Raw genomic sequence first — 115343 nt, 5'->3', positions numbered from 1 at the left:
CCATGAATGGCGGGATCGTTGTTCAAGCTTTCGATCAGGTCGAGAAGCTCCTGCTCCGACGCCGTTTCCGGCAGATCGTGCTGCACCGAGTGGAAACCGCATTCCTTGGCCTTCTTGCTCTTGGAAGCGACATAGACCTGACTTGCCGGGTCTTCACCGACAATCACCACCGCAATGCCGGGCACGATGCCGGTTGCGGCCACGAGCTTTTCGGTTTCGGTCTTCACCGTGGAAACCACATCCTCGGCGAGCTTCTTGCCATCAATCAATTGAGCCATAGCGAGCGCTCCGTTCTTTTGTGATATCGGGCTTAAGTGTCTGGGAGATACACGACATCTTTTTCGTACACATGCCCATAAGCGTCATGATGCCCGATGACAATTGGCGAATGCGCGACAATGCAGGATTTTATGAAGTTTCAGAACGGAAAGTCCTGCGAGAACCGGTCAGGACTTTGCAACACGGGATGAGCGCACATCATCGATGGCACGACCGAGGGCGGCATTTTCCGTGGTGCTGTTGGTGCCTTCATTCTCGGCTTCCCAGCGCGCATTGGCTTCGCGGATAACGGCAGCAAGCCGGGTTTCGCCATAGGGTTCCAGAACCTCGTCCGGCTCGACTTCGCTTCTGACCGACGATCGGGGCTTGCGACCGGCCAGCATCATCGCAAGAAGGCCAAGCAAAAACCCGCCCAGCAATCCAAGGGCGATAATCCCTTGTGGAGAGAGAGTGCGCGGGCTCGGTTCCGCCATCGCTGGCGTAACGATCCGCACTGTCGCAGCAGACCCCGCCGAGGCAGGTTCGCCCCGTGCCGCACGCATCTGCAAATCTTCAAACAGCGCCTGCTTTGCCGCCGCATCGCGTTCCAGCATCTGCAGGCGTGCTTTGTCTTCGTCCGTGGCAGGCGTCGAGCCGAAACCGGCAATGGCAGCTGCTGCCTTTTGCTCGCGTTCGACTGCATTCTTAAGATCGGCCTGTAACACACTACGCTGGCTGGAAATCTCCTTGTCGATTTCCGCTTCGATCTGGTTCGCGTCAGCCCCCTGCCCTGCAGCGCGATAACGTTCCACCAGAACACCCAACGCTCCAGATCGCATGGTTTCAGGCACGCCCTTACCGGCGAGGCTCTCCGCAGTCGCGCCGTTCAGGCTGTTGGCCTCCGCTGCGATGCGCGCTGTCTCGGCCTTGCTGTCGGCGAATTCACGTTGAAGTGCGGCCTTGTTGTCGTCGTCGCCAAAATCCCGACTGACGCGAAAAGCAGTTGCCGCCTGCTGCGCCGCTTCGGCATCCGCCTCCAGACTTTGCAGGCGCGCCGGAAGATCACCATCAGACCCATTCAGTTCCGCGCCACCCTGCAGATGATCGCGAAATGCCTGCACAACGGCATTGGCCAAAAGTGCTGCCATTTCTGGCCTGTCAGCCATAGCCTCGACATTGACCGTGCCGCTGTCGAGTGCCTGTGTAAAATCAAGACGCTGGCGCAGCAATTGCGCACCCGACATCTTTTTGTGTCCGTCCAGGGCCGGAGATTGCTGGTCTTCGGGCAACAATAGGGTCAAGCGAAAGTGCAATTCCTCCAGAAATGAAGGGGCGCCGAGATCGGCTGCACGTTCAATGCGCGCCATCTGTGCGGCGCGCTCAAGCACAGCATTCGAGGCAATTTCACTCCGCCGCTCCGGCGGGAAAACCTGCAAGGATGCTGTCGCGCTATATTGGGGCGGCTCCAGAACAGCATATGCGGTTCCGATAATTCCGCCCAGCATTGTGAAACCCGCCAGAAGCCCCCAGCGACGCCTGCGGCGTGGCAATTGTAGCGGCTTTTCAAGTTTCGGGACGATGGTTGATGTGGGGGCAGCTGGCGCGGGTTGCGTCTTGATCGGTGCACCGTCGAGATTGGCTTGCAGCGCCTCCCGCACGGCATTCATCCGGCCCTGCATATCCGCCTTCGGATCAACTCGCTCGCTCGCTTCAGCGTCTAACAAATCCTGTTTGCGGCGGAGCAACTCCTCGCGGCGCCTTTGATGTTCGCGCTCTTCGTCATTGTCTTCGGTCGCGCGAGCGGATGGCACAGGCACAAGGAATTCCGGCGCATAGGCCAGAAGTGGGCGCGCAGCAGCACGTCTCCTTTCTCCGTCCCTTTCCACCATCGCTCCGTCCCGTTTTTCACCCGTGGCTATTAATCCAGATTAGTATTCATCATGGCAAATAAATCGTTAAAATTGCAATTATATGTATTGATTCATACAGATAAATCAGGAGGCCGTTGTGAGCACCGAAACGGAATACCCGATCGATCCAGAGCGGCTGAGTGGCATAATCCAGTTTATCCAGAATGCAGAGCGGCTGAAAAGCACTTTGCGATCCGGTCATACCTCACAGGGCCGACCGGAAAGCACAGCCGAACATAGCTGGCGGCTATGCCTTCTGGTTACGCTGTTCCACCGTGAGCTGGGCGATTGCGACCGGCTGAAACTCATCAAGATGTGCATCGTCCACGATCTGGGCGAGGCGATTTCCGGCGATGTGCCCGCAATCCACCAATCTGCCGATGACGGGCGAGCCGAGCGCGAAAAAGCGGACCTCATGACGCTGTGTGCCCCGCTGCCGGACGATCTGCGCGCAGAAATCATGGAGCTGTGGGCGGATTACAGCGAAGGCAAATCGACGGAAGCTATTTTTGCCAAGGGCTTCGACAAGCTCGAAACCATGATGCAGCATAATATCGGGCTCAATCCGCCGGATTTTGATTATGCATTCAATCTCGACTACGGCGTCAAGCAGACGGCGCGCCACCCGCTGCTACGCCAGTTCCGCGAAATCGTGGACGCGGAAACCCGGCGCAATGCCGAAAAGCGTTAGAGCATTTCCTGTTTTGATTGCACCATCGGAAATACTCTATCTCTTTGTTTCTACGCATGTCTTTATCCTATCGTTGCGGGATAAAGACATGCTCTAACTCAACGTCGCGAAGTGGCGCAGTGTGAAGGTGATCTGGTAAATCAGCGCGGCGGCGGCGAAAATCGCATGATAGCGCCGGTTATCCCAGAACACCGCAATCAGACTGAACAGGATAAAGCCTGCAACCTGAATCGGATATTCAGTGCCATAGAGTCGGTAGTGATCGGCTCCCTTCAACAACGTATCGATGAAATCGGCCACATAGACCAGCGCCAGAATGCCGAAAAACCACTTGCGCCGGGAAATGAAGTAATCGCGGTAGCCGGTATATTCTTCCATACTGTCGGGGAAGAGCAGCGTGCAGAGCAGGAAATACAATCCGGCATAAAAGATTACGAACAGATACTTCTCGAAAGTCCAGAGCGGAATGGTTCGCAAGTTGAACTCGAACCACCAGAAATGGATCACCGAAAGCAGGATGAAACCCACCCAAGCCAGATGGACCGGGTAAATTTTCTGCTTGCCGGGATGCTGGATAAAGCGTGCCAATCCAGTCAAAAGGCGTGAAACACACAGGCCGAGGATCATGCCTATGATGATGCGGACATGGCCAAAGGCTTCGGCTGGCGGCACACCCGTTGTCAAAGCCGGATCCATTCTTCCCCTCCGAAGCTTCACTCAACTTTGGTTCATATTGGTCGATATATTTTGGGCGATCAATGATTTAACCTCAGAAATTCGTGGATACGCCGCATATACTTGCGGAGTGTAATAAGGCGGGGCTATACCATCGCGGGCCATGTCCAAAGGAAATCCAAAGGTGGAACAATCAATATGCATGACACGGTAATTCTGGTCGGTTGCGGCAATATGGGCTTCGCCATGCTGAAAGGCTGGCTCGATAGCGGTATCCTCAAGGCAAAAGACGTTTATGTCGTGGAGCCGACCGAAGCGCTTCGCGATCGCGCCGCTGGTGCTGGCGTCCATGCCTTTGCCGATGCTGAAGCCCTGCCCGGCGATCTGAAGCCGCGCATGGTTCTCGTGGCGGTCAAGCCGCAGGTCATGGCACAGGTTCTGCCAGCCTATAAGCGCTTCGCACCCGCTGCCACTTTCGTCAGTGTTGCAGCCGGTATTCCGGTCGCCCTTTTTGAAAGCAAGCTTGGTCACGATGCAGCCGTGCTTCGCTGTATGCCGAACACGCCTGCCGCCATCGGCAAGGGGATGCTCGTCACCTACAAGAACACCAATGTGAGCGACGAGAACGAAGTCTTCGTAGGCCGCCTGCTTGAGACATCCGGCAAGGTCGCAAGTGTGGACGATGAAGCGCTGATGGACGTTGTAACCGCCGTTTCGGGTTCCGGGCCTGCCTATGTGTTCCACTTCATCGAGGCGCTGACCGATGCCGGTGTGACCGCCGGTCTGCCGCAGGAAACGGCAGCTTTGCTGGCCATGCAGACGGTGATGGGTGCAGGCGCGCTGGCCGATGCCAGCACGGACACGCCTTCAAAGCTGCGCGAACAGGTGACAAGCCCGAACGGCACCACCGCTGCCGCGCTCGAAGTTCTGATGGGCGGCGACCGCCTCAAGACGCTGGTGGCTGAAGCGGTGGAAGCGGCTCGCAAGCGTTCCGTCGAGCTTGGCAAAGCCTAAACTATCAATCTCGGCACAGCCTCGATGAGCGCTTTGGTAACAGGCGCTTGCGGTGCCGTTATCAGCTCCCGCGTCGGGCGGCATTCGACAATCCGCCCACGCTCCATCACCGCGATACGATCCGCCATTTGCGCTGCCACTGCGAGATCATGCGTGATGAAAAGATAGGCCGTCTGTGCGGCTTTCTGTATATCCCGCAGCAGGTTGAGAATAGCGCCGCGCACGGTGACATCGAGCGCCGAAACCGCCTCGTCCAGTACGATCAGCGACGGAGCGGTTGCAAGCGCCCGCGCAATCGCGACGCGCTGGCGCTGCCCACCGGAAATCTCATGGACGCCGCGCCGTGCCAGCGCCGGATCAAGCCCAACCGTTTGCAAAAGGCTGGCAATATCGCGCTTGAGCCCATGAATGCGTAGCGGTTCGCGTAAGAGATCATAGACGCTCGCACGTGGATTGAAGGCCGAGAGCGGGTCCTGAAACACCATCTGCATGCGCGCACGCTGCTTGCGGAGAACGGCTCGTTTGAGCGCCAGCCAGTCCTCGCCCTCAAAACGGATTGTACCGCCTGCAAGCGAGTGAAGCCGCAAAAGTGCCCGCGCCAGCGTGGACTTGCCGCTGCCAGACGGACCGACCAGCGCCAACGTCTCGCCCGGCTGGATCGTGAGGCTGACACCGTCGAGCGCAAGGGCGTCGCCATAGCGCAAAATGAGATTGTCGGCCTTCAAAAGCGGATCAGCCATGGGCCGCCTCCAGCACCGGCACGGCGGTGATCAGCGCTTTCGTGTAATCTGTTTGTGGGTCTGAAATGATCGTTCGAGCGGGTCCAAACTCCACTAGTTCACCTCGCCGGAAAACCGCGATGCGGTCAGCCAGTCCCGATGCCAGTGCGATGTCATGGGTGATGAAGATCAGCGTCATTCCGTCTGCGCGCACCAGTTCCTGCAGAAGAGAGACAATCTCCTTCTGCACAATGGTGTCGAGTGCGCTTGTCGGCTCATCCGCAATCAGCAGGCGCGGACCGGCAGCAATGGCGAGCGCAATTGCGATGCGCTGTTTCTGCCCGCCCGAAAACTGGTGCGGATAGCGCGAAAAACTTGCTTCGGGTTGCGGAATGTGAACGCGCTGTAAAAGGCTGACTGCCTTGGTTTTCGCTGCTGCTTTGTCGATTTTCGCATGGGCGCGAATGGTCTCGACAAGTTGCGCGCCGACCGTCATCAGCGGATCGAAGCTCGATGCCGGGTCCTGAAACACGAAGCCTATATCGCTTCCCGGTCGCGGCTTTCCATCTGCCCATTCCATATTGCCCGAAATGCGAGCATTGCCCGGCAGGAGCGAGGCCAGCGCCAGTGCCAGCGTGCTTTTGCCCGAGCCGCTTTCGCCAATGATCGCCAGCGTTTCACCGCGCCGGACATCGAGATCGATATTCTCCAGCGCCATTTCACGGCCATAGCGCACGCAAAGCTGCTCCAGCCGGACGATCACCGTCATGACTGCACCTCGCGCCGGGACAAGGCGTTCGTCAGTCCCTCGCCCGCCAGATATACGCCCACAACAGTCAATGCCAGCGCCAGTCCCGGCAGGATCGAAAGCCAGGGTGCGGAACGCAGGACCGTACGCCCCTCGGCGATCATACCGCCCCAGGTGACGCGGTTCGGATCGCCCAGCCCCAGAAAGGACAGAGCCGCTTCAATCAATATGGCGGAAGCGACGATCACCGGCACCAGCGCCAGAACCGGCGGCAGGGCGTTGGGCAGTATCTGGCGGAAAGCGATTTCCATCGGATGCATGCCGATGACGCGAGCCGACGCCACGTAATCGCTTTCGCGGATTGTGAGCACCTGCCCGCGTGTGAGACGCGCAGCCTGCGTCCAGCTTGAAAGCGCAATCGCGGCAATCAGCACCGGCAGTGTCGGCCCGGCAATGCTAACCAGCGCCAGCGCCAGCAGAAAGCCCGGTACGGTCTGGAAGGCTTCGGTAATTCGCATCAGGACTTCATCGACGATACCGCCCGCAAAACCGGCCAGCGTCCCGATGATGCTGCCAAGGATAATTGAGGCCAAGGCAGCAGCCAGCCCAACGCCAAGCGATGTGCGCGCACCATAGAAAAGCTCGGCCAGAACATTGCGTCCCAGCCGGTCAGTTCCGAAAATAAAATCTGTATTGTCAAAGGGTTGCAGCAGCGGCGTTGAGACAATGCTTAAAGGATCGGCGGGAAAGAGTAGCGGAGCGGCAAGTGCTGCCAGCACGAGCAGCACCAGCAGGATTGCACCTGCTATACCCTCACCCGTACTGAAATAACGTTTCACCCCGCTCATACCCCGCCGCCCCCGGTCGCAATACGCGGATCAAGCCAGAGATAGATCAGGTCGATAAGGAAATTGACCACGATCACCATGACGGCGCTGACCAGAATGACGCCGAGCAGAAGCGGCGTATCGCGGCTTGCGACGGCCTCCTGTGCAAGCCGCCCCAGCCCCGGCACGGCGAAAACGCTTTCGATCACCACGCTGCCGCCGAGCATGGATGCGGCCTGCAAGCCCAGCACGGTAACGAGCGGCAGCAATGCATTCCGCGCCACGTGGCGCAGGACAATGTGCGCATGCGAAATGCCCCTCGCCCGCAAGGCGCGCACGAAATCCATGCGCCACATGTCGGCCATGGCGGCGCGCATGACCCGCAGGTAAAGCGCCAGATAAATCACCGCCAGCGACACGACCGGCAGCACCAGATGACGCGCAATGTCGCCTGCCCGCGCCAACCCGTGCTTGCCGGAGGCAATCGTTTCAATGCCGCTCGACGGCAACCAGCGCAGCCTGATTGAAAACAGGATGACCAGCACGAGCGCCAGCCAGAAACCGGGGATCGCATAAAGAACCAGCGATGCCACGGAGAGAAACCGGTCGCGAAAGCTTCCGGGCTTCGCCCCTGCCACAATGCCAAGAAGCGACCCCACGGCAAAAGACAAGGCAGTCGCCGCGCCCATCAAAAGAAGCGTGTTGGGCAAGCGCTCCAGTATAACGTCGAGAATGGGTCGATTGAAACTGACGGACCAGCCGAGATTACCATGTGCAAGGGCTGCCAGATAGGCCCCGAGCCGATACCATATGGATTGATCCAGCCCCCAACGCGCGCGCATTTCGGCAATCGTTGCCGCATCACCGCCGAATGTTACGGCATAAGCGTCGACGGCATCGCCCGGCGCGCTTTCCAACATAAAAAAGCAGCCGACAATGACAATCAGCAGCACCATAATGCTGCCGACCAATCGTTTGCGGAAAAGGGACAGAATCTGTTTCACGATGGCAGGATACAATCAATCGGAAAGGTTCGTCACTGTTCCAGCCACGTATCCGCCCAGTTGGAAACTGCCCAGCGCGGGTTGCTGGAAACATTCTTCACGCGGTCGCGAGCAACGGTGATGAAACCCCATTCCGCAACATTGATGAGCGGCAAATCTGCGTCCACCATCTGCTGGAACTGATGATAGAGCGCCGTGCGCTTTTTCTCATCGATTTCGCGTGCGGCTTTGGCGATCAGCGCATCCAGTTCAGCATTGGCATAGCCGCCCTGATTGGAAAACGGCACGCCTGCCGGGATACCGCCCTCAACCAGAATTGTCGTGGATATGGCCGGATCACCACGATAAACCGTCGGCGCAATGGCCAGATCAAAATCGTGGTCAGTGTAAACTGCCTTCTGGTGCGCGGCGGAATCGTTGTTGACGATGCGCGCATCGATGCCGACTGCAGCGAGCGCCTGCCGCAGATAATCACCGAACTGTTTCGTTTCGTTGAAATAGGGCGCCGGAAGAAGCTTGAGCGTGAAGCGCGTTCCGTCCTTGCCCCGCTCGTAACCAGCCTCGTCCAGAAGCGCATTCGCTTTCGCGACGTCGAACGGATAGGACGGCACGTCATCGGTATAGAACTGGCTGTCATAACGCGGCACAGGACCGGTCGAGGTCTTGGCGTAACCGAGGAAAATTGTCTTCACCACGAAATCGCGATCAATGGCATGGGCGACTGCCTGCCGAACCTTCAGGTTCGCCAGTTCCTTGCGGCGATGGTTGATCTCCACCACGAGCTGGTAGGTCAGCGCTTCATAGCCCTTGGAGATGACCGTGAGGCCCGGAACCTTCGAAATTCGGTCCAGATCGGCGAGCGGCACGGCGGAGAAAGCAGCCAGATCGACTTCTTCGGCCTCCAGCGCGCCAGCCGCTGCGGCGCGATCCGGCAGCACGCGATAGACAATCTCGTCCAGATAAGGCTCACCCTTGCCCCAATAATCGTCGTTGCGCGTCAGCCGGTAATATTCGCCGGTCTTATGTTCGGCATATTTGAACGGGCCGGTGCCTACGAGCTTTTCATTGGCCGGGTTGGCCATGATGTCACTACCCGCGAAGACATGCTTCGGCAGCACTGCCGTCAGCGCCGGCAGGGCATTGCGGATAAGCTGGAAGGGCGTCGGCTCGGAGAAATGGAAAACGGCAGTGAGGTCGTCTGGCGTTTCAACCTTTTCCAGCGCCTTGAACACAACACGGCCCAGGTTTTGCAGCGGTTTCCAGACTTCCATGGCCGAAAATGCCACATCCGCCGATGTGAACGGCTTGCCGTCATGCCATTTAACGCCTTCGCGCAGACGGAACCTCACCGTCAGCCCGTCGGCGGAGCCTTCCCAGCCTGTCGCAAGCCGTGGCGCGAGACCATTTTCGCCCTCGAAGGACGTTTCCGCCAGAGGTTCGATCACCTTGCTTGCGATAAAGAAAACGCCATTGGAGGCCACGATGGCCGGGTTCAGATTACGTGGCTCTGAATCTGCGGCCACAACCAGCCGCCCACCTTTCTGCGCTTCACCAGCCGCATTCGACCGTTGCGGCCAGACGGCGACAGCGGCCAAAGCGGTCGATCCCGCCAGAAAAGCCCTACGTGACAGAACCAGTTGAGCCATATCCATTGCCCCGCAATCACATTTTCATTTGACGACTTTTTATACCAGTCACCCGTAAATGACAGGATCAAAACCTGTTACCGGAACAATAAATATCGAAAAACACTTCGCTTTCCGGCATCTTTAACCGTCAAGTAAAAATGATATTTCAATTATTTGCTAGCTTATTAATGAAGTATTTCAACCTATGCGTTTGAATTATTTTTTCGATTAAACCCAATTTAAAGAAAATCCCCTCTTGCCAAACAGGGCTTCTTCCGTAGATCATGGTTAATTATGTGTTGTCGTATTTCGTGAGCTTCATTTCGACACGGCACGCATAGACCACTGAAGAGCAATTCATGGCTCTTATTTGAATGCATTTGTGCGCCCCATTTCATTCATCTGGCCGCAAATGCCCCCTGAAAGCTGAACCCATTGGAAGAGAGGAAACAGAAATGTCTAGTTTGCTGCCCCCGCTTCATGACGGTCACGCACCGATCTATCTCCATCATGCATTCCAGGATGCGGTCGATGCTTATGAAGATTGGGCTCTGGAAACGACCGAACCGTCCGTTCAGGTCAACGGCAAGGTCACACGGATCAGTGTCATCTTCCGCCGCCTGTGGAACTGCACCGACATGGTGCCGCGCCACACGCTGGAAGCGCTGAGGGATATCGTCCCGACCGGCATCATCCATGCTGAACACTGGAAGGAAACGCCCACATTTGCAGAAGCTGCCCGCATCATGCGTGCTGCTCTGGAAGGGCGCAAGGCACGACGGCTCCCGGTCGTGTGCTGATTTCCTGAAACCCATAAAGGAAACGGGCGGATTTTCCGCCCGTTTTGCATTCAACTGCTGATCCTTCGACAAGCTCAGGAAGAAGTTCGACGGTTCTGGATGAGGGAAGCCGAGCCTATGCAGCCACCAGCGCTTGAGAGCCTGAATCAAAAAGCTGCATGATCACCGGAACGCAGACAAATTGCCATTTGCAGCCACACAGGATGGCTTTTGGAACAGGCTCTAAACAACAGGATCAAGTTTGCGGAAGCGCACGCGGGCGCTGCGTTCGATGGCGGCAACGGTCAGTTCATCCAGTGTCCAGCGGTCACGCAGCATCTGGAGAAATTCCAGTTCTTCCTGCTCCACATGGAGATCGGCAGCAGCGACTTCGACAGCCAGCGCATAGGCCGTATCGTAGAGACGTTCCGGCAGTGCTTCATGGGCAAGGTCGAGAATTTTTTCCAGGCCGTCTTCATCGGCAAGAAGCGCATAGCAATCATTGGCAATCTGCGGCAGGCGCCCGGTATCGAAACCGCGGAAAACCGGCAGGCGCGTCACCACATTGCCGATGGATTCCAGCTCGGCATCGGTCATGGTGGTGTCGGCGGCAGACGTCGTAATCATAATATAGACGAGTGCATCCTGCTGGGTGATCTTTTTCATCGGGTACTCCTGCACAACAATAGCCGGAATCAACTTCAACGGCCCAAATTGTTTTGAAAGTTAGGAAGCCGCATCCCGTTGCGCAAGGAAATTCGGTCGCAACCGTTGACGGACAGTGGTTGCCGCGCCATAGAGCAGTATGCGCCTCCCTTGCGCGCAAGTTTTCAATGAATAAACTTTCTTCACAGGATTAAACCATGACCTCGCACCGCCTTCCCGACATCACGCTGACCCCGGAACTGACCGCGGCGGCTGCGGAAGCGAAAGCATGGCCTTTTGAAGAAGCGAAGAAAATCCTCAAGCGTTATGCAAAGACCGGCCTGCCGGAAACGGTGATTTTCGAGACCGGTTATGGCCCTTCCGGCCTGCCGCATATCGGCACGTTCGGCGAAGTGGCGCGTACCTCTATGGTGCGCCACGCCTTTCGCATCCTGACCGAAGACAAGGTCAAGACACGCCTGATCTGCTTCTCCGACGATCTCGACGGCATGCGCAAAATCCCGGACAATGTGCCGGACAAGGCAGCCCTTGAACCCTATCTGCAGATGCCGCTTTCCGCCGTTCCGAACCCGTTCGGTGGCGACTACAAGAGCTTTGCGGACCATAACAACGCCATGCTGTGCCGCTTCCTCGACACTTTCGGCTTCGATTATGAATTCGCCAGCGCGACGGAATATTACCAGTCCGGCAAGTTCGACGCCGTGCTTCTCAAGGCTGTCGAGCGCTATGACGACATCATGAAGGTGATGCTGCCGACGCTCGGCGAAGAGCGTCAGGCGACCTACAGCCCATTCCTGCCGATCTCGCCGAAGTCTGGTCGCGTGCTTTACGTGCCGATGAAGAGCGTGGATGCCAAGGCTGGCACCATCACGTTCGACGATGAGGACGGCGTTGAAACCACGCTGTCCGTCACAGGCGGCAAGGTGAAGCTGCAATGGAAGCCGGATTTCGGCATGCGCTGGGCAGCGCTCGGCGTCGATTTCGAAATGTTCGGCAAGGACCACCAGACCAATGCGGGCGTTTATGACCGCATCTGCGAAATCCTCGGCGGTCGCGCGCCGGAACATTTCGTCTACGAACTGTTCCTCGACGAGCTGGGCCAGAAGATTTCCAAGTCCAAGGGCAACGGCATTTCCATCGATGAATGGCTGGCCTATGCGCCGACTGAAAGCCTTGCGCTTTACAATTTTCAGAAGCCGAAGACCGCCAAGCGGCTTTACTTCGATGTCATCCCGAAGGCGGTGGACGAATATTTCACCTATCTCTCGGCCTATGAGCGTCAGGAATGGAAGGACCGGCTGAACAATCCGGTCTGGCACATTCATTACGGCAACCCGCCGAAGGTGAACCTGCCAGTCACTTTCGCGCTGATGCTCAATCTGGTCAGCGCATCGAATGCCGAAAATCCGGCTGTGCTGTGGGGTTTCATCTCGCGCCACGTGCCGGGCGTTACGCCGGAAAACAATCCGGAACTCGATGCGCTCGTCGGCTATGCGATCCGCTACTTCAACGATTTCGTGAAGCCGACCAAGCAGTTCCGCGCGCCGGATGATGTGGAACGGGCAGCCCTTGAAGCATTGGATGCGAAGCTCGCAACGCTGCCTGCCGGCACTGATGGCAACGACATCCAGAACGCCATTCTTGACGTCGCCCGTGCCATTGAGCGTTATCAGGACCACACCAAGAAAAGCCCGGAAGGCGGTCCCGGCGTTTCGGTTTCCTTCTTCCAGATGCTCTATGAAGTGCTGATCGGTCAGGAACGCGGACCGCGTTTCGGCTCCTTCGTCGCGCTTTACGGCATCGACGAAACCCGCGCGCTGATCAAAAAGGCGCTGGCTGGCGAACTGGCCTAAGTGCCCAGACACGACAGGAAACAGCCCCGGTCTTCCGGGGCTTTTTTCATTGGATGACCGACGTTGCCCTGGGCCACATACCCATGCGCTGAACAAGTTCTTGCTGACAGCGCCTGATCTGTGGGCTCTGCGCGGTTTCAATACCCTCCGCCGCCTAGCTGCTATCTATCACTCGACCCCAATATGCCTGGGATGATGAGCCATGTTGGCACTCCCGGTCACCTATTCACTTCTGCGCTCCGGCGCCGGAGTATTTCAAAGTAAGTTTAAATATACTCTTGATTGTCATTTTCGACTTTTCTTGTATTAACATATGTTAATCTGGAATAATCTCTATTAAATAATGACACCGGAATATAAACCAAAGATTATTTGGTAATCCCACCATCATCTGTGATAGGATGTATGGATAGTATCCAATCTTCACACACAGTGCGAGCATCCCTTTACTCCATCGAATGCTAGATTCGATGGACATTCGGAACTGTCGAGAAGACCTCCGGCGATTGAAGAAACGGAGCCTGCAGTGTCAACCGAGTTTGAAAAGATACGGCGCACAGTGCGCAGACGTCGGACCATGATCATCGTGGCCAAACATACGCTCGTGCGGACATCCATTGTAAAATTCCTGGAATACGAACTTGCCGATTGTAATGTCGTTGGCATGGCCTCTTTAACAGAACTGGTCAAAGCCAGCAGACGTGACATAGCTCTCATTGCGTTGGATCTGGGAGGCAGGGCGATGGATAGCTCCGCACTGCGGGAAGAGCTCCTCACCGTAGAGAGCCACTTTCAAGCGGCGTCGATTGCCCTTTTCTCTGACAAGGACGATGTTCTGCTGGAATCTCAAGCGATTAAAATGGGCGTGCGAGGGTTCTTTACGTCGTCCCTTCCGGTAGAGATCGCTCTGGCTGGCATTCGGCTGGTGCTCGCGGGAGGCATATTCTGTCCGCATCCGCAGGGCGCTCAGAGTACGATTCAAACAACGATCTCCCTCAAGGACAGATCAACGACTGAATTGACCGACGATGGAACCGATAGTGTGAACTACAGCTGGTGCCAGCCAGCCATTACCGGTTTCACACCACGGGAAGTTGACGTTCTGACTGAGTTGCAGCGCGGTCATTCAAACAAGGTCATTGCTGAGAAGCTCAATCTTTCCGGAAATACCGTGAAGATGCACTTGCAGCATATTATGCGTAAACTACATGTTCAGAACAGAACCGAAGTCGTTCTGTTGCTTGGTGCCAAAGCGACTGCCAATGGGAGCGCCATTCAATAGGCGCAGATAATTCAGTTTTCGCGGAAAGCCCGGTGAAAACTGTCCAGCAATGGCCTGACAGCATAAAGTGCGACACTGCTTTCCCCGGTTTCTATCAGGGCCTGCACAGGCATTCCAGGGATCATTTCCACGTCTCCGGCCTGCATCAGTTCATCGTCGGTCACGCGGATCGTCGCAGCATAATAGGGCTGCCCGGTCTGTTTATCGATAAGCCGGTCGGCCGAAACATATGTCACTTGTCCTTCCAGAAGAGGCACGCGCCGCTGATCATAGGGCAAAAGATGCACCTGAGCGTTCAAGCCGGGACGCACAAGGTTGATATCCTCGGGCCGAACATGCGCTGACACGATCATGTTGCCATCCTGCGGCACCAGATCCAGCAACGGCTCTCCTGCCCCGATAACGCCGCCCGTCGTGTGGATGCGCAAATCCATGACAATCCCGTTTTCGGGCGCCTTGATATCCGTCCGGATCAGTTGATCGTTGATTGCGCGGTATCGTTCGCTTAACAGGAAAAGCTGGTTTTCGGTCTCGCGCAGTTCCTTTGCGATCTCGTTTTGGCGATCACTCTCCAGCTTCACGAGATTGGCCTGCGCTTCATTAATCACCTGATAAGCGCGGGACATCTGAGCTATGGTCTCTCCCAGCTGTCCGTCCAGATCAGCTTTCTCGCGTGCGAGATTCAATACGCTCGTTTTGCGCTCGAGCCCCTTTTTCACAAGCGGATTTATCATGTCCAGTTGCTGGCGCGTGATCTCGATGCGGGACGACAAGGCCATTTTTTGCGCCGCCAATCCGGTTATCTCTTCCTTCACCTGCCCCATTTTCTCGTGCGTTATGGCAATTTCAGATCGATAGACGTCGCGACGGGCTTCAAATATTCTTCGTTGTCCGACGACAATGGCGTTGACTGCCGGATTGTGCGGCGCGAGTTGTTCCAGCTCCGGTGGAAACAAAAGTTGCATCTCGTTCGCCTGTTCAGCGACCAGCCGAGCCCGGCTCGCCTGCGCGTCCCACAGCTGGCCCTGAATGCCAACCAGCTCCGTCCTGGGTTTTGTATCGTCCAGCTTGATCAGAATCTGACCGTTGGAGACCAAATCGCCATTGTGGACATAGATCTGCTGAACAATACCGCCTTCCAGATGCTGAATGGTCTTGCGGCTGGATTCCGCTTCGACAACACCCACAGCGACCGCCGCACTTTTAAGCGGTGCGAAAACTGCCCATATTCCGAAGCCTGCAACGAATATCAATACGAGCAGGTTTCCTGTCCAGGCCACGCCGCGCAGCCTTGGCCGTGATGTAAGCGGCGTTGGCAAAGTGTTTTTCCCAGGCAGCAACAGCGGTAAAGACGGGAGCTTCAGCTGTATTGCACGCAAACGAGCCAGCAGCAGCGAATACTTCAATGCATTTGCTACCTTCGCCGGGAGTTCGATGGGAACGAGGGTCATGACGAGGCATCCCTTACGGTCCAGTTTTCGCGGGGACGCGAAGGAAAGCATCGAAGATTTTCTCGCTATCTCCAAAAGCGCTCACCATACCGTCGCGCATCACAGCGATTTTGTCGGTCACCGGCAGAATGCCCATTCGATGCGTGATGATCACAATTGTAATTTGCCTGCACTTCATGCGCTCTATGGCGTCGAACAACAGCCGCTCACCCTCATAGTCGAGACTGGAATTCGGATCATCAAGGACCACAAGAGGAGGGTTGCCATAGGCTGCGCGCGCCAGTCCCAATTGCTGGCGTTGCGCCCGCAGAAGCAAGGCGCCACCTTCGCCGATATCGGTTTCGTATCCCTGCGGCAGTCGCATGATCGTCTCATGCAGTCCGACGAGTTTGGCAGCCTCGATAACCTTACGCGGATCCGAACCGTCGAGCCGACCGATGACATCTTTGATCGCGCCGCCGAAAAGTTCGATATCCTGCGGAAGATAGCCAATATGGCGGGCATTGTCGCAATGGCGAAGCAGCGAAATATCGATGCCGCCCAGAAGAGCACATCCGCAGGTTGGCCGTGAAACCCCAGCCAGAATTCGTCCGAGAGTCGATTTGCCCGATCCAGAAGGGCCGATCAAAGCAACACAATCACCCGGAGCGACCTGAAACGATACGCCTCGCAGGATGAACCGATCCGATGAGGGGAACCGATAGCCGACATTGTCGAGAACGAGCTGGCCTTTGGGCTCCGGTAGCAGAATGGTTCGCTTGTTGTCTCCGGGTGCAACCAGAGTGAGCATCTTGTTCAGGCGGTTGAATGCGCCGCGCACGAAAGCCAGTGCCCGCCACGCGCCTATGGCGCCTTCTACAGGTGCCAGTCCACGCCCCAGCAACAGACTGGCGACAAAAATAATTCCGGGGTTGCTGTTGTTCTGGAGGACGAGCCATGTCGCGGCTCCCATCATCAAAATTTGCGTCAACGCACGCACCGATTTCGAAAATGCCTGAAGCACCTCTGTTCGACGCGCCACACCATCCTGAGCCGCTCTGACAGCCTCGGCATCCCGGTAAATGAGGTGAGCTGCGCCATGTTGCATCCCCATCGCGCGGATTACACCGATATATTTGAGAGCCATTGTGAAGCGGGAATAGCTTCGTGCCTGCGCAATATTTGCCTGTTCATTCAATTCGCGCGTCGTGAACTCATTCAACAAGGCCAAAAGCAGCAGGCACAATGCACTGCTCAAGCCGATAAACCCGAGGAGCGGATGAACCAGAAAAAGCAGCACGAGAAAAACTGGGGCCCAAGGAATATCGAACAATAGCGCACATGATGGGGAATCCAGAAACTGGCGCAAAACGGAAAGGTCACGATAATTTTCAGCGGCTGTTCCGGCATCAGTGCGCGCCGCATATTCGAAGGATGCATTCATGACGACAGGACGCAATTGACGATCGAGCCAGCTACCGATCCGGGAAAGCGCGGCGCGGCGTACGATATCGAGCAGAGACCCGACAATAACGGCTATCGCGATGATGATCGTCAGCATCAGCAAAGTATCAACACTGCGGCTCGACAGAACACGATCATAAATCTGAAGAAGATAGAGGGAGGGAGCAAGCAGAAAAATATTGTAGCCGCAACTATAGGCGAAGACCAAACCGAAGGCACCGGCACACCGACGCAAGGCAGCGACCAATGGGGTCACCGTATAGCGCGCTTGCGTAAATGCCGCTGTCATGTGTCGCCTCCGTCGAGATCTCCATTGTTATCGTAGGTTCACAATACCCATTGGCCTGTGAGGCAATGTCAGCGTATCGGCAATTCCGGGTAAAATGGGGAGCAACGATTTCAACCGTCGCTCCCAAGTCGGATTTCTCGACCACCCAGCAAAAGCCAATTGCCGATCACAGCGGCAAGTGGCTCAGATCGATATCGTGAAAATTGTCGTTAAAGCTGTCGATAAAGTTCGCTATATCGTTGGTCGTCGTAGTGGTTGTTGTGGTCGTCGTTTCCGGATTGGAGTGCACGAGCGCAGAGGAAATATCACCGCCGCGAGCCATGTTCCCATCGCCGCCGTTGCCACCGACCCCTGCAAGGATCGTTGCGTGCTGGTCGGCCAGAAGTTCGGTATATTGAACGGCACTGGTGTCCGCCTGACCGGCTGCTACATTGCCGCCGCTCGAAGAACCCAGACTGCCGTTGGAATTCGCGTCGCCGCCAGCACCGCCAGCACCATTGTTGGTGATGTTGGCGAGAAAGCCATTCGCTGCATCAGCTCCGCCGCCATCTCCGGCATGGCCTGCGTCCCAGCTGGCGTTTAACCACGGGGAATCGCCACTATGCACATCAACGGCTGCGCCTGTTACGTTTTGCGTATTGGCCACGACTGCACTTGGATTGTAATTGATATTCCCAAAATTATAGCCATCAGCACCGTTACCGGCATTAGCGTCGCCTGCATAAACGTCACTGAGATGGATTGTGTCGGAAACTCTCGGAATAGGCATTGTTTAATTCCTCCCTGTTGAGCCCCAGCCCTGTTTCGGATTGAACATCAGTCTTGGTGGTCGGCATTCCCAGATAAGAGATTGGCAAAATCGCGTTACCGACCGCGTTCCAAAGAGTGCGCGTGTTGATGTTGCGGGACTAGCTAGAAATTCGGGTATCTACTTTAGGGTGGGCCAGACCGGAATGTATCAAGCGTGAAGAAGGCCAAGAATGTCGTTTGCAAGAAGCGCATCATGGCTTGTGTCGGTCAGATTATCGTAGCCGCCTGAACCACCGATACCGGCAATCTGCAGAGCATGCTGATCGACAAGCAGATGGTCTATCTGCTGGGCATCAGCGGTTCCGCCAGCGGGAACTGCAATATTGATCGGGTGGAAATACCCGATATTCACGTCCACCATACTGCCCAGGGAAACACCGTCACCACCGCTTCCTGCAGCTGTATTGCCGGTGAAAATTGTGTCCGAGGCCATGTTGAAGCCGCCGCCATTACCGCCGATCCCGGCAATCTGCGTGCCGCCCTGATCGAAAATCACGTTGTTTGTCTGGTGCGCCTCTGCATTGCCGCCAGCGGCAGCGACAGCGATATTGATGGGGGAGAAGATCGCCACGTTCACATCGATCATGGTGCCGGCAAAAATACCCGCGCCACCATGACCCGCATAATTATCACCGGTGAAATAATAGGAATTTCCAGCGTCTGTATGTATCGGAGAGGCTGAAACGGACCCGGCGGCATTATGGTCTCCACCCGAGCCTCCAATACCCGCCATCTGGTCCGCGCCTTGCAGGAAGGCAGCGTTGTTGGTCTGGTTGGCAGACGCTACGGAATTGGATCCGCCTGCAACCGCTGCATTGACGGGAGCAAAAACCGCGACATCGGAGCTGACAAGTCCGCCAAAGAAAACCCCGTCGCCACCGCTTCCTGCATGATTGGAGGTCGCGCCTTCTGTACCTCCGATCACGGCGTTGCCGTTTCCGCCGTCTCCCCCCATTCCAGCCATTTCAACGACATGCTGATTAATCAATGCATTGTTGAACTGGTCCGCGCCCGCCCCGGCTCCCGGACCGGCAATTGCCGTATTGGACGGAACGAACACAGCGGATGCGTCGCTGCTTATCACACCGACGCTCAGTCCCATTCCACCGCTTCCGGCGGAATTGCCAGTTGTGCCTGAAGCGACACCGAAAGGGAGCCATGTCGGCACGAGCGCCAGGTGTCCGGCTGCGGTAGTTAAAGACGTACCTTGAACACCACCTGCAGTGAGGGTCTCGTTGGATATGGGACGTAGTTCATTCATCACCATTTCTCCTCGCCGGGCCCAATTCCCAATGGTGTTGAGAAATATTCGGCTCCATGGCTATTGTGCCGTCAAATGACGCAAAAGAAGAGCCGGTAATTTGTCTACATCTGTTTGGGTGTAATGCACCCTTCGGGTTCCGTGCGGGTAACTTGAGCTTATATGGATCCGCTGCTGGAAACGTGCTCTGCACGGACCATGGCTATACCGACAGCCACCATTTCACATGGCTCGCGACGGTCTGCCCACATTTCGCAAGTGAAACAATTATCTTCATTTGACTTTCTTTTTGTTTTCGATTTTCATTGTTTGGCTTTCACACTCGCAATGGCCGAACGTGTGAACAGGGGGAGGAACATGTCAGTTACGAGTGCGCATGCCCTCTTCTCGGACAGTGGCGATCACGGTGTTCGGCACCATCGCCAAAGCGACAAGCTGCGTGCTTGTCGAAGTCATCCAAACCGAGTTTGTTCAAGCGTTAAAGATCACGGTCGCGCTGCCGCATCTGCTGGCTCGCGCTCATTGAGCGCCGGGTTCGGTGTTGTGTTAAGCTGGATGAAATCCGTTGGGAAACATCCTGTTAACAGCGCCCGGATTGTCGTTGGAACTTGCATGTTTCCTGAGAAAGTGTGGAAGCGGTTCGCAGAACACGGATTGCTCATAAGGGATAAGGCACAGTCCCTGGAAGTTCATATTGAGAGGAATTGCCAATAAGCGCAATAATTCCGACGGTTGGAGGAGGCCTCGGGACATATGCTGGAATTGCGAAATATCTCGAAGACGGTTGGTGGAGCCACCCATATCCATCCGACAAGTCTGGTACTGCCTCGCGGGAGCCTGAATGTCCTGCTCGGACCGACCTTGTCCGGGAAGACCTCGCTCATGCGCCTCATGGCGGGCCTGGACAAGCCAAGTGAAGGCTCGATCCTGTTCGACGGACAGGATGTTACAGGCATGCCCGTGCAGAAGCGCAATGTGGCGATGGTCTACCAGCAGTTTATCAATTACCCGGCTCTGACGGTCTATGAAAACATTGCTTCGCCGATGCGCATCGCTGGCAAGGCACAGTCGGAGATCGACAGCGAGGTTCGCAAGGCGGCGGACCTTCTCAAGCTGACGCCTTATCTGGACCGCACACCGCTTAATCTCTCCGGCGGGCAGCAACAGCGCACTGCAATTGCCCGGGCCATTGTGAAAAAGGCCAATCTCGTCCTCCTCGATGAACCGCTGGCCAATCTCGACTACAAGCTGCGTGAGGAACTCCGTGAAGAGCTGCCGCGCATCTTTGCCGAATCCGGTGCGATCTTTGTTTACGCAACAACCGAACCTTCGGAAGCCCTGCTGCTCGGCGGCAATACGGCGGCACTTTCAGAAGGCCGCATCACGCAGTTCGGGCGCACAATCGATGTCTATCGCCGCCCGCTCGACCTCGTCACGGCACGAACATTTGCCGACCCGCCCCTGAACACAGCACGCATGGTCAAGTCGGGGGATCGTTTCCTGCGCGCCGACCGCCCGGCCATTGCCGTACCAAGCCAATTGGCTGATATAAGCGACGGTCCACTGACGATCGCGTTTCAGCCGCATCATCTGCTGGTCCGTCCGGCGGAAAACGCTACGGTTCCCATTCGGGCCCGCACGCTGGTATCCGAGATCGCCGGATCGGAAAGCTTCATCCATCTCGATTACGAAGGCGACCGCTGGGTCATGCTGGCGCACGGTATCCAGATCGTCGAGCCTGATCGCGAAATCGAGGTCTACCTCGACACGCGACACCTGATGGCATTCGATGAAACTGGCCGCGCGGTTGGCCGCACGGTTGGTTTGGCGGCATAGGAGGGCGACGATGGCACGTATCACTCTCGATCATATCCGCCACGCTTATAATGCGAAGGCGCAAGCCGCAGGCGAATACGCTCTCAACATGGTCAATTACGAGTGGGAGGACGGCAGCGCCTACGCGCTGCTCGGCCCGTCCGGTTGCGGCAAGACGACCCTGCTCAACATCATTTCCGGCCTTCTGCAACCAACTGAGGGGCGCATCCTTTTCGACGGGCAGGACGTAACCGGCCTTGCCACCGAAGACCGCAACATTGCGCAGGTCTTTCAGTTTCCCGTCGTCTACGACACGATGACCGTGTTCGACAATCTGGCCTTTCCGTTGCGCAACCGACGGATGCCGGAAGCGGAAGTGGAACGTCGCGTCAAGGACATTCTGGAAATGACCGACCTCGGCGGCATTGCCGGGCGACGCGCACGCGGACTGACGGCAGATCAGAAACAGAAGATTTCGCTCGGTCGGGGACTGGTACGCGCGAATGTGAACGCAATCCTGTTCGACGAACCCCTGACGGTTATCGATCCGCACATGAAATGGGTGCTGCGCTCACAGCTGAAACGCTTGCACCGCCAATCGGGTTTCACGATGGTCTATGTCACGCATGACCAGACGGAGGCGCTGACATTCGCCGACAAGGTCGTGGTGATGCATAACGGAGAAATCGTGCAGATCGGCACGCCTGCCGAACTGTTCGAGCGCCCGAGGCATACATTCGTCGGCTATTTCATCGGCTCGCCGGGTATGAACCTCATGCCCGCACGGATCGACGGCCAGACTGCCACAGTCGGCGCGCAGGCCATTCCACTGCCCGGCATACCGCAGATTGGTGATGCAAAAAGCATCGAACTGGGCATCCGTCCGGAATTTGTCAGGCTCGGTCGCGAAGGCCTGCCAATCCGCATCGACAAGATCGAGGATATCGGGCGCTACCGCATCGTGCGGGCAGGCTTCGAGGGGCAGAAACTCGCCGTCGTGATCGGCGAGGACGACGAGATACCAGCCGAACCGCGCGTGACCTTCGATCCGAAGGCAATCGGCATATTCGCGGATTCCTGGCGCGTGGGAATGGAGGGCTGACCATGGAAAAAAGCTGGAACAACAAAGCCTGGTTCCTGGTCCTGCCGGTGCTGGTGCTGGTCGCCTTTTCCGCCGTCATTCCGCTGATGACAGTGGTGAATTATTCGGTGCAGGATACGTTCGGCAACAACCAGTTCTTCTGGGCCGGGACGGACTGGTTCGAGCAAATTCTTCACTCCGGTCGTTTCTGGGATGCGCTCTGGCGCAATCTCATTTTCTCGTTCATCGTGCTGGCGATCCAGATACCGCTCGGCATCCTGATTGCGCTCAACATGCCGAAAAAGGGCTTCTGGGTCCCCGTCTGTCTGGTCACCATGGCATTGCCCCTGCTGATCCCGTGGAACGTGGTCGGCACGATCTGGCAGGTTTTCGGACGCAGCGACATCGGCCTGCTCGGCTATTACGCCAATTGGCTGGGGCTGGACTACAACTACGTCAACGATCCGTTCGACGCCTGGGTGACGATTATCATCATGGACGTATGGCACTGGACCAGCCTCGTGGTGCTGTTGTGCTATGCAAGTCTCGTATCCATTCCGGATGCCTATTATCAGGCAGCCAGAATCGACGGAGCTTCGCGGTTTTCAGTGTTCCGTTACATCCAGCTGCCGAAGATGAAGCGCGTTTTGCTGATCGCCGTCCTGCTCCGTTTCATGGACAGTTTCATGATCTATACCGAGCCCTTCGTGGTGACTGGCGGCGGACCGGGCAATTCGACAACATTTCTGTCGATCGATCTGGTCAAGATGGCGCTGGGTCAGTTCGATCTTGGACCGGCGGCGGCGATGTCGTTGATCTACTTCCTCATCATCCTGCTGCTGTCATGGGTGTTCTACACCGTCATGACCAGCCACGATCAGGAGGTGTGAGATGAACGCCATACAGGGAACTTCCGTGGGCAGTGCACCTGCAATTGCACCGATCTCAAACGCCGTCCGACAAAAATCGAGCAGACGTGATAGGCCGCGGTTCGGCTGGCTGATACCGACAATCTATATCGTTCTGCTTCTGATACCGATCTACTGGCTCATCAATATGAGCTTCAAGACCAATCAGGAAATCCTGACGTCGCTAACGCTCTTTCCGCATGAGCCAACATTGCAGAACTATCGCGCCATCTTCACCGACTCCGCCTGGTATTCGGGTTACATCAACTCGATCATCTATGTGGTCATGAACATGGTAATTTCGGTTTCGGTGGCGCTGCCTGCAGCCTATGCCTTCTCGCGCTACCGGTTTCTGGGCGACAAACACCTGTTCTTCTGGCTCCTGACCAACCGCATGGCGCCTCCGGCGGTGTTCGCCCTGCCGTTCTTCCAGCTCTATTCGGCATTCGGGCTCATCGATACGCATATCGCAGTCGCACTGGCGCATTGTCTGTTCAACGTGCCGCTGGCGGTGTGGATTCTGGAAGGCTTCATGTCGGGCGTACCAAAGGAAATCGACGAGACAGCCTATATCGACGGCTATTCGTTTCCAAAGTTCTTCGTGAAGATCTTCATGCCCCTGATCGCATCCGGCATCGGCGTGGCAGCCTTCTTCTGCTTCATGTTCTCATGGGTGGAATTGCTCATCGCCCGCACGCTCACGACGACAGACGCGAAACCCATTGCAGCCACGATGACACGCACCGTTTCTGCTGCCGGTATGGACTGGGGGCTGCTCGCTGCGGCAGGTGTTCTGACCCTGATACCCGGTGCGTTGGTGATCTGGTTTGTCCGCAATTACATCGCCAAGGGCTTTGCCCTGGGGAGGGTATGACGATGTTTCATATGCCCGACTTCTCATGGATGGCCTGGACCTGGCAGACGGCGGCGTTTTTCTGCGCCATAGCATTTCTGCTGCTGGGCATGGGCGTGTGGGAATATATCTCGCCCGGCGGCTCGCCGCGCAACGGTATCCTGCGCTTCGAGACAACACGCGGCGACCGCCTGTTTATCTCGCTGCTCGGCAGCGCATTCATCAATCTGGCATGGCTCGGGCTGGTTGGTCCGAACCTCTGGTGGGCTCTTGCCATTTCAGTGGTCTACGCCATCGGCGTATTCCGCTTTGTGTGAGAAATCCGGAGCGGAAACCTTCCGCTCCGCGCAAAATGGGCTCGGGGGACAAACCGCGCCCGGAAGTCGATATGCAATGCACTCGCAAGCTTTGGGAGGATCAACATGCGACGGCATCTAATGACGACTACAGCACTTATCGTGCTGGCAATGACAGGGGCAGCTTCAGCGGGAATGGATGAGGCGAAGCAATTTCTCGACAAGGAAATTGGCGACCTTTCATCCCTGTCGCGCGCCGATCAGGAAAAGGAAATGCAGTGGTTCATCGATGCGGCCAAGCCTTTCCAGGGCATGGATATCAAGGTCGTTTCGGAATCGCTGACCACCCATGATTATGAATCGAAGGTGCTGGCGCCCGCATTTACCGCCATCACCGGCATCAAGGTCACGCATGACCTTATTCAGGAAGGCGACGTCGTCGAAAAAATTCAGACCCAGATGCAGACCGGCCAGAATCTTTATGACGGCTGGGTCAACGACTCCGATCTGATCGGCACGCACTGGCGCTATCAGCAGGTCCGCAACCTCACCGACTTCATGGCCAATGAAGGTAAGGATGTCACCAATCCGGGCCTCGATCTGGACGATTTCATCGGCAGCAAGTTCACGACGGCTCCGGACAAGAAGCTCTACCAGCTTCCCGACCAGCAGTTCGCAAACCTCTACTGGTTCCGCTACGACTGGTTCAACGACGAGAAGAACAAGGCCGACTTCAAGGCCAAGTACGGCTACGATCTTGGCGTACCAGTCAACTGGTCTGCCTATGAAGACATCGCCGAGTTCTTCACCGGTCGCGATGTCGACGGCAAAAAGGTCTACGGCCATATGGACTATGGCAAGAAGGACCCGTCTCTCGGCTGGCGCTTTACCGATGCGTGGCTTTCCATGGCTGGCAACGGTGACAAGGGACTGCCAAACGGTCTGCCGGTCGATGAATGGGGTATCAAGGTTGATGATCAGTCGCGTCCGGTCGGCTCATGCGTAGCCCGCGGCGGCGACACCAATGGACCAGCTTCGGTCTACGCCATCCAGAAATATCTCGACTGGATCAAGGCCTATGCTCCGGCAGAAGCTCAAGGCATGACCTTCTCCGAATCCGGCCCGGTTCCGTCGCAGGGCAACATCGCCCAGCAGATTTTCTGGTACACGGCTTTCACCGCCGATATGGCCAAGCCCGGCCTGCCGGTCGTGAACGAGGATGGCACGCCGAAATGGCGTGTTGCCCCCTCCCCGCATGGCGTCTACTGGAAGGACGGCATGAAGCTTGGCTATCAGGACGTGGGTTCCTGGACCCTCATGAAGTCCACCCCGGATGACCGGGCCAAGGCTGCCTGGCTCTATGCGCAGTTCGTGACGTCCAAGACGGTCGATGTGAAAAAGAGCCATGTGGGTCTGACCTTCATCCGCGACTCGTCCATCCATCATCAGAGCTTCACGGATCGGGCACCGAAGCTCGGCGGTCTGGTCGAGTTCTATCGGTCGCCGGCCCGCGTCCAGTGGTCGCCAACCGGCACCAACGTGCCTGACTATCCAAAGCTGGCTCAGCTCTGGTGGCAGGCGATCGGCGATGCATCGTCGGGTGCAAAAACGGCACAGGAAGCGATGGATTCACTTTGCGCCGAACAGGAAAAAGTTCTCTCGCGTCTGGAACGTGCGGGGGTACAGGGCGACATCGGACCGAAGCTCGCCGAGGAACATGACATCGAGTACTGGAACAAGGATGCCGTTTCCAAGGGTAACCTCGCTCCTCAGCTGAAGATCGAGAACGAAAAAGAAAAGCCGGTTACGGTCAATTACGATGAACTGGTCAAGAGCTGGCAGAAGTAAGCCTTGCGCATAAACACTGTCGGGAAATCCGTGGGATGACACGACAGGCTGAACATTGAACCGCATTGCGTACATTCATTGCGCAATGCGGTTTTCATATCAACTTGAGGACAAGAAGAAGGGCGGCAGGTAATGCCGCCCTTTTGTATTTTGGTCACAATCAGCCACGCTGTGAATCGAGCTGTTCGTGGTTCTTTTCGACGTCCTGCGCCTTCAAGTAGCTTTCGATGAGAAGCTGGTAGGGAGGGAAAATCTTGGTGTAGACATTGGCCCATTCCTGCGCATCGTCACGATGCCATGTCTTCTGGAGTTCCGAAGCCACCGCAGCCGTATCCATCGGCACGACACCGGCCTGAACAACACGAGCGAGCGTAATTTCCTGCGCCATCTTGGAATAGGTTCCGGATGCGTCCACCACGGCGAAAACCTTATAACCGTCCTGAACGGCACTGATTGCCGGGAAGGCCATGCAAACGCTGGTGATGGTGCCTGCGATGATCAGGGTCTTGCGGCCCGTGGCCTTCACGGCAGCAACGAAATCCGGATTGTCCCATGCGTTGATCTCGCCACGGCGCGCTACATATTTGGCATGAGGGGCGTTCTCATGAATCTCGGGGATCAGCGGACCATTGGGGCCCTGCGGCACGGATGCCGTGGTGATGACCGGCATCTTGGTCAGCGTGGCCATCTTGGCAAGCGCGGTCGCATGATTGCGCAAAACAGGCATCGGCATGTCTGCGACGGTCTGAAACAGGCCGCTCTGATGATCGATCAGAAGCATGACGGCGTCGTTGGGGTCGATAACCGGACGCTGGCCGTTAAAGTTAGCTGGGCTGCTCATTTTAAGTCTCCTTCTTCAGGCTTGGACGTATTCAGGGCCGAAAGCATTTCCGGTCCGGGGATACCCGTGGTTCTTACTGACGCTACGGGAATGGATCAGGCAGGAATGGCGCCGAATTTCCCTGTTCGGAAATCCGCGAAAGCATCCTGCAATTCTTCATTTGTGTTCATGACGAAAGGGCCACGCATGGCGACAGGCTCTTCAAGCGGTTCGCCGCTCAGCAGAAGGACGGTTGCGTCGCTGTCAGCCGTAACCTCGAAACTGCCACCTTTTCGGTCGAGCAGAACGAATTGCGCATCCCGTGCCGATCTGTTGCCGTTGACGGTGATCGTTCCGCGCAAGATTGCCAGGCCGGTCGTATGTTGATCGGGAAGATCAAACACAACGCTTCCGCCCTGTTTCAGGCGCAGGTCCCATAGATCAATCGGCGTGAAGGTGCGTGCTGGTCCGGCATGTCCGGCATAGTTCCCGGCTATGACACGGACAATTCCAGCTTCATCCGGCAGGGCCACGGTCGGAATATCCCGATCGAGCACCGTCTGGTAAGCGGCGGGCGCGGACTTGTCCTTGGCAGGCAGGTTGACCCAGAGCTGCACCATTTCCAGCGTGCCTCCCTGTTCGGTAAACGCCTTCGAATGGCGCTCCTCGTGCAAAATCCCGGCGGCAGCAGTCATCCATTGTACATCACCGGGACCGATCATGCCTCCGCTTCCAGTGGAATCGCGATGTTCAACTTCGCCCTGATAGACAATGGTCACGGTTTCAAAACCGCGATGGGGATGGCTGCCAACCCCGCGCGGGGTTGCCGTGGGTGCAAACTGTTCCGGCCCGGCATAATCAAGATGCAAGAAGGGGCTGATGTGTTCGCCCATTGTCGCATGGGAAACCATGGAGCGAACCGGAAATCCATCACCCACCCAATGGGGTGATGAGCTGCTGTAAATGCCGATAACCTGTCTCATCTCGATCTTCCCGATTTATTTCGTTGCCTTGCAGACACTGAATTGACTGTCTGAGAGCAAAATAAATCTGGAACAAATTGACCGGTAGATCGAAGTTCAGGCTATACTGTCCTGAAAACAGGACAATGAAAGGCCCGGCCATGGCTGATCTCAACGATATGCGGTTTTATGTGGAAGTCGTGGAGCAAGGCGGCTTTTCCGCTGCCTCCCGAAAACTGGATATGCCGCGCTCCAGGCTGAGCCGCCGGATCGCCCTGCTGGAAGATGATCTCGGTGTCAGGCTTATCCAGCGCACCACCCGACAATTTGCCGTGACGGATATCGGCCAGGAATTTTATCGCCATTGTCTGGCGATGATGGTTGAGGCCGATGCTGCGCTGGACGTGATCGACAGAATGCGCACGGAACCGCAAGGCACGGTGCGGGTGAGTTGCCCGGCATCGGTCATTTATTTCCAGGTCGGTGAAATGATCGCCCGTTTCATGGCGCGATACCCAAAGGTGAAAATACATCTGGAAAGCACAAACCGGCGCGTGGATGTTATCCGCGAAGGCTTCGATCTCGCTATCCGCGTCCGCTTTCCACCGCTCGAGGATAGCGATCTCGTCATCCGCAAGCTGGCGGAAAGCGAGCAACGACTGGTGGCAAGCCCTGTATTCGTCAAGGAGGGATGCAACGCCGTCCCCGCCGACCTCGTCGACATGCCCGGCCTTGCCTGGGGATCATCCCACAACAGTTTTGAATGGAACCTGCTTGGTCCGAACGGCACCACGGCTGAAATTCCCTATCAACCGCTGCTGATCACGGAAGATATGGTTGCGCTGCGGCTGGCCGCTCTTCAAGGCATCGGCGTTTGCCAGTTTCCCACAATGGTTGTCCGGGATGATATAAAGACTGGGCGGTTGGTTGATCTTCTGCCCGACTGGGCACCCCGCAGCGGCATCATCCATGCTGCTTTTCCCTCGCGGCGTGGCCTGCTGCCTTCAGTGCGCGCACTTCTCGATTTTTTGGTCGAAGAGTATGCCGCTCTATCCGCAAGCGAACACAGGTCATGACGACCCAGAGACCTTCTCCAACGTATGGTCTACCGCTGGCTAAAGAATAGTTTCGTCGATAGCCTTGCGTTGAACAGCGCATTCCCGCGCCAGAAAGTCGATCAGGGTACGCACCGAAGGCAGCAAGCCACGCCTGGATGGAAATACTGCATGGACGATGCCCGCAGCCGGGCGCCATTCGGGCAAGACAGGCACCAATGTGCCTGCGGCAAGGTCACGCCAGATCATCATGGTTGGCAGCTGCACGATCCCGGCACCGTCGAGCGCGGCATCGCGCAAGGCAGCCATGTCATCAGTCAGGAAGCGGGGACGGTGCGGAATGACTGCCCGCTCGCCATTGTGCTTTTCAAGCCGCCATTCATAATTATGGGAGGCTGATGTCCATGCAAGGCTTGGTAGCCCCACCAGATCAGCCGGTGTGGTCACAGGTTCATTGAGGAAACCGGGTCGCGCGACCAGATACTGCGAACTGTCGTCCAGTTTGCGCATCAGAAGGTCGGTTTGCTCCAGCGGCGGAAACCGTACGCGGATGGAAACATCGAAACGTTCGCCGATCACGTCAACACGGCGATTGGTGCTTTCCAGATGCAGGTCCACCTTCGGATAGGCTGTGAGAAACTTGGCAAATAACGCCCCGAACTGGAATGAAATCAGCGCTGTCGGGCAGCTTAACCGAACCACGCCTTGCGGCTCGTCGCGATGTTGCGCGATGAAAGCAGTGGCAGCTTCCGCTTCAACCAGAACTGCCAGACAGCGGCGATAATATTCACGCCCGATATCGGTGACGGAAAAATGGCGCGACGAGCGCTGGATCAGGCGGACGCCCAACCGTTCCTCCAGAATCGCGATACGGCGGCTCAGTTTCGATTTTTGCAGGCCGATGGCGCGGCCTGCCTGTGCGAAGCCGCCATGATCAACCACCTGCACAAAGTAATAAAGGTCGTTCAGGTCTTCCATCGTTCCATTAATAGAACGCAGCGTCGATTTTGACAATCTTTTGCGCTTTTCGTTGCTGAGATAGCTTTCATTCATTCCACCAACGCCAAACGTTACACGAATATACGGGTGGCGATCTATCCTCTGACTTCCTGAAAGGAAACGTCGATGACCAAGCCATATGTACGCCTCAACAAGGATGATGTTGCTGTTCTTCTCGTCGATCACCAGACTGGCCTGCTGTCGCTGGTACGAGATTTCGACCCGGACAAGTTTAAGAACAATGTGCTGGCGCTCGCCGATCTCGCCAAGTATTTCAAGCTGCCGACTGTTCTGACCACCAGTTTTGAAAACGGCCCGAACGGCCCATTGGTGCCGGAGCTGAAAGAAACATTCCCCGATGCGCCCTATATCGCTCGCCCCGGCCAGATCAACGCCTGGGACAATGAGGAATTCGTCAAGGCGGTGAAGGCTACCGGCAAGAAGCAGCTGCTCATCGCTGGTGTCGTGACCGAAGTCTGCGTGGCTTTCCCGGCATTGTCCGCTATCGAAGCCGGTTTCGACGTCTTTGTCGTCACTGATGCGTCGGGCACCTTCAATGAAGTGACCCGCCATTCGGCATGGGACCGCATGAGTGCAGCCGGTGTGCAGCTGATGACCTGGTTCGGCGTTGCCTGTGAACTGCATCGCGACTGGCGCAACGATATTGAAGGTCTGGGTACGCTGTTTGCAAACCACATTCCAGATTATCGCAACCTGATCACCAGCTACAACACAATGACGTCCGGCAAATAAGCCGTCGCGACAATTCCGGTAAGCGAGCTTTGCTTGTCGGTTGGAGCATTGCAAGAGAACGCCGGGTTATAGCCCGGCGTTTTTTGTCATTTCTGATGAGTCAGGCCTGGGAGACTGTTATCGCTTCGCGCAGAACGGAGCGCAGCCAGGCGACAGCCGGATGCGCCCCGAAAGTATTGTGCGACAGCATGTTGATCTGAGTGGCTGGCAACGGATAGGGTGCCTCATGCAGAACAAGACCGTAAGTATCTTTGTAGGTTTCCGCGACACTGCGCGGTAACAGGGCGATCATATTGGTCGCCGCGACAAGCGGCGGTACGGCAAGAATGAGGGAAACCGTTGCGCCAATACGGCGTGACAGACCGACCTCCCGTAGCAGCCCCTCAAGAAATGGCGGATTGCTGGTTACAAACGCGCGCTCGAGACCTTCCTGTTCTTGCATGCCGGCAGCTTCCATTGCCGCGCGGCCTGACAACAAGACATCAATGTGTGGATAATGCCCGAGTGTTTCAATTGTCAGCGGGCCGGAAGAAGCCGGATGGTCTTTGCGCATGATCCAGACATTATCGACAGATACCAGCGTCTCCCGCCTGAATCGGCTGGGAATGCGTCCGAAAGCACCGACAACGAGATGCAGGGTTCCGCGATCCAGTTCTTCGACCAGATTGAGATCATTGAACAATCGAAGCCAAAGCCGGATACCCGGCGCTTCCTTTTCGAGTCGCTCCATGACGGCAGGAAAGAGCGTGCCGATATAGAAATCGGAAGTGGCGACCACAAAGCTCATATCCGCCGTGGCGGGATCGAACTGAACTGGTGAAAGTGCCGCTGATATGTCGGCAAGAGCCGAACGCAGCGGCTGCGACAGCTCTTCGGCGCGTGGCGTCGGATGCATGCCCTGCGGGCCGCGCACGAACAGTTCGTCTGACAGAATATATCGCAATTTTCCGAGTGCGTGACTGACTGCCGACTGGGTGAGATTGAGCCTCTCCCCGGCCTTGGTCACGTTCCGCTCTTCCATCAACGCGTTGAAGACACGGATCAGATTGAGGTCGATATTATGAATGCTGCTCATAATTCAAATTATAACAAATCATTTCAATCATGAAAGGAGGCATACCATATTCGCTCCATCAAACGGCTTTGATTTTCACAAGCCAAAACAAAGTCCCAAGGAGACAGAAAATGAAAAAGATCGTTTTTGCTATTACCGCAATTTTTCTCAGCACCGGTGCCGCTCTGGCTGAAAACCCGTTCGTCGGCCAGCCGGAAGCCATGGCCGCACAGGACAAGGCATTTGTTCTGCCCGGACGGGATGTGAACTCTTCGTTCCTCAAGCTCGACTTCACCAGCACGGCGGCGATCGTTCCTGCAAAAGAGGTCACAGAGAACGGCTCGGCACATCGCTTCGGCGATGCTTCACCTTCCAGCTTTCAGAACTAACGATACTCATCCCATGTCGAAACTGAAGGCGAAGCCGCGGCTTCGCCTTTTGGTTCTCACAGTCGGATATCAATTCAGACAATCAACTCAGGAACTGCGTGTTATGAACAAGCCAGTTGTTCTCTTTCAGCAGCCAGCTCCGGTCAAGGACAAGCCGGAGCCCCTCAAAGCAGCAGGAAAGCCCCGCCGCCGGGCCTATCTCAGTCTTGCCCGCGCATCTGTGATTGTCGCTGGGATCGGTCTTGCCATCGTCATTCCGCTTGGCTGGGGAAGCTGGGTGGCAGGCATGACCAACCAGACGACCGACAATGCCTATCTGCGTGCCGACACAACACCGGTCAGTGCTGAGGTTGGCGGGCGTATCGTGCATTTACTGGTGGAGGATTACCAGCACGTCAAAACTGGACAACTGCTGATGCAGATCGACCCGACCCAGTATCAGGCACAGGTGGATCAGGCCGGAGCTAGCGTAGCCGCCGCACAGGCCGCAATCCGTAATGCGCAGAGCAACATCACCTTGCAGCAGCGTGTGATCGAACAAGCAGAAGCCGGACTGGCGGCGCTCAACGCCGACCGCGAGCGCGTCGTCAGTGAAGGTCACCGACAGACATCTCTGACGAAAGACGGCTGGTCGACAGCGCAAAAGCTGGAAGCCGCGATTGCCGACGTCAAACGCATCGAAGCGCAGATTGCTGAAAAACAGGCCGAAATAGCAGCCGAGCGTCAGAAGCTGGACGTTCTTGCCACCCAATCCGACCAAGCCCAGGCTGAACTGTCCAATCAGCAGGCTGCATTGCGGCTCGCGCAGATCGACCTGGATCGTACCCATATCACAGCACCGATGGATGGTGTTGTGGGTGTCAGCGGCGCGCGCGAAGGACAATATGTACGGGCCGGGTCGCAACTCGTTTCAGTCGTGCCTGTCTCGAAGCTCTATATCGTCGCCAATTTCAAGGAAACGCAGCTGGCCAAGTTCAGGCCGGGTCAGGTTGTCAGCGTGACGGTCGATACATTCCCGGGCAAGGAACTGCGCGGTTATGTGGAGCGGTTGTCACCGGCAACCGGATCGGAATTCAGCCTGCTGCCACCGGACAACGCGACCGGCAATTTCACCAAAGTGGCCCAGCGCGTTGGCGTGCGCATCGCGCTTGAACAGAATGGTGAACTCGACGAACTGCTTCGCCCGGGCATGTCGGTCGTGGCAACCGTGCATACAGACCAGAGCATTGAGACGACAGCCAGTCTCATCAAATAGCTAATTGGGCCGCTTGCCGCGAAACTTCGTTTGAGACGGCAGGCGGCAGGAGCCGAAAAGCCATGTCCACCGCTACGACCGTTCGGGGTTCTGCCCAATCGCGCCCCACAAGCCTACCCAACATGCGGGCTTTGATCGGCGTCGCCGCCGTCCTGCTTGGCACGACGACATCCCTGTTGAACTCGCGCCTCACCGATATCGGGCTTGCCGATATTCGTGGCGCACTTGGTGTTGGCATGGATGAGGCGAGCTGGCTGACGACGGCTTATGTCGTTGCCGAAGTGGCCGCCATACCATCCGCCGTCTGGCTGCGCTCGATCCTCTCGCCCGCTCGCGGGGTCATGATCGGAGCACTCATCTTCACGATTGCATCGATGCTGGCGCCGTTCAGCCCCAATCTCCAGACGCTTATCAGCATTCAGGCGATACGCGGCCTGAGTGCAGGTATCCTGATGCCGATGGCTTATGCCGTGATCATGCGGCATTTGCCACAGCATCTGCGGCTTTACGGCTTGTCGCTCTATGCGCTGGCTTCGTCACTTACACCAAACCTTGCTGTCAGCATCGAGGGATGGGTGATCACTCACTTGTCTTGGCAATATCTGTTCTGGATCAACATTATACCCGGCAGTCTTACACTGCTGGCGGGAGCCTACGGGCTTGCCAACGATCCTATCAAATTCCTGCGCTTCCGCAGACATGACGGTTTCGGTCTGCTGGCACTGTCTTTCGGGCTGGCTGCATTGGTTACGGCACTCGATCAGGGCAACCGCCTCGACTGGCTCGGATCGGGATTGATCGTGGGTCTGCTGGCGTCGGCCTTGTTCTTTCTGAGCATTTATCTCATCCATGCATTGTGGCATCCAGATCCGGTGGTCAGTCCGCGTCTGCTTGCCAGACGGAATATTGGCTTCAGTCTGTTCCTGATGTTCGCCATGCGCATCGGGTTGATGACCTCTGCTTATCTGCTGCCGCAATACCTGATCCGTATTCAGGGCTATCGCGCGCTGGAAAGCGGCACGATGTTCTGGGTCTCTGTTCTGCCGCAGATCGTTCTGACGCCATTCGTCGCCTGGCTGACCTACAGGATGGATCCGCGCAGTCTGGCAGCATTCGGGCTGATGCTGTTCGGCGCAGGTGTTCTTATGCTGTCCGGTCTCACGCATCTGTGGACCTCGGATCAGATATTGCCTTCGTTGTTCGTGCAGTCCATCGCCGCACCATTCACCGCCATACCTCTGATGGTTCTGATAACGGAAGACATCAGCGTCAGGGAAATACCGTGGATTGCGTCCCTTGTTCATATCGTTCGCACGGTTGGCACAGCCATCGGTCTTGCTGCGGTCAGCACATTTACACGCGTGCAGGAGCAGTTGCACTCCAATCTGCTTGGCCTGCATCTGGAACGGGGCGCTGCGGATGTGCAGGGCCACATCGACCGAACCGCAGCCATGCTGGAAGCTCACAACAGCGATCCGACGAGAGTGACTGCCCAAGCCACGGCCATGCTCGCCAGAACCGTTCAACGGGAGGCTTTCGTGCTGGCCTACAGCGACATGTTCGTCATGATCGGTCTTGCCATTGCTCTTGCAGCGCTCGCAACACTCTTCATGCGCCAGCCAAAGCTGCCAGGAAAATTCCTGTGATACCGGCTGTATCTGCTGCAGTTCCCGCTTCAACGCAAGCAACCGTCCTATTTATAGGACATTGAGTACCGAAATCCGAACTACACAGCGTTGCGCCCGACAGCTACTTACAAAGGCATCGAAGCGATCACTGTATTCACGCTTCACGGCTAAATCTCGACAAGGAAATGGACATGAGAAAGTTCGTACTGCCCCTCTTAGCCTCGTTGCTGTCAGTCTCGGCTGCCCAGGCTGCGGATTACAAACTGGACCCAACACATACAAAAGCTGTTTTCTATATTGATCACTTCAATACATCGACAAACAGCGGCGGTTTCTATGAAATCAACGGCGATATCTCGTTCGATCCTGAAACCATGGATGGGAAGATGGATATTTCAATTCCCGTCAAGACGCTGAATACAGGCATGGCCGCATTTGATAAGCACGTGACAGGTGCTGACATGCTGGACGCGGAAAAGTTCCCGACCATTGAGTTCAAGTCGACCAAGTGGAATTTTGACGAAGACAAGCTGGTATCAGTGGATGGCGATCTGACCATGAAGGGAAAGACACTGCCAATCCAGCTCACGGCCACCAAGTTCGGTTGTTACCAGAGCCCGATCTTCAAGGCAGAAGTCTGTGGTGGCGATTTTGAAGCAACTATCGATCGCACCCAGTGGGGCGTGGACTTCCTTGTAAAAGAAGGCATGGCCAAGATGGTCAAGCTTGAAATTCAGGCTGAGGCTATCAAGCAGTAAATCAACTGCCCTGACCACGCATATAGTTCTTCGTCCCCATATGGCAGCCAGCGAGCCAAACGGCTCGCGTGGCCATGGGGACAATTTAGTGTCGATCAACCCGCCGCTTTAAACGTCGCGTCGGCGTTTCAGCTGAGGAACAATTTGACGAGCAGCGGCACAACGAGTGACGTTGCAATAGCGTTCAGCGCCATGGCAATCCCGGCGAAGAGCCCAGCCGTCTCATCGACATCGAAAGCACGTGCAGTTCCGATACCGTGCGACGTCAGCCCAACAGCAAATCCACGTGCGGCGTAGTCCCTTATCCGCATGGCATTCATGAAAGGGGTGACGACAAGTGCGCCGATGATACCGGTAAGTACGACCAATACCGCGGTTAGCGACGGTGTGCCGCCAAGTGTGGAAGAGATCGCCATGGCAACCCCGGCAGTTGCGGATTTTGGCAGAAAAGAAATCAGCACTTCATTGGAGAGATTGGCCCATTTGCCCATCACCACAATGGAAAGAACCGCAAAGAAGGAGCCGACGACCAGCGCTGCTCCCATTGGGATCAGCGCTTGCCGCACCTGATGCCATTGGCGGAATAGAGGCACGGCGATGGCTACTGTGGCTGGACCGAGCAGGAAGTGGATAAACTGGGCTCCTTCAAAGAATCGTCCATAGGGAACATCAAAAATCACAAGCAGACTGGAAAGCAGCACGATGGAAATCAGTACAGGATTGGCCAATGGATGGCGCTTCAGTCGAACGGAAATATGCGTCGCCACGATCCATGCGCATAATGTGAGAGTGAGCCACAGCAAAGGTGATGCTGAAAGGTAAACCCATAGTTCCAGTGGATGTTTCATGACGCTACCTCCGCCCCATGAAGCGTTGCACAAGAATGAAGGTCCAGACCGTCACCGCCAATGTGAGAATTGCCGAGATCACCACAATAGCCAGAATTGCCGTGGCTTGCCCCTGAATCTGGCTCCACATAGCCACCACTCCGACCCCCGCCGGGACAAAAAGCAGGCCGAGATTACCGAGAAAACCATCGGCCGCCGTTTCTGCTTCGGCAAAGATACCCCAGTCGAATATCTTGCACAGTTGCATGGCAACGAACAGAAGCACGAGCCCCACAACGGGGCCCGGTATAGGAAGCCCGCTCGTGAAGATAAAGCTTTCGCCAAGCAGCTGAAACAACAATAGCAGCGCTATACCCTTGATCATGAAGGCTTCATCTCCGGTTCAAATCTCAAGAGCCAAGGTAACCGACCGGCCATCCTACCGTCTATACGGTCGGCAGTGATAGTGTTTCTGATTTGCAAGAACATATGCTCGCCGAGCCGGCCCCGGAGCTTTGCTCCCGGCACAGGCACGTCCAAGGTCGGCGGCGTGCAGCACCACAGTCCAACCGGAAATTCAATATACGGGGTGCCGCCCGAGGCGTTTCTACCGAAGGATCATTGCGCGCGGCGCACGGTTTCCGATGGGAGATAGCCGAAGCGCTGTCGGTAATCCGCTGAAAACAAGCCCATATGATTGAAAGCCCAGGCCATGGCGATACGCGTGATATCCCCCGGCCCGGCGTGGCCGCGGACAAGCTCTGCATGCACCTTGTCCAGCCGCATGTTCTTGAACACGCCGAGCGGCGTGTTGCCCCGGACACTGCGAAATGTGCGGTGCAAGGTACGTGCACTGGTGCCCGTTGCATCGACAAGCTCCTGCAAGGTCAGCTGCTTGTCGAGATTGTCGAGCATGAATTTTTCAGCACGCTGGACATAGCTTGGAACCGCACTCGTCAGCGGCCTTGCGCGCGGCTGCGTGTCGAGCGCCGCCGCAAGCGATGCCATCAGGCTGTCTTCGAGCCGCTCCGACAGACCGCCATGGAAGAATGCTTCCTTATCCTTCTCGATCTCGTTTATGACGAAATGCGCCAGCTGATAGAAGGCATGACCCACTAGAGTATCGAAGGATACGACGCGCTTGTTATGGGTAAACTGTTCGATGAATTCCTTGCCCCCCAGAATATCGATCTGGGTATCGTTCAGGCTGAAGATCAGCATGCGCGTGGAAGGGTGAAATTCGAGATCAATCGCCGAATGCGCGTCGACCAGCTGGGCATTCATGCCGGACTGATACAACAACTCGTCACCGCGCCGGTCGCGCGAGACGAAGATGCCCTGCAACGGAACCTGCAACAAAGTCATGTCGTTATGCGCTTCAACTTCGATGCGGGCATGGCCGCCAATGCGGATCGCAGTCAGGCCGAAGGGACGCATGCGCCCATGTGAAACTTCCGTCCGGTAGGTCCGGCTGGATTTCTTCGAGATGCGGCAAGGCCTGAGGAGACCCGACATGGTGTCCTGGAACGAATCGATGGACGGCGAAAGCCTGTGCATATAGCTCGTAGTCGGCATCACGATATTCCCCGTATCTCATTTAGAGAGCATTTTATTTTAAGATTAAAGTATCACGCTGGAGCGAGAGCGCAAGCGCCACGAAAATTTTGCACGAAAGCGCGTTTCTGGCGGTTTCCTGTTAGGAATGGCGTTTTGGTGATAGACAGCATTGTTCCCGCTTTTATCGTTGGTCCCAGGCGCCAAAGAGCAGCCACGAAAAAGGGAACCGCGAATGAAAGCGATTATCGTCGGAGGGGGCATCGGTGGCCTCACGATGGCATTGATGCTGCACGCACGAGGCATTGACTGCCAGATTTTCGAAGCAGCACCGGAAGTCCGTGAACTGGGCGTTGGTATCAATGTCCTTCCGCACGCCATCCGCGAACTGGCTGAAATCGGCCTTCTGCCCGCGCTGGACGCCACCGGCATCCGCACCCGAGAGCTGATTTACGCTACACGGCAGGGCCAGGAAATATGGCGCGAGCCCCGCGGCGTCGATGCAGGCTATGATGTGCCCCAGTTCTCAATCCATCGCGGCTATTTGCAGAAACTGCTTTATAATGCCGTCATCGAACGGCTTGGACCGGATGCCGTCATCGCGAACCAGCGCTGCGTGGGCTACACCCAGAACGAGGGTTCTGCCACGGTTCATTTTGCCGAAGGTTCAAAAATTACCTCGGCAACTGCCGACATCATTATCGGCGCGGACGGTATTCATTCCGTCATTCGACATCAGATGTTCCCGAACGAAGCCGGTCTCAAATGGAACGGCGTCATGATGTGGCGCGGCGCTGTTGAAAGCGATCCGTTCCTTGACGGTCGCACCATGATCGTGGCTGGCGGCTTTACGTATAAGCTGGTGCTTTACCCGATAGCCAAGGGCACCACGCCCGGCAAGATTCTCAACAACTGGGTCGTCACCTATCGTCCCGGCGCCGACGGATCGCCTGCGCCGAAGCGCGAGGACTGGAGCCGTCGCGGCACGCATGAAGAGCTGATGCCCCATGTCGAAAAATTCGGCATCAATGTCGTGGACCTTGCCGCTTTGGTGCGCGCAACCGATACATTCTTCGAATATCCGATGTGCGACCGCGACCCCGCCCGCTGGTGGACGGATGGCCGCGTGGCGCTGATCGGCGATGCCGCCCATCCGATGTATCCGGTGGGGTCGAACGGCGCGAGCCAGGCGATCATCGACGCACGCACGCTTGCCGACCACCTTGCCGCTGCGGAGCACGGTCGCGCGGCGCTGGCGGCCTATCAGGCAATCCGGCTGCCCGCGACGGCGGAAATCGTCCGGCTCAACCGGCTGGGCGGCCCGGAAGGCGTCATCGATGAGGTTGAACGCCGCGCTCCATCCGGTGTTGCCGATCTGGACGGCGTCATCAGCTTTGCCGAGCGCGAGGCAATCGTTCGCGGCTATGCCGCAAAGGCTGGCTTTTCAACACAGCAAGTCAATCGGGGAGTGTCTCGGGCCTCTGCCTGAAACCTGCGTCTGAATATTTTTTAACGCGCATCTTTTCCGAAAACCGTTTCACACTTTTCGGGGTGCGCTCTAATGAAAGGGAATTAGAGTGACTGTTCTTCAAGCTGGCGTGACCAAATCCGGTTCCTCCGTGGACGGTGTTGTCTGGCATATTCTCGGTCAGACCTATGTGCCCAAGCATGTCTGCGAAAGCTCCATGTCCTGGCACGCAACCTTCCCTCCCGGCACTTTCGTTCCGCCACATATCCACACCACGCAGGAAGAATTCATCTACGTGCTGGAAGGACGCTTCGACCTGCTTCTCGACGGCAAGGAAGCCGTTGCCGAAGCTGGCGATCTCGTCTGCCTGCCACGCAACGTGTCGCACGGTATTTTCAACAAGACCGAGCAGCCAGTGAAGTGCGTTTTCTGGGTTTCGCCGACTGCAAAACTTTGGGATCTGTTCGTTCGCATCGACAATGTCGGTGATCCTGCTGAAATAGTTCGCATTGCACCGGCACACGAGGTTGAATTTTTGCCCGCTCCAGCAGAATAATGCATCCGCCCGGCAGAAGTATGGGAGTACATCTGCCGGGTATCAGAGCATTTCCAGCAAAAGTGTGAAGCGGTTTTGCACCGGATAATGCGAAAGAAAAATAAGACAAAGCAGAACGCTGCAATCGAGGTGGAACAATGAAAATTTCGACGAAAGCGGCCTTCGCGCTGCTCGCCGCAACCATGTTGAACGGAACCGCGCAGGCCGAAGAAGGCAAGATCAAGATCGGTTTGATCTATACGCTGAGCGGGCCAGCGGCCTTGCTGGGCGAACAATCCCGCGACGGTTTTCTGCTTGCCATGGACAAGCTGGGCAACAAGCTCGGCGGCCTCGATGCTGAAATCATCATTCAGGACGATGAGCAGAAGCCGGATATCGGCGTCAACAAGGTCCAGCAGATGATCCAGCGCGACAAAGTGGATTTTGTCGTAGGCCCCATCTTCTCCAATGTCCTGAACGCTATCGTCAAACCAGCGACCGATTCCGGCACGTTTCTGATCTCGACCAATGCAGGCACGTCCAATCTGGCCGGCAAGGATTGCAACCCCAATCTGTTCGTCACCTCCTATCAGAACGACCAGATGCATGAAGTTTCCGGCAAATATGCCGAAAAGCAGAACTACCAGCGCGTCGTGCTGATCGCCCCGAATTATCAGGCTGGCAAGGACGCTCTGGCCGGTTTCAAGCATTCCTACAAGAACGAAGTCGCGCAGGAAATCTATGTGCCGCTTGGCCAGCTCGACTATTCGGCAGAACTCGCCCAGATCGCAGCCGAACAGCCTGACGCGGTCTATGCTTTCCTGCCCGGCGGCATGGGCGTAAATTTCGTCAAACAGTATCGTCAGGCCGGTCTTGAAGGCACCCCGTTCCTTTCGGCATTCACCGTGGATGAGACCACCCTGCCCGCGCAGCAGGATGCGGCAGTTGGCTTCTTCGCCGGTTCGAACTGGGCGCCGGATCTTGATTCCGCACCAGCCAAGGAATTTGCCGCCGCCTATGAAGCCAAATTCAAGCGCATTCCGGCGACTTTTGCGGTGCAGGCTTATGACGCCGCCATGCTGATCGATGCGGCCGTCAAGCAGGTCAACGGCAATATTGCCGACAAGGATGCCTTGCGGGCCGCCATGAAAGACGCGAAATTCACCTCGCCGCGCGGTGAATTCAGCTTTGGCGACAACCACTTTCCGATCCAGAATTTCTACCTGACCAAAGTCGTCAAGCGTGACGACGGCCAGTTCGCCACGTCCTACGTTGAAACGGTCTTCAACGATTACAAGGATAATTACGCAGCTGAATGCAAGATGTAACCCGGTGGAAGGCGGGTGCTCCGATGAGCCCAGTCCTCTCAATTTCCAAGTCTGAAACAGTTCACGCCAGTTTGTCTGGCGTGAAACGGACTTCAGTACAACGAGTTCCGGACGTCCCCCATGCTCAATCTTTTTCTGCTGCAGTCCCTTAACGGGATTCAGTTTGGCATTTTGCTCTTTCTCGTCGCAGCCGGTTTGACACTGATCTTCGGCGTCATGGACCTCATCAACCTGGCGCATGGCGTTCTTTATATGGTCGGCGCCTATCTGACTGCGACTTTCACTGCCATGACAGGCAGCTTCTTTTACGGCATCCTGATCGCCCTGCCCGTCACCCTTGTCATCGGCATTGTGTTGGAAGTGCTGGTCTTTCGACGATTATACGAACGCAGCCATCTCGATCAGGTTCTGGCTACATTCGGGTTGATCCTGATAGTGAACGAACTCGTGAAGATCATCTGGGGCGCGGCTCCGCTCAGCGTGCCGATGCCGGATTCCCTATCCGGTTCCATCCAGCTCTTTGGCAACCTGCGCTATCCCGTCTATCGCCTGCTGATCATCGCCGCTGGCCTCGCCACGGCGGCAGGTCTTTATGTCCTCGTCAATCACACGCGCATCGGCATGTTGCTGCGTGCCGGAGCGACCAATGGCGACATGGTTTCGGCTCTCGGCATCAATATACGCCGCCTGTTCATGGTGGTCTTCGGACTTGGCGCGATGCTTGCAGGCTTTGCCGGTGGCATGATCTCCCCCATTCTCTCCGTTGATCCAGGCATGGGCGATTCCATCCTGATCCTCACATTCGTCGTCATCGTGATCGGCGGCGTCGGTTCCGTGCGCGGTGCTTTCGTTGCGGCCATCACCGTTGGCCTCGTCGATACGCTTGGCCGCACCTTCGGGCCGATGCTGCTCCGCAACCTGCTCGATCCGGCCGCTGCCTCCCAGATGGGCCGCACGCTGGTGCCGATGCTCACCTATATTCTTATGGCAGCCGTGCTCTATTTCCGTCCGACAGGTCTCTTCCCGGCGCAGGGAGGAACCCGATGAGCGAGATTACCCATAACAGCACCCGCGATACCGCCATGCCGGAAACGGCAAAGAGCCGAACCTCGCCTTTGCTGGATGCGGGCCCGTGGCTGGTCTTCGCCGCCTTTGCAATCGTTCCGCTTCTCGCATCCGTATTGAACGACAGCTTTCTTCTCGTGATCGTGACACGCATCATGATCTTCGCGCTAGCCGCGCTTTCGCTCAATTTCATCATGGGTTACGGCGCGCTCGTGTCCTTTGGTCATGCCGCCTATATCGGGATCGGCGCTTATGCAGTCGGCATCCTGTCCAGCTATGGCATCGACGATCTGATCCTCCAGCTGGTTGCGGCCATCGTTGTTGCGGCGTTCTTCGCCCTCGTCACCGGCTATATCTCGCTGAGAACCAGCGGCGTCTATTTCATCATGATCACGCTGGCCTTCGGGCAGATGGCCTTCTTCTTCATGGTTTCCCTGTCAGCCTTTGGCGGCGACGATGGAATGACGCTGTCCACCCGCTCGACGCTGTTCGGCAATATGCTGCTTTCCAGCAATCTGGTGTTGTTCTACTTCGTGCTGGCGGTTCTGATGGGCGCATTTTTCATCTTCCGCATGCTGGTGCATTCACGGTTCGGTCGTGTGCTGCGCGGAACGCGGGACAATCCGGTACGCATGCGCGCCATCGGTTTCTCGCCCTTCTCGTTTCAGCTCACCGCCTATGTCATCGCCGGTGTGGCAGCGGCCATTGCCGGTGTTCTGCTCGCCAACCAGATCCAGTTCGTTTCGCCTGCCTTCATGAGCTGGCAGCGTTCTGGCGAACTGATCGTCATGGTCGTGCTGGGTGGAATGGGCACGCTGATCGGCCCGGTCCTCGGCGCAACCGCCTTCATCGTGCTGGAAGAGGTGCTGGCGCATTTCTCAGAGCACTGGAAACTCGGCCTTGGTCTTTTCCTTGTTCTCGTCGTGCTTTTCAGTCGCGACGGTATCGGCGGGCTGCTCCGCAAGCTGCGTGGAGGTTCCGATGTCGGATGAACTGCTTCAGGTGCGAGACCTGCACAAAAGCTTTGGCGCGCTCAAGGTCACAGACGGTGTGAACCTCACCGTCAAACGCGGTGAAATTCATGCGCTGATCGGCCCAAATGGCGCCGGAAAGACGACATTGATCCACCAGCTTTCGGGCAATCTCAAAAGCGACCGCGGTTCGGTCATCTTCGATGGCCGTGACATTTCCGGTCTGCCTATGCCCAATCGTGTCCATCTCGGCCTTGCACGTTCGTTTCAGATCACCTCTGTTCTTGAAGGTTTCAGCGTGCTTGAAAATGTTGCGCTTGCCGTTCAGGCACGATCCGGTTCGAGCTTCCGCTTTTTTCAGGCGGCAAACAAGGAGGTCCAGATCAACGAACAAGCCATGACAGCGCTTGCCCGCGTGCGGCTCGACGACCGCGCCCATCGCCGGGCCGGAGCGCTGTCGCACGGCGAAAAGCGCCAGCTTGAGATTGCCATCGCGCTCGCCACCGAAGCGCAGATGCTGTTGCTTGATGAGCCACTGGCTGGCACCAGCCATGAAGAATCCGTAGTGCTGGTCGAGCTGATGCGCGCATTACGTCAGACGCATACGCTGGTTCTGATCGAGCATGACATGGATGCCGTTTTCTCGCTGGCGGATCAGGTGAGCGTCCTCGTCTACGGATGCGTCATCGCGTCCGGAACACCCGCTGCCGTACGCTCTGATCCGGACGTGCGCGCCGCCTATCTCGGCGAAGAGGAGGCCGCGTGATGCTGAAGGTCGAAGGACTCCAGAACGCCTATGGCCAGTCTCGCATTCTCTTCGGCATCGACTTTGAAGTCAGTGCAGGAGAAGTCGTCACGATCCTCGGCAGAAACGGCATGGGGAAAACGACGACCATCAAGTCGATCTTCGGCTTGCTGCCGCCCAAGGGCGGCAAGGTGTTCGTCAATGGCCATGACGTTACCGGCAAACCGCCCTACGCAATTGCCCGCGAGGGGCTTGGTCTCGTCCCGGAAGGACGGCAGATATTCCCGACGCTCAGTGTCGAAGAGAACCTGCTGGCCACCCGGCGTTCGGAAGCGCGTTCATCCAAATGGACGCTGGAAAGCATCTATCGGATGTTCCCACGCCTGAAGGAGCGGCGGCGCAACATGGGCAACCAGCTTTCCGGCGGTGAGCAGCAGATGCTGGCGGTTGGTCGCGCCCTGATGACCAATCCGAAAATGGTCGTGCTGGATGAGGCGACGGAAGGCCTGTCGCCGCTCATGCGCGAAGAGATCTGGTCCTGCCTGCGCAACATCAAGGATGAAGGCGAGGCAATCCTTGTCATCGACAAGAATGTCGATGCGCTGGCGCGCTTCGCAGACCGTCATGTGGTCATCGAAAAGGGCCGTGTGGTGTGGAGCGGCGACAACGCCGCCCTTTTGACCACCCCGGACATCAAAGAACGTTACTTGCACGTTTGACCCAGCAGTCGAACGCAAACTGGCATTGACAGGAGACGAGCATGCACCCCAGCGCTCATGTGGACACATTCGTTCTGGATAATCTCCCGGCTGCGGAATTTCTACCGGATATCATCAACCTCGACGCACTCGGCTACCCGGAACAGCTCAACGCCACCTACGAACTGGTGGATGCACATCTTGCAAACGGCAAAGGCGACCGCATTGCACTGCAGGCGCCGGGCGTACGCTGGACCTATAGCGATCTCGCCGCAATGATCAACAAGATCGCCAATGTGCTGACCGACAAGCTCGGCATGAAAACAGGCAATCGCGTGATGATCCGCTCGGGCAATAACCCGACCAAGATTGCGCTCTATATGGCGATCATCAAGGCGGGCGGCGTTGTGGTCGCGACCATGCCACTCCTGCGCGCCCGTGAACTGGTCCAGATCATCGACAAGGCCGAAATCAGCATTGCATTTTGCGATCACGCGCTGATCGGCGAGATGCAGAATGCCGTGGCACAGACCGATTTCATCAAAACTCTGGTGACCTGGGAGGGCAATGCTGGCGGGGAACTTGGCGCATTGCTGGCCGGTGCATCCAGCGATTTCGATGCGGTCGCAACACGGGCCGACGATCCATGCCTGCTGGGCTTTACATCCGGCACCACCGGCTTGCCGAAAGCGACGATCCATTTCCACCGCGACCTGCTGATTGTCTGCGACTGCTATGCACATCATATATTGAACGCGACCGAAGATGACATTTTCATCGGCTCGCCGCCGCTGGCGTTCACGTTCGGTCTTGGCGGGCTGGTCCTGTTTCCCTTCAGGATCGGCGCTTCCACGGTGCTGCCAGCAAAGACAGCACCGCACGATCTGGCCGTGGCTATCGGAGAATATAAACCGACTGTCTGTTTCACCGCGCCGACGGCTTACCGAGCCATGCTTTCCAAGATCGATCAGTACGATCTTTCTTCCCTGCGCAAATGTGTTTCAGCTGGTGAAGCCCTGCCGCTCCCTACTTTCGAAGCGTGGAAGCGCGCGACCGGGCTTTCGCTGGCCGACGGCATCGGCGCGACGGAAATGCTGCATATCTTCATCTCCGCGCCGGAAGACGACATCAGACCCGGAGCGACTGGTAAACCCATCCCCGGTTATGAAGCACGTGTCATCGATGACAATGGGCAGGAATGCCCGCCCGGCACCCCCGGACGACTTGCCGTTCGCGGACCGCTCGGCTGCAAATATCTGGCCGACGCGCGCCAGACCAAATATGTCGAGAACGGCTGGAATATCACCGGCGACACCTATGTCATGGATGCGGACGGCTATTTCTGGTATCAGGCCCGCAACGACGACATGATCGTTTCCGCTGGATACAACATCGCCGGACCGGAGGTCGAAGCCAGCTTGCTTGCCCATCCCGCCGTGGCGGAATGTGGCGTGGTGGCTGCTCCAGATGAGGAACGAGGCTGCATTGTCAAAGCCTATGTCGTGCTGAACGAAGGATATCATGGCGACACGAACTTGCAGGAAACACTGCAAAGCCACGTCAAAAGCGAACTCGCGCCTTATAAATACCCCCGCGTGATATGCTGGGTTTCAAGCCTGCCCAAAACAGAATCCGGAAAATTGCAGCGATCCGCCCTGCGCGCGCAGGCGGCAACCGAAGCCCGCGCCTGACGTGCGGCTTCAAGCATGAAATACGCAGGAGACTTCTGTGCTGCACGACTACGATACCGCTTACGACAATATGAAGGCCATCAGCGATTCCGCCACCTATCCGCCGCGCTGGACGGAACTGGCATCCGGCTTTCGCGAGAAGATGCGCGATCAGGGTCGCTTGATCCCTGACATCGCCTATGCCGACGGCGCGCGGAACCATTATGACCTCTTCCTGCCGGAAGGTACGGCCAAGGGCACACTTGTTTATGTCCATGGCGGCTATTGGAAGGGACTGGACAAAAGCTTCTGGTCGCATCTGGCGCAAGGCGCGCTTGCGCGCGGCTATCGCGTGGCCATGCCAAGCTATACGCTGTGCCCCGAAGCGCGCATTTCCGGTATCACACGGGAAATAGGGCGCTTCCTCGACCATCTGGCGCAGGAAGTGGACGGTGATATCGCCTTGACCGGCCATTCCGCCGGGGGGCATCTGGTCAGCCGCATGGCGTGCGAAAATGCGCCCATTGCCGCCGCAACGGCGGAACGGATAAAGCGTGTTCTTTCTATCAGCGGGCTGCACGATTTACGCCCGCTTCTCAAAACCGCGATGAACAATATTTTCTCTATGGACGAGGCTGAAGCTGTCGCGGAGAGCGCGGCACTCCAGCGCCCGCGTATAGATATTGCCGTTCATTGCTGCGTCGGCGGCGATGAGCTGATGGAGTTCAGACGACAAAATGCGCTGCTGGCAAACATCTGGTACGGGTTGGGGATAGAAACCAGCGCTTGGGAAATCGACGGCACCCATCATTGCAATGTGATCGATACGCTGTGCGATCCCAAAAACCGCGCCGTTAAATTCCTCTGCCCTTAGTAACGCGGAAAGCGTTTTCAGAAATGCTCTATGGGAAGGCCGCGCCGTTCCTGTCCCGACAGGACAAATCCGACCGGCTCGGCTTTCCTCCCACCGCTCATGCGGTTGATCAGAACGGCCACTTCGGTTCTGTTACGAACACCGAAACGCTTGATCAGGTCGTCGACATAATCCTTCACCGTATGGGGCGAAAGCTCCAGATGTCGCGCAATCTGCTTGTTGGTATTGCCAGCTGCAAGCAACCGGGCGACCGTCGATAGGCGCGGCGACAAGCTGGTCAGATTGGCGTTGGGCGTCTTCGCCGGACGCGCTTCCTGAATGTTGCGCAAGGCAAGCGCCGACGAACGGCACAGCAGCGAAACCTGTTCTTCGAGCTGTGTTGCGTGCATCTCGAAACCGGCGGCATAGATCAGCGCCTGTATGTTGTCGCCGACGTAAACCGGACAGCACAAGTTATCGTTGTAGTTCCATCGATAGAGCAGCGTTCGCATCAGCGGCACATTTCCCGCCGCATTCTGGGGCAATCGCGAGCCCGCAATCGCGCCAGCATTCTGCACCACTGCCGCAATCATCGGATCCGAATCCGCAAGCCCATTCTGATATTCAAGAAGAAAGCCGGTGGGTGTGTTGATGCTGTGAAAAAGGCGCGGCCGATTATTCTCCAGCAAATAAATTCCAAGCGATCGAACCCGCAGGACATTCGCGGCAAAATAATCACAAGCTATTGTAAAATCGTCATAATTACGGCTCTCCGCAACGGAAAGCGCTGCAGATATCCGCTCGTCTGTCGATAATATTTGCCTGGGCATTCTCTCTCCCGAGTTCCCAAGCCCCCCATCTGGGGGGAATGTCCGTTCCCACTCTTATCCGTATCATTCCTGCTTATAACCACTAAATCAAGGGGAACTAACTTGGATACCAGCGTGCACCGGACTCACACGACCGACAACTATTCCGCAGTCCTTCAGGGCTTCAATGATCGCCTTCAAGCGATTCTACCCTTGATTGAAGAAAAGGCGGAAGAGGCAGAGACACTCGGACGGATGCATGACGACGTCGTGGACGCCATGCGCAAGGGGGGCTTCTACACAATGCTGTTTCCCAAGGAAGTCGGCGGCGCGGAATTGCGCCCAATCGATGCCATGAGATTAATGTCCGCGCTTTCCTATGCCCACGCATCATCGGGCTGGTGCACGATGGTCAACAATATGGAAGGCACCACCATGGCGATCTACCTCGACGACGAGGGGATTGCGAATGTCTTCAAGGACGGCGTCGATGTCACCATTGCAGGCAATGGCGTGCCGCGCGGCTTTGCCCGCAAGGTCGATGGCGGCTACATGATCCGCGGCAACTGGGCTTATGGAAGCTCCATCTTCCACGCGGAATGGATTCATTCCGGCTGCTTCCTTCTCGATCCCAAGGACCCGAGCGGAAAGGCACTTCTTAAAGACGAAACCGGCGCACCGCAGATCATCGTCGCACATCACCCGCGCTCGACGATCCAGCTGCTTGGCAACTGGGATGTGCTGGGCCTGCGCGCCACGGGCAGCTTCGACTACACGCTGGCAACCGATGAAGACCTCTTCGTGCCGGATTCAATGACCTATAGTTTCACGCAGTCCGCACCGAAGCGCGGTCAGACACAGGGCCATCTCGGGCTGGCAGGCTACAGCGCCCTCACCCATACAAGCTGGGCCATCGGCGTCGGTCGCCGGATACTCGACGAACTCGCCAAGGTGATCCGTCAGCGACAGGATCCGTTCGGCAAGAGCGCAGACAGCGCCAGCCTGCGGTTCCAGTTTGCCAATGCCGAAGCCCGTTACCGGGCCGCACGGGCGCTGGCCATGGAAACATGGGAAGACGTCTCGCAGACCACCGCATCCGGCGGCGTCCCGTCCCTCGACCAGATGACGATGGTGAAGCTCTCGCTGCGCTATATGCACGACATCGTTTCAGATGTGGCGACATTCGCGCATCGTGCGGCTCGTGGAGCCTCGCTGCACAACACGGCCATGCAGCGCTTTTATCGCGATATCCATTCCGGCACCCAGCATATTTTGCTCGCCGACCAGATCGTCGAGGAATGCGGCAAGGGGCTACTTGGCCTTTCAGGCGCCGATGCGCGATGGACCGTTTTCGGCATCAGCGAAAACTGAGACCGGCCATGGCGCGAAATATTGTCAGCTTCGTCGGGTGTGATCGCCCGACGAAAGTTCACCGGCTAACCCAGGCGATTGCCGCAAGGCTGGAAGCGGAAGACGATGTGTCGGTCACGCATCTGGACCTGTCGCATGCCGGGTCGAACCTGTTCACGGTCAATCGCAAGGCACTGGACCGGCAATCCGAAAGCCTCATTTCAGAGATCGAGCATTGCGATGCGTTGATCGTCGGTTGCCCTGTTTATCAGGGAAGCTATCCCGGTCTTTTCAAACACGTGTTCGATCTCGTCCATCCGCTCGCGCTGCGCGGTCGCCCGACCGTGCTGTGCGCAGTGGGCGGCGGGCATCGTCATGCGCTGGTCGTTGAACATCATCTGCGTCCGCTCTTCGGCTTTTTCGAAGCGGGAACCGTCGCAACGGGCATCTATGCCTGTTCGGCGGACCTGGAACCGGATGGGCTTCTGCCCCCGGCCTTGGAAGCGCGGATCGACAGCGCTGTCGATCAGATGAAAAAGCAATTGGTCCAGTCACACCAAGCCAGCGGCATAAGGTGGAAAGATGTTGAATTACTCGAGCAGTTTTGAAAAACGCACGGTCGTAATCCGAGGCAAAACCGTCACCTATCTTGTGAAGGGTGAAGGTAAGGATGTGGTCTTTCTGCATGGAACCGGGACATTTCCCGGCTTTGACAGCCTGGCCGACATTGCTTCGCGAAACCGGCTCATCATCCCGTTTCATCCGAATTTCGGTGAAAGCGACGACGACGCCGATATCGTGCAGATCGGCGACTATGTGCTCCATTACATGGATTTCTTCGATGCACTCGCACTGGATCAATTCAGCCTTGGCGGCTTCTCACTTGGCGGCTGGATTGCAGCAGAATTCGCGATAAGACAGCCGGAAAGGCTTGCCGCGCTGTTTCTCGCCGCACCTGCCGGTCTTGATCTTCCAACAATCCCTCTCCCCGATCTGTTTCAGGTCGCGCCTGCCGATATCCCAGCCCATCTCACGCATGATCCGGCAGTTGCGCTCCGCTATTTCCCGACCGAGCCCGACAGCCGGTTCGATGCGGCGCTCGGACGCGAAATGGGTGCGCTGGCGCGGGTCCACGCAACGGACGGACGCGGCAATAAAACGCTTGGCCATTGGCTGCACCGGCTTCACATGCCGACCCTGATCCTCTGGGGCGAGGAAGACAGGGTCATCCCCGTGCAATATGCCGAAGAATGGCAGCGCGGGACCGATGAAGCACGGCTGGAGAAACTCGGCGCGACCGGACATTTGCTGTTTGAAGAGGCGCCAGCTGCGGCGACACTTGTGCGCGATTTCCTGTCTACGGTCTGATATCCGACTTCAAACATTGGGCACCGCACGCTCCCGCGAGGAAGCATCATAACTTTGCAGGTAAAAATAAGGGGAACCAGACCATGCAATGGGAAAGCCTATCGGACTTCGATCAATCCAGAATAAAGCGCTGGCAATGGGGAATGCTGGCGCTGGCGCTTTTATGCGAAATGTTTCTCGCCGCTGACTGGTACGCCTTTGCGGCAGTGATACCGTTCATTTCAGAAACGCTCCAGCTTGATTCCGCGCAGGCCGGTCTGGCACAGGGGATTTTCGCACTGACCTATGGTCTCGGCATGATTGTCTGGTCGCAATTGAGCCGTCGCATGAATGCGCGGTCGTTGCTGCTGATCGGTCTGTTCTGCACCGCCATCGGCATGGTGGCGCAAGTCTATGTGCAAACCTACGCCCAGCTGATTGCGTTGCGCCTGTTCATCGGTTTCTTCGATGCCGCAATCTTCCTCGGCAACATGAAACTCATCATTGGCTGGTTCCCGCAGAAGCGGCGCGGCAGCATGATCGGCTTGATCCTCGCGGCCTATAGTCTTGCAATCACGCTGGACTTTGCGATTGGCATTCCGCTTTCCATCACCTACGGCTGGCGCACCTTCTTTGCCATTCTTGCCATCGGAACGCTGGCGACGGCGGCTGCCGTGCTGCTCTTCACCCGCAACAATCCGGCTCATATCGGCTATAAGGATTTCCGCTGGGAACCGGAAAAGCAGCAAACCTCCACGGCGTCTCTGGCCAGCATCTTCCGCTCGAAATGGATTATCGTCGGCAGCCTCGGCATTTCGGCCTGCACGATGGCCATTGCCGGAACCGCCACCTGGGTCATTCCCGGATATATTGCCGTGCATCAGATGCCGGTGGAAGACGCCGCCCTAATCGGCACCTTGATGGGACTGTCGCAGGTCGTGTTTCTCGTCATCGGCGGTTACGCCGCCGACCGCCTGAACAAAACAGGGATGATCAAGTTCGGAACCGTGCTTGCCGTCCTCGTCGCGGCAATGTTCACCGTCGGCATGGCCATACCGCTTGGCTTCGGCTGGCTCATCCTGATGGCGCTCCTGAGCGGCATGGCACTTTTCGGCGGCGGTGCGATCTTCGCCTTTCTCAGTGAAAAATACCCAGAAGAGCTGGCAACAGCAGCGGTTGGTTATGCCGAAATCTTCGCCATCCTTGCGACGTTCATTTCGCCCTGGGTCATGGGCGTGGTCATCAAGGTTTCGGGCGGGTCCTTTGTCAGCGCCTTCCTGACCTTCGCGATCATGGAAGCGATCATTCTGGTTATCGTTCTTGTAGTCACCCGCGAGAGTTTCAGCCTCAACGACGATAAGGTTGCCATTGCCACCAGCGGCAACGGCATCTCGGGTGAGGCCTCCCGCCCCTGATCCAGAAACAGCAGCGGATGCGATTGCAAGATCGCATCCGCCTTTTTCTCTGGCATCTTTCCACAACCGATATTAACACCGATGAGAGCGCCTTGTTGCGCCTGATGCCTCACCGCATCGGGCGCATGACTATTGTAACCATGATCTAAAGTGAGGGAATTCATGGAGGAACGCTTCTCAGGTACGGTTCTGGCTTCCGAACATCAGGAGGAGAACCCCGCGCGTTCGCTGGGCGAAATCGGCCTGAACAGTTTTGCGCCCTACCTGATGAACCGCCTGATGGCACGCTACAATGCGAACCTTGCGGAGGCGCTGAAAGGCCGCCAGATCACGACAGTCAAATTGCGAACGCTGGCTGTCCTGAGTGTCACGCCTTCGGCGACGATCAATGAGCTTGCGGTCTTTACCGTGACCGAACAATCAACGATGAGCCGCACGCTCGATTCCCTTGAAGAGCAGGGTTACATCCGCCGTCAGGCGCGTGCAGAAGACATGCGCATTCGCGATATTTCGATGACCGAAGAAGGCCGCAACATTTTTAACGAAGCATGGCCGGTCATGTATGATCTGCTGTTGCAATTGTTTGAAGGCATCGATGAAGACGAGCATCGCGCCTTTGTCGGCACCTTGCAGAAAATGCTGCGGAACATCCGTAAAAACGAACTTTGATATTATGTTCGATAATAGGCCGATCCGCTCTTGGGAGCGGATCGGCTTTTTGTGGCTTAGTCCGTCGAGCGTGACGGGATCAGCGCGGTTGCCACAGCGGCCAGTGCAGCGACAATGGCGAAGATATAGAAGTTCCATTGCGGACCGACATTAAGGCTTGCGATCAATCCGCCCAGCAGCGGACCTGACAACGCTCCAATGCGTGAGAAGCTCAGCGCCCAGCCGGTTCCGGCAGAACGGATCGAGGAATCGAGCCGCTGGGCCAGAAAGCCTGTCAGAACCAGCGACGCGGACACGGTGCCAAAACCGGCAATCGCGACAAACACATAGTTCATCAGCAGCGAGCCCTTGAAGGCGAGCGCCACAATGCCAAGCGCGCCCAGCGCATAGGAGCAGGCAACCGTGCGGCGCACGCCAAAGCGATCCGCCCATGTGCCCAATACAATACCGCCAATCGCCGAGCTGAGGCTGAAGACGGCGAGAAACAGCAGGCTGTTGCCAAGATCATAGCCATTCTTGCGCATGATCTGCGGCAGCCATTGCGCGAGACCATAGACCAAGAGCAGCCCCATGAAGAGCGCGATCCAGAAGCAGGCTGTTTCGAACGCCTTTTTCGGGGAGAAGATTTCACTGAAAACAGTGCGCCAGCCGACCTTGCCATGCTTGCGGACAATTGCCGCCGGAACGCCGACGCCCATGCGCGCTGCCGTCTTGCGCGCTGCATCATGCTTACCGCGCTGGACCAGCGATTCCACGCTTTCCGGCAGGAATGCGAGGAAGATCGGAACAAACAGCAGCGGGATTGCGCCGATCAGAACGATGGTGCGCCAGCCATGGACTTCCAGAAAGCCACGACCGCACAAGGCGGCGGCAAGCAATCCCATTGAATAACCCGAATACATGAGACCGTAGTTGAAGCTCTTCTTCTTGATCGGGGAATATTCCACCGTCAGCGCGGCGGCGACCGGAATAATCCCGCCAAGCCCGATGCCGGAAATGAACCGGCTCAATCCGAAGATGAAGGGTGTCGGCGCCATGGCGCTGACGATCATGCACAGCGAAAACAGGGTGATACAGGCGACGAATAGCGGTTTGCGCCCATGAAACTCGCTCAGCGTGCCCGCAAGAATGCCGCCGATCAGCATGCCGATCACCGTATAGCTGCCGATAGCGCCAAGCTCTATCGGCGTCAGTTGCCAGACCGGATCGACCGACAAGGCGGGCAGAATGGCTCCGATGACGCCGACATCATAGCCTTCAGCAAAAATCGCAAGCCAGCACAGGCCGACGACGAGCAGGCTTTTGCCTGCCGATATTTCCTTTCCGGCAACAGCCGGCGCATCTATGCTCTGCGCTTGAGACATAGTCCTTCCCCTTTTTTCTTTGAAATAGCGGCGCGCTTCTCTCAGAGCGTCGCGATTGTTTTCAGCGCGCCATCAAGCGCGATACCCTGTTCGTCCAGCAAGGCTGCCTGCCGCAGGCGCCGCAACCAGGCCGCGCCGTCGTCCCGCTCGGTCAGAACAGGCAAGGCGGACAGAACGCGGTCGAATTTCGACAGGCCACGCGAATGCGTGTCGGAGTAGCCCTTGACCAGACGGCGGCAGGCTAGAACTTCAACTGCGAGATCGTAATTCTTTGGTAAGGTGGCCAGCGCCTGCGCCAGCCAGGCTTCGCGATGTTCAACCTCGCGCTGATGGCGCAGGCTGCCGCGTCGAAAACGTCGCAGGCCAGACACGACATAAAGCCCGGTGAACCAGAACAATGTTCCCGTATTCACCCGGCGACCCTTGCTGATGCGCTTGTCGAGCCAGGCAAAGAGTTTTGGTCGATTTTCGATCCAGGCGCCGATGCCTTTCGGCAAAGTGCCGCACACTTCTTCCATGCGCGGATGCATATATTCGGTCGTATAGGCAATCTGGTCTTTCTTGAGGCCGATTTCCTTGCGCACCCGCTCAAACCGCGAGCCGCGCACCTTGATTTCGGCCACCCGGACCACATCGTCATAGGCCATGGCGATAGCCACATATTTTGCCGCCTGCTCGGTGAAGGCAAAGCCGTGAGCCGTGCCGCCATTATCGCGATCGGCCTTGAGCAAGGCAGCGCAACGGGTCAGATATTCATCCGCATAGGCCGGGTCCTGAAACTCGGTCAGTTTCTTGATGCCCGCAAAAAGCATCGGATGACATTCACCCGGGAATTCGCTGCGAATGCGCTTGATAAGCCCGTCAAGTGCCGGATGATCGGACCGTTCGGGCAGAGGGTCGAGCCGCTTTGCGGGCGTTGCCGCAAGCTTGTCATTCGCGCCGCCAAGCGTGCGCTGATAGGCAGCCTCAAAAGCTCTCAGACTTGCCTCGATGCCCTTGCCGCCAGACTTGATAGTCGTTTCAAAGGCGGCCTTGTCGAAAGGCAAAGCGCCGGAAGCCGCAAGCGCGCCGAACAAAGCCGAAGACACCACGCTGCCGCTTTTTGTCGCCAGCGCTTCCATGTCGAAAGCGATGGTCTTGCGCGCAGCAAAAGCTGTCGCGTCCTCGACGACCACCGGATTGCCGATGCCGTCACCCGGCTTTTCCTTTTCGCCCACCGCGAAGGAGCGATGGGTGGAAGTGATGAGCAATGTCTTGTCGGGCGTCACGAGGCCGCGCAGCACCGAGCGCCCCGCTTCCATCAATTCAGCCGCGATGACGATATCGACGTCGCCGGGCGTGGGCATCAGCGACAGGATCGGATGCGCCCCTTCGCGGGCCCGCAACAGTTCGAGATAATAGATCGTCGCGCCGGTTCTCTGCGCCACGCCGGGCACGGAGGTGGTCTGCGCAACCCAGCCATTGTTTTCCGCCAGTGCCACAACCCAGTCGGCCAGAACGCCACCGCCCTGCCCGCCCATGGCGAGGATGGCAATCGATAGCGGTTTGTCCTGCGAAAGAAGGGCGGACGGCGATGCATTCAATGTAGACATGGCCTGTTCCTCAATCCGCAAAGACAATGCGAGACGCGCGGCGGCGCTTTTGCAGCCAGCCGATGACGCCGGAGCGCAGGCGATGCACGAACTTGTCCCAACCCGTCGGGTTGTGGATGACATCGGCGCGATAGAAGGACGGGCACAGAACTGCAGCTTCCGAAACCTCACCGCAATTGCCGCAACCGACGCAGGAATTGTCGATGGCCGCAACCGGATCGTCCTTCAGCGGATCGTCGGTGTGCTTCACCGAAAGCGACGGACAACCCGACAGACGGATGCAGGCGTGATCACCGGTACACACATCCTCATCGACACCGAAACGCTGCTTGACCATCCGCTTGCCGTCCTTGACGGCCTTGGCGAATTGCGGCTTCACGCGGCGCTGCTTGTTGAGCATGCATTCCGACGACGCCACGATGATCTTTGGGCCTTTCTCTTCCGTCGTCAGCGCTTCCTTCAGCGTGTCGCGCATCTTTGCAACGTCATAGGTGTGGTCGATCTGGCGGACCCAGCCCGCACCAATTCCCTTGACCGCATCGACGATGGAATTGTTGGTCTTGCGGCGCGGATTGATCGCTCTGGAGGACATCACGTCCTGACCGCCCGTCGCCGACGAATAGTAATTGTCGACCACGAGGATGACGCCGTCCTGCTTGTTGAAGACGGCATTGCCGACCGAAGTGGCAAGACCGTTGTGCCAGAAACCGCCGTCACCCATCACGGAAATGGAGCGTTTGCCCGCAGGCACGTTGAAAGCGGAGGCCGAGGCCGGACCAAGGCCGTAACCCATGGTCGTGCCGCCGAGATTGAACGGCGGCAGAATGGAAAAGAGGTGGCAGCCGATATCCGCTGACACGTGATGCTCGCCGAGCTCCTTTTCCACCAGCTTCATGGCGGCGAAGATCGGGCGTTCCGGGCAACCGGTGCAGAAACCTGCGGGGCGCGGCGGCACCACTTCGGCCAGCGCCTTGACGCGCTCATCGGCCAGAACCGGCGACGGATCGGGCAGCGGCGGACGGTTGCCGAGCAATTGCGGCGCATGCGCATCGAAGAACGCCGTCAAGCCCTTCAAAAGCACAGGCGTTGTGTATTCGCCGCCGAGCGGCAGCACGTCCTTGCCGGACAGTTTTGTCTGGATATCGCGGCGGCGCAGCAGCGTATGCAGCGCCTGCTCGATATATTCGGGCGCACCTTCCTCCAGCATCACCACGGCTTTTTTGCCGGCAACGAAGTCGATGACCTCGTCGTCTATCATCGGATAGGCGACATTCATCACATAGAGCGGAACCCGGCTTTCGCCGTAAACATCGGCCAGCCCCATTTGCTGCAAGGCGCGCATGGCGCTGTTGTAAAGCCCGCCTTGCAGGATGATGCCGACATCGCCCTCTTTCGGGCCGAAATATTCGTTGAGACGATTGGCTTTGACGAACTCGACGGCTGCGGGCCAGCGCTTTTCGAGCTTTTCCTTCTCATGCAGGAAAGATGCAGGCGGCAGGACGATGCGGTTGACGTCGCGCCTTGGATTTTCCAGTGCTTCGGCCAGCGTGTGGGCAGGCCGCTTGTTATCCTTCGCCACAAACTGACCATGCACGTGGCAGCTGCGAATGCCGACCTGCAACATGACCGGCGTGTTGGAGGCTTCCGACAGTTCAAAGCCTTTTTCAACGGCTTCCACAATCGAAGGCAGGTTGGGCCGTGGCGTCAAAAGCCACATTTGCGATTTCATCGCATAGGCATGGCTGCGCTCCTGCATGATGGAGGAGCCTTCGCCATAATCTTCGCCGATGATGACAAGCGCGCCGCCAGTCACACCGCCAGAGGCAAGGTTGGACAGGGCATCGGAGGCGACATTGGTGCCAGCCGTCGATTTCCACGTTACCGCGCCGCGCACCGGATACATCACGGAGGCGGAAAGCATGGCTGCGGCTGCGGCTTCCGACGCGGACGATTCGAAATGGACGCCCAGGTCTTCCATCACGTCCTTCGCATCCGCGAGAACATCCATCAGATGCGAAATCGGCGAACCCTGATAGCCGCCGACATAGGACACGCCCGACTGCAACAGCGCCTTGGTGATGGCGAGAATGCCTTCACCACTGAAAATTTCGCCTGAGCCGAGTTTCAGATCCTCGACCTCGCGGGCGAATGACCGCTCCGCCATGATAGTTCCCCTTTTCCGTTTGCCGGAATATCAATTCATTTGCATCAGCATATTTTCCAATTCTAAACTGTGTCAATAGCGGTTTTTGGTGTGATTATAATTATTGCATTTGCATATTTTAGTTCACAGCCATTTCCCCTGTGTCGCAGGCGATATGAAAAAGATGGCGATTTTTTCACTTGACGCGTCGAAGTCGCCAATTATATTTTAAACTTAAAATAATTAACCGGCGCCGTTTGGCAGCATATCGGAAAGGGAACTCAACATGCGTATCGTGTGTATTGGAGGAGGTCCGGCCGGCCTTTATTTCGGCCTTCTGATGAAAAAACTTCATCCGGAACATGACATTACGGTCGTGGAGCGGAACCGCCCTTACGACACGTTCGGCTGGGGTGTGGTGTTTTCCGACGCGACCATGGAATCCATGAAGGTCTGGGACCCGGAAAGTGCGGCCGAAATTCAGGACGCCTTCAATCACTGGGATGATATCGAGGTGCTGTTCAAGGGCACGCGCCAGCGCACCAGCGGTCACGGCTTTGTCGGCATCGGGCGCAAGCGCCTGCTCAACATTCTTCAGCTGCGCTGCGAAGCGCTGGGCGTGAAGCTTCAGTTTGAAACCGACGTGGAAAGCGATCTCGATTTCCCGGACGCCGATCTCATCATCGCTTCGGACGGCCTGAACTCCCGCATTCGCAATCGCTATGAGGATGTGTTCGAGCCCGACCTGATCGTGCGGCCCAATCGCTATATCTGGCTCGGCACGGAAAAGCTGTTCGACGCCTTTACCTTCGACTTCCGTAAGACCGATCATGGCTGGTTCCAGGCGCATATCTACAAGTTCGACGACAAAACCTCGACCTTCATCATCGAAACCACCGAGGAAGCCTATCTGGCGCATGGCCTGGACCAGATGGACCAGACAGCATCCATCGATTTCTGCGAAAAGCTGTTTGCGGAAACGCTGGAAGGCGTGCCGCTGATGACCAATGCGCGCCATATGCGCGGCTCGGCCTGGCTGAACTTCAACCGTCTGATTTGCGGAAAATGGAGCCACTTCAACGGCAATTCCCATGTGGTGCTGATGGGTGACGCAGCCCATACCGCGCATTTCGCCATCGGATCGGGCACCAAACTTGCCATCGACGACGCGATTGAACTGGCCAACCAGTTCCAGAAACTCGGTCACGGCAAGGAAGGCATTCCTGAAGTCCTGCATGCCTATGAGGAAATCCGCCGCGTCGATGTCGCACGCATTCAAAACGCTGCGCGCAATGCCATGGAATGGTTCGAGGTCGTAGGCCAGCGTTATGCCGACACGCTGGAGCCGGAACAGTTCATGTATTCCATGCTGACGCGCTCGCAGCGCATCAGCCACGAAAATCTGCGCCTGCGCGACAAGAACTGGCTGGAAGGCTATGAGCGCTGGTTTGCCCGCAAACAGGGGTTGAACGTGACGGAAGACGAGCGTTGCCTGCCGCCGATGTTCACGCCCTATACGCTGCGTGGCGTGACGCTGCCAAACCGCATCGTCGTGTCGCCGATGGCGATGTATTCCGCGACCGATGGCCTGATCGACGATTTCCATATGGTGCATCTGGGCAGCCGCGCCATGGGCGGCGCGGGACTGGTCTTTGCCGAAATGACCTGCGTGTCTCCTGATGCGCGGATTACGCCCGGCTGTCTCGGCATCTGGAACGATGCACAGGCCGAAGGCTGGAAGCGCGTTGTGGATTTCGTGCACAACAACAGCAATGCCAAAGTTGCCATGCAGATCGGCCATGCCGGGCGCAAAGGTGCTACCAAGCTTGCATGGGAAGGGATCGACCAGCCGCTGGAAGAGGGTTCATGGCCGCTTCTGTCCGCTTCCGCCCTTCCCTATCTCAAGCACAGCCAGACGCCAAAGGCGATGGACCGCGCCGACATGGATCGGGTGAAAGCGGACTTTGTCGCCGCCACCAAGCGCGCCGCAGAAGCTGGCGTCGATTGGCTCGAACTGCACTGTGCGCATGGCTATCTTCTGTCGAGCTTCCTCTCGCCGCTCACCAACCGGCGCGAGGATGAATATGGCGGCGCTTACGAAAACCGTGCGCGCTATCCGCTGGAAGTCTTCCACGCAATCCGCGAAGTCTGGCCGCAGGACAAGCCGATCTCGGTTCGTCTTTCCTGCCACGACTGGTTCGAAGGCGGCAACACGCCGGAAGATGCAGCCATCTTCGCGGACATGTTCAAGGCCGCAGGTGCCGATCTGATCGACTGTTCGTCGGGTCAGGTCTGGAAGGAAGAAAAGCCGGTTTATGGCCGTCTGTTCCAGACCCCGTTCTCCGACAAGATCCGCAACGAAATCCACATTCCGACCATTGCCGTCGGTGCGATTTCGGAAGCCGATCATGCCAACTCGATCATTGCTGCCGGGCGCGCCGATCTGTGCGCCGTGGCACGCCCACATCTTGCCGATCCGTCATGGGCGCTGCATGAGGCGGCAAAAATCGGCATCAACTCCATCGCATGGCCGAAGCAATATCGCTCCGCCAAATATCAGTATGAAGCCAATCTCGCCCGCGCCGCCACAGCGCCGCAAGGCGCGAAGTAACGGGAGATTGCGATGAACGATGCCGCTGTTGGCCTTGCCCTTTCCGGCAAGCATGCGCTGGTCACCGGCGCCGGTAGCGGCATCGGCGCCGCGATCGCCGTTGGCCTTGCGCGCGCCGGGGCGAATGTGACCCTGGCGGGTCGCCGCCGCGAACCGCTGGAAGCAACCGCCGCCCTTCTGGACTGGCAGCGATGCTTCATTGCCGATGGTTTCGATGTGACCAACCGCGAAGCCATTGCAACCGGGCTGGACAGCGCGCGCGCCGCTTTCGGACCGGTCAGCATTCTTATTAATAATGCAGGGGAAGCGCCGAGCGCACCTTTCGAGAAAACCAGTCTCGATATGTGGAGCCGCGTTCTCGATGTCGATCTGACCGGCGTGTTCAATGTAACGCAGGCCACCCTTGACGACATCAAGGCGGGCGGCAAAGGCGGGCGCATCATCAATATCGCCTCCACGGCGGGCCTGAGCGGTTATTCCTATGTCTCGGCCTATTGCGCCGCAAAGCACGGGGTCGTCGGGTTGACCCGCGCGCTGGCGTTGGAACTCGCCCGCAAGGGCGTGACCGTCAACGCCGTTTGCCCCGGCTTCACCGATACGCCGATCATTTCCCGCTCGATTGCGGCCATTGTCGCCAAGACCGGGCGGTCGGAGGAAGATGTGCTGGCGGAATTTGTCAAGGCGAACCCGCAGGGACGCCTGATACAGCCGGAAGAAGTGGCTGAAACCGTGCTGTGGCTCACATCGCCCAGCGCGCAATCGATAACTGGACAGGCGATTGCAATCGCCGGTGGGGAGGTAATGGCAGGATGAACGACGGCACAATTTCGATGGCGAGCAATCTGAAGCCTTTCAAGGATTATCAGGCGACGCATTTTCTATGGCAGACGAGCGAAGACGGTCGCGTTGCCACGCTGACCCTGAACCGCCCGGACCGGAAAAATCCGCTGACGTTTGAAAGCTATGCCGAGCTGCGCGACCTGTTTCGCAATCTCGTCTATGCCTCCGACGTGCGCACCATCGTCCTGACCGGCGCTGGAGGAAACTTCTCGTCGGGCGGCGATGTTTTCGAGATCATCGAACCGCTGACCCATATGACGATGCCAGATCTTCTGGCTTTCACGCGCATGACCGGCGATGTCGTCAAGGCCATGCGCAAATGTCCGCAGCAGATCATTGCCGCCGTTGACGGCATTTGCGCCGGTGCTGGCGCTATTCTCGCCATGGCATCGGATTTGCGCATCGCCACGCCGGAAGCCAAGACGGCCTTCCTCTTCACCCGCGTCGGCCTTGCTGGCGCCGATATGGGCGCATGCGGCATTCTCCCGCGACTGATCGGTCAGGGCCGCGCGTCGGAACTTCTTTATACCGGACGTTTCATGAGTGCTGACGAAGGCGAGCGCTGGGGCTTCTTCAACGCGCTACATCCGCAAGGCGATCTTTCGGGTAAGGCCGAAGCGCTGGCGCGTAGTATTGCCGACGGTCCATGGTTCGCGCATGGCATGACCAAAACCATGCTCAATCAGGAATGGGCGATGGGCATTGAAGAGCTGGTGGAATCGGAAGCGCAAGCACAGGCGATCTGCATGGCAACGCAGGATTTCCGCCGTGCCTTCGAGGCTTTCGCAGCCAAGCAGAAGCCCGTTTTCGAGGGGAACTGACGATGGATAGTTCCGCAGCAAAACCGCTGACGCGGGAGCATCTCGACTGGCCGTTTTTTGGAAGCGCCCATGCCGACTGGGCCGCAAAACTGGATGCCTTCGCGGCAAGCCCGGCGCTGGCCGGTGTCGACCACAGCGACACGGACAATGCCTGCCGCGCGCTGGTGAAGGCACTCGGCCAAGCCGGGCTGCTGGAAGCAGCAGTCAGCCTGACGGGCGGCGAAGGTATAGATTCCCGCAAGCTTTGCATTGCCCGCGAGACACTGGCCTATCATGACGGTCTCGCTGATTTCGCTTTTGCCATGCAGGGCCTTGGCACCGGTGCGATCAGCCTCACGGCATCGGACGAACTCAAGCAGACCGTGCTGCCGAAAGTGGCAAGCGGCGAATGGATTTCGGCCTTTGCCCTGTCGGAAAAACTGGCGGGGTCCGACGTGGCGGCGATGAGCTGCGCCGCCAGAGCCGACGGCGATGATTATGTGCTCGACGGTGAAAAGACCTGGATTTCCAATGGCGGCATCGCCGATGTCTACACCGTCTTTGCCCGCACGGGCGAGGCACCGGGAACACGGGGCATTTCCGCCTTTGTGGTTTTCGCTACCGATCCCGGCTTTTCCATCGCAGAACGCATTGATGTGATCGCGCCGCATCCGCTCGCCACGATCCGCTTCGACAATTGCCGCATCCAGGCCTCGCGTCGCCTCGGTGCGCCGGGCGAAGGTTTCAAGATCGCCATGCGCACGCTCGATATTTTCCGCGCATCGGTTGCGGCGGCGGCACTTGGCTTTGCGCGCCGTGCAGCCAGCGAGGCGCTGTCCCATGCGCAGTCGCGCCCGATGTTCAGCGGCGCTTTGGCCGACTTGCAGCTGACACAAGCCACGCTCGGCGACATGGCGACCGATATCGACGCCGCAGCACTTCTGACCTATCGCGCCGCATGGCGGCGCGACGTTCAGAAGCTGAACACCACCAAGGAAGCCGCGATGGCCAAGATGGTTGCGACGGAAAACGCCCAGCAAACCATCGACAAGGCCGTGCAGATGTTTGGCGGTCGCGGCGTGAAAAGCGGCGAAATCGCCGAGCGGCTTTATCGCGAGATACGCGCACTTCGCATCTATGAGGGCGCAACGGAAGTGCAGAAACTCATTATCGCGCGCGAACTGCTGAAGGCCAACTAAGCCTTTCCCGCACGTATTTTCTGGAGACACAACATGCATAAGACACTTCAGCCGCAAGGCTGGGCCCGCCCCATCGGATATGCCAATGGCGTTGAAGCGCGTGGGCGCACCGTCTATATCGGCGGCCAGATCGGCTGGAACGAACAGCAACAGTTCGAGACCGACGATTTTGTCGAGCAGACCGAGCAGACATTGAAGAACATTGTCGCCATTCTGGCGGAAGCTGGCGGCAGGCCGGAGCATATCGCCTCCATGACGTGGTACTTCACCGACAAGGCGGAATATAACGCCAATCTGAAAGGCATCGGTCGCGCCTATCGCGATGTGATCGGCAAGCACTTCCCCGCCATGGCGGCGGTGCAGGTGGTCGCGCTGGTCGAAGATCGGGCCAAGATCGAAATACAGGCTTTTGCCGTAATACCGGACTGAGACCACCATGGCCGATAGACGCGAATTCTCCCCCGTTGTGACAGGCATGGTTGTCGATGGCATTCTTGTCGTCACGATCGACAACCCGCCGGTCAATGCCACCTCTGCCGAGGTGCGCAAAGGGCTTGCCGCAGCCATTCACCATGCTTCCGCAACAGCTGCGATCCGGGCGACCGTGCTGAGCGGCGCAGGCAAGATCTTCATCGGTGGGGCGGACATTCGCGAATTCGGCAAACCGCCGGTTGAACCGACATTGCCGGATGTCATCACGATCATCGAAAGCGCCGACAAACCCGTGGTGGCCGCAATCAACGGCCCCGCTTTGGGCGGCGGGCTTGAAGTAGCACTTGCGGCTCACGCCCGCATCGCATCGACCAGCGCCTCCTTTGCCTTGCCGGAAGTCAAGCTTGGGATCGTGCCCGGCGCTGGCGGCACGCAGCGCCTGCCCCGATTGATCGGGCCGCTCGCAGCACTGGACATGATCGCCACGGGACGCCAGATTGCCCCGGACGAAGCGCAGCAACTGGGCCTGATCGACCGGATATCGAGCGGCGATCTTGTGGCCGACGCCGTTGAGCTTGCCAAAGCGCTAGTCGGCACGTCCTTGCGCCGGACCGGCGATCTACCCGTTACCGCACCCGATGCCGCCACCTTTGAACAGGCCAAAGCCAAGATACTGAAGAAAGCGCGCGGCGCGACCGCGCCCATTGAAGCGGCAAGGCTCGTTCAACTCTCGACAACGACCGCGATTGCCGAAGGTCTGGCTGAAGAACGCACAACCTTCATCCGTCTGCGCGACAGCGAAGAGGCAGCCGCCTTGCGGCATCTTTTCTTTGCCGAACGCGCCGCTGGAAAAGTCGAAGGCATGGAGGCAAAACCTCTGGCGCTTTCGACCATCGGCATTGCCGGGACCGGCCTGATGGGATCAGGCATTGCCGTCGCCAGCCTTGCCGCTGGCTACACGGTTATCGGCTATGAAACGACCGCGGAAGCAGCTGCCAAAGGCCATGCGCGGATTACTGATATGATCCAGAAAGCCGTCGATACCGGCAGGCTTTCCACCGAAGCCGCAGACGCGCAACGCTCAAAGCTCTCCGTCAGTGCCGATATGGCTGCGCTTGCCGATGCCGATCTCGTCATCGAAGCCGTCTTCGATGATTTCACCGTCAAGGCATCGCTGTTCCGCGAGCTCGACGCTTTACTGCCTCCGGCAACCATACTGGCAACCAATACCAGCTATCTCAATCCGGATGAACTGGCCGCCGTTACGAACCGCACCGACCGGGTGCTGGGCCTGCATTTCTTCTCGCCAGCCAATATCATGCGGCTCCTGGAAGTGGTGCGGTGCGCGGAAACCTCCGACGAGACGCTTGCAACGGGTATCGCCTTTGCCCGCAAAATCAAGAAGCTGTCCATCGTCACCGGTGTCTGTGAAGGATTCATCGGCAACCGGATGTTTTCGGCCTATCGCACGGAAGCAGAGAAAATGCTGGCTGAAGGCGCCTATCCCGAAGATATTGATCGTGCCATGGAAGCCTATGGCTTTCCGATGGGACTCTTCGCGGTTTACGACATGGCCGGCCTGGAAATTGCCTGGGCGCGGCGCAAGAGAGCGGCGGCAAGCCGCGATCCGAACCTTCCCTATTTCGACGTTGCCGATAAATTATGCGAAGCCGGGCGTTTTGGCCGCAAAGCCGGTCTCGGCTGGTATCGCTATGCGGACGGTGTCCGCACAAACGACCCCGACGTCCACGCGCTGATCGACGATTACCGCGCGCGCAACGCCATTGTTCCTCGCAGTTTCAGCGATGAAGCGATCATGCAGCGCCTGCTCGCCGCCATGGCGCATGAAGGGCAAGCCCTGCTTGAAGAAGGCATTGTGCGCCATTCCGACGACATTGATCTCGTTCTGGTCAATGGCTACGGCTTTCCCTCGATCAAGGGCGGCCCCATGTTCGCGACACGCCAGACTGGAGAAACCCGATGACAGAAGCTTTCATCTGCGACTACATCCGCACCCCCATCGGACGTTTTGGCGGGGCGTTGTCCAGCATCCGCACGGACGATCTTGCCGCTATTCCGCTCAAAGCACTGGTCGAGCGCAATCCGGCACTGGATTGCGAGGCGATTGAGGACGTGATTTTCGGCTGCGCCAATCAGGCAGGGGAAGATAACCGCAATGTTGCGCGCATGGCGGCACTGCTTGCTGGTTATCCCGTTACCGCCACCGGTACGACGATCAACAGGCTTTGCGGTTCCGGGATGGACGCCGTGCTTGCCGCCGCGCGCGCCATTCGTGCAGGCGAAGCAGAACTTATGATTGCGGGTGGTGTGGAAAGCATGAGCCGCGCGCCCTTTGTTTTACCTAAGGCAGACAGCCCGTTCTCCCGCCGCGCAGAAATTCACGATACGACAATTGGCTGGCGTTTCGTCAATCCGGTGATGAAAGCTCAATACGGCATCGACTCCATGCCGGAGACCGGGGATCACGTGGCTGTCGATTACGCGGTCACACGCGCCGATCAGGATGAATTCGCCTCGCGAAGCCAGAAGAAGGCTGCTGCAGCACAAAGCAACGGCCGACTGGCGCAAGAAATAACGCCCGTTTCCATTCCTCAGCGCAAGGGTGATCCCGTGGTCGTCGGTGCTGACGAACATCCGCGCGAAACCACGCTGGACGCACTGGCCAAACTGAAACCAATCAACCGGCTGGAAGGTGCCACGGTTACAGCTGGGAATGCGTCGGGCGTCAACGATGGAGCGGCAGCGCTCATCATTGCTTCGGAAGCCGCTGCCCGCAAGTTCGGCCTCACGCCTGTTGCTCGAGTTCTGGGTGGTGCTACGGCAGGAGTTCCTCCACGCATCATGGGTATCGGCCCAGCGCCAGCCAGCCAGAAATTGATGGCACGGCTGGGAATGAAGCAGGAGCAGTTCGATATAATCGAACTGAATGAAGCCTTCGCCAGCCAGGGATTGGCCACGTTACGTCTTCTTGGAATTGCCGACGACGACATCCGCGTCAATCCGAATGGCGGTGCCATCGCTCTCGGACATCCGCTCGGCATGTCCGGAGCCCGTATCACCGGCACGGCAGCACTGGAATTGAAACTTGGCGGCGGTCGCTTTGCGCTCGCCACTATGTGCATCGGTGTGGGGCAAGGTATCGCCATCGCGCTTGAAAGGGTTTAACGTCCATCGCAACGATCAGCCCTTTAGAGCGCGTCAGTCTGCGATCAAGGCAAGCGTATCTCGATGCCTAACAAAGTTTCTGCAAAAGCCGTTGCGTTGCTTCAATGTCCTGGATCATCAGGCTGCCCGCTTTTTTTGCGTCGCCGGCACGAATGGCATCCAGCATTTCGTAATGATAGGCTGAATAAGGATGGATAATACCCTGGTCCACTTGCTGACGGACATGATTGGAAAGAAGGCGCATATAGGGTCCAAGTCGCAGCCACAGCGTTTCAATCATCTGGGGTAATGTTTCCGATCCCGATAGTTCGTAGATCGTGAAATGAAACTCCTGGTTCTTGCGCAGCATCTCATAGATCTTGCCTTCTTGACCGAGAGCTTCATGCTCCCGCGCGAGCGTCAGACAGCGGTCAATATCGGCAGCCGTCATCCGCGGCGTCGCAAGTTCGGTGGCAAGCCCCTCGAGAGCAACGCGGACCCGACAAATGTCATCCAGCCGTGTCCGCGAAATATCAGGCACACGTGCCGATCCATTGCGGGCGATTTCCAGTCCGTTCTCCGCCGCCAGCCGTCGCAGCGCCTCACGTACGGGCATATGGCTTGTGCCGAACTCCTCGGCAAGTGAAGCGATCGTCACCGCCTGCGACGGCTCGAATGAGCCCCACATCAAAGCCTGGCGAAGCTGTTGGTAGACACCGTCCTGCACAGTTACGCGCGAGGATACCTTCAACAGACGGGTTTCACCGATCATTTGCTTCAAATCCCTTGTCTCCGTGTTCCTCAGTTATAGCATTTTACCACCCGATAGGATCACCGGGTGTCGCATAAATACGGTGAAAACAACAGGTTCGAGCAGAAGTCAGCATGGAACCAAAAGGTTTAATCGAGCGCCAGCCTATCCAGCGCATCACACAAGGCTTCCGTTTCCATCAGGGAGGTCACCGACCCAGGTGAAAACCGCAGAATACGACTGCGACAATCACAGTAAAAATTTTCAACCTTCAATGCGGTTACGATCGCGGCCGCCCTTTCAGCCGAAACCGCTTGCACCATCACACTGCCGCCGCGCTCTTCAGGCCTTTCTGGAGAGACCAACGACAGTGCAGTGTTGGCAGCGACCCGTTCCACAATCTTGCCGGTCAACAGTTCGTTGTGCCGGGCCAGCACGTCGACACCTGTCGCGGAAACAAAATCAAGGCCGGGTTGCGAGGCTATAGCCGCCAGCACGGCAGGCGTGCCATGGTCGAAGCGCCGCGCATCGTCGGCATAGGCAAAAGTATCAAGATCCCAGGAAAACGGATTAGGTTGACTAAACCAGCCACGCAATTCCGGCTTGCAAGTCGTCAATAGTCCCGGACGCACATAGATTGCCCCTGCTCCCGAACTTCCACAAAGCCATTTGAGAGACGATCCCACCACGACATCTATCTCTCCGACGGAAAAGGGGCGGATGCCTACGCCCTGGGTGACATCTGCAACGATGATCGTGCCGTGCTGCCTGCCGTGTTGGGACATCAGGTCCAGGTCGGCGCGCTTCGATGTCGTGGACGACACCCATGTCACCAACGCAATCGCAACATCGCTGCCCCAAGCATCGATGAAATCCTCGTCGCGTACAAAACTCTCGCCCTGTCTCATGGGTACGGTTTCGAGCGTAAATCCGAACCGCGCCTGCAACCCGGCCAGCAAAAAATGCAGACTCGGGAAGCAATCGGCGGCGGCCAGAATTCGGCGGCCGCGCAATAATTCCTCAGGCAGTGCACCGATCAGACTGTAAAGGGCCAGTGTCACATTCTCTACGGTAGTCATGGAGCCTGCGGGGGCGCCAATCAGGTTCTCCCAGCTTCGGATGAAATGCCCGCGCTCCGCCAGCATTGCCGGCCATTGAGAGTCATTTTCTGCCGACCAGATATCCGAATAACGACTAAGTGCCGCTTTCACCTTTTCCGCTTTACCCGGAAAGGTACCGATCGAGTGATAGAGAAAATAACCGCTCATATTATGCCTGCCATTGCTGTTGCCGATATCCGTCGATGAAACCGAAATTGGAACTATCGGACTCTTTCCTTTTTGAACCGCGCCTCAAGAAGCGCGACCAAGCGCACAAGCGGCAGCAGGAGGATGAGATAGATAAGCGCTGCGCCGATCAACGGTGTCGGATTGGCATAAAGCGCCTGCGCGTCCTGCGCTTCCTTCAAAAGCTCGGGCAGAGCCACAGTAGACGCCAATGCGGTGTCCTTGAACATGGAAACACAATTGCTGGTAGTCGGCGGAATGATGATACGGATCGCCTGTGGCAAAACCACTTTCCACAGAGTAACCGGGAATGGAATTCCAAGCGCAGAAGCAGCTTCGAACTGGCCGCGTGGTACACTTTCGATGCCGGACCGGAACACTTCCGCCGAATATGCCGCCATAACCATGGAGAAAGACATGATGGCAGAGGTCCAGGCAGAAAAGCGTATCCCGATGAATGGCAGTGCATAATAGATCAGGATCAGCACGACCAAAACCGGCATGGCGCGGAATACATCGATATAGGCGATCGCGAGATAACGAAGAACCTTCGGTCCGTAGATACGGACAATACTGATCAGCAAGCCCGACAGAACACCAAAGAAAATGCTGGCGATACCGATGAGAAACGTATTGAGCAGGCCACGTCCAAGCGCTGGCAGGCTCGAAACGAGAACATCGGTGTTCAAGAAGGTTTCGACGAATGTCATATTGGCGTCCTTCGCAGGCAAATCCTGGGAGCGCACGACCGGTCAGTCTGAGAAGTAACGGTCGAAGATGGGCCGATCCTGCAAATGCGGCCCATCTGTCACCAACGTCAAAAGATTACGGCTGCGGGATCGGCACGACGGTGACTGTCGAGGAATTGGCGGCAGGGTCCGTACCGAACCACTTTTTGTGAATAGCCGCAGTGGTCCCATCCTGCTTCATGGCGGTAATCGCATCGTTGAGCTTGCCAAGCAACGGATGGTCCTTCGCCATCATCAGACCATATTGCTCCCCGGTCTGAATTCGGTCTTTCACGGCAAACCCCTTCATCTTCAGAAAGAGATGTTCCATGCCGGGTATGTCGGAAATGACGGCATCTATGCGGCCTGCACCGAGATCAAGAAACAGATCCTGTTGCGAGTTATAGCCTTTGATATCGGCGAAGCCTTTGGCCTCTTTGTTTTCCTTGACCCATTTTTCGCCGGTAGAGCCGGAAAGGGCACCAACGGTCTTGCCCTTCAAATCGGCCAGTCCGGTGACAGCGCTATCGGTCTTGGTCGCAACCCCGATATCTGAATCGTAGTAAGGCTGGGTGAAGGACTGTGATTTCAGGCGTTCCGGCGTGATTGTTATGGACGAAACCGCCACGTCGATACGCCGGGAAGTCGTTGCGGCAAACAGGGCCTGAAACCCGTAATCAGCGATTTCCGGCTCCAGTCCGGCCCGTTTGGCTGCCTCGGTCGCGATATCGATTTCGAAGCCTTCGAACGTCCCATCGGCATTTTTCAACTCGAAAGGAGGGTTGCTGGGATAGGCACCGATATTAAGTGCGTCGGCAGCCAGAGATGCAGATGTCATGGCAAAGGAGCTCGCAGCCAGAGCGCTTGCAAGGCCTGCCATAGCCAGAAAATTACGGCGACAGATCATCATGTTGTTATTCCCTCTATGGGTCGTTTCTTTTCGGCAGAAGTCCCTGCTCCTACCTGCGTCGACCTATTTGATTATTTGATCATATGGAATTTTAAGTTTCAACTAAAATCGCATTGGTCTGAGCAACCAGACCGCAGCGAAGATGCTCCAGTCATTCAAAGGGAACCAAAGAACCGCTGAAGGCGATCCATGGCTTCATTGACACGTGCAAGCGATTGCGAACCGAAACAGACACGCAAATGCCCTTCACCGCCCGCTCCGTAAAAACTCCCCGCTTCCAGCACAACGCCCGCCTCTGTCATGATGCGTTCGGCCATGTCCTGCGACTTAAGACCCAATGCAGCGATTTTGGGAAACGCGTAGATCGTGCCTTCCGGCCAGTCGCACGTGACACCAGACATTTGATTTAACCGCGACACGACAATGTCGCGCTTTACTTTGTCTTCCGTCACCAGTTCGGCCAATATCTCCTCCGGCCCTGAGATCGCCGCCAGCGCCCCCGCCTGAATGAATGTGTTCACGTGAGTGACGTCGTTGGTCGTGATCTTCAAGATACCTTCGATCATATGCTGCGGTGCTGTGAGATACCCAAGTCGCCAACCATCCATGGCAAAACTCTTGGTAAAAGCGAACATTGAAATCGTTCGCTCCTTCATGCCGGGCAACGAAGCGATCGAAACATGGCGCGCGCCATCGAACAGTATCTCTTCGTAAACCTCGTCAGAAACCACCACCAGATCGTGACGGCGAGCAATATCCGCCAGAACTTCCAGCTCCTCGCGACTGTAGACCCGTCCCGTCGGGTTACACGGATTGATCAGAACAATCATTTTTGTGCGGGCCGTGATCTTCGGTTCGATCAGTTCCGCCTTGATCGAGAAACGGTCGCTGGCATCCAGCGGCGCCAGAACAGGTTTGGCTCCGGCGAGTTCTATCTTGCCGATATGCTGAGGATAATAAGGTTCCAAGAGGATTGCCTCGTCGCCCGGGTCAAGCAGCGCCATGAAAGCGGCAAAGGACGCATGGGTCAGCCCGTTAGTGACAACGATATCGGAGGCTGAAACATCCATGTCATTCTTCTCACGCAGACGGGCGGCCAGGGCTTCGCGCAATTTTGGGATTCCCTGAAAATGCGAATAATGGACATCGCCTGCCATCAATGCATTGACCGTCGCCTGCTTGATATGCAGTGGCGTATCGGCATGGGGGCTGCCAAGCTCCATGTGGATGAGGTCACCGGCATCCGCTCCGAGTGCCGCTGCCCGGGCATACATGCCAAAAGATTTGCTGGAACTTTCGGTGATGCGTCTGGCAAGGCGGATCATGAATCTATCTCTCCTGTTGTTTTCCGTCTCAGCCCCGCCCCTCAGCGAGTGTAAAAGCCGGCCTTCCGGGAGCCTGGTCAGCTTGGCGTAATCAAACCAGCACCGTCCTGTCCCTTTGTTTTCACATCTTCGTCGTGAGCACACTGCATGAACGCAGCTTCAACCTGGATTGGCTTCCCAACATGCGCGCATCTAAAGATCATTTGATCAAATAAGCAAGTGAAATATTTCCTGATAATTTCTGCAAGTGCAGGAATTATATCATTCCTCATATCCAATTGTTATTGTTGTGTTTTTTATCGTATCTCAACGCGAAGGCAGAGAGTAGATCAGTCATCCATATCGAATGGCGGAGCTGGGAATGCTATTCCTCATTGTCATCCATGAGGTGATTGCCGGCCGATTTTTTGAGACGCTTCATATCTCTCAGCAACGAAGCGATGGTGTCGCGATCGACCTCGGCCATCAGATCACGTAACCAGCTTTCATGGACCCGCGCCATTTCTGCGAACACCGTCTGCCCAGAATCAGTCAATCGCGCGACGGTAACGCGTCTGTCGGCACCGGGTGTTTCACGACGCACAAGACCGTCGGCTTCCAATCGCTCAATCAAGCCGGTGATGTTGCCATTCGTCACCATGGTCCGGCGCGAGAGTTCCCCGAGCCGTAACCCGTTCGGTTCCCGGTAAAGTTGGGCAAGAATGTCGAATTGTGGCAGCGTGACACCAAATTCTTTGCGCAGACGGCGGCGGATTTCCTGTGAAACCAGTCTGGTTGTTGCAAGCATACGCAGCCAGAGGCGCAACTCCTGCTTTTCGCTCTCATCGACTTCGGTGACTATAAATTCGAGATCCATTATCCGCCCGGTGCATATCGTTGCGCTGCAATCAATGAGAATTGCGCCAGACAGCCGATATTTCAAGCCTAAATTAACCTGACCGCTACACCCCTGCCCTTTATTGGTCGGCAGATCACACAAAAACCTTCCCTTAAAGCAATCGAACTGTGAAGAATGCCGTCGACATGCGAGCCCAGTTTTTACAGATGACCGATATTATACTTGAATGCATATAACTGCATTACCTTGCACGAGGTTTCACTACCAGTCACGACAGGACGCACGGACAAAAAAGTCCAGAAAATTCGGTTTATTGGCGAACGCTCTTCTGCCGCGAGAAAATTCCTGGAAGATTCTGTAAAAGAGATACTTGCAAGAGCATATTCCCTGCCATAGGCTTCGAGTGAACGTCCGAAAGAGACCGGTTCATCAAGGACCGCACAATAATGCCGGCGCCGGCTCAGGGCGAAATGGGGATTTCATGAACGATACATCTGCTCTTTCCAGCCTTGCGTCCGGACTGCTGTCTGGCACCGTCAAGGTCGTTGACATCACCGCGCCACTCGGTCCGGATACGCCCGTCCTTTACCTTCCCCCACAATTCGGCAAAAACACACCGAACGTTAAAGTTCACACTATCAGCCAGTACGATCAGGACGGTCCGTTCTGGGCCTGGAACTGGATAGAGCTTGGCGAGCACACCGGCACCCATTTCGATGCCCCGTGTCACTGGATCACCGGCAAGGATCACTCCAACAACACCACCGATACGATCCCGCCACAGAACTTCGTTGCTCCCGTAAACGTAATCGACCGTTCCGCACAAGCCGCCGCCGACGCTGATTATCTGCTGACGGTTGATAGCATCAGGGAATGGGAAGCAGAGCATGGCGAAATTGAAGCCGGGTCATGGGTTTTGATGCGCACCGACTGGTACAAGCGCAATGGTTCAGCCGATACATTTCTGAATGCCGATGAAAACGGTCCACATTCTCCGGGACCAACGGTTGAAGCAATCGAGTATCTGCTTTCCAAAGGCATTATCGGTTGGGGTCAGGAAACAGTCGGTACGGATGCAGGATCCGCAGGAGCCATGACCCCTCCATTTCCGGCACACAACCTCATGCACAAGGCAAACCGATACGGACTGGCAAGCCTGAGCAACCTTGATCAGCTACCAGCCAAGGGGGCGATCCTGATCGCAGCACCCTTGAAATTCGTGAAAGGAACCGGCTCGCCGGTCCGTGCACTCGCACTCGTCGTCGGAGAAAAAACGACCGGACAGTAGCATCTGCGACAAGGAAGTCCTGCACCGAGCCAAGAAAGGCTACGTCACATACTATAAAGTATGTTGCGTTTCACTGTCTCCAGCGATTGGAGGCAGTGAAAGCGCGCTTTGATTGAACTGATTTCGAACGGTCGGTGATTGAACCACTTCTTCCGACCACAGTGCGCGGCAAACCTCATGTCGATGAACAGCACATTTCGAACGGTATTCTCTGGCATCTGAGAACAGGTGCACCCGCATTCCAGTTCGGTACGATCCTCTTCTTGGAGGCTTGCTTTAGGAGTTTTTGCCTCTTTCGTCATTGCGCAGGCGGTGCGGGCGGAAAATCGCCTTGCAACTGTGGCGACGGCGACGGCGACGGCGAAGATAGCTGCGGCTCCGGTTCAGGTGCCAGAGGCGACGGACTGTCGATCATATTGCCGCTGTCCGGCTCCGCATTGAGCAGAGACGTATCGGGTTTGTCACCGAAGATGCCGAGACGCGCTTCCACAGCCTTACGACCCGCTTCGTCATAGGCACCACCCGGAACAGCCTTCGCCCAGCCATTGGCAACCAGCCATGCGGCTGCATCTTCATTGCCCAGCATGCATTCGGTCGCGACCGCAGCACCGCTGTCATTTTGCGGCAGGCGGCACATAACGGCACGGGAACGCAACCATTGCCGGAAGGCAGTGCGCGCCTGCATGCCGCACGGCCAGCTTTCACCGGAAGCGGTCTGGCAGGTCTGTTCTAAGGGTACGATTTCGATGCCCTGCAATTCAATCATACGGCCCTGACTTTCAAGCCGTCCGGCCGCCACAGCGACAGGTCGCTGCAAAAGCTGCATCTGTTCGCCCGCATCGACAGGCGTGGCCGGTGCCGGTGGCTCTGGCGGTTTGGGCGTGGATGCAAGACCGAGATCGCTCAGCGGTGGACGCGGTGCCTCGCGTTCAATGCCGTTGTCATTCACCTGGTCGTTGACCTTGCCGTTCTCTTTCCACGCAGGCGGCTGCCCTTCAACGGGGGCGGCTTGGCCCGGTTGCGGCGACGTCTCCTCTGAGGCATTGCCCGTTTCAGGCGATGTCCCCGGCTCGTTATAGTCGAACTGTTCGACGACGATGCCGCTTCCCGTACCGGATTCTGTCTTCGTATCACCGGAGTTGATGACGACCACCGGGCGATCCAGTGCACCATAGAACGGCGCCACGAAGGCTGCGATCAGAACTGCGCCTGTTATGCCAGCCAGACCGCCGAAAACGGCGCGTGCATGGCTTCTATCCTGCGATTGCGCCATTACTGGCTCGCCCATAAAATGCGGGCGACCCATTCGATATCCTTGGACTCGAAAATGCGGTTCGGATGTTCGGGATTGAGCGAATGGAGCTCAATGGTTCGTGGCGTCTGGCGATGCAGGATCTTGGCCATCACTTCTCCGTCTTTCGTCCGCACCACCACGCGATCGCCCCGGCGAATGGCGGTATTGGGTGCTACGATCAGCGTATCGCCATCACGGTAAAGGGGCAACATTGAGTCGCCCGAAACCTCCAGCGCGTACACACCTTCTCCCGATCCGGCTGGGAATTCCACAATGTCCCAGCCTTGTCCAGCCGGAAACCCGGCATCATCGAAATAGCCGCCAGCGCCCGCTTCGGCCATGCCGAGCAATGGAATGGACTGCATGTCCTGCGTATATTCGCCGAATTGCGGCGTGCGGTTTCCGCCACGGATGAGCCGCGTGAATTCATCGAACGTCGAGCCGGTTGCTTCCATCACCTTGGCCAGCGATTCCGTCGAAGGCCAGCGCGCACGCCCATCGGAAGCATAGCGCTTGGATTTGTTAAAGGTCGTAGGGTCGAGCCCTGCACGACGCGCCAGCCCGGACGCGCTCAGGGAATGACGTTCAGCCAGGGCATCAATGGCCGCCCACACGCTCTCGTGAGAAAACATAGTAATGATCCGCCACCTAGGTTCCGACATATCTTCCTGAATAATCCCCATCAGGAAAGATATGTTTCAAAGGATTTTAAACCTATTATTCCGTCCCATCTTCGGCTTCAACCTACCGAAAAAGCAGTAGTTGCGCAAGACGGCTGAATTAGCAGGGAAAATTTTCTTACCCGGGAATGGTGCAGTTCAGCTATGGCAAGGAGCACAAACAAAAAGCGCGGCATGAAACATGCCGCGCCTGATAATCTTGCGAAGGATTAAGCTTACGCTGCCTTCTTTGCTTCCGTCTTGTACGGGTTGAAACGCTGGTAGAAGCTTTCACCGTTTTCGGCCATGTCGAGCAGAAGTTTCGGCGCCTTGAACTGCTGGCCGTACTTCTTCTGCAACTCCTTGGCAAGCTTGACGAATTTCTTCGCACCCATGCCATCGATATAGGACAGCGTACCGCCGGTATAAGGCGCGAAACCAAAGGCAAGAATGGAGCCGACATCGGCTTCACGCGGATCGGTGACAATGCCTTCTTCCATCACGCGGGCCGCTTCCAGAGCGATGGTGACGAGGAAGCGCTCTTTAAGCTCCTTCACATCGATCTTGTCCGGATTCTGCTGTGGATAGAGATCCTTGAGGCCCGGCCACAGATGCTTCTTGGCAGGCTTCGCCGGATAATCGTAGAAGCCCTTGCCGTTCTTGCGGCCCTTGCGGTCGAACTCGTTGACGAGACGATCCACCAGTTCTACATGGCGCGGATCGACCGCCTTTTCACCGAGATCGGCAAGGGTTGCCTTGAGGATCTTCTGTGACAGGTCGATAGCGGTTTCGTCGTTGAGCGCAAGCGGACCAACCGGCATACCGGCCATACGGGCGGCATTTTCGATCATGGCCGCCGGAACACCTTCAACCAGCATGTTGTAGGCTTCCGACATATAGCGCAGCACGCAACGATTGACGTAGAAGCCACGCGTGTCGTTGACGACAATCGGCGTCTTCTTGATCGCACGAACGTAATCAAGGGCTACGGCCAGTGCCTTGTCGGACGTCTTCTTGCCGAGGATCACTTCCACCAGCATCATCTTGTCGACAGGCGAGAAGAAGTGGATGCCGATGAAGTTCTTCGGACGCTTAGAGACTTTCGCAAGACCAGTGATCGGCAGGGTCGAGGTGTTGGAAGCAAAGACTGCGGAAGTCTTGAGCACTTCCTCGGCCTTCTCAGTCGCAACACGCTTGACTTCGCGGTCCTCGAACACGGCTTCGATCACCAGATCGGCACCTTCGAGAAGCGCATAATCAGGCGTTGCGGTGATGAGCGACAGGAGCTTTTCCTTGTCTGCTTCCGTCGCGCGGCCCTTCTGCATTTCCTTGGCGATGAGGTCAGCCGTATGCGCCTTGCCCTTGTCGGCAGACTCCTGATCGCGGTCGATCAGCACAACCGGGATGCCTGCCTTGGCCGTCACATAGGCGATGCCTGCACCCATGAAGCCAGCGCCGATAACGCCGATCTTCTTGAGCTTGGTCGGCTTTTCATCGACCGGACGGCGTGCGCCCTTGTTCAATTCCTGCAGCGACACGAAGAGCGAACGGATCATCATGCCCGCTTCGGTCGTCTGGAGAATTTCGGTGAAATAGCGCTGCTCGATCTTGAGGCCGGTATCGAACGGCACCAGCAGGCCTTCATAAACCGACTTCAGAATGGCAAGCGCTGCCGGATAATTGCCGGATGTTTCGCGACGCAGGATTGCCGTTGCGGCAGGCCAGAGATTCGCACCGGCAGCCGAATAGATCGCGCCACCCGGCAGTTTGAAGCCTTTTTCATCCCATGGCTGAACCGGCTTGAGACCGCCCTTGATGAGCTTCTTTGCGGTTTCGACCAGCTTCTTGGCCGGAGCAATCTCGGTGACGAGACCCATTGCCTTGGCGCGCTGCGCGGTCAGGCTGGAGCCGGTCGTCATCATCTGGAGCGCATCCTGCTGATTGGCAAGGCGCGGAACGCGCTGCGTGCCGCCAGCGCCCGGAAACAGACCGACTTTCACTTCCGGCAGAGCCATCTTCACGCCCGGTGCATCCGACACCACCCGTGCATGGCAAGCGAGCGACATTTCAAATGCGCCGCCCATGCAGGTGCCGTTGATAGCCGAAACCCAAGGCTTGCCGCAAGTTTCAAGCTTGCGGAAAAGACCGCTCATCTTGCCGACATTGTCGAACAGGGTCTGGACCGCGCCCTGCGGGTCTTTGGCCTTCTGCTTCTGGAATTCCTTGAACATGCCTTCCAGCATGGTCAGGTCCGCGCCGCCAGAGAAGCTGTCCTTACCTGACGTAATAACAACGCCCTTGATCTTATCATCGGCAGTCACCGCGTCGATGATGGAATTCAGTTCCTGCATCGCCTCGACGGTGAAGACATTCATCGACTTTTCAGGCATGTCCCAGGTGACGAGAGCAATGCCATCGGCGTCGGTTTCAACTTTGAAATTTACATAAGCCATTCGTAAAACCTCCCTCGCCTTAAACGCGCTCGATGATTGTCGCCGTGCCCATGCCGGCACCGATGCACAAGGTCACCAGTGCGGTGTTGAGATCGCGGCGTTCCAGTTCATCCAGCACCGTACCGAGGATCATAGCGCCGGTTGCACCGAGCGGATGGCCCATGGCAATGGCACCGCCATTGACGTTCATCTTGTCGTGCGGAATGTCGAAGGCCTGCATGTAGCGCAGAACAACGGCCGCGAAGGCTTCGTTCAGCTCAAACAGGTCGATGTCCGAGATTTTCATCTTCGCCTGCTTGAGAAGCTTCTCCGTCACATCGACCGGACCGGTCAGCATGAGCGCCGGTTCGGAACCGATGTTGGCAAAAGCACGAATGCGCGCACGCGGCTTGATGTCGAAGGCCTTGCCAGCCTTCCTGGAGCCAACCAGAACGCCAGCCGCACCATCGACGATGCCCGACGAGTTACCGGCATGGTGGACGTGATTGACGGTTTCGATTTCCGGGTGGGCCTGAATGCCGACCGCATTGAAGCCGCCCATTTCGCCCGGCATCACAAAGGACGGATTGAGCTGGCCCAGAGCCTGCATATCGGTCGTCGGGCGCATATGCTCGTCATGATCGAGAATGGTCAGGCCATTCTGGTCCTTGATCGAAATGACCGAGTTCTTGAAATAGCCCTTTTCCCACGACTTGGCGGCACGCTTCTGGCTTTCGACGGCATAGGCATCGACGTCATCGCGGCTGAAGCCATATTTCGTGGCGATCAAGTCGGCGGAAACACCCTGCGGCATGAAATAGCCGGGGAAGCCGACCGATGGGTCCATGTACCAGGCACCGCCCGACATGCCCATGCCGACACGCGACATGCTTTCCACGCCGCCTGCAATCACCAGATCGTCGGAACCGAAGGCGACCTTGGCTGCTGCCAGATTGACCGCATCGAGGCCCGAGGCGCAGAAACGCGAAATCTGGATGCCCGGCGCCTTGAAGTCGTAACCGGCTTCAAAAGCTGACGACCGCGGGATGACCGCACCAGCTTCACCGACCGGGTCGACGCAGCCGAAAATAATGTCATCGACCTTTGCCGTGTCGATACCGTTGCGGTCGCGCAGGGATTCCAGAACTTTCGCACCCAGACGAACGGCAGGCACTTCGTGCAGGCTGCCATCCTTCTTGCCACGTCCGCGCGGTGTGCGCACGTGATCGTAAATATAAGCCTCAGCCATGTTGACTCCTTCCCGCTAAATTCGAAATTTAGCTCAATCCCTAACTCAGAATGTGTCCGCGTTGAGCGCCATCATCGAATCCGCGCCCGACTGGATGCGTGCGAGATGTGCTGCGCTTTCCGGCATGATCCGCTCGAAATAATAGCGCGCGGTAACAAGCTTAGCTTCAAGGAACGCCTTGTTGCCTTCGCCACTGCCAAGCTTTTCTTCCGCGATCTTGGCCATGCGTGCCCACATGAAGCCGAGCGCCACCAGTCCGAAGAGATGCATATAGTCGTTGGAGGCAGCACCGGCATTATCAGGCTTGGCCATCGCATTCTGCATCAGCCACATGGTGGCGGCCTGAAGATCGTTGAGACCCTTCTTCAGATGCTTGGTGAAGAAGGAAAGCTTCTCGTTCTCGCGATTGGCTTCGCAGAAATCGCCCACTTCCTTGAAGAAGGCGGTGATTGCGCGGCCACCGTTAAGCGCCAGCTTGCGACCGACGAGATCAAGCGCCTGAATGCCGTTTGCACCTTCATAGATCATCGCGATGCGCGCATCGCGCACATACTGGCTCATGCCGTGTTCTTCGATATAGCCATGGCCACCGAAGACCTGCTGCGCCATGACGGCGTGTTCAAAACCCTTGTCGGTCAGAACGCCTTTCAGAACCGGCGTCAAAAGACCAACGAGATCATCTGCTGCCTGACGTTCCGCCTCATCGCCTGCACGATGGGCGATATCGGAGTTGAGCGCCGTCCATAGGATAAGCGCACGACCAGCTTCATTGAAAGCACGGATATTCATGAGGTTGCGGCGGATATCCGGATGCACGATGATCGGATCGGCCTTCTTGTCCGGTGCCGCGGCACCCGAAAGCGCACGACCCTGAATACGTTCGCGCGCATAGATGGCGGCATTCTGGTATGCGGTTTCGGCAATCGAAAGGCCCTGCAAAGCCACACCAAGACGCGCTTCATTCATCATGGTGAACATGGCGCGCAAGCCCTTATGGGCTTCGCCGATCAAAAAACCCTTTGCCTCGTCATAATTCATGACGCAGGTGGAATTGCCGTGGATACCCATCTTTTCTTCGATGGAACCGCAGGACACGCCATTACGCTCGCCGGGATTACCGTTTTCATCAAGAATGAACTTCGGCACGATGAACAGCGAAATGCCCTTCACGCCCTCCGGCGCGCCGTCGATACGAGCCAGCACCAGATGGATGATGTTTTCGGACATGTCGTGTTCGCCAGCCGAGATGAAAATCTTCTGGCCGGAAATCTTGTAGGAACCGTCTTTTTGCGGCGCGGCGCTGGTGCGCAGCAAGCCCAGATCCGTACCGCAATGCGGCTCGGTCAGGTTCATCGTGCCGGTCCAGGTGCCTTCCACCATCTTCGGCAGATAGGTGTCCTTCTGCTCATCGGTGCCGTGGGTCAGGATTGCGGCAATCGCACCCTGCGTCAGGCCCGGATACATGGTGAGCGCCATATTGGCTGACGACATATATTCGCCGACAGCCGTGTGCAGGAGATAAGGAAGCCCCTGCCCGCCATATTGCTCCGGCACGGCAAGGCCGAGCCAGCCGCCTTCGCGATAAAGGTCGTAAGCCTGCTTGTAGCCTTTCGGCGTCGTCACCGAACCATCCGAATGACGCTTGCAGCCTTCGCGATCAGCGGTCTGGTTGACCGGAAACAGGGTGCCCTCGGCGAGCTTCGCACCTTCAGACAGGATTGCCTCGACGACATCGGGCGACGCGTCGGCAAAGCCCGGCAGATTGTTGTAGCGCTGATAATTCAGAACGTCATTGAGAACGAAATTCGTATCCTCAACTGGCGCGCGATAGCTCGGCATAGAAATCCTCCAAATTCACCACCTGAGCCGTTCCGCGATGGCTGGAACGAGCCCGTAACCGCGTTTCATGCCTGCATGCCACATTATAGCAAAACGTTGTGACAGCGCGCATGTTGCAACAAAAAGGGATGATTTTCTGCGAAAACAGCCATTTTTGCCGCTTTTTTGACTGACCACATCACGGAATTCGCGCTCGTCCAGTCAATTTCGGCTCGAAGCTAACCTACTTTGACGTTTCCGTAAACGTCAAAAATTACACAAGTTCGTGCGGGACGGGGAAATGTTCATGTAAAGACGCTTTTCATCCTGATAGTGGTCGAAGGGAAAGTGTGATAAGCGCCCGCAAGCAACAACAGGAGTATAATGGTGAGCGAACCTACTGTAGCGGAAGCGACAGACCGAATTTATGAATCGCTTCAGGCGGATAATGTCGACATCGATTTACATATCGCCGCCCTGAAAGCAGCGCTTGAGCGCGCGGGCCTAAAAGAGGCTGTGTTCGATCCGGCCAAGCTGGTGCAGAACAATCGCTCCGGCAGGAAGCTCATGCAGGCATATTTTCGCCAGCATGGTGTTATGGTCAAGTTTGCGGCTTCGTGAACGGTCATTTTTGACCGGTAACGCGAGCTGAACGGTGAAAATCACGCCGATTGCGTAGACCGGATGACCACATGTGAGACATGAGAAAGGCGGCAATTCTGCCGCCCTTCTACTATTCATCGCCCCTTGAAGGCTTACTTGACCCATACAACGCGGCGGGTCTGCGTATCGATCAGAGCCGGACGATCTTCCACATAAACATAGGAATAAGTCGGCTGCTCCGGAACAGCCACCAGCGGCACATCCTCGGGGATGACCATGCCTTCGGCTATATCTCCTTCGATGATGACCGGATCAACCGGATTGGTTTCGATGTAGGTCACGACTTCATTCGGCACCAGCGGACCAGCATTCGGCCCTTCGGTATAATAGACGACCTGACGGTTCTGCATGGAAAGGATCACCGGTTCACCATTGACATAGATGTAACCGAAACCCGGATTGTCGGGGATCGGATGAACCGCGATTGTATCGGGGAGAACATAACCGTCACTGATTTCGCCCTCAATGACGACCGGGTCCGAAGGATTTTCGATGACATAATCGCGTGCTGTCTGAGGCACTTCGATAAGCACTCGATCCTGCGCCAGCGCAAAACCGGAGCTGGTGAGAAACGTCGCTACGGTCAGAACAAGAGCTTTTTTCATTGTCAGCCTCACTTTCGCATCAGAGCGAATTCGATCTGATTGGATCAGACCGGCGCTCCATCTGTTCGTTCTGGGCACATCTTGGATGCGCCATCAGTCGCAAGGCTGGAATAACCCCGTCGATGCGTCGAGGTTCCCACTCCACGGCACACTTCATGCAACAGGCTGAAACATTCGGACCTGCCAGGCGGAGTTCGCTCCGACTTCGATCTGGCCGAGGCCGCACATTCGTGGATGCACACATATACCCAAATTAAAAAGATGACGGCGAATAATTGTGAACCGTAGTTTCATCGTCCAAAGCCGCCCCAGAGCGCACTTGGCGAGACACAAGTCGATACAAGTTTTCAGGAATCCCAGAACGAAGCCTTCCGGAAGCTTCCTTGCGGATAATTCAGTTATCCGAAAATTACATTTCAATTTTTAGCGCTAGTTAAATTAGACAATGGAGATTGAGAAATCTTACCCAGCAAGTTGCTATTTTAAGATCGATCTAAATCCAGTTAAGATGGCTTTGTTTTCAACGAACAGGAGGTTTTAAAACTCTTTCTTATTGCTAAACGCGACCCGTTCTCGCTCTGCAAGCAACATCTGTGTTGGTGGATTAGACCAAACACAGCATGCGGAGCAAAAACGGAGGATGCAAAATGGCTTGTATATTACCGATACAGGATAGGCTATTCCGTCATTCCCCGTATGGCGTCAAGGTCTAGATTGCATTCTAAAGGCGTTGATTTTTATATATATTTTTTATTACGAGCAAATAGGCTGCCTTTATCTGTCCTGCCAATCAGATAGGGGCAGCCACATTTTCAAACTTCATACACCCGCAATCAAAACGACTGTCGCCCCATTCGTGCGAGGATGGTTCGCAGCTCTTCAACCGACCGATCCACCTCGTCCTTCTTCTTCTCAAGCTCGACCAGTTTTTTCTTGAAACGCTTGCGTAGCTTCTCCACTTCGACAGCGTCGCGGGTCTCATTTTCCCACACGCTGATCAACTGTCCCATCTCGCTCAGTGTGAAGCCGATGCGCCGCCCAAACAGGATAAGACGCAAGCGTGTATGGTCGTTGTAATCATAAAGCCGCGTCACGCCCGCGCGGCGTGGATTGAGCAATCCCTTGTCTTCGTAGAAGCGCAAGGCGCGCAACGTCAGGTCGAACTCCTCCGCTAGATCGCCGATCCGGTATAGTTGACCGCCTGACTGACCTTCCTTTCGCATATTCCCGCTTGCGCCGGTTAGCAAATCCGCAATTGCTAAATCTGCGACCAGCCCTGGTGCGTTAGCCTGTTTACTCATGTCCTACCCTGTTTCCGCCCCCGGAAACGCCCGGTCACCGCGCGATTGCGCGATGGAACCACTGTTGATGACAGCTCACATTGACATTGCTGTCAGTGCCGTAGCTTCGATTTACATTTTGCCGCCGCGGTTCACGCATCTTTCGTATTCGATAGATCCGCTTTTCATGCCGGGTCGCGTTTGACACGCTGAATTCAGCCCGCTCAACCATGGGATGCTATTCGGCATCCACGAAAGCACTCACTTAGCCGCATATATTAACGAGTTATTTACCACGTTTGTACAAATGTAAGCAGAGCAAATTCTTGCCTGTTGCGCTGGTGAAATTTGCTCCCGGCGGCCTCTATCATTAGAAAAAGTGAATTTATCATGGCAAATCCAGATATGGCGTCAGGTTCACGATCAATTATTGACGATTTGAATGCCCGCCGCGAGCGCCGAGCGTCATCACCTGCCATGGAAGAACTTAACCGCACGCTGGCGAGCCTTGAGAAACGCCTGATGGATCTGGAGCACGACAGCGCCCCGGACGTGCGTGATATTCTGCGTTCCGAACGTCACCCAGTTCGCCATCCGGACGAGACTGTAACCGGCCTCGCCGAGATTGCCGAAAATCTCCGTCGGATGCGCGGTAGCCATGAAGAGCCGCAGCCACATTATGCCTCAAGCGCCGAGGTCAGCCGTGCCAGCCGCGAGATGACCCGCCTTCAGCGCGCCGCAAGCGAAGAAGGCTTTTCACAGCAGATGAGCGATGATTTCGAGCGTATCAACGACAGTGTACGCCTTCTCGCCGAACGCAGCAGTGAGGCAAACGCGCAGGCGCTCCGCCGCCAGCTCGAAGAGCTCAATCGCACCGTCCAGAGCCTCGCGCGCGAAGAAACACTGCATCGTCTCAACAATCGTTGGGATCGCTTCGACGCGCGTTTCGAGGCCTTCGAACAGCGCCACAACGCCGTCGATCCGGCGTTGGATGCGATAGGCTCGCGACTTGAGCAGGTGCGCGACGCCATCGGTACGTTGCCCCAGTCGAACCGCCTGAGCGCAATCGAGGATCGCATCGGCCAGCTCGCGAATTCCATCGAGGAATCGCTCAGCCCACAACACGCGTCGTCGCTCGATCAGAGCCGTCTGCAGCAGATCGATGAGCGGCTGGACGAAATCAGCCGCGCTATCATCGCCACCAGCCGCGCCCAGCGCCCGGATCAGGACAGTGCGCGCCGACTGGAGCGTATCGAAAGCCGTTTGGCAGAGCTCGCAGAACAGCTCGCCACTTCGGCAACGCAGCAGAATTCCGACACGCTCTATCGCAAGCTCGGCGAACTTTCCTCTCGCATCGACGGTCTTTCAAGCGGCTCAGCGCTACCGGAAGGCGTCATCGACCAGCTCGCACACCAGATTAACCTGCTTGCCAATCAGGTTGGCAAGGTCATGGAGAATCTGAACCAGTCCGACTATCACGTTGTAGAGGCACGTCTTGAAGCCATCGGCGAGAAGCTCGAAGCTGCCGAGCGCCGGGTAGAGGAGCCGCATCCTTCCGTTCTGGACAAAATCGACCGCCGCTTTGCAGAACTGACCGAGCGTCTCGACGCGCAATATGCCACGCAGCATGTCGACAACAGCGCGATCCACACTCTGGAAGGCCGCCTCGACGATCTTTCGCAGCAGATTTCACTGGGTCTGCTTCAGGCGCCGACCTATGACGGCCCTGGACTGGATGTGAAGGCAATCCGCAGCCTCGAAGATCAGATTGCAAATATCGCCCATCATCTTGCGCAGCCCGTTGCCGAGATCGCAGAATTGAAGCCGCGTCTCGATTCCATCGAGCGCTCCATCGCCTCCAATCGCGAAACAGTGCTGGATGCAGCGCGCGAAGCTGCCGAAAGTGCTGTCGCGCGCGTTCTGCAGCATGGATCACATGGCGACAGCGTGATCGCCCGGCAACTCGCCGAAGACATGAAATCGCTCGAGGCCCTAGCGCGCAATTCCGACGAGCGCAACGGCAAGACATTCGAGACCGTCCACGACACATTGGTCAAGATCGTTGATCGTCTGGCCAGGCTTGAGCAGGACGTGGCAGGCAAATCAGACACGTCGGACACTGAAAAACCGGCCTTCACCAGCCCCAACGCTGGATCGCCGCGTCCGTCGGCACCGCGTTCCCCGGCTGCAGCGGCAGCGGAAGCAGCTTTTGCAACCGTCCAGAGCGAAGCCGGTCCCGCCGATATGCAGGCAGGTGACTTGACCGGGAAGTCATCGCTCTTCGGAGGTTTCGCGAAAGCTATACGCGGTCGCCGCGCCGACAAATCCGTCGGAAAGAACGACGAAACACTCGAAGCCAGCGCTTTTGACGCGACGCTTGATGCGCCAGCCTTCGAAAGCGATCTTGCGGCCATCGAGCCGATCACACGCGAAGAACCGGAGCTGGAAACGACTCCATCCCCTCGCCCTCAGGGCGAAGGCATGCCGGACCTCAATTCGATTATGAAGCGGGTGCGCGAAGAACGCCGTCAGCGCGAAGACGCTGCCGATCTGGCCCTTGCCGCCAACGGCAAGGTGGACTTCATCACGGCAGCGCGGCGCGCCGCCCAGCTTGCGGCCGCAGAATCCGAACAGCTTCAGAAGGGCGCGACCAAGCGCACCGGTAAGAAAAAGTCATCAGTCGGCGACATGATCCAGCGCCAGCGCAAGCCGATCCTGATGGCAATCGGTGCTGTGATGATCGCGATGGCTGGCCTGCAGATCGGCTCAGCTTTCCTCAACCGCGACGAGCCGGTGGAAACGGCAATCGATACAGTACCGCCGCAGATCGACACCACTGCCACCGACAACACGCCTGCGCCAGCCGACGAAATCGCTGCAAAAATCGCGTCGGAAACGGCACCTGCGCTCGAGCCGTCCGCCCCCGCAACAGTGCCTCCGGTTACGGAGCCGCGCTCGGAGAAAGTTGCGCAGGAAGAAATCCCGGAACCAGCAAACGAGCAGCAGGCAGCGGTGGAAATACCGACAGAGGTTGAACAGCCTGCCGCAACAATCGCCAATCCGGTGAAGCCTGTTGAAACGGCGGCATCGGCCGAACCTGCCGCAAAGCCTCAGGCGGCCATTCCGCCTGTACCGGAAGAAGCCGGTCCGGCAGCGCTTCGCGAGGCTGCGGCCAAGGGCGATGCTCGTGCGCTCTTCGAGGTCGGCAATCGCTATATGGAAGGTCGCGGCGTTGCCGCCGACTTTGCCAAGGCGGCGAAATGGTATGAGATTTCTGCAGGTCAAGGCTTTGCCCCGGCGCAATATCGTCTCGGCAACTTCAACGAGAAGGGCCTTGGCATGGCCCGCGATCTCGAAAAGGCCAAGACCTGGTACCAGCTTTCAGCGCAGCAGGGTAACGCCAGCGCGATGCACAACCTCGCCGTCCTTTTCGCAACCGGCGCCAATGGCAACCCTGACAATGCTTCCGCCGTGCGCTGGTTCACCGATGCCGCCGAACTCGGCGTGAAGGACAGCCAGTTCAATCTCGGAATCCTTGCGGCCAAGGGACTGGGCATGCCAGTCAATCTGGAAGAAAGCTACAAGTGGTTCTCGCTTGCCGCCAATGCTGGTGACAAGGATGCTGCCGACAAGCGCGACCAGATTGCCAAGGCATTGAAACCGGAACAGCTTGAACGCGCCAAGGATTTGGTCAAGCTCTGGAAGGCCAAGCCGCTCGATCAGGCAACCAACTCCATCGACGTCCCGGATGCTTGGACCGAGAGCAAACCGCTCACCACCGGCTCGGTGGATATGAAGAAGGCTGTTCGTAACATCCAGCTTATTCTCCAGAAGAACGGCTACGACGTCGGCACTGCCGATGGCTTGATGGGCGGCAAGACCCGCGCTGCAATTGCCGCCTTCCAGAAGGCGAATGGCCAGACGCCGACCGGCGACGTTGACCAGCAACTGGTCCAGCTTCTTCTCGAGAAGAACAAGTAACACATTGAAGTAAATCGGATTTTTCGAGGGCAGCAGAAGCTGCCCTTTCTCGTTTCAATCACAAGCGTCTGAAAGAAGTGACAGGTTGAATCGACTCGTTGAGCCTTATTATCTAAGCCCTATCAACGAGGGGATAGACGATGCTCTTGCACGTAAACAACGACATGGAAAACGGGATCATCGCGAAGATTCCCCTCGCGCTCGACAAGGACATCAAAAGCTTCCAGGGAGATGCGATCGACTTTGAGATTTCTTCCGGCGACAAGCAACTTATCCCTGCCGAGGATATTCATCCGTACAAATCCATTTTCAAAGTCCTATCCGGCAGTTTCGAGCTGAAGAACATCTTCATAGGCGTGTCGTTCAATGCGAATTTCACCACACCAGACGGCAAAAAGACCTGTCTCACACGGTCCAGCCCTATGGAAGAATGGAATGTCATGAATGGCAACTACTATGCCGAAAGCATGAACTGCTTTGGCTTCAAGTCCAGCAGCCGCTTTGCTGGAAACTTCAGCGTAAACCTGACCAATCCCTATCTTTATATCATAAAGAACGGCAGCCTGACCGACAGTAAAATGTCCGACAACATTTCGATCCGTGCACAGTTTTACCCATCGTCTGGTCATTCCGTCATCACGCCGAAAGAAGATATCAATATCGTCATCAGCAACCGACAGAACGCTACCGACTGATCGACAGTGCATCGTGGCCAGATTGCGCTCATGTATTTCCTATATATTCTATGGGATTATACCAACAATGACTGTTTTAAGCTCTCTTCAAGGCTCTTTTTGTTGTTCTTAAACAACACCTAGCATTTTTCCTCGAATAGAGTTTCGCGAGATAACTTTATCAGCAATCGGCGTTTGACTTCGCGATGGCGACAGAGCAAGACATTATGAGAAGTGGCCGGGCTGAAACTCACGTGTGGAGTTAAGCCTAACTACTTGTTTTCATGCATTTCCGCACGCAGAACAGTTTCATAATTTTGCCGGAGATGTTTTAGTAGAGTGAAACATCTTGCGGAGAAGCGCGACCGCAAGCAGCTGTGTGTCATGCGTTCGTGAAAGCCGGGTTCGGAATTGGGTATTTATCTTCCCATTGCGGAATTATCGGTCAACATGCTGGTTCTTCTCGGCATGGGCGCCGCCGTGGGTTTTCTCTCCGGACTGTTCGGCGTCGGCGGCGGCTTTCTGATCACGCCGCTTCTGATCTTTTATAACATTCCACCTGCAATCGCGGTCGCCACCGGTGCCAATCAGGTCATCGCCTCGTCGGTTTCCGGCGCACTGGCGCATTTCAAACGTCGCACGCTCGATATCAAGCTCGGCCTGTTTCTCGTGGCGGGTGGTGTATTGGGTTCCCTCGTCGGTATCTTCGTGTTCTCGTGGCTGCGCGATCTCGGCCAGTTGGACCTCATCGTTTCCATCCTCTACGTCTTTTTTCTCGGCACTGTCGGCGGTCTGATGCTGGTGGAAAGCCTGCGCGCCATGCGCCGCGTAAAAAAGGGACAAGCAGGTGCTGTGCGGCGGTCCGGCCAGCATACGTGGATACACCGCCTGCCATTCAAGATGCGGTTTCGCGCCTCCACCATCTATGTCAGCATCATTCCGGTTCTCGGCATCGGCTTCTTCATCGGCCTTCTGTCATCGGTGATGGGTGTCGGCGGCGGTTTCATTATGGTTCCGGCGCTCATCTATCTGCTGCATGTTCCGACCAATGTGGTTGTCGGAACCTCGCTGTTTCAGATCACCTTTGTGACCGCAGTCACGACCGTCCTGCAGGCAACGACCAACCAGTCCATCGATATCGTACTTGCTTTCCTGCTGATGGTTGGCGGCGTTATCGGCGCGCAATACGGCGCACGCGCGGGCCAAAAATTGCGCGGCGAACAGTTGCGCCTTTTGCTGGCGCTTCTCGTGCTTGCCGTTGGCCTGCGCCTCGCCTTTGGCCTGTTCGTGCGGCCCGACAATCTGTTTTCCATTTCGATTGCGGATATCTGACATGCGGAGCCTTACGCTTTCCTCCGCATTGATGTTCCTTCTAATGACGGGAAGCGCATTGGCGCAGGTCGATTCGAGCGGCAACGGCAACACGGTTCCGCAATTGCAAAACCCTGCGGATGAAACCATCGAAATCGGACTTTCAACCGAAACCATCGCCATCACATCGAATTTCGGCGGCACTGACCTCACCATATTCGGCGCGCTCGACAATGCCGATCCGATGATCCAACGACAAGGCCGTTACGATATCATCGTCGTGCTACAAGGCCCCTCGCGCGATCTCGTGGTGCGCAAGAAGGACCGTTATCTCGGTGTCTGGGTGAATTCGGATTCGGAAACCTTCATGGGCGTGCCGCTCTCCTACTCGCTGGCCTCTACCCGCAATCTGCAGGACATTACCGAAGAGAAAATCTACCGACAACTTTCGGTGGGCGTGCGCAACTTCTATCTCGTCCCGGAAGATCCGGGTAGCCTGTCGGGCAATATCCCGACATTCGGCAACGAACTGCGGGAAATGAAAATCCGCCAGGGCCTCTATACGCAGCGCATCGGGGGCGTGGAGTTCATTTCCCGCACCTTGTTTCGCGCCACATTGAACCTGCCCGCCAATGTGCCGGTCGGGCGCCACAAGGCTCGGGCGCTTCTGTTCCGCAACGGTGTTTTTTTGCGTGAAGCCAATGCCAGTCTCGAAATCGTCAAGGCTGGTTTTGAACAGAGCATCTACAACGCCGCCCACCAGAACAGCTTTCTCTACGGCCTTTTTGCCGTTTTCCTTGCCGTCTTCACCGGCTGGTTCGGACGCATTCTGTTCCGCAGGGATTAACCCCCATAAAGCGCGCCGCGCGCAATCGGGTAAACCTTGCCCTGTCCCAGCATATAGGCGCGCAGGGTCTCGTCAGCGAACAGCCCTCGGAAAGCGCGATCCAGAATATTCAGCGCACCCGTATAGGCGCCGAAAGCAGGCATAATGAGCCTTTCCCCGTCGCTTACAAAACAGGGGCGGCGTACTGACCGTCCACGTCGCACGATGCGGGCCGCGGGGTGAAGGTGCCCTGCAATCTCGCCCTGCCCGGCCTTGCGCGATGGTTCATGCCGGAAGGTAAGCGGCCCGATTGCCAGTTCCTCCACACAATCGCCCGGCAAGTCGACCGGGCGATCCGGATCGTGATTGCCAGTGATCCAGAACCAGTCCCGATGCTCCATAAGCGATTTCAGCCGGATGGCATAAAGCGACGGCAGGCGTTCGCTGGCGGTTGCATCGTGAAAACTGTCGCCAAGGCTGATGACGGTTCGCGGCTGATAACGCGCGATGGCCAGCGCCAGCATATCGAGCGTCGCTGCTGTGTCATAAGGTGGGATGAGCTGGCCGCGCCGGGCAAAGGATGAACCTTTTTCCAGATGCAGATCGGAAACGATGAGCATATGCAGGTCGGGCAGGAACAGTGCACCGGATGGATCGCACACAGCTGCAACGCCACGCACTTCCGTATGGGCCAGACTGTAGGCCTCTCCATTGCCCCATACCGCAGTCTTCATTGCATCGCCTCTTTGATCAGATCATCTGCGGCCTCTTCAAGCAGCATTTCCTCGCCATCGCCTGCCACACGCTCACGTCCGATTTCGAGCATCACAGGCAGCGCCAGCGGTGAAATCCTGTCGAGCGGCTTGTGCAAAAGATGACCTTTCACGCGTGCCAGCATGTCGCCAAGGCGCTTGATATCCAGAAGCCCCGTCGCGGCATCCGCACGCGTCGCCTGCAGCAATATGTGGTCCGGCTCATGGGTCCGCAGCACGTCATAGATCAGGTCGGTGGAAACCGTAACCTGACGGCCTGTTTTCTCCTGTCCCGGATGACGGCGTTCGATAAGCCCTGAAATCACGGCACAATTGCGGAAAGTGCGTTTCAAAAGGTAGCTTTCATCAAGCCAGGCTTCGAGATCGTCCCCCAGCATATCCTCGTCAAACAGACGGGTGAGATTGAGCTTTCCCGTGCCGATCAGCGCGCCCATATCCTTGAGGCCCCAAAGCCCCAGCGAATAATCGGTAGCGACAAAGCCAAGCGGATGCGCGCCCATGCGTTCCAGACGGCGCGTCAGCAACATGCCGAGCGTTTGATGCGCCAGCCTGCCCTCGAACGGATAGGCGACCATGTAGAAGCGATTGCCGCGCGGAAAGGTTTCGATCAGCAGCTCATCCGTTGCAGGCAGCACGGATTTCCATTGCTGCACTTCAAGCCATTCCCGCACCTGTTCCGGCAAAAACTGCCAGCGCGTGCGGTCGGCAAGCATGGCGCGCACCTGCGCGGCAAGATAGGTGGAAAGCGGAAACTTGCCGCCTGCATAGACAGGAATTTTGGCATCCTGCCCGGCAGCATTGGAGGCGATGCACTCGTTTTCACGGATGCCTTCAAACCGCAGCACCTTTCCGGCAAACAGGAACGTGTCGCCAGCCGTCAACGTCTCAAGGAAGTATTCTTCGATGCGACCAAGAACACGTCCGCCACGCGCGTTTCCACCCTTGCCGCCACGAGTAAGCCGCACATTCAGCTCTGGCGCTTCGACAATCGTGCCAATATTGAGCCGATATTGCTGCGCGATGCGCGGATTGGACACCCGCCACGTGCCGTCCACGGTCTTGCGGATTTTCGCGAACCGCTCATAGGTCTTGAGCGCGTAGCCGCCAGTCGCCACGAAATCCAGAATACGGTCGAACGTGTCTCGCGGAAGGTTCGAATAAGGTGCAGCACTCTGCACTTCACGATAAAGCTGATCGGCGTTGAAAGGCTCGGCACAGGCCATGCCAAGCACGTGTTGCGCCAGCACATCCAGCGCCCCGTCGATCAGGGGTGGCGTATCCTGCGCGCCCAGATAATTGGCGTCGAGTGCGGCGCGGCACTCCATCACCTCGAAGCGATTGGCGGGCACAAGAATGGCACGGCTTGGCTCGTCCATGCGGTGATTGGCACGGCCAATGCGCTGCGCAAGGCGGCTCGCCCCTTTCGGTGCGCCGACATGAATGACCAGATCGACATCACCCCAGTCGATCCCCAGATCAAGCGTCGAGGTCGCGACCACAGCCCGCAATGTGTTGGCAGCCATGGCTTGCTCGACCTTGCGGCGCTGGCTGGCATCGAGCGAACCATGATGCAGCGCAATCGGCAGCGTGTCCTCATTGACCCGCCAGAGCTCCTGAAACAGCATTTCCGCCTGACTGCGCGTATTGACGAACAGAAGCGTCGTGCGATGCTGGCGGATCGCCTCATAAATATCGGGAATCGCATAGCGCGAGGAGTGGCCAGACCATGGCACCCGCTCATCGGAATCGAGAATCGTGATTTCCGGCTTGGCACCGCCATCCACCGTCACAAGACCGGCCATGGGCCCAGTGCCGTCCTGTTCCACCAACCAGCGGCGCAGTTCATCGGGCTCCGCCACCGTTGCGGAAAGGCCGATCGTCTGCAATTGCGGTTGCAGACGGCGCAGCCGCGCCAGCCCGAGCGCCAGCAAATGCCCGCGCTTGGAAATCACGAGCGAATGCAATTCGTCCAGCACCACGTAGCGCAAACCCTTGAAGAATTGTTCCGCGCCTTTGGAAGCGATCAACAGTGCAAGCTGCTCTGGCGTCGTCAGTAGAATATCCGGTGGCGCCAGCTTCTGCCGCTGGCGTTTGTGCGCAGGCGTATCGCCGGTCCGGGTCTCGATTGAGATGTCGAGACCCATTTCCTCGACCGGCACCGTCAGATTGCGATGAATATCGACGGCCAGAGCCTTCAGCGGCGAGATATAAAGCGTATGCACGCCGCGCTTCGCCATACCCGGCTTTTTACGGCCATTTCGTTCCAGGTCCACCAGCGCCGGCAGAAACCCGGCCAGCGTTTTACCCGCACCGGTCGGCGCAATCAGAAGCGTGGACTGTCCCTGTTCGGCACGGGCCAGAAGCTCAAGCTGATGCGCGCGCGGCGACCAGCCCTTGGCCGCAAACCATTCGAGAAAACGGTCCGGCAAGGGAAAAGCGGCAGATGCGGCGGCGGATTTCAGGTTCAGTGTCACGCCGTCAATCTAATCGCAGCGAGGCAAGCCGCCAAGGTGTTTGTTCACTTTTGTTCTCATTTTGTCAGCAGACGCAAGCTCCCTCTCTTTTCGGGGCGAACTTCGTGACCTATCTTCAAACCATGCGTTTCAACCAACTTCTCTGCTCCTCTCCCAAAGGTCTTTATTGCCCGCCCGGCGATTTCTACATCGACCCCGTGCGTCCGGTGGAACGCGCGCTCATCACGCACGGACATTCCGATCATGCCCGCTCGGGCCATACCCATGTACTGGCAACGCCCGAAACGCTCGACATCATGGCGCTACGCTACGGCGCGAACTTCGCCGAAACCACACAACCGATTGGCCTCGGTGAAACCCTGACGATCAACGGTGTTCGGGTCCGTTTTCATGGCGCGGGCCATGTGCTCGGCTCGGCCCAGATCGCGGTGGAAAAAGATGGAACCCGCATTGTCGCTTCGGGCGATTACAAGCGCGCAGTCGATCCAACCTGCGCGCCTTTTGAGCCGGTGGCCTGTGATGTCTTCATCACCGAAGCAACCTTTGCGCTGCCGGTGTTCCGTCACCCTGATGCGTCACACGAGATCGCGACGCTTCTCAAATCAATCCGGCAATTTCCTGAACGCGCACATCTTGTCGGCGCCTATTCACTGGGAAAGGCACAGCGGGTTATCAAACTCATACGCAATGCCGGCTACTCGGAACCGATCTATATTCACGGTGCACTGGAAAAGATCTGCGATTATTACCAGGCACAAGGTATCGATCTCGGTCCGCTCGAACCGGCAACCGTGGAGCGTGACGAGGCGCAGCCGGATTTTACAGGCAAGATCATCGTCGGTCCTCCATCGGCTTTTTCCGACCGTTGGGCGCGGCGTTTTCCCGATCCCATTTCAGCCTTCGCCTCCGGCTGGATGCGCATCCGCCAGCGCGCCAAACAACAGGGCGTGGAACTGCCACTCATCATTTCCGACCATTGCGACTGGGATGAACTGACGGCGACAATTACGGAAATTGCACCCGCCGAAGTATGGGTCACACATGGGCGCGAGGAAGCGCTCGTTCGCTGGTGCGAACTGCAGAACATACCAGCCAAGCCGCTGCATCTCGTCGGCTATGAAGATGAGGGCGATTGATGCGCGCTTTCGCTGAACTTCTTGACCGGCTGGTTCTGACACCGCAGCGCAACGGCAAGCTTCGTCTGCTTATTGACTATTTCCGTGCTACTCCCGACCCGGATCGCGGTCTGGCATTGGCGGCAATCACGCGCGATCTCGAACTGCAAAGCGTGAAGCCCGCCATGCTGCGTGCACTGATAGCCGAACGCACAGATCCCGCACTCTTTGCCTATTCCTATGATTATGTGGGAGACCTCGCCGAAACGATTTCGCTCATCTGGCCCGGCCCTAGTGAAACCGCGCCCGGCGCAAATCTGCCACTTGGCATCGTTGTCCACGAATTGCAGAATGCTTCGCGCCGCGAAGGCCCGATGCTTGTGGCCGGATGGCTCGATCTGCTCGGCATTTCGGAACGTTATGCACTGTTGAAGCTGGTCACCGGCGGTTTGCGCATCGGGGTTTCGGCCCGCCTCGCCAAACAGGCTCTTGCTGATTTCGGCGGCGTCAACGTTGTCGAAATCGAGGAACTCTGGCACGGCCAGTCACCGCCCTATGAGGTGCTTTTCGCCTGGCTGGAAGGCCGTGGCGAAAAACCTGCTGCCACCGCAGCCGCACCGTTTCGCCCCGTCATGCTGGCGACAGCGCTTAATGAAACTGAAATCCCCTCGCTCGACGCATCCGCCTACAGTGCCGAGTGGAAGTGGGACGGCATTCGGGTGCAGGCCGTTGCGGAAAACGGCGTGCGCCGCCTCTATTCACGCACCGGTGACGATATTTCCGGCGCATTCCCGGATATTCTGGAGGTGATGGATTTCGAAGGGGCAATCGATGGCGAATTGCTCGTCGGGCATCACGGCGAAACCGGCATAGAAACGGCTACGTTTTCCGACCTCCAGCAAAGACTGAACCGCAAGACCGTGAGTGCAAAACAGTTACACGACTATCCGGCTTTCGTGCGGGCCTATGATCTGTTGCAGGAAGGGAACCAGCAGACCGGCACCGATTTGCGCGCCCTGCCCTTTTCCGAACGCCGTGCCCGCCTGCAAAAATTCCTCGGCAAGCTCGACCCCCGCCGGTTCGATCTTTCGCCACTACTGCCTTTCGCTGACTTTCAGGAACTGGCGCAGTTTCGCGCCAATCCACCCCATCCCGTCATCGAAGGCGTGATGCTGAAGCGTCACGACAGCACCTATCTGCCCGGGCGCCCCAAGGGGCCATGGTTCAAATGGAAGCGCGATCCTTTCACCGTCGATGCCGTGATCGTCTATGCCCAGCGTGGGCACGGCAAGCGCTCCAGCTATTATTCAGATTTCACCTTTGCCGTCTGGACGGGACCGGAAGACGAGCCAGTGCTGGTGCCGGTCGGCAAGGCTTATTTCGGCTTTACGGACGAAGAATTGAAGCTGCTGGACAAGTTTGTGCGCGAGAACACCACCGAGCGCTTCGGCCCGGTGCGATCTGTCCGCGCCGAGCCCAATCATGGGCTGGTGGTGGAAGTTGCCTTCGAGGGTCTCAACCGCTCCACGCGCCATAAATCCGGCGTTGCCATGCGCTTTCCGCGTTTCTCACGGCTTCGCTGGGACAAGCCGCCCCGCGAAGCGGACCGGCTTGAAACGCTGGAAAAGCTGCTGAGCTGATTATTCAGCCGCCGTTGAAACGCGGATTTCGTAGATATTGACCGGCTTGCCGGAACCGCTCAAATCCGAGTTGACCGTGATCGTGCCGGCGCGACCTGCCTTCTGGCCGGACGAAATATCCATATCGAAAAGGAAGTCGCTCACGGAATCGCGAACGTCGTAGCGCCTGCGCCCGCAATCGCCAAGACCGCCGAAATCACAATTGACTGACATCTGGGTCGTCTTGCCATCATCCGCTCGCGCAACAATGTCGAAGGTCGCCTTCTTGCCTTCCAGCTGGTTCAAAATGCCTTCGCCCACATCGAATGTGACCGTATCTTCGGCACCGGAAGATTGTACACGTGCGAAACTGCGTGTGCCTTCCTGCCTGATTTCCGCCGTCGCACGTCCCTTGACGGACATTCGTGTTGCCTCAGACGGCTGGAAAATCGTGATCCATTTCAATCCGCCGGGCTCTTCGCCTTCTTTCAAAGGCGCAATACTGCCATCGCTATGCAGCGGATTGTTCGCCGGTCCACGGCTCAAATCGATAAAGCTGTTATAGAGCGAATAACCGATGAAAGCGGCAACAGCGAGCACAAGCGCCGGAATACCATAGCTATAGAAAGGTGAATGACGTTTCTTTTTCCTGCGGTCCTTACGCGAAACGCCGCCCTCATAACCGAGATCGGCATTGCTGCGCTTCTTCTGCCGCGAGGTCGCACGGATGTCGCTGGTATCGAGCGCAGGCGATGCCTCTTCCGCCTTACCGCCAAGGATCGGATCTTCCCTGTGCGGAGCATCAAGTGACGGGTCGTGACGCTCAGTTTTGTCACCACCGGTCTTGAATTCCTGTTCAATGTGCGAGATCGCGTCCTTTAGCTTTTGGCGGCGCTGTTCCTTCTGCACATCGCTGAGCGCGGTATTTGCCGCAAGAGCGCGCTCATGCGCACCCCAAGCGGATTCATAGATTCGCTGGCGGGTCGCCGGATTATGCGCATCCGCCTTGGCAAATGCATTCCTGATCGCGCGCTCAATACTTTCCAAAGGTTGCTCTTCCCTTGTTCGTTCTTCCCGCCGTTTCGTCACGCCCTCAACAGGAGCAAGCGGTCTCCGATGCAGACGATTTCATAAGCCTCAGCGAAATTAACGTCTGAATCAAGGCATTTAGCTGTTCATCACCCGCTTTGACTAGCCAATAAGCATGTCGGAGACACCAAATATTAACTCTGACTGCGGTTTTCCCCCATCCGTATGGTTTTACAGCGCCGAACTGCCCCATGCGAATGAACGAGACATCCCGAAGTAGGCTGGCGATTCCCTCCCCTCCGGGCAATTCTGCTAACCATGGAGTGTCCATGCATCAAGAATGTCCCAATCAGCTGGTTTCCGTCACTCCCTGTCAAGATTCTCGGAAAACCGCGGGCGACCTGTATTGATAGATCGGCTCGCGCGCTTTTGATATTGCCGTTGAGCGAGGAGATGCTAAAACTATTACGTTTACGGAAACGTCAATCATGGAGGACGATTGAAGATGGCCTTGCCGGATATCCTGAAAAGCAGACTGCGCATCCCGGTGGTTGGTGCTCCCCTATTCATCATTTCGCATCCGGCTCTGGTCATGGCGCAGTGCAAGGCAGGCGTCGTCGGTTCCTTTCCCGCACTCAATGCCCGTCCTGAAGCACAACTGGACGAGTGGCTGGCAGAGATCACAGAAGGACTTGCCGCTTACGACAAGGCCAATCCGGATCGGCCATCCGCGCCCTTCGCGGTCAACCAGATCGTGCACCGTTCCAACAACCGCCTTGAGCACGATCTCGGCCTTTGTGTGAAATACAAGGTGCCGATCGTCATTTCCTCGCTCGGCGCTGTGCCGGAAGTGAATGCGGCAATCCATTCCTATGGCGGTATCGTCCTTCATGACGTCATCAACAACCGCCATGCCAATTCAGCAATCCGCAAGGGCGCGGACGGCCTCATCGCGGTCGCTGCCGGTGCTGGCGGCCACGCCGGTGCGCTGTCGCCCTTCGCGCTTGTGCAGGAAATCCGTTCTTGGTTCGACGGCCCCTTGCTCCTTTCGGGCGCCATCGCCAATGGCGGATCGATCCTCGCCGCTCAGGCCATGGGCGCCGACCTCGCCTATATCGGCTCGCCCTTCATCGCCACGACCGAAGCGCGCGCGACAGATGCCTACAAGCAGATGATCGTAGACTCGAATTCATCCGACATCGTCTATTCCAACTACTTCACCGGCATCGGAGGCAATTATCTGAAGCCGTCGATCGCCAATTCAGGTCTCGATCCGGAAAACCTGCCGGAAGCCGATCCATCCAAGATGGATTTCGACAAGGCTCAGCAGGAAGGCGCCAAGGCCTGGAAGGATATATGGGGCTGCGGTCAGGGTATCGCCGCCATCCACGAAGTGGCACCTGCCGGGCAACTGGTCGACCGGCTGGAGCGTGAATATAACGACGCCCGCCAGCGTCTTTGCGCAGGCGTTTGATTCTTTGATGGTCACGGAACCGCGCCAGCTTAAAGGCTGGTGTGGTTCCAGCGTTTCACACTCAACGGGTCATTGTCGCATGCCTGCTGTAAAAACCGGTTGATTTCCGCCCTGCCTGACGCTGGCGGTATACATGTTGTGAAAGCTTTTGAACAAACAACGAGATTGTTTGATTTGGGCCTTGCTTTCCTTCATGCTTTTGGTTATCAGCGCACCGTTCAACCGGAAACGGTTGGCTTCCTTCGGGAAATTGGAATGTAATGTTCCGGGCCGCTTTAGCTCAGTTGGTAGAGCACATCATTCGTAATGATGGGGTCAGGTGTTCGAGTCACCTAAGCGGCACCATAAAATCAATGATTTAGCCAGTTTTCGTTTTCACCACATTGACGCTAGCAATCAAATAGCAATCATCGTCGTGTAGCGCGCAAAATCGAATGACAACAGTTTTACGATTTCAAAGAGCTGAGCGGAACGTTCATTGAAGCCCCACTGAAGGGGCCGTTAAGCCCTCCCGCTAATTATCAGTTCGTTAACCACGGTCCCCTTACCGTCAGCCGCTGCGCAGGTCAGGCCCACATCTTCGATGTCGAAGGCCGAAAAGATCGATCGGATCTCCGGCACGTCGTTGATGGACATGATAAAGCGACCCTTGATGCGACCGAGGCGCTCGGCCATCACCTCGTATTGGCCTCGGCTGAACAACTCCTTCCCATAACAGTCCTCGCTGCCCCAATACGGCGGATTGAGATAAAACAGCGTCTCCGGTCGGTCGTAGCGGTCGATGAAGGCGCTCCAGTCGAGGTTCTCAATGACGCCAGACGCAAGGCGTTCATGGGTTCTGTCGCAGTGGCGTCAGTCTCACTGCATGAAGCGGGCAATAGCACCACTACGCGGCTGAACCGAAAGGTCTTCATCATCCTGATCGGTTTCGAGCCGCTGCAGAATCGGGCAATGGGGGCGATGGTCGCCGTGACAGGCGTTGACCAAGGTCGTGAGTGTCTGGGTCATGTCTTGCAGATCGGCGATCTTCTTCCGGAGTTCGTCGATATGAACTTGTGCCAAACGTTTGACTACCGCGCTCTGTCGCGTCTCGTCACGCCATAACCCGAGAAGATCACCTATCTCCGCAACGGAAAAGCCGAGATCTCTGGCTCGCCGTATGAAACGGAGCATATGCACGTCTGTGTCCGAATAGTCGCGGTAGCCGGAAGCTGTTCGGTCGGCAGCAGGTATGAGGCCGGTCTGCTCATAGTAGCGGATCATCTTGGCTGATACGCCGGATGCTTTAGAGGCTTGTCCAATATTCATGTAATCACTCCCGCAATCTTCAGGCCAGCAAAGCCTTAAGAGCATTTTCGCGAGAGCCGATCTGGAACGTGCAAGTATCGCCTTTATTGGGTAGACAGATTGCTGCGTTCCTCGTCTCTGGAGTTCTAACAAGACCATTCATAGCTGACTCCTTTTTCGTTCCGAAATTCAGGTTCAGTCGAAGTATGGTTCTTCCAACCGTGGGAAGGTCAATGATATTTTCTTGTTTTTTCCGCTTGACCTTTCCACGGTTGGAAGAACCACCTTGCATGTCATGAGACCCAAACAAGGAGAAATCTCATGGAATTGAAAATCGAAGGCATGACCTGCGGCGGGTGCGCCAAATCTGTAACTATGGCGATCCAATCGGTAGATTCCGGCGCTAAGGTCGACACCAATCCGACAGAGCGCGCGGTCAAGGTCGAAACAACTGCGACACTGGCGTCTGTCTTGAAGGTTCTCGAGGAAGCAGGTTATCCCGCAACCGCTAACTGAATAGGAACAAGATCGCGCTGATATTCATCACGGATGTGCTTGCGATCAGCGCGGGCATGGCGATCGCACAAGGCTAGATGACAACGGATAATCCATGCACTGTCACGATATGTCTGCAATGTAGAAGCCCTTTGTCGAGCAGCCCTTCGACAAAGGGCTTCTACAGTCTCCATGGATACCATGATGAAGAAATGAATCGCCGATCACAGCGACTAGCTGCCTGGAACCGCCGCCGCGTATCATGACCATACGCAGCGGCGGCTTTTTATTTCAGTATTATTCTCCGCCGGATATCATCGGTATGGGGCTGTCCTGTCTGGAATGCATCTCGGAAAAAGTGAAAAGGTTTCGAACAGGTCGGCTTTCGGAGCAAAGTTAAAGGGCGCAAATCTGATCCAGACCTGCGCTCTATCATCACGTTGTCCACTTCGTCGACTTGCACAGCGATTTTAGTGGCGAGCAGCAATATTCTGAGTTTTCGCCGCCTGCTGCCGGCTCATCTGTTCAAGCAAGGCTCGCAACTGGTTTTCATCCACAGCATCTGCAGCCATGACAGCGCGGATTATGGGATCCGAGAGTAGTTCCTGAGCGGTTGGCTCCGGGTAACAGTCGAATCTATTGCACATATGAATTCTCTCCCTTCGCACTCTCTCAGGATTGATCCTTGATCCAGTTCACTGGGCTGGTGTTTGGTTGGGGCCGTCATCGGGCGTGAAAAACACATCGGCATGCATGTCCTCACCACGTAATCCGCGCGCCAAGGCGAGCTGAATGGCAGCGTCAACCATTCCCGGTGGGCCGGCGACATAGGCCTTCCACCCATCAAGGTCCATCAGGTCGTCGGCAACCGCCTTTGTCACAAAACCACAGCGGTACTGTGTCGCTTCTGCCTCGGATAACACCACCACAAAGGTAAGATTGGCATACTGTTCGGCCAAGGACTGAAAATGCTCGACGAGGTAGAGATCACACTCGCTGCGTGCTCCGAAATAAACATGGATCGGCTGCTTCATGCCGTGAGCAAGGGCGGTCTCAACGATCGACTTGATCGGCGCAAGGCCGGAACCGCCAGCGATGCACAGCATCGGGCCGGAATGATTTTGGCGCAGATAGGAGGAACCAAGGGGAAATTCGAGTTCAACTTTGTCACCGGACTTCAGCGCGCCGTGTATGTGTTCGGACGTAATACCTCCTGCGACGCGGCGAACGTGAAATTCCAGACTGCCCTCACCTACACGGTTGGCCATGGAATAGCTGCGCACCGGAGTTCCGGTAAATCTGATCTGGGCATATTGTCCGGCGGTAAACGGCAAAGACGAGCCATCTGCAGGCGCAATTCGTATCAGTTTGATGTCGTGCGTGAGGTCATATAGTCCGATCACGACCGCATCAAGACGCCGCGGAGCCTCCACGGCCTTTTCGTCGCTGACAAGCCACGCGACAGCGACATCCGTTTGCGGCAATGCACAGCACGCGAGGATCAAGCCGTCGGATTTCTCCTCCTCAGTCAGTGCAAAGCGCGAGTGCTGAAGCAATTGAACCTCACCCTCGATCAGGCGCGATTTGCATGAACCGCAGCGACCGGATCGGCAGCCATGAGGATAGGAAATACCGGCAGCGAGTGCGGCTTCGAGGATTGTTTGTCCGTTCGAGACTTCCAGTCGGGTCCGTGTCTGTCGTATATCAACGTTTCTTCTGGTCATCCGGTTTTCCTTACAGTCCATCATTCAATCCGAGGGCCTTGAGCAAACCTGGCTTCTGCCGCACGAATGTTCCGTAGAAAATTTCAGAACCGACAATCGTGATCGGAGCCACCCGAACCCCTGTGCGCGCTTTGGCTTCCTCGGCAATCTCCGGCTCACTGAGGTCGCGCTCCTCATAGGAAAGCCCCTGCTCGGAGAGCCAGCGCTTAAGGGCATGACAATCCGGACAAGTCGGGGTTGTGTAAATGAGAATGTGCGGCGTACTGGTGTGCGTCATATCTGGGCCTTTCACTCGGTGGACGTGCTTGCGTTCCCAGTCCGGCCGACAATCGACTGGCGTTCTGAGCGGAATTTTTGTCAACCTGCAGCTTCCAACACTTGTAAGGTCAAGACCGTTTTTTTGCGCAGGGACGTGACCCGATCACGAACAGTGCGAAGGCTCCGGCCCTCACATGCAAGAGCAGCATCGTTTGATCGATCGCTTCTTCCCTTTCCCGGAATATTGGCGAAACAACGCGCCAGATTGGCCGCCAAACGAGGTTGCAGCTGCCACCAATACTCTCCTTGGGAAAATAACTCTCAGGGCCTTGACCTTTCCACCGTTGGAAACAGCAAGGTCGTCAAATGACCGTCGTCATGTCCCGCTGGCAGACGCTGCGGCCCTATGAAGGAGAACGAGAATGAGTAATAGAGCCGCCGCCCTGTTCCTGGCCGGCGCCGTCATCGTTGGTGGTACCTTTTATGCGGTCTATCGAGACGATATCGAGCCATATACCCAAAGATTCCTCTCGCTTGTTTCATCCGCAGCCGCACAGCCCGCTCAAATGCCTGCTCCCCAAGTACCGATTGCCGAGGTCGTCACACGCAATGTTGCCCCATCCGTAGAGTTTACCGGTCATACCGAGGCAACAAGGACAGTTGACCTGCGTCCACGTGTAGGTGGGGCCATAGTTAGCGTCAGCGTTCCTGAAGGCCGCCTTGTTCGACCCGGCGATCTTCTGTTCCAGATTGATGCAAGGCCGTTCCAGGTCGCATTGGATGCAGCCAAAGCTCAATTGCAGCAGGCTATTGCTTTGCTTGATCAGGCTGAGATCGATTTCAAACGCGCTGAAGCGCTGGCTCCGAATGGGACTGTATCGCGTAAGACCTTTGATGATGCGAAGGCTGCACTTCGGCAACGCAAGGCTCAGGTGGAGATCGTCAAGGCTGCCATTGCAGCTGCAGAACTCGATCTGTCTTTCACGCGTGTCACAGCACCGATTGCCGGTCGCGTTGATCGCGTTCTTGTCACAGAAGGCAATCTCGTTACCGGCGGCAATGCGGGGGCTGCCACGCTTCTCACCACGATTGTTTCGACCGATCCACTCTATGTTTATTTCGATATCGATGAAGCAACCTATCTGGAATTCGCAGCTCGTGGACGCGCATCCGTGACGGAGGGCGAAGCGGACAGGCTTCCGGTTAAGGTCGGCTTGATGACCGATAATGGCCACCCGCTTGTCGGCGAACTCGATTTTCTCGGCAACCGCATCGACCGGGGCACAGGCACGATCAGAGCCCGTGCAATCGTTCAGAATTACGACGACAGACTGGCTCCTGGCCTTTTCGTGCGAGTGAAGCTCGTGACTGCCGAACCGACCCAAACCGTACTCATTGATGAGCAGGCGATTGCCGTCGACCAGGGGCGACGCTATGTGCTGGTACTCGGAGCGGAGAATAAGGCAGAGTACCGCCCGATTGAACTGGGGCCGATGATCGACGGAATGCGCGTTGTTTCTGCGGGGCTCAAGTCCGGTGAAAAAATCATCATCAAGGGGCTCGTTCGCCCCGGAATGGAAGTCGATCCGCAGATAGTGCCGATGCTCTCCAACCAGCAGGGCGAAGCTGCCCAGGCTGCAGCAGGTGTTCGGGAGGCGCATCGATGAACATCCCGCGCTTTTTCGTAGACCGCCCGATCTTTGCGGTTGTCCTCTCTGTCCTGATGTTGATTGGTGGAGGGCTCACACTCCTGAAGCTGCCCTTGAGTGAGTATCCGCAGGTAACTCCTCCAACGGTGCAGGTTACGGCGAACTATCCGGGTGCCAGCCCTGAAGTGATCGCCGAAACGGTCGCCGCGCCGCTGGAGCAGGTCATTAATGGCGTGGAGAATATGCTCTATATGAGCTCGCAGGCTGCCACCGATGGACGTATGACGTTGACCGTGACGTTCCAGCAGGGCACGGATCCTGACATGGCGCAAATTCAGGTGCAGAATCGTGTCTCACGCGCGCTTCCGCGTCTGCCGCAGGAGGTTCAGCGCATCGGCGTGGTGACGCAAAAGACTTCGCCCGATATCCTGATGGTGGTTCATCTCGTATCACCCGATGATCGCTATGATCCGCTCTATCTGTCGAATTTCGCCACCTTGCAGGTACGCGACCAGCTTGCGCGTATCTCGGGTGTAGGCGATGTGCTTGTCTGGGGGGCTGGTGAATACTCCATGCGGGTCTGGCTTGATCCGGCGAAAGTGGCCGCCCGCGGTCTGACCGCTTCGGACGTCGTGGCAGCAATTCAGGAGCAGAATGCCCAGGTAGCCGCAGGCTCGGTAGGCCAACAACCAGATGCCTCGGCTGCACTTCAGGTTACGGTCAATACACTCGGCAGGTTATCCAATGAGGAACAGTTCGGCGATATCGTCGTCAAGACCGGCGCTGATGGTCAGGTTACCCGGTTGCGGGACGTTTCACGAATCGAACTAGGGGCTGACGGCTATGCTCTACGCAGTCTTCTCGATGGAAAACCGGCACTGGCGATGCAGATCGTCCAGAGCCCCGGCGCCAACGCACTTGATGTAGCCAGTGCCATTCGCGGCACCATGGAAGAACTGCAGAAGGGGTTTCCCGAAGGGATCGAATATCGCATTGCCTATGATCCCACAGTCTTCGTGAAAGCCTCCCTTGAGGCTGTCGTGATGACATTGCTTGAAGCCATTGTCCTGGTCGTAATCGTTGTCGTGCTCTTCCTTCAGACTTGGCGTGCTTCGATCATTCCTTTGGTCGCCGTGCCGATATCGTTGGTCGGCACATTCGCCCTCATGTATATGTTCGGTTTCTCGCTGAACACGCTATCTCTGTTCGGCTTGGTGCTATCCATCGGAATTGTGGTCGATGACGCTATCGTCGTCGTCGAAAATGTCGAGCGTCACATCGCGCTCGGCGAAACGCCCAAGCAAGCTGCTCGCAAGGCTATGGACGAAGTGACGGGACCAATCATTGCCATTACGTCTGTGCTCTCGGCGGTCTTTATCCCCTCCGCATTTCTGTCCGGCCTGCAAGGTGAGTTCTATCGCCAATTCGCCCTTACAATCGCAATTTCGACCATCCTGTCGGCAATCAACTCCCTCACACTTTCTCCTGCGCTTGCAGGTGTGCTCTTGAAGCCGCATCACGGCGACGTCAAACGTGATCTCCTGACACGGGTGATCGACGGTTTGTTCGGCTGGTTCTTCAGGCTCTTCAACCGGTTCTTCGACAGTGCATCGACTGCCTATGTCTGGTCGGTGCGACGGGCCTTGAGGTTGAGCGCGGTCGTCCTGTTCGTCTATGCTGGCCTGCTCGGCATGACATGGATGGGGTTCCAGACTGTACCTAGCGGATTTGTTCCGGCTCAGGACAAATATTATCTCGTTGGTATTGCGCAGCTGCCAACGGGAGCGTCGCTCGACAGAACCGAGGCGGTGGTTAAGAAAATGTCGGAGATCGCACTTGCCGAACCCGGCGTGGAAAGTGTGGTCGCTTTCCCGGGGCTTTCGGTCAATGGCATGGTCAATATCCCGAACGCTGCTGTCATGTTCACGATGCTCAAGCCCTTTGACGAACGCAACGATCCCTCCTTGTCCGCCTTTGCCATAGCAGGCCGCTTGATGGGCAAGTTCAGCCAGATACCTGATGGTTTTGCCGGTATATTTCCGCCACCGCCGGTTCCTGGCCTCGGTACGACTGGAGGTTTCAAAATCCAGATCGAAGACAGGGCCGGCCTGGGGCTTGAAGCGCTTGCCGGGGCGCAAGGGGCAATCATGGCCAAGGCGATGCAGGCACCGGAACTCGCGGGCATGCTTGCAAGCTTCCAGATGAATGCGCCACAGGTTCAGGTGGATATCGACCGGGTGAAAGCCAAATCGCAAGGTGTGCCCCTCAACACAATTTTTGAAACGCTGCAGGTGAACCTTGGTTCTCTCTATGTGAATGATTTCAATCGTTTTGGCAGGACTTATCGGGTGGTTGTCCAGGCAGATGCGCCTTTCCGGATGCACCCGGAAGATATTGGCCGACTGAAGGTGCGCAACATGGCGGGCGAAATGATTCCGTTGTCGGCGCTTTTGACGATCCAGCATAGTTCGGGACCGGATCGTGTCATGCATTACAACAGCTTTCCATCAGCTGATATCAGCGGCGGTCCGGCCCCCGGCTATTCGTTCGGACAGGCAACAGCCGCAATAGAACGCATCATGACAGAAACCCTGCCATCCGGCATGGCCTTCGAATGGACGGAGCTCGCCTATCAGGAGAAGCAGGCCGGAAACACGGCAATGTATATCTTCCCACTTTCCGTTCTACTCGCTTTTCTCATTCTGGCTGCCCAGTATAATAGCTGGTCATTACCGCTTGCTGTATTGCTGATCGCGCCGATGGCTCTCCTTTCGGCAATTGTCGGAGTCTGGCTTACCGGTGGCGACAACAACATTTTTACTCAGATCGGTTTCGTCGTTCTGGTTGGCCTTGCTGCCAAGAATGCGATCCTGATCGTCGAGTTCGCGCGAGCGAAGGAAAATGAGGGCGTCGATCCGTTAAATGCGGTGCAAGAGGCGGCACGGCTTCGACTTCGACCCATCCTGATGACTTCGCTCGCCTTCATTGCCGGTGTCGTGCCACTTGTGATCGCAACAGGAGCGGGTGCCGAAATGCGGCATGTCATGGGCATAGCCGTGTTTTCCGGCATGCTCGGTGTCACGTTGTTCGGGCTGCTCCTGACGCCGATATTCTACGTCGTGGTGCGAAAACTCGCATTGCGTCGAGATAAAAATGTTGCAGGATCGGCACAAGAACAGAAACCATGACAATAAGCCGAAGCAACCTGACATAAGGAATGCAGAAGAAAACCTGGACTATCAAGAAGATGGTTCATGTATTCATACGAAGACAATATCCGAGCAAAAACACATTAAACGGCCAATTCCAAGAATACGGCGTCGGCTTGATCTGCGTTCAGAGTTTGCTCCCCGAGCCCTGAATACTCAAATGTTCACAGGGGCCGTTGTTGAACAGTTTAAAAGAGAAGGCGGTGCCATAACGGCGAAAGGCACTAGCCGGAACTCCAACGGATTCCGGCTAGTGCTTCGTTCTCTCTTTGCCGTCCGGTTATCATGCCTTATGGAGCGATTGCCCGTAGCGATCGTGACGGCGCACCCAGTCCATGCCTCCGGCTTCGTTGCGACCTTTCGGAGCGAGATCGAGCATATTGTAAGTGCCCATCATTACCTCGACGCCGCGCCCATAAGTGGAGTAGGTCCGGAAGACCTCGCCCGCATCGTCTTTGTAAAAAGCGCTGACGCCCGGCCATTCCTCGCCAATTTCCCTCCATTCGCCGAAGTTGTAATCGATTTTTCCGCCAGCAACCTCATCAGGTGTGAAGCTTACTCGAAAATCGTAGTTGAAGTCGGTACCGAAGGATGACACCCACTTGAACTGCCAGCCCATACGCTCGCGGTAACGTTCAATGTCGGCAAGCGGCGCGCGGGAGACGGCGATCATGGTGACGTCGTGATGCGCAAGGTGCTTGTTCATACCATCGGTGTGGTCAGCCATGAAGGAGCAGCTGGGGCAGCCTTCCTTCCATCCCGGCGCGAACATGAAATGCTGCACCAGAAGTTGAGATCGGCCATCGAAGAGATCTGCCAGCGTGCTTGAGCCGTCCGGCGTGTCGAAGACATATTCCTTGTTGATGCGCACCCACGGCAAGGCGAGCCGCTGCTGGGCAACCTTGTCGCGAAGACGCGTCAACTCCTTCTCCGCTTTCAGGAAATCCCGGCGAGCGGTCAGCCAGTCATCATGTGAAACAACAGCGTGTTGCATTGTGAGTCTCCTATGGTTTGGTATTGGGGAGTTGGAAACGGGCGGCAAAAAGCTTCATCCACGGCGGTAGGTGAAAGAGGCTCATCAACACGTACATCACGGCCATACTGTTGACGGAGACGAAGGTCGATGCGCCAGAACACATCATTATGTCCTGCGAGCCGACTGCAGACATCCACGCCATCAGCGCGAATGTCGGGGTGGCGGCGAGCCCAATCCAACCGGACGCATCACTCGTCAGCTTGGACGACGAACCAACTTTTTCTGTTAAGGTGCGCCTTGGCATTTCTGCTTCTCCCATCGAATTGCCGTTTCCAGCCGTTGCGATACAATCAAGCTAGCTCGGATGGAGGGGATCATGAGAGTTACAAGTATGACGGGATTTCAATGGACCCGCTGATCGCCGCCGCTGCAAACGCTCTCTCGGCAGGCGACCCCCTCGCTGCCCTGAAAAGGGTTGCACTACGCGACGATCCGCCGGCACTGGCGTTGCGCGGCATCGCAATGGCGCAACTCGGCGACTTCGTGCGTGCCCGAGGACTGCTGCGAAGCGCGGCGCGCAGCTTCGGCTCGAAAGAAATTGTAGCGCGTGCGCGTTGCGCCGTTGCCGAAGCCGAAATCGCACTTGTTTCGCGTGATCTCGGCCGGTCATTGCAAAGGCTCAATGCAGCCCGGTCGGCACTTCAAGCGTTCGGTGACCGCAGCAACGCGGCCCACGCCGGCTATCTCGAAGCCCGGCACCTTCTCCTGATCGGCCGTCTTGATGAAGCCGAAGCATTGCTCAGTCAATTGGATGACAGCGCTCTGCCTCGCGCGTCGCTGGCCGGTCGGGAACTAGTGGCGGCTGGCATAGCCATCCGCCGCATCAGGACCGAACCGGCGAAAGCAGCTCTGGAACGGGCAAGACAGGCGGCGACAGACGCACGTATTCCGGCGCTCTCGACCGAGGTCGACCGGGCAGCACAAGCATTCGGCGCGCCAGCAGCTCGCTTGGTAACCTGTGGCAAAGAGCGTTTGCTCCATCTCGAAGACATCGAAAGGCTTTTGGCGTCCGATACACTCATAGTGGATACCTGCCGCAATGTGGTGCGTGGAGGGACAACAATAGTTCCACTCATCACTCGTCCGGTGCTGCTTAAACTCATGCGCGCTCTGGCGGAAGCTTGGCCGAAGGATGTAGCACGTGAGACGCTTCTCAAACGCGCTTTCAACGCGCGGCAAGCTGATGCGTCACACCGCGCGCGCCTGCGTGTTGAAGTTGCCCGGCTGCGTGAGGCCGTCAAACCGCTGGCGACACTGAATGCAACCAGGGACGGGTTTGTTCTGCAACCTCACACCACGCGCAATGTCGCCGTGCTGGTGCCGCACGTAGAAGGCGACCGTGCCCAAATCCTAGCTTTGCTCAGCGATGGGGAAGCCTGGTCGAGTTCGGCATTGGCGCTGGCCTTGAACGTGAGCCCACGTACGGTGCAGCGAGCACTCGAAGAGCTTGCCCGCGACAACAAGGTCGAGACGTTCGGGCGCGGAAGAGCATGCCGCTGGATCGCGGCGAGTGTGCCTGGATTCCCGACAAGCTTGTTGCTCCCCGCCACACAGATTTACAGTTAGGATGAAGACATGAAACACTCAACCGCTGAAATCATCCGTGAATATGGCCCCTTCCCCGATGCAGATGATGTGGCCGGGGTCAGCTTCGACGGCAATAAAGTTTGGTTTGCAACGGGCAAAAAACTGAATGCTCTTGACCCCGAAAGCGGGGAGATCCTGCGCTCGCTCGACGTCGCGGCCGATGCGGGAACCGCGTTCGACGGCGAGCACTTGTTCCAGATCGGTGATTCCGTCATCCGAAAGATCGACCCCAAGACCGGGGAGATAGTCGCCACAATACCGGCTCCCGGAAATGGCGGAAACTCCGGCCTGGCCTGGGCAGAAGGTTCGCTCTGGGTCGGACAGCATCGTGCTCGAAAGATACATCAGGTGAACCCCGAGACAGGAGAAGTACTGCGCACGATCGAATCCGATCGGTTCGTCACCGGCGTCACTTGGGTCGACGGCGAACTTTGGCACGGTACGTGGGAAGACACCGGGAGCGATATTCGCCGCATCGATCAGAAAACGGGTGCCGTGCTAGAACGTTTGGACATGCCGGACGGAACCGGAGTATCGGGACTTGAATCCGATGGCGGCGACCTCTTTTTCTGCGGAGGTGGAAGCAGCGGAAAGGTAAGAGCCATTCGTCGGTCCCGGCATGACATCAAATGAGCGCATCGTAGCGGAAGCGCCGGTATAGGCTGAGTGCTGTTCGGGGCACTACTACATCCGACAGCTGGACATAATGAGCGAAAGCCTTCGCCATATGCGTTCATTGTAAACAAAAGGGTCAATACGATCAGACTAATTGCAACAGGTTGGTGCATGACGAATGGGCATCCAGACAGGGAAGCCGATGGCCCACGACAAGCCTGACGCCTATCGTCTCATGTTGGGGCGATTTGAAAGCATCCCTCAGCTTCGTAGACCGGCTAACACTGGGAGGCGCATCGCCGCTTGTCATACCAGAAGCCGCCCTCGCCTTTTCGTAAGCTGACAATCCTGTCGAAGTCTGCCTGTCACCGATTTGATTTCATCTGCAGTTTCCTTAACTGCTGACCCACAAATTGAAGTGCGAACTCATAGATGCCTTCATAAGAGATTTTCTTTTTATGTTGTGTAACAATGCCTTATGGAAACTCTTCTTACTCTCAAATACAATTGGCACCATCATTTGACATTAGTCAAATCGTATGCTTGTCGTGTTGATTGAAAGACTTTTCTGTGCAACTCAGTCACAACAGAGACAGTAGGAAACGAGTATGACATCGGGCGCTCAAACACCGTCTGCGCATGCCATCCCGGCCGAGTTCGATGACGCCATCGTCTGGGCGGCATGGCTCTATTACGAGAACCAGCTGACCCAGAACGAAATTGCACAAATGATTGGCGTTTCACGCGCAACCATAGTTAACTATCTGCAGGAAGCGCGGCAAAGAGGCGTTGTACGCATCCTGATGAATCCTGAAATCGCGACACGCACGCATATCGCACGTAAATTGGCTGCGCGGTTTGGATTGTCGGAAGTGCTCGTCATTCCATCGGAAAAATCATTCACGACAGAAACGCGTCTGAAAACGCTGGGCGCAGGTGGTGCACGTTTGATGGAACGCATAGTCAAGCCAGGCCAAACCATCTGTGTTTCATGGGGACGCACAGTACTCGCCGTCGCGGACGCTATTTCATTGCCGCAAGCCATGGAAGGGGTGGTCGTAGTGCAGGTCACTGGTTCCTCCATCGGCAAAAGAGAGTTTTCCGCTGAGCTTTGCACATCGATCATGGCGCGAAACATGGGAGCAACCAGCGTCAATATGCTGGCTCCGGCAGTGCTGAGCACGGCCAAGCTACGGGATGCCCTTATGAGCGAACCCGTACTCCAACGACAGTTCGAACTGATCGGCCAGGCCAATATGATCGTGTTCGGTGTCGGCGGCCTGGCCGCCGACAGCACGATGCGCATAGCCGATGTGACCAGTAATGAAGAGATTGATGCTTATGCTCGTGAGGGGGCCGCAGCGGTCCTGATATGCCGCTTTCTTGATCGCGACGGTAACCAAATCGTCCGCGAATTCGACCAGCGCGTTATCGGCATCGAACTGGATGAACTGCGTGGTGTGCCAACGAGGCTCTGCGTTGCGGGTGGAGTCCAGAAGGTCGAAGCGATCCGCGCTGTTCTAAAGGGTCGTTACGCCACGCATCTGGTTACTGATATGGACGCCGCCGAACAGCTTCTTGCTGATTAGAGGGCGAGCCGATTTTCGACCGGCCCACCATCCGTCAGTTTATTGATGAACAGGCACGGTGTTCATGAACGTAAGCGTATCATCGAACGAACGGATACCCGCATCTGAACCGAGTCCCGTCGCGACCAGCGCTGCGGACGCCTGAGCGAAATTCAAAGCAGTTTTCAAGTCCATCTTGCGACGCAATGCTGTAATGAATCCGGCGTCAAAAGCATCACCGCATCCGGTCGTGTCAACAACCTCAATCCGGAAAGCAGGTTGACGCACGATTTCTCCCGATGCGTCCATGAAACAGACACCGTCGCCACCCAGCGTGAACACGCAATGCTTCACACCGCGTTCGAGGAAGAATGCTCCCGCGCCTTCGGCATCCGCTGCCCCCGAAATCTGCTTCGCTTCCTCGATGGACGGCATGAAGTAATCGATATGTGGGAAGAGTGGAGCGATAAGGTCAAGCGTGCCATCATTCGCGCCAAGCAGATCAAAGGTTGTCGTCCTTCCGCGCGCCTTTGCTTCGGCAAGCAACTTACGGCTCGGTTCGCCGTCGAGCTTTGCCAGCAGGCCGGTGCCTCCCAGGTGAATGATCGGTGGTTCCAGCACTGCATCCAGCGCATCGTCGGCGATCTCGAAATGATCGGATGCACCACGTGCATGCAAAGCCGGGCGCTCGCCGTTGCGGCGGATATTCAGAATCGTCGATGATGTTGGCACGCCTCTAAGACGCTGCATCTGTGCCGTATCGACCCCAAAACGTTGTAGCGTCGCGATAACAAAATCGGCCTTCTCATCGTCGCCAACTGCACCCACAGCCAGACAGTTGAGACCGAGTTTGGCTAGGTCCACCACCGTACCGCCGGCGGTGCCTGCAACGGTCAACCGAATTTCATCTATAAACTCAACATTTCCGCCTGGCGGAATTGCATCGACCGGCCGACCGAGCACATCAAGAATATAAAGCCCGACGACAGACACATCGTGTGACATGAAAAACCTCCCAGAAAATGCACAAGACCGCATCAAGAGCGCTTAAGCCAAAGCGCGATTATTTTGGTTTCAGCCGCGATCACGCAAAGCAAAGATTGTGCCAGCAAGCAGAATGAAAATACCTACGATAGCGAGCTGCAGCGTGCTTGGAATGCCAACAAAAATCAGCACATTACTGACAATCGTGATGAGAAGCACGCCGAGTAACGTCCCTATCACTGAGCCTGAACCGCCCGTGATACGCGCTCCGCCCAGCACAACGGCGGCGATAATTTCAAGCTCCATACCTGCAAGGTCAAAAGGATTTGCAAGACGATTGCTCGAAACGTGCACGACGCCCGCAATGCCCGCCAGAAGGCCCGCATAAGCAAAGACGAAAATACGCACACGGAAAAGGTTGACACCCAGTCTTTCGGCAATGCCCGGATTGCCGCCAACCGCAAAAATCGCGCGTCCCATCAGTGTCCGCTCAAGAATGAACCACGTCACGAGGGCAGCAGCCACAAGAACCAGAACCGTCGCCGGTAGAACGGAGACGACACCATTCGATGCATGATGGGTGAAGAGTGATGTCTTGCCAAATGCATCCATCGCCACCGGAATATTCATGAACAACGCGGTCCCGACAAAGGTCAGCAGAAAGCTGCGGATCACGTATTGCGTGCCGATGGTGACGATAAGCGAAGGCGCTTGCAGCTTCTGGACCAGCAGGCCGTTCAGCGCCCCGAAAGCAGCCCCCCCAATTGCCGCAAGGATCAGAATGATCGTCATCGGCATTTCGGGGAACCAGTTCGTAACCAGCATGGTAAGAGCGTACATCACAAAGGCCGCAATTGCGGTGAACGAGACGTCAATCCCGCCCGAAGCCAGCACGACCAGCACGCCCATCGCAAACAGTCCGCGCACGACGGAAGCGCGTAGAATATCCACGATATTGCTCATTTGCAGGAAATCAGGATTGGCTGCGATCACGACGACGCAGGTCACGATAATCAAAAGAAGCGTGAACATTTCAGGTCTGCGGCCCATCATATCCCAGAGCCGCGCACCAATACCGGGCTGACCTTTGTCCGTAACGTTGGCTGATACGATCTCGGTCATTGTGCCACTTCCTTCGACGTGCTGGCCATGGATTGGTAGATGGCATCTTCGGTCAGGCCTTCGGCAGCATGTGCTGCAACGATACGGCCCTGACGCATGATGAGAATGCGGTCACAGTTCTGCAGAAGCTCCGGCAGGTCGTCGCTGATGATGATGACGCCCATGCCATCATCGG

Annotated in this window: 103 protein-coding genes, 1 tRNA gene and 1 pseudogene (2 of these 105 cut by a window edge); 56 read left to right on the top strand and 49 right to left on the bottom strand. The window is 56.8% G+C overall.

Annotated features, from left to right (window positions below):
* Together folD and KWJ32_RS01080 are read right to left on the bottom strand one after the other, a co-directional pair.
* Positions 1-278 carry the 5' portion of a bifunctional methylenetetrahydrofolate dehydrogenase/methenyltetrahydrofolate cyclohydrolase FolD gene (gene folD / locus KWJ32_RS01085; protein ID WP_012093300.1) on the bottom strand. It extends 622 nt beyond the left edge of the window, so the window shows 278 of its 900 coding nt (coding positions 1-278); the start codon lies at positions 276-278; its stop codon lies off the left edge, out of view.
* A gap of 168 nt (positions 279-446) precedes the next feature.
* On the bottom strand, positions 447-2147 hold the full coding sequence (locus KWJ32_RS01080) for a GNVR domain-containing protein (protein WP_151609410.1): 1701 nt from the start codon (positions 2145-2147) through the stop codon (positions 447-449).
* A 118-nt stretch (positions 2148-2265) separates the two neighbouring features.
* On the opposite strand from KWJ32_RS01080, the gene KWJ32_RS01075 reads away from it, so the two are divergent.
* The gene (locus KWJ32_RS01075; protein WP_012093302.1) at positions 2266-2859 is read left to right on the top strand and encodes an HD domain-containing protein; all 594 of its coding nucleotides are present in this window, start codon (positions 2266-2268) and stop codon (positions 2857-2859) included.
* A 93-nt stretch (positions 2860-2952) separates the two neighbouring features.
* Here the strand turns inward: KWJ32_RS01075 and KWJ32_RS01070 are convergent, their stop codons facing one another.
* Positions 2953-3555 carry a hypothetical protein gene (locus KWJ32_RS01070; RefSeq protein ID WP_094515604.1) on the bottom strand — a complete coding sequence of 201 codons (603 nt, stop codon included), beginning with the start codon at positions 3553-3555 and terminating at the stop codon, positions 2953-2955.
* 177 nt (positions 3556-3732) lie between these two features.
* Between KWJ32_RS01070 and proC the strand changes: the two genes are divergently transcribed.
* On the top strand, positions 3733-4548 hold the full coding sequence (proC, locus tag KWJ32_RS01065; protein ID WP_040128629.1) for a pyrroline-5-carboxylate reductase: 816 nt from the start codon (positions 3733-3735) through the stop codon (positions 4546-4548).
* Here the strand turns inward: proC and KWJ32_RS01060 are convergent.
* Genes KWJ32_RS01060 through KWJ32_RS01040 form a run of 5 tightly spaced genes read right to left on the bottom strand, consistent with a single transcriptional unit; the run spans position 4545 to position 9492 of the window.
* Positions 4545-5288, bottom strand: coding sequence for an ATP-binding cassette domain-containing protein (locus KWJ32_RS01060; RefSeq protein WP_151609408.1), 744 nt, complete (start codon positions 5286-5288; stop codon positions 4545-4547). The two genes, proC and KWJ32_RS01060, sit on opposite strands and share 4 nt — an antisense overlap.
* A complete protein-coding gene (locus tag KWJ32_RS01055; protein ID WP_012093305.1) occupies positions 5281-6036 on the bottom strand; it encodes an ABC transporter ATP-binding protein in 756 nt (251 codons plus the stop codon). The genes KWJ32_RS01060 and KWJ32_RS01055 overlap by 8 nt, the downstream gene beginning before the upstream one ends.
* Positions 6033-6863 (bottom strand): ABC transporter permease, encoded by an 831-nt coding sequence (locus KWJ32_RS01050; protein WP_012093306.1) that lies wholly within the window; start codon positions 6861-6863, stop codon positions 6033-6035. Before KWJ32_RS01050 ends, KWJ32_RS01055 begins: the two co-directional genes overlap by 4 nt.
* Complete coding sequence (locus tag KWJ32_RS01045) at positions 6860-7861, bottom strand: ABC transporter permease (RefSeq protein ID WP_012093307.1); 1002 nt, start codon at positions 7859-7861, stop codon at positions 6860-6862. Before KWJ32_RS01045 ends, KWJ32_RS01050 begins: the two co-directional genes overlap by 4 nt.
* A gap of 17 nt (positions 7862-7878) precedes the next feature.
* Positions 7879-9492, bottom strand: a complete 1614-nt coding sequence (locus tag KWJ32_RS01040) for an ABC transporter substrate-binding protein (protein ID WP_012093308.1) — start codon at positions 9490-9492, stop codon at positions 7879-7881.
* Between the two features lie 437 nt (positions 9493-9929).
* On the opposite strand from KWJ32_RS01040, the gene KWJ32_RS01035 reads away from it, so the two are divergent.
* On the top strand, positions 9930-10274 hold the full coding sequence (locus tag KWJ32_RS01035; RefSeq protein ID WP_010659156.1) for a hypothetical protein: 345 nt from the start codon (positions 9930-9932) through the stop codon (positions 10272-10274).
* Positions 10275-10496: 222 nt separating this feature from the next.
* Here the strand turns inward: KWJ32_RS01035 and KWJ32_RS01030 are convergent, their stop codons facing one another.
* Positions 10497-10919, bottom strand: coding sequence for a tellurite resistance TerB family protein (locus tag KWJ32_RS01030; RefSeq protein ID WP_010659157.1), 423 nt, complete (start codon positions 10917-10919; stop codon positions 10497-10499).
* Positions 10920-11116: 197 nt separating this feature from the next.
* Here KWJ32_RS01030 and KWJ32_RS01025 point away from each other — a divergent pair, with 197 nt between their 5' ends.
* Positions 11117-12772 (top strand): lysine--tRNA ligase, encoded by a 1656-nt coding sequence (locus KWJ32_RS01025; RefSeq protein ID WP_012093309.1) that lies wholly within the window; start codon positions 11117-11119, stop codon positions 12770-12772.
* Positions 12773-13349: 577 nt separating this feature from the next.
* A complete protein-coding gene (locus tag KWJ32_RS01020) occupies positions 13350-14054 on the top strand; it encodes a response regulator transcription factor (protein ID WP_010659159.1) in 705 nt (234 codons plus the stop codon).
* Positions 14055-14065: 11 nt separating this feature from the next.
* On the opposite strand, the gene KWJ32_RS01015 is transcribed toward KWJ32_RS01020, so the two are convergent.
* The 4 genes from KWJ32_RS01015 to KWJ32_RS01000 all read right to left on the bottom strand — a co-directional run bounded on the left by KWJ32_RS01015 (position 14066) and on the right by KWJ32_RS01000 (position 19308).
* Entirely contained in the window at positions 14066-15505 is a 1440-nt protein-coding gene (locus KWJ32_RS01015) for an HlyD family type I secretion periplasmic adaptor subunit (RefSeq protein WP_012093311.1), read from the bottom strand.
* 13 nt (positions 15506-15518) lie between these two features.
* On the bottom strand, positions 15519-17237 hold the full coding sequence (locus KWJ32_RS01010; RefSeq protein ID WP_012093312.1) for a type I secretion system permease/ATPase: 1719 nt from the start codon (positions 17235-17237) through the stop codon (positions 15519-15521).
* 166 nt (positions 17238-17403) lie between these two features.
* Positions 17404-18006, bottom strand: coding sequence for a hypothetical protein (locus tag KWJ32_RS01005; protein ID WP_029926710.1), 603 nt, complete (start codon positions 18004-18006; stop codon positions 17404-17406).
* Positions 18007-18195: 189 nt separating this feature from the next.
* Complete coding sequence (locus tag KWJ32_RS01000; protein ID WP_012093314.1) at positions 18196-19308, bottom strand: hypothetical protein; 1113 nt, start codon at positions 19306-19308, stop codon at positions 18196-18198.
* Between the two features lie 376 nt (positions 19309-19684).
* Between KWJ32_RS01000 and KWJ32_RS00995 the strand changes: the two genes are divergently transcribed.
* From KWJ32_RS00995 to KWJ32_RS00965, 7 genes are all read left to right on the top strand, one after another.
* Complete coding sequence (locus KWJ32_RS00995; RefSeq protein ID WP_155269240.1) at positions 19685-19834, top strand: hypothetical protein; 150 nt, start codon at positions 19685-19687, stop codon at positions 19832-19834.
* Positions 19835-20061: 227 nt separating this feature from the next.
* Complete coding sequence (locus KWJ32_RS00990; protein ID WP_010659163.1) at positions 20062-21144, top strand: ABC transporter ATP-binding protein; 1083 nt, start codon at positions 20062-20064, stop codon at positions 21142-21144.
* 10 nt (positions 21145-21154) lie between these two features.
* Complete coding sequence (locus tag KWJ32_RS00985) at positions 21155-22225, top strand: ABC transporter ATP-binding protein (RefSeq protein ID WP_012093315.1); 1071 nt, start codon at positions 21155-21157, stop codon at positions 22223-22225.
* A gap of 2 nt (positions 22226-22227) precedes the next feature.
* Positions 22228-23094, top strand: coding sequence for a sugar ABC transporter permease (locus tag KWJ32_RS00980; protein WP_010659165.1), 867 nt, complete (start codon positions 22228-22230; stop codon positions 23092-23094).
* A 1-nt stretch (position 23095) separates the two neighbouring features.
* The gene (locus tag KWJ32_RS00975) at positions 23096-23986 is read left to right on the top strand and encodes a carbohydrate ABC transporter permease (protein WP_012093316.1); all 891 of its coding nucleotides are present in this window, start codon (positions 23096-23098) and stop codon (positions 23984-23986) included.
* 2 nt (positions 23987-23988) lie between these two features.
* Positions 23989-24282 (top strand): DUF2160 domain-containing protein, encoded by a 294-nt coding sequence (locus KWJ32_RS00970; protein WP_012093317.1) that lies wholly within the window; start codon positions 23989-23991, stop codon positions 24280-24282.
* A 105-nt stretch (positions 24283-24387) separates the two neighbouring features.
* Positions 24388-26109, top strand: coding sequence for an ABC transporter substrate-binding protein (locus KWJ32_RS00965; RefSeq protein ID WP_010659168.1), 1722 nt, complete (start codon positions 24388-24390; stop codon positions 26107-26109).
* A gap of 160 nt (positions 26110-26269) precedes the next feature.
* Here the strand turns inward: KWJ32_RS00965 and KWJ32_RS00960 are convergent, their stop codons facing one another.
* Positions 26270-26950: a hydrolase gene (locus tag KWJ32_RS00960; protein ID WP_012093318.1), complete on the bottom strand. Its 681-nt coding sequence runs from the start codon at positions 26948-26950 to the stop codon at positions 26270-26272.
* A 95-nt stretch (positions 26951-27045) separates the two neighbouring features.
* Positions 27046-27912, bottom strand: coding sequence for a pirin family protein (locus KWJ32_RS00955; RefSeq protein WP_012093319.1), 867 nt, complete (start codon positions 27910-27912; stop codon positions 27046-27048).
* A gap of 140 nt (positions 27913-28052) precedes the next feature.
* On the opposite strand from KWJ32_RS00955, the gene KWJ32_RS00950 reads away from it, so the two are divergent.
* On the top strand, positions 28053-28967 hold the full coding sequence (locus KWJ32_RS00950; RefSeq protein WP_192799363.1) for a LysR family transcriptional regulator: 915 nt from the start codon (positions 28053-28055) through the stop codon (positions 28965-28967).
* A gap of 39 nt (positions 28968-29006) precedes the next feature.
* On the opposite strand, the gene KWJ32_RS00945 is transcribed toward KWJ32_RS00950, so the two are convergent.
* Positions 29007-29924 (bottom strand): LysR substrate-binding domain-containing protein, encoded by a 918-nt coding sequence (locus KWJ32_RS00945; protein ID WP_012093321.1) that lies wholly within the window; start codon positions 29922-29924, stop codon positions 29007-29009.
* 147 nt (positions 29925-30071) lie between these two features.
* On the opposite strand from KWJ32_RS00945, the gene ycaC reads away from it, so the two are divergent.
* Positions 30072-30698: an isochorismate family cysteine hydrolase YcaC gene (gene ycaC, locus KWJ32_RS00940; protein WP_012093322.1), complete on the top strand. Its 627-nt coding sequence runs from the start codon at positions 30072-30074 to the stop codon at positions 30696-30698.
* A gap of 100 nt (positions 30699-30798) precedes the next feature.
* On the opposite strand, the gene KWJ32_RS00935 is transcribed toward ycaC, so the two are convergent.
* Entirely contained in the window at positions 30799-31773 is a 975-nt protein-coding gene (locus KWJ32_RS00935) for a LysR substrate-binding domain-containing protein (protein WP_012093323.1), read from the bottom strand.
* Between the two features lie 110 nt (positions 31774-31883).
* Here KWJ32_RS00935 and KWJ32_RS00930 point away from each other — a divergent pair, with 110 nt between their 5' ends.
* The 4 genes from KWJ32_RS00930 (at position 31884) to KWJ32_RS00915 (ending at position 35782) form a co-directional block, all read left to right on the top strand.
* On the top strand, positions 31884-32141 hold the full coding sequence (locus KWJ32_RS00930) for a hypothetical protein (RefSeq protein ID WP_012093324.1): 258 nt from the start codon (positions 31884-31886) through the stop codon (positions 32139-32141).
* A 103-nt stretch (positions 32142-32244) separates the two neighbouring features.
* The gene (locus KWJ32_RS00925; protein ID WP_012093326.1) at positions 32245-33396 is read left to right on the top strand and encodes an HlyD family secretion protein; all 1152 of its coding nucleotides are present in this window, start codon (positions 32245-32247) and stop codon (positions 33394-33396) included.
* A 62-nt stretch (positions 33397-33458) separates the two neighbouring features.
* The gene (locus KWJ32_RS00920; RefSeq protein WP_012093327.1) at positions 33459-35042 is read left to right on the top strand and encodes a DHA2 family efflux MFS transporter permease subunit; all 1584 of its coding nucleotides are present in this window, start codon (positions 33459-33461) and stop codon (positions 35040-35042) included.
* Between the two features lie 167 nt (positions 35043-35209).
* Complete coding sequence (locus KWJ32_RS00915; RefSeq protein ID WP_210211195.1) at positions 35210-35782, top strand: YceI family protein; 573 nt, start codon at positions 35210-35212, stop codon at positions 35780-35782.
* A 128-nt stretch (positions 35783-35910) separates the two neighbouring features.
* Here the strand turns inward: KWJ32_RS00915 and KWJ32_RS00910 are convergent, their stop codons facing one another.
* The 3 genes from KWJ32_RS00910 to KWJ32_RS00900 form a co-directional block, all read right to left on the bottom strand.
* Positions 35911-36630, bottom strand: a complete 720-nt coding sequence (locus KWJ32_RS00910; protein ID WP_012093330.1) for an LrgB family protein — start codon at positions 36628-36630, stop codon at positions 35911-35913.
* A gap of 4 nt (positions 36631-36634) precedes the next feature.
* Positions 36635-36994 (bottom strand): CidA/LrgA family protein, encoded by a 360-nt coding sequence (locus tag KWJ32_RS00905; RefSeq protein ID WP_012093331.1) that lies wholly within the window; start codon positions 36992-36994, stop codon positions 36635-36637.
* Positions 36995-37227: 233 nt separating this feature from the next.
* Positions 37228-38184 carry a helix-turn-helix domain-containing protein gene (locus KWJ32_RS00900; RefSeq protein ID WP_010659176.1) on the bottom strand — a complete coding sequence of 319 codons (957 nt, stop codon included), beginning with the start codon at positions 38182-38184 and terminating at the stop codon, positions 37228-37230.
* A 214-nt stretch (positions 38185-38398) separates the two neighbouring features.
* Between KWJ32_RS00900 and KWJ32_RS00895 the strand changes: the two genes are divergently transcribed.
* From KWJ32_RS00895 to KWJ32_RS00855, 9 genes are all read left to right on the top strand, one after another.
* Positions 38399-39652, top strand: coding sequence for a flavin-dependent oxidoreductase (locus KWJ32_RS00895; RefSeq protein ID WP_012093333.1), 1254 nt, complete (start codon positions 38399-38401; stop codon positions 39650-39652).
* 88 nt (positions 39653-39740) lie between these two features.
* Positions 39741-40187, top strand: a complete 447-nt coding sequence (locus tag KWJ32_RS00890) for a cupin domain-containing protein (RefSeq protein WP_010659178.1) — start codon at positions 39741-39743, stop codon at positions 40185-40187.
* A gap of 137 nt (positions 40188-40324) precedes the next feature.
* A complete protein-coding gene (locus KWJ32_RS00885; RefSeq protein WP_010659179.1) occupies positions 40325-41494 on the top strand; it encodes an ABC transporter substrate-binding protein in 1170 nt (389 codons plus the stop codon).
* 120 nt (positions 41495-41614) lie between these two features.
* Positions 41615-42541 (top strand): branched-chain amino acid ABC transporter permease, encoded by a 927-nt coding sequence (locus tag KWJ32_RS00880; RefSeq protein ID WP_010659180.1) that lies wholly within the window; start codon positions 41615-41617, stop codon positions 42539-42541.
* Entirely contained in the window at positions 42538-43551 is a 1014-nt protein-coding gene (locus KWJ32_RS00875) for a branched-chain amino acid ABC transporter permease (protein WP_012093334.1), read from the top strand. Before KWJ32_RS00880 ends, KWJ32_RS00875 begins: the two co-directional genes overlap by 4 nt.
* Complete coding sequence (locus KWJ32_RS00870; RefSeq protein ID WP_012093335.1) at positions 43541-44296, top strand: ABC transporter ATP-binding protein; 756 nt, start codon at positions 43541-43543, stop codon at positions 44294-44296. Before KWJ32_RS00875 ends, KWJ32_RS00870 begins: the two co-directional genes overlap by 11 nt.
* A complete protein-coding gene (locus KWJ32_RS00865; protein WP_012093337.1) occupies positions 44296-44994 on the top strand; it encodes an ABC transporter ATP-binding protein in 699 nt (232 codons plus the stop codon). The genes KWJ32_RS00870 and KWJ32_RS00865 overlap by 1 nt, the downstream gene beginning before the upstream one ends.
* Before the next feature lie 41 nt (positions 44995-45035).
* A complete protein-coding gene (locus KWJ32_RS00860) occupies positions 45036-46664 on the top strand; it encodes a benzoate-CoA ligase family protein (RefSeq protein ID WP_012093338.1) in 1629 nt (542 codons plus the stop codon).
* Between the two features lie 37 nt (positions 46665-46701).
* On the top strand, positions 46702-47517 hold the full coding sequence (locus KWJ32_RS00855) for an alpha/beta hydrolase (protein WP_012093339.1): 816 nt from the start codon (positions 46702-46704) through the stop codon (positions 47515-47517).
* A 17-nt stretch (positions 47518-47534) separates the two neighbouring features.
* Here KWJ32_RS00855 and KWJ32_RS00850 read toward each other — a convergent pair whose 3' ends face one another.
* Positions 47535-48326 carry a LuxR C-terminal-related transcriptional regulator gene (locus KWJ32_RS00850; protein WP_012093340.1) on the bottom strand — a complete coding sequence of 264 codons (792 nt, stop codon included), beginning with the start codon at positions 48324-48326 and terminating at the stop codon, positions 47535-47537.
* 114 nt (positions 48327-48440) lie between these two features.
* On the opposite strand from KWJ32_RS00850, the gene KWJ32_RS00845 reads away from it, so the two are divergent.
* The 5 genes from KWJ32_RS00845 to KWJ32_RS00825 all read left to right on the top strand — a co-directional run bounded on the left by KWJ32_RS00845 (position 48441) and on the right by KWJ32_RS00825 (position 53086).
* Complete coding sequence (locus KWJ32_RS00845; protein ID WP_012093341.1) at positions 48441-49676, top strand: acyl-CoA dehydrogenase family protein; 1236 nt, start codon at positions 48441-48443, stop codon at positions 49674-49676.
* An 8-nt stretch (positions 49677-49684) separates the two neighbouring features.
* Positions 49685-50263, top strand: a complete 579-nt coding sequence (locus KWJ32_RS00840) for an NAD(P)H-dependent oxidoreductase (RefSeq protein WP_012093342.1) — start codon at positions 49685-49687, stop codon at positions 50261-50263.
* Positions 50238-51023, top strand: a complete 786-nt coding sequence (locus KWJ32_RS00835; protein ID WP_012093343.1) for an alpha/beta hydrolase — start codon at positions 50238-50240, stop codon at positions 51021-51023. The genes KWJ32_RS00840 and KWJ32_RS00835 overlap by 26 nt, the downstream gene beginning before the upstream one ends.
* 83 nt (positions 51024-51106) lie before the next feature.
* A complete protein-coding gene (locus KWJ32_RS00830; protein WP_012093344.1) occupies positions 51107-52417 on the top strand; it encodes an MFS transporter in 1311 nt (436 codons plus the stop codon).
* Between the two features lie 162 nt (positions 52418-52579).
* Entirely contained in the window at positions 52580-53086 is a 507-nt protein-coding gene (locus KWJ32_RS00825; protein ID WP_010659191.1) for a MarR family transcriptional regulator, read from the top strand.
* Positions 53087-53142: 56 nt separating this feature from the next.
* On the opposite strand, the gene KWJ32_RS00820 is transcribed toward KWJ32_RS00825, so the two are convergent.
* From KWJ32_RS00820 to KWJ32_RS00810, 3 genes are read right to left on the bottom strand one after another with little or no spacing between them, the layout of a single operon-like run.
* Positions 53143-54450 (bottom strand): MFS transporter, encoded by a 1308-nt coding sequence (locus KWJ32_RS00820; RefSeq protein WP_012093345.1) that lies wholly within the window; start codon positions 54448-54450, stop codon positions 53143-53145.
* Between the two features lie 41 nt (positions 54451-54491).
* Positions 54492-56042 (bottom strand): indolepyruvate oxidoreductase subunit beta family protein, encoded by a 1551-nt coding sequence (locus KWJ32_RS00815; protein ID WP_012093346.1) that lies wholly within the window; start codon positions 56040-56042, stop codon positions 54492-54494.
* Positions 56043-56052: 10 nt separating this feature from the next.
* A complete protein-coding gene (locus tag KWJ32_RS00810; protein ID WP_012093348.1) occupies positions 56053-58206 on the bottom strand; it encodes an indolepyruvate ferredoxin oxidoreductase subunit alpha in 2154 nt (717 codons plus the stop codon).
* 265 nt (positions 58207-58471) lie between these two features.
* Here KWJ32_RS00810 and KWJ32_RS00805 point away from each other — a divergent pair, with 265 nt between their 5' ends.
* The 7 genes from KWJ32_RS00805 to pcaF are packed head-to-tail and all read left to right on the top strand — an operon-like array spanning position 58472 to position 67253.
* Positions 58472-60796 (top strand): bifunctional salicylyl-CoA 5-hydroxylase/oxidoreductase, encoded by a 2325-nt coding sequence (locus KWJ32_RS00805; protein WP_012093350.1) that lies wholly within the window; start codon positions 58472-58474, stop codon positions 60794-60796.
* Between the two features lie 12 nt (positions 60797-60808).
* A complete protein-coding gene (locus KWJ32_RS00800; RefSeq protein ID WP_012093351.1) occupies positions 60809-61609 on the top strand; it encodes an SDR family NAD(P)-dependent oxidoreductase in 801 nt (266 codons plus the stop codon).
* Entirely contained in the window at positions 61606-62457 is an 852-nt protein-coding gene (locus tag KWJ32_RS00795; RefSeq protein ID WP_012093352.1) for an enoyl-CoA hydratase family protein, read from the top strand. The genes KWJ32_RS00800 and KWJ32_RS00795 overlap by 4 nt, the downstream gene beginning before the upstream one ends.
* Positions 62458-62459: 2 nt before the next feature.
* On the top strand, positions 62460-63635 hold the full coding sequence (locus KWJ32_RS00790) for an acyl-CoA dehydrogenase family protein (protein ID WP_012093353.1): 1176 nt from the start codon (positions 62460-62462) through the stop codon (positions 63633-63635).
* Positions 63636-63668: 33 nt separating this feature from the next.
* Complete coding sequence (locus tag KWJ32_RS00785; protein WP_012093354.1) at positions 63669-64064, top strand: RidA family protein; 396 nt, start codon at positions 63669-63671, stop codon at positions 64062-64064.
* A 7-nt stretch (positions 64065-64071) separates the two neighbouring features.
* Positions 64072-66051, top strand: coding sequence for a 3-hydroxyacyl-CoA dehydrogenase NAD-binding domain-containing protein (locus KWJ32_RS00780; protein WP_012093355.1), 1980 nt, complete (start codon positions 64072-64074; stop codon positions 66049-66051).
* Positions 66048-67253 (top strand): 3-oxoadipyl-CoA thiolase, encoded by a 1206-nt coding sequence (pcaF, locus tag KWJ32_RS00775; protein WP_012093356.1) that lies wholly within the window; start codon positions 66048-66050, stop codon positions 67251-67253. The genes KWJ32_RS00780 and pcaF overlap by 4 nt, the downstream gene beginning before the upstream one ends.
* A 67-nt stretch (positions 67254-67320) precedes the next feature.
* Here pcaF and KWJ32_RS00770 read toward each other — a convergent pair whose 3' ends face one another.
* The 6 genes from KWJ32_RS00770 to KWJ32_RS00745 all read right to left on the bottom strand — a co-directional run bounded on the left by KWJ32_RS00770 (position 67321) and on the right by KWJ32_RS00745 (position 73211).
* Positions 67321-68004 (bottom strand): GntR family transcriptional regulator, encoded by a 684-nt coding sequence (locus tag KWJ32_RS00770; RefSeq protein WP_010659202.1) that lies wholly within the window; start codon positions 68002-68004, stop codon positions 67321-67323.
* A gap of 128 nt (positions 68005-68132) precedes the next feature.
* Positions 68133-69251 (bottom strand): aminotransferase class V-fold PLP-dependent enzyme, encoded by a 1119-nt coding sequence (locus tag KWJ32_RS00765; protein ID WP_012093357.1) that lies wholly within the window; start codon positions 69249-69251, stop codon positions 68133-68135.
* 53 nt (positions 69252-69304) lie between these two features.
* Positions 69305-69979 (bottom strand): amino acid ABC transporter permease, encoded by a 675-nt coding sequence (locus KWJ32_RS00760; protein WP_012093358.1) that lies wholly within the window; start codon positions 69977-69979, stop codon positions 69305-69307.
* Between the two features lie 115 nt (positions 69980-70094).
* Positions 70095-70907, bottom strand: coding sequence for an ABC transporter substrate-binding protein (locus tag KWJ32_RS00755; RefSeq protein ID WP_012093360.1), 813 nt, complete (start codon positions 70905-70907; stop codon positions 70095-70097).
* 155 nt (positions 70908-71062) lie between these two features.
* Positions 71063-72232: an aminotransferase class I/II-fold pyridoxal phosphate-dependent enzyme gene (locus KWJ32_RS00750; protein ID WP_012093361.1), complete on the bottom strand. Its 1170-nt coding sequence runs from the start codon at positions 72230-72232 to the stop codon at positions 71063-71065.
* Between the two features lie 364 nt (positions 72233-72596).
* A complete protein-coding gene (locus KWJ32_RS00745) occupies positions 72597-73211 on the bottom strand; it encodes a MarR family transcriptional regulator (protein WP_012093362.1) in 615 nt (204 codons plus the stop codon).
* Between the two features lie 340 nt (positions 73212-73551).
* Between KWJ32_RS00745 and KWJ32_RS00740 the strand changes: the two genes are divergently transcribed.
* Together KWJ32_RS00740 and KWJ32_RS00735 are read left to right on the top strand one after the other, a co-directional pair.
* Entirely contained in the window at positions 73552-74358 is an 807-nt protein-coding gene (locus KWJ32_RS00740) for a cyclase family protein (protein WP_012093363.1), read from the top strand.
* A gap of 134 nt (positions 74359-74492) precedes the next feature.
* Positions 74493-74617: pseudogene (locus KWJ32_RS00735) on the top strand (IS5/IS1182 family transposase); the annotation flags it as partial.
* 39 nt (positions 74618-74656) lie between these two features.
* Here KWJ32_RS00735 and KWJ32_RS00730 read toward each other — a convergent pair.
* The 5 genes from KWJ32_RS00730 to KWJ32_RS00710 all read right to left on the bottom strand — a co-directional run bounded on the left by KWJ32_RS00730 (position 74657) and on the right by KWJ32_RS00710 (position 81831).
* Complete coding sequence (locus KWJ32_RS00730; RefSeq protein ID WP_040128613.1) at positions 74657-75631, bottom strand: thermonuclease family protein; 975 nt, start codon at positions 75629-75631, stop codon at positions 74657-74659.
* On the bottom strand, positions 75631-76284 hold the full coding sequence (locus KWJ32_RS00725; protein ID WP_012093365.1) for a helix-turn-helix transcriptional regulator: 654 nt from the start codon (positions 76282-76284) through the stop codon (positions 75631-75633). Before KWJ32_RS00725 ends, KWJ32_RS00730 begins: the two co-directional genes overlap by 1 nt.
* Before the next feature lie 263 nt (positions 76285-76547).
* On the bottom strand, positions 76548-78764 hold the full coding sequence (locus tag KWJ32_RS00720; protein ID WP_010659212.1) for an FAD-dependent oxidoreductase: 2217 nt from the start codon (positions 78762-78764) through the stop codon (positions 76548-76550).
* A gap of 19 nt (positions 78765-78783) precedes the next feature.
* A complete protein-coding gene (locus KWJ32_RS00715) occupies positions 78784-79992 on the bottom strand; it encodes an acetyl-CoA C-acetyltransferase (protein ID WP_012093366.1) in 1209 nt (402 codons plus the stop codon).
* Between the two features lie 45 nt (positions 79993-80037).
* Positions 80038-81831, bottom strand: coding sequence for an acyl-CoA dehydrogenase C-terminal domain-containing protein (locus tag KWJ32_RS00710; RefSeq protein WP_012093367.1), 1794 nt, complete (start codon positions 81829-81831; stop codon positions 80038-80040).
* 363 nt (positions 81832-82194) lie between these two features.
* Between KWJ32_RS00710 and KWJ32_RS00705 the strand changes: the two genes are divergently transcribed.
* Positions 82195-82431 (top strand): hypothetical protein, encoded by a 237-nt coding sequence (locus tag KWJ32_RS00705; protein ID WP_012093368.1) that lies wholly within the window; start codon positions 82195-82197, stop codon positions 82429-82431.
* 134 nt (positions 82432-82565) lie between these two features.
* Here the strand turns inward: KWJ32_RS00705 and KWJ32_RS00700 are convergent, their stop codons facing one another.
* Positions 82566-83078, bottom strand: coding sequence for a DUF1236 domain-containing protein (locus KWJ32_RS00700; protein ID WP_256885947.1), 513 nt, complete (start codon positions 83076-83078; stop codon positions 82566-82568).
* Between the two features lie 833 nt (positions 83079-83911).
* Positions 83912-84301 carry a MerR family transcriptional regulator gene (locus KWJ32_RS00695; protein ID WP_231771607.1) on the bottom strand — a complete coding sequence of 130 codons (390 nt, stop codon included), beginning with the start codon at positions 84299-84301 and terminating at the stop codon, positions 83912-83914.
* 447 nt (positions 84302-84748) lie between these two features.
* Between KWJ32_RS00695 and KWJ32_RS00690 the strand changes: the two genes are divergently transcribed.
* The 4 genes from KWJ32_RS00690 (at position 84749) to KWJ32_RS00675 (ending at position 91171) form a co-directional block, all read left to right on the top strand.
* Positions 84749-88339, top strand: a complete 3591-nt coding sequence (locus tag KWJ32_RS00690; protein ID WP_012093371.1) for a peptidoglycan-binding protein — start codon at positions 84749-84751, stop codon at positions 88337-88339.
* A gap of 140 nt (positions 88340-88479) precedes the next feature.
* Complete coding sequence (locus KWJ32_RS00685) at positions 88480-89034, top strand: hypothetical protein (RefSeq protein WP_012093372.1); 555 nt, start codon at positions 88480-88482, stop codon at positions 89032-89034.
* A 429-nt stretch (positions 89035-89463) separates the two neighbouring features.
* Positions 89464-90345, top strand: a complete 882-nt coding sequence (locus KWJ32_RS00680) for a sulfite exporter TauE/SafE family protein (RefSeq protein WP_231771606.1) — start codon at positions 89464-89466, stop codon at positions 90343-90345.
* 1 nt (position 90346) lies between these two features.
* Positions 90347-91171, top strand: a complete 825-nt coding sequence (locus KWJ32_RS00675; protein ID WP_010659221.1) for a TIGR02186 family protein — start codon at positions 90347-90349, stop codon at positions 91169-91171.
* Here the strand turns inward: KWJ32_RS00675 and pdeM are convergent.
* Positions 91168-91884: a ligase-associated DNA damage response endonuclease PdeM gene (gene pdeM, locus KWJ32_RS00670; RefSeq protein ID WP_125301000.1), complete on the bottom strand. Its 717-nt coding sequence runs from the start codon at positions 91882-91884 to the stop codon at positions 91168-91170. The genes KWJ32_RS00675 and pdeM overlap by 4 nt on opposite strands.
* Complete coding sequence (locus tag KWJ32_RS00665) at positions 91881-94397, bottom strand: ligase-associated DNA damage response DEXH box helicase (RefSeq protein WP_151691142.1); 2517 nt, start codon at positions 94395-94397, stop codon at positions 91881-91883. Before KWJ32_RS00665 ends, pdeM begins: the two co-directional genes overlap by 4 nt.
* A 122-nt stretch (positions 94398-94519) precedes the next feature.
* Between KWJ32_RS00665 and KWJ32_RS00660 the strand changes: the two genes are divergently transcribed.
* Together KWJ32_RS00660 and KWJ32_RS00655 are read left to right on the top strand one after the other, a co-directional pair.
* A complete protein-coding gene (locus KWJ32_RS00660) occupies positions 94520-95533 on the top strand; it encodes a ligase-associated DNA damage response exonuclease (RefSeq protein WP_094515818.1) in 1014 nt (337 codons plus the stop codon).
* Entirely contained in the window at positions 95533-97152 is a 1620-nt protein-coding gene (locus KWJ32_RS00655) for a cisplatin damage response ATP-dependent DNA ligase (protein ID WP_012093377.1), read from the top strand. The genes KWJ32_RS00660 and KWJ32_RS00655 overlap by 1 nt, the downstream gene beginning before the upstream one ends.
* Here KWJ32_RS00655 and KWJ32_RS00650 read toward each other — a convergent pair whose 3' ends face one another.
* Positions 97153-98178 carry a hypothetical protein gene (locus KWJ32_RS00650; RefSeq protein ID WP_012093378.1) on the bottom strand — a complete coding sequence of 342 codons (1026 nt, stop codon included), beginning with the start codon at positions 98176-98178 and terminating at the stop codon, positions 97153-97155. It abuts the gene before it with no gap.
* 487 nt (positions 98179-98665) lie between these two features.
* On the opposite strand from KWJ32_RS00650, the gene KWJ32_RS00645 reads away from it, so the two are divergent.
* Both KWJ32_RS00645 and KWJ32_RS00640 read left to right on the top strand, forming a co-directional pair.
* A complete protein-coding gene (locus KWJ32_RS00645) occupies positions 98666-99634 on the top strand; it encodes a nitronate monooxygenase family protein (RefSeq protein ID WP_012093379.1) in 969 nt (322 codons plus the stop codon).
* Positions 99635-99903: 269 nt separating this feature from the next.
* Positions 99904-99979, top strand: a tRNA-Thr gene (locus tag KWJ32_RS00640).
* A 156-nt stretch (positions 99980-100135) separates the two neighbouring features.
* Here the strand turns inward: KWJ32_RS00640 and KWJ32_RS28260 are convergent.
* Positions 100136-100336: a hypothetical protein gene (locus KWJ32_RS28260; protein ID WP_313533431.1), complete on the bottom strand. Its 201-nt coding sequence runs from the start codon at positions 100334-100336 to the stop codon at positions 100136-100138.
* 156 nt (positions 100337-100492) lie between these two features.
* Positions 100493-100942 (bottom strand): Cu(I)-responsive transcriptional regulator, encoded by a 450-nt coding sequence (gene cueR, locus KWJ32_RS00630; RefSeq protein WP_012093381.1) that lies wholly within the window; start codon positions 100940-100942, stop codon positions 100493-100495.
* 300 nt (positions 100943-101242) lie between these two features.
* Between cueR and KWJ32_RS00625 the strand changes: the two genes are divergently transcribed.
* Positions 101243-101437 carry a heavy-metal-associated domain-containing protein gene (locus tag KWJ32_RS00625; protein WP_010659230.1) on the top strand — a complete coding sequence of 65 codons (195 nt, stop codon included), beginning with the start codon at positions 101243-101245 and terminating at the stop codon, positions 101435-101437.
* Positions 101438-102111: 674 nt separating this feature from the next.
* Here the strand turns inward: KWJ32_RS00625 and KWJ32_RS00620 are convergent.
* Both KWJ32_RS00620 and KWJ32_RS00615 read right to left on the bottom strand, forming a co-directional pair.
* Positions 102112-103140: a 2Fe-2S iron-sulfur cluster-binding protein gene (locus tag KWJ32_RS00620; RefSeq protein ID WP_012093382.1), complete on the bottom strand. Its 1029-nt coding sequence runs from the start codon at positions 103138-103140 to the stop codon at positions 102112-102114.
* A gap of 10 nt (positions 103141-103150) precedes the next feature.
* On the bottom strand, positions 103151-103417 hold the full coding sequence (locus KWJ32_RS00615) for a glutaredoxin family protein (RefSeq protein ID WP_010659232.1): 267 nt from the start codon (positions 103415-103417) through the stop codon (positions 103151-103153).
* A 403-nt stretch (positions 103418-103820) separates the two neighbouring features.
* On the opposite strand from KWJ32_RS00615, the gene KWJ32_RS00610 reads away from it, so the two are divergent.
* On the top strand, positions 103821-105065 hold the full coding sequence (locus KWJ32_RS00610) for an efflux RND transporter periplasmic adaptor subunit (protein ID WP_012093383.1): 1245 nt from the start codon (positions 103821-103823) through the stop codon (positions 105063-105065).
* Positions 105062-108235, top strand: a complete 3174-nt coding sequence (locus KWJ32_RS00605; protein ID WP_151691143.1) for an efflux RND transporter permease subunit — start codon at positions 105062-105064, stop codon at positions 108233-108235. The genes KWJ32_RS00610 and KWJ32_RS00605 overlap by 4 nt, the downstream gene beginning before the upstream one ends.
* Positions 108236-108539: 304 nt before the next feature.
* Here the strand turns inward: KWJ32_RS00605 and KWJ32_RS00600 are convergent, their stop codons facing one another.
* Both KWJ32_RS00600 and KWJ32_RS00595 read right to left on the bottom strand, forming a co-directional pair.
* Positions 108540-109250: a thioredoxin family protein gene (locus KWJ32_RS00600; protein ID WP_012093385.1), complete on the bottom strand. Its 711-nt coding sequence runs from the start codon at positions 109248-109250 to the stop codon at positions 108540-108542.
* Between the two features lie 10 nt (positions 109251-109260).
* A complete protein-coding gene (locus KWJ32_RS00595; protein WP_012093387.1) occupies positions 109261-109551 on the bottom strand; it encodes a hypothetical protein in 291 nt (96 codons plus the stop codon).
* Positions 109552-109637: 86 nt separating this feature from the next.
* On the opposite strand from KWJ32_RS00595, the gene KWJ32_RS00590 reads away from it, so the two are divergent.
* The 3 genes from KWJ32_RS00590 (at position 109638) to KWJ32_RS00580 (ending at position 113083) form a co-directional block, all read left to right on the top strand.
* The gene (locus tag KWJ32_RS00590) at positions 109638-110858 is read left to right on the top strand and encodes an HTH domain-containing protein (RefSeq protein WP_012093388.1); all 1221 of its coding nucleotides are present in this window, start codon (positions 109638-109640) and stop codon (positions 110856-110858) included.
* A gap of 9 nt (positions 110859-110867) precedes the next feature.
* Positions 110868-111512: a PQQ-binding-like beta-propeller repeat protein gene (locus tag KWJ32_RS00585; protein ID WP_012093389.1), complete on the top strand. Its 645-nt coding sequence runs from the start codon at positions 110868-110870 to the stop codon at positions 111510-111512.
* A 590-nt stretch (positions 111513-112102) separates the two neighbouring features.
* The gene (locus tag KWJ32_RS00580) at positions 112103-113083 is read left to right on the top strand and encodes a sugar-binding transcriptional regulator (RefSeq protein WP_012093391.1); all 981 of its coding nucleotides are present in this window, start codon (positions 112103-112105) and stop codon (positions 113081-113083) included.
* 39 nt (positions 113084-113122) lie between these two features.
* On the opposite strand, the gene KWJ32_RS00575 is transcribed toward KWJ32_RS00580, so the two are convergent.
* The 3 genes from KWJ32_RS00575 to KWJ32_RS00565 all read right to left on the bottom strand — a co-directional run.
* Positions 113123-114067: a sugar kinase gene (locus tag KWJ32_RS00575; protein ID WP_012093392.1), complete on the bottom strand. Its 945-nt coding sequence runs from the start codon at positions 114065-114067 to the stop codon at positions 113123-113125.
* A gap of 69 nt (positions 114068-114136) precedes the next feature.
* Positions 114137-115168, bottom strand: a complete 1032-nt coding sequence (locus KWJ32_RS00570) for an ABC transporter permease (RefSeq protein ID WP_012093393.1) — start codon at positions 115166-115168, stop codon at positions 114137-114139.
* Positions 115165-115343, bottom strand: the 3' end of a protein-coding gene (locus tag KWJ32_RS00565) for a sugar ABC transporter ATP-binding protein (RefSeq protein ID WP_012093394.1). It continues 1390 nt past the right edge of the window; only the last 179 of its 1569 coding nucleotides appear in the window; its start codon lies off the right edge, out of view — the gene reads right to left on this strand; the stop codon is at positions 115165-115167. Before KWJ32_RS00565 ends, KWJ32_RS00570 begins: the two co-directional genes overlap by 4 nt.

This window comes from Ochrobactrum sp. BTU2 (genome assembly GCF_024539785.1).
Lineage (GTDB): Bacteria > Pseudomonadota > Alphaproteobacteria > Rhizobiales > Rhizobiaceae > Brucella > Brucella anthropi.
The sequence above is the reverse complement of the archived record's forward strand: the minus strand, read 5'-3'. Positions and strand labels throughout refer to the sequence as shown.

What these genes read in the sequence shown, in the direction of transcription:
- KWJ32_RS00835 (WP_012093343.1), top strand. Translation starts at nt 50,238, where the DNA reads ATGTTGAATTACTCGAGCAGTTTTGAAAAACGCACGGTCGTAATCCGA.
- KWJ32_RS00750 (WP_012093361.1), bottom strand. Translation starts at nt 72,232, where the DNA reads ATGATCCGCCTTGCCAGACGCATCACCGAAAGTTCCAGCAAATCTTTT.
- KWJ32_RS00840 (WP_012093342.1), top strand. Translation starts at nt 49,685, where the DNA reads ATGGCGCGAAATATTGTCAGCTTCGTCGGGTGTGATCGCCCGACGAAA.
- KWJ32_RS00680 (WP_231771606.1), top strand. Translation starts at nt 89,464, where the DNA reads ATGCTGGTTCTTCTCGGCATGGGCGCCGCCGTGGGTTTTCTCTCCGGA.
- KWJ32_RS00795 (WP_012093352.1), top strand. Translation starts at nt 61,606, where the DNA reads ATGAACGACGGCACAATTTCGATGGCGAGCAATCTGAAGCCTTTCAAG.
- KWJ32_RS00920 (WP_012093327.1), top strand. Translation starts at nt 33,459, where the DNA reads ATGTCCACCGCTACGACCGTTCGGGGTTCTGCCCAATCGCGCCCCACA.
- KWJ32_RS00880 (WP_010659180.1), top strand. Translation starts at nt 41,615, where the DNA reads ATGCTCAATCTTTTTCTGCTGCAGTCCCTTAACGGGATTCAGTTTGGC.
- KWJ32_RS00800 (WP_012093351.1), top strand. Translation starts at nt 60,809, where the DNA reads ATGAACGATGCCGCTGTTGGCCTTGCCCTTTCCGGCAAGCATGCGCTG.
- KWJ32_RS00935 (WP_012093323.1), bottom strand. Translation starts at nt 31,773, where the DNA reads ATGAGCAGCATTCATAATATCGACCTCAATCTGATCCGTGTCTTCAAC.
- KWJ32_RS00585 (WP_012093389.1), top strand. Translation starts at nt 110,868, where the DNA reads ATGAAACACTCAACCGCTGAAATCATCCGTGAATATGGCCCCTTCCCC.
- KWJ32_RS01000 (WP_012093314.1), bottom strand. Translation starts at nt 19,308, where the DNA reads ATGAATGAACTACGTCCCATATCCAACGAGACCCTCACTGCAGGTGGT.
- KWJ32_RS00690 (WP_012093371.1), top strand. Translation starts at nt 84,749, where the DNA reads ATGGCAAATCCAGATATGGCGTCAGGTTCACGATCAATTATTGACGAT.
- KWJ32_RS00955 (WP_012093319.1), bottom strand. Translation starts at nt 27,912, where the DNA reads ATGAGACAGGTTATCGGCATTTACAGCAGCTCATCACCCCATTGGGTG.
- KWJ32_RS00755 (WP_012093360.1), bottom strand. Translation starts at nt 70,907, where the DNA reads ATGATGATCTGTCGCCGTAATTTTCTGGCTATGGCAGGCCTTGCAAGC.
- KWJ32_RS00760 (WP_012093358.1), bottom strand. Translation starts at nt 69,979, where the DNA reads ATGACATTCGTCGAAACCTTCTTGAACACCGATGTTCTCGTTTCGAGC.
- KWJ32_RS00925 (WP_012093326.1), top strand. Translation starts at nt 32,245, where the DNA reads ATGAACAAGCCAGTTGTTCTCTTTCAGCAGCCAGCTCCGGTCAAGGAC.
- KWJ32_RS00645 (WP_012093379.1), top strand. Translation starts at nt 98,666, where the DNA reads ATGGCCTTGCCGGATATCCTGAAAAGCAGACTGCGCATCCCGGTGGTT.
- KWJ32_RS00930 (WP_012093324.1), top strand. Translation starts at nt 31,884, where the DNA reads ATGAAAAAGATCGTTTTTGCTATTACCGCAATTTTTCTCAGCACCGGT.
- KWJ32_RS00695 (WP_231771607.1), bottom strand. Translation starts at nt 84,301, where the DNA reads ATGCGAAAGGAAGGTCAGTCAGGCGGTCAACTATACCGGATCGGCGAT.
- KWJ32_RS00945 (WP_012093321.1), bottom strand. Translation starts at nt 29,924, where the DNA reads ATGGAAGACCTGAACGACCTTTATTACTTTGTGCAGGTGGTTGATCAT.
- KWJ32_RS00615 (WP_010659232.1), bottom strand. Translation starts at nt 103,417, where the DNA reads ATGACGCACACCAGTACGCCGCACATTCTCATTTACACAACCCCGACT.
- KWJ32_RS00810 (WP_012093348.1), bottom strand. Translation starts at nt 58,206, where the DNA reads ATGGCGGAGCGGTCATTCGCCCGCGAGGTCGAGGATCTGAAACTCGGC.
- KWJ32_RS00815 (WP_012093346.1), bottom strand. Translation starts at nt 56,042, where the DNA reads ATGTCTACATTGAATGCATCGCCGTCCGCCCTTCTTTCGCAGGACAAA.
- KWJ32_RS00605 (WP_151691143.1), top strand. Translation starts at nt 105,062, where the DNA reads ATGAACATCCCGCGCTTTTTCGTAGACCGCCCGATCTTTGCGGTTGTC.
- KWJ32_RS00770 (WP_010659202.1), bottom strand. Translation starts at nt 68,004, where the DNA reads ATGATCGGTGAAACCCGTCTGTTGAAGGTATCCTCGCGCGTAACTGTG.
- KWJ32_RS00905 (WP_012093331.1), bottom strand. Translation starts at nt 36,994, where the DNA reads ATGATCAAGGGTATAGCGCTGCTATTGTTGTTTCAGCTGCTTGGCGAA.
- KWJ32_RS00720 (WP_010659212.1), bottom strand. Translation starts at nt 78,764, where the DNA reads ATGGCTTATGTAAATTTCAAAGTTGAAACCGACGCCGATGGCATTGCT.
- KWJ32_RS01025 (WP_012093309.1), top strand. Translation starts at nt 11,117, where the DNA reads ATGACCTCGCACCGCCTTCCCGACATCACGCTGACCCCGGAACTGACC.
- KWJ32_RS01030 (WP_010659157.1), bottom strand. Translation starts at nt 10,919, where the DNA reads ATGAAAAAGATCACCCAGCAGGATGCACTCGTCTATATTATGATTACG.
- KWJ32_RS00790 (WP_012093353.1), top strand. Translation starts at nt 62,460, where the DNA reads ATGGATAGTTCCGCAGCAAAACCGCTGACGCGGGAGCATCTCGACTGG.
- KWJ32_RS00785 (WP_012093354.1), top strand. Translation starts at nt 63,669, where the DNA reads ATGCATAAGACACTTCAGCCGCAAGGCTGGGCCCGCCCCATCGGATAT.
- KWJ32_RS01035 (WP_010659156.1), top strand. Translation starts at nt 9,930, where the DNA reads ATGTCTAGTTTGCTGCCCCCGCTTCATGACGGTCACGCACCGATCTAT.
- ycaC (WP_012093322.1), top strand. Translation starts at nt 30,072, where the DNA reads ATGACCAAGCCATATGTACGCCTCAACAAGGATGATGTTGCTGTTCTT.
- KWJ32_RS01005 (WP_029926710.1), bottom strand. Translation starts at nt 18,006, where the DNA reads ATGCCTATTCCGAGAGTTTCCGACACAATCCATCTCAGTGACGTTTAT.
- KWJ32_RS00860 (WP_012093338.1), top strand. Translation starts at nt 45,036, where the DNA reads ATGCACCCCAGCGCTCATGTGGACACATTCGTTCTGGATAATCTCCCG.
- KWJ32_RS00660 (WP_094515818.1), top strand. Translation starts at nt 94,520, where the DNA reads ATGCGTTTCAACCAACTTCTCTGCTCCTCTCCCAAAGGTCTTTATTGC.
- KWJ32_RS00590 (WP_012093388.1), top strand. Translation starts at nt 109,638, where the DNA reads ATGGACCCGCTGATCGCCGCCGCTGCAAACGCTCTCTCGGCAGGCGAC.
- KWJ32_RS01050 (WP_012093306.1), bottom strand. Translation starts at nt 6,863, where the DNA reads ATGAGCGGGGTGAAACGTTATTTCAGTACGGGTGAGGGTATAGCAGGT.
- KWJ32_RS01070 (WP_094515604.1), bottom strand. Translation starts at nt 3,555, where the DNA reads ATGGATCCGGCTTTGACAACGGGTGTGCCGCCAGCCGAAGCCTTTGGC.
- KWJ32_RS00885 (WP_010659179.1), top strand. Translation starts at nt 40,325, where the DNA reads ATGAAAATTTCGACGAAAGCGGCCTTCGCGCTGCTCGCCGCAACCATG.
- pdeM (WP_125301000.1), bottom strand. Translation starts at nt 91,884, where the DNA reads ATGAAGACTGCGGTATGGGGCAATGGAGAGGCCTACAGTCTGGCCCAT.
- KWJ32_RS00805 (WP_012093350.1), top strand. Translation starts at nt 58,472, where the DNA reads ATGCGTATCGTGTGTATTGGAGGAGGTCCGGCCGGCCTTTATTTCGGC.
- KWJ32_RS00730 (WP_040128613.1), bottom strand. Translation starts at nt 75,631, where the DNA reads ATGGCGCAATCGCAGGATAGAAGCCATGCACGCGCCGTTTTCGGCGGT.
- KWJ32_RS01080 (WP_151609410.1), bottom strand. Translation starts at nt 2,147, where the DNA reads ATGGTGGAAAGGGACGGAGAAAGGAGACGTGCTGCTGCGCGCCCACTT.
- KWJ32_RS01010 (WP_012093312.1), bottom strand. Translation starts at nt 17,237, where the DNA reads ATGACAGCGGCATTTACGCAAGCGCGCTATACGGTGACCCCATTGGTC.
- KWJ32_RS00700 (WP_256885947.1), bottom strand. Translation starts at nt 83,078, where the DNA reads ATGAAAAAAGCTCTTGTTCTGACCGTAGCGACGTTTCTCACCAGCTCC.
- KWJ32_RS00570 (WP_012093393.1), bottom strand. Translation starts at nt 115,168, where the DNA reads ATGACCGAGATCGTATCAGCCAACGTTACGGACAAAGGTCAGCCCGGT.
- pcaF (WP_012093356.1), top strand. Translation starts at nt 66,048, where the DNA reads ATGACAGAAGCTTTCATCTGCGACTACATCCGCACCCCCATCGGACGT.
- KWJ32_RS00620 (WP_012093382.1), bottom strand. Translation starts at nt 103,140, where the DNA reads ATGACCAGAAGAAACGTTGATATACGACAGACACGGACCCGACTGGAA.
- KWJ32_RS00820 (WP_012093345.1), bottom strand. Translation starts at nt 54,450, where the DNA reads ATGTCTCAAGCGCAGAGCATAGATGCGCCGGCTGTTGCCGGAAAGGAA.
- KWJ32_RS00675 (WP_010659221.1), top strand. Translation starts at nt 90,347, where the DNA reads ATGCGGAGCCTTACGCTTTCCTCCGCATTGATGTTCCTTCTAATGACG.
- KWJ32_RS00655 (WP_012093377.1), top strand. Translation starts at nt 95,533, where the DNA reads ATGCGCGCTTTCGCTGAACTTCTTGACCGGCTGGTTCTGACACCGCAG.
- KWJ32_RS00990 (WP_010659163.1), top strand. Translation starts at nt 20,062, where the DNA reads ATGCTGGAATTGCGAAATATCTCGAAGACGGTTGGTGGAGCCACCCAT.
- KWJ32_RS00715 (WP_012093366.1), bottom strand. Translation starts at nt 79,992, where the DNA reads ATGGCTGAGGCTTATATTTACGATCACGTGCGCACACCGCGCGGACGT.
- proC (WP_040128629.1), top strand. Translation starts at nt 3,733, where the DNA reads ATGCATGACACGGTAATTCTGGTCGGTTGCGGCAATATGGGCTTCGCC.
- KWJ32_RS00830 (WP_012093344.1), top strand. Translation starts at nt 51,107, where the DNA reads ATGCAATGGGAAAGCCTATCGGACTTCGATCAATCCAGAATAAAGCGC.
- KWJ32_RS00600 (WP_012093385.1), bottom strand. Translation starts at nt 109,250, where the DNA reads ATGCAACACGCTGTTGTTTCACATGATGACTGGCTGACCGCTCGCCGG.
- KWJ32_RS00900 (WP_010659176.1), bottom strand. Translation starts at nt 38,184, where the DNA reads ATGCCGACTACGAGCTATATGCACAGGCTTTCGCCGTCCATCGATTCG.
- KWJ32_RS00765 (WP_012093357.1), bottom strand. Translation starts at nt 69,251, where the DNA reads ATGAGCGGTTATTTTCTCTATCACTCGATCGGTACCTTTCCGGGTAAA.
- KWJ32_RS00960 (WP_012093318.1), bottom strand. Translation starts at nt 26,950, where the DNA reads ATGAGCAGCCCAGCTAACTTTAACGGCCAGCGTCCGGTTATCGACCCC.
- KWJ32_RS00910 (WP_012093330.1), bottom strand. Translation starts at nt 36,630, where the DNA reads ATGAAACATCCACTGGAACTATGGGTTTACCTTTCAGCATCACCTTTG.
- KWJ32_RS01015 (WP_012093311.1), bottom strand. Translation starts at nt 15,505, where the DNA reads ATGACCCTCGTTCCCATCGAACTCCCGGCGAAGGTAGCAAATGCATTG.
- cueR (WP_012093381.1), bottom strand. Translation starts at nt 100,942, where the DNA reads ATGAATATTGGACAAGCCTCTAAAGCATCCGGCGTATCAGCCAAGATG.
- KWJ32_RS00995 (WP_155269240.1), top strand. Translation starts at nt 19,685, where the DNA reads ATGCCCTCTTCTCGGACAGTGGCGATCACGGTGTTCGGCACCATCGCC.
- KWJ32_RS00725 (WP_012093365.1), bottom strand. Translation starts at nt 76,284, where the DNA reads ATGTTTTCTCACGAGAGCGTGTGGGCGGCCATTGATGCCCTGGCTGAA.
- KWJ32_RS00625 (WP_010659230.1), top strand. Translation starts at nt 101,243, where the DNA reads ATGGAATTGAAAATCGAAGGCATGACCTGCGGCGGGTGCGCCAAATCT.
- KWJ32_RS00950 (WP_192799363.1), top strand. Translation starts at nt 28,053, where the DNA reads ATGGCTGATCTCAACGATATGCGGTTTTATGTGGAAGTCGTGGAGCAA.
- KWJ32_RS00965 (WP_010659168.1), top strand. Translation starts at nt 24,388, where the DNA reads ATGCGACGGCATCTAATGACGACTACAGCACTTATCGTGCTGGCAATG.
- KWJ32_RS01040 (WP_012093308.1), bottom strand. Translation starts at nt 9,492, where the DNA reads ATGGCTCAACTGGTTCTGTCACGTAGGGCTTTTCTGGCGGGATCGACC.
- KWJ32_RS01020 (WP_010659159.1), top strand. Translation starts at nt 13,350, where the DNA reads ATGATCATCGTGGCCAAACATACGCTCGTGCGGACATCCATTGTAAAA.
- KWJ32_RS00780 (WP_012093355.1), top strand. Translation starts at nt 64,072, where the DNA reads ATGGCCGATAGACGCGAATTCTCCCCCGTTGTGACAGGCATGGTTGTC.
- KWJ32_RS00975 (WP_012093316.1), top strand. Translation starts at nt 23,096, where the DNA reads ATGAACGCCATACAGGGAACTTCCGTGGGCAGTGCACCTGCAATTGCA.
- KWJ32_RS00685 (WP_012093372.1), top strand. Translation starts at nt 88,480, where the DNA reads ATGCTCTTGCACGTAAACAACGACATGGAAAACGGGATCATCGCGAAG.
- KWJ32_RS00980 (WP_010659165.1), top strand. Translation starts at nt 22,228, where the DNA reads ATGGAAAAAAGCTGGAACAACAAAGCCTGGTTCCTGGTCCTGCCGGTG.
- KWJ32_RS00915 (WP_210211195.1), top strand. Translation starts at nt 35,210, where the DNA reads ATGGACATGAGAAAGTTCGTACTGCCCCTCTTAGCCTCGTTGCTGTCA.
- KWJ32_RS00595 (WP_012093387.1), bottom strand. Translation starts at nt 109,551, where the DNA reads ATGGGAGAAGCAGAAATGCCAAGGCGCACCTTAACAGAAAAAGTTGGT.
- KWJ32_RS00710 (WP_012093367.1), bottom strand. Translation starts at nt 81,831, where the DNA reads ATGCCGAGCTATCGCGCGCCAGTTGAGGATACGAATTTCGTTCTCAAT.
- KWJ32_RS00575 (WP_012093392.1), bottom strand. Translation starts at nt 114,067, where the DNA reads ATGTCACACGATGTGTCTGTCGTCGGGCTTTATATTCTTGATGTGCTC.
- KWJ32_RS00610 (WP_012093383.1), top strand. Translation starts at nt 103,821, where the DNA reads ATGAGTAATAGAGCCGCCGCCCTGTTCCTGGCCGGCGCCGTCATCGTT.
- KWJ32_RS00740 (WP_012093363.1), top strand. Translation starts at nt 73,552, where the DNA reads ATGAACGATACATCTGCTCTTTCCAGCCTTGCGTCCGGACTGCTGTCT.
- KWJ32_RS00970 (WP_012093317.1), top strand. Translation starts at nt 23,989, where the DNA reads ATGTTTCATATGCCCGACTTCTCATGGATGGCCTGGACCTGGCAGACG.
- KWJ32_RS00580 (WP_012093391.1), top strand. Translation starts at nt 112,103, where the DNA reads ATGACATCGGGCGCTCAAACACCGTCTGCGCATGCCATCCCGGCCGAG.
- KWJ32_RS00985 (WP_012093315.1), top strand. Translation starts at nt 21,155, where the DNA reads ATGGCACGTATCACTCTCGATCATATCCGCCACGCTTATAATGCGAAG.
- KWJ32_RS00825 (WP_010659191.1), top strand. Translation starts at nt 52,580, where the DNA reads ATGGAGGAACGCTTCTCAGGTACGGTTCTGGCTTCCGAACATCAGGAG.
- KWJ32_RS00705 (WP_012093368.1), top strand. Translation starts at nt 82,195, where the DNA reads ATGGTGAGCGAACCTACTGTAGCGGAAGCGACAGACCGAATTTATGAA.
- KWJ32_RS01055 (WP_012093305.1), bottom strand. Translation starts at nt 6,036, where the DNA reads ATGACGGTGATCGTCCGGCTGGAGCAGCTTTGCGTGCGCTATGGCCGT.
- KWJ32_RS00875 (WP_012093334.1), top strand. Translation starts at nt 42,538, where the DNA reads ATGAGCGAGATTACCCATAACAGCACCCGCGATACCGCCATGCCGGAA.
- KWJ32_RS00895 (WP_012093333.1), top strand. Translation starts at nt 38,399, where the DNA reads ATGAAAGCGATTATCGTCGGAGGGGGCATCGGTGGCCTCACGATGGCA.
- KWJ32_RS01060 (WP_151609408.1), bottom strand. Translation starts at nt 5,288, where the DNA reads ATGGCTGATCCGCTTTTGAAGGCCGACAATCTCATTTTGCGCTATGGC.
- KWJ32_RS00850 (WP_012093340.1), bottom strand. Translation starts at nt 48,326, where the DNA reads ATGCCCAGGCAAATATTATCGACAGACGAGCGGATATCTGCAGCGCTT.
- KWJ32_RS00870 (WP_012093335.1), top strand. Translation starts at nt 43,541, where the DNA reads ATGTCGGATGAACTGCTTCAGGTGCGAGACCTGCACAAAAGCTTTGGC.
- KWJ32_RS00865 (WP_012093337.1), top strand. Translation starts at nt 44,296, where the DNA reads ATGCTGAAGGTCGAAGGACTCCAGAACGCCTATGGCCAGTCTCGCATT.